102 protein-coding genes, 2 tRNA genes, 2 pseudogenes, 1 riboswitch and 1 other annotated feature (2 of these 108 only partly in view) are annotated in these 115,343 nt (G+C 48.8%); of the genes and pseudogenes, 29 read left to right on the top strand and 77 right to left on the bottom strand.

Annotated elements, in window-relative coordinates; all coding sequences use genetic code 11:
• Together KJS63_RS08255 and gpmA are read right to left on the bottom strand one after the other, a co-directional pair.
• On the bottom strand, positions 1-181 hold the 5' portion of the coding sequence (locus tag KJS63_RS08255) for a glycoside hydrolase family 25 protein (RefSeq protein ID WP_213618697.1). The gene continues 644 nt to the left of window position 1, outside the view; only the first 181 of its 825 coding nucleotides appear in the window; it begins with the start codon at positions 179-181; its stop codon lies beyond the left edge, outside the window.
• A gap of 95 nt (positions 182-276) precedes the next feature.
• Positions 277-1,026 (bottom strand): 2,3-diphosphoglycerate-dependent phosphoglycerate mutase, encoded by a 750-nt coding sequence (gpmA, locus tag KJS63_RS08250; RefSeq protein WP_213618696.1) that lies wholly within the window; start codon positions 1,024-1,026, stop codon positions 277-279.
• 198 nt (positions 1,027-1,224) lie between these two features.
• Between gpmA and KJS63_RS08245 the strand changes: the two genes are divergently transcribed.
• Positions 1,225-1,899, top strand: coding sequence for a tetratricopeptide repeat protein (locus KJS63_RS08245; protein WP_213618695.1), 675 nt, complete (start codon positions 1,225-1,227; stop codon positions 1,897-1,899).
• 92 nt (positions 1,900-1,991) lie between these two features.
• Here KJS63_RS08245 and KJS63_RS08240 read toward each other — a convergent pair whose 3' ends face one another.
• The 7 genes from KJS63_RS08240 to KJS63_RS08210 all read right to left on the bottom strand — a co-directional run bounded on the left by KJS63_RS08240 (position 1,992) and on the right by KJS63_RS08210 (position 12,288).
• Entirely contained in the window at positions 1,992-5,159 is a 3,168-nt protein-coding gene (locus KJS63_RS08240; RefSeq protein ID WP_213618694.1) for an MMPL family transporter, read from the bottom strand.
• Complete coding sequence (locus KJS63_RS08235; protein WP_213618693.1) at positions 5,160-5,603, bottom strand: MarR family winged helix-turn-helix transcriptional regulator; 444 nt, start codon at positions 5,601-5,603, stop codon at positions 5,160-5,162.
• A 268-nt stretch (positions 5,604-5,871) separates the two neighbouring features.
• Positions 5,872-6,306, bottom strand: a complete 435-nt coding sequence (locus tag KJS63_RS08230) for a GNAT family N-acetyltransferase (protein ID WP_244862535.1) — start codon at positions 6,304-6,306, stop codon at positions 5,872-5,874.
• A 203-nt stretch (positions 6,307-6,509) separates the two neighbouring features.
• Complete coding sequence (rpiA, locus tag KJS63_RS08225; protein ID WP_213618692.1) at positions 6,510-7,184, bottom strand: ribose-5-phosphate isomerase RpiA; 675 nt, start codon at positions 7,182-7,184, stop codon at positions 6,510-6,512.
• A 115-nt stretch (positions 7,185-7,299) separates the two neighbouring features.
• On the bottom strand, positions 7,300-8,544 hold the full coding sequence (bcbE, locus tag KJS63_RS08220) for a bacillibactin exporter BcbE (RefSeq protein WP_213618691.1): 1,245 nt from the start codon (positions 8,542-8,544) through the stop codon (positions 7,300-7,302).
• Positions 8,545-8,635: 91 nt separating this feature from the next.
• Positions 8,636-10,981, bottom strand: a complete 2,346-nt coding sequence (gene helD, locus KJS63_RS08215) for an RNA polymerase recycling motor HelD (protein WP_213618690.1) — start codon at positions 10,979-10,981, stop codon at positions 8,636-8,638.
• 281 nt (positions 10,982-11,262) lie between these two features.
• A complete protein-coding gene (locus KJS63_RS08210) occupies positions 11,263-12,288 on the bottom strand; it encodes an FUSC family protein (protein ID WP_068619482.1) in 1,026 nt (341 codons plus the stop codon).
• A 164-nt stretch (positions 12,289-12,452) separates the two neighbouring features.
• Between KJS63_RS08210 and KJS63_RS08205 the strand changes: the two genes are divergently transcribed.
• Positions 12,453-12,986, top strand: a complete 534-nt coding sequence (locus KJS63_RS08205) for a hypothetical protein (RefSeq protein WP_213618689.1) — start codon at positions 12,453-12,455, stop codon at positions 12,984-12,986.
• 36 nt (positions 12,987-13,022) lie between these two features.
• Here the strand turns inward: KJS63_RS08205 and gntK are convergent, their stop codons facing one another.
• Both gntK and KJS63_RS08195 read right to left on the bottom strand, forming a co-directional pair.
• A complete protein-coding gene (gene gntK, locus KJS63_RS08200) occupies positions 13,023-14,582 on the bottom strand; it encodes a gluconokinase (protein ID WP_213618945.1) in 1,560 nt (519 codons plus the stop codon).
• Positions 14,583-15,159: 577 nt separating this feature from the next.
• Positions 15,160-16,266 carry an AI-2E family transporter gene (locus KJS63_RS08195; protein ID WP_213618688.1) on the bottom strand — a complete coding sequence of 369 codons (1,107 nt, stop codon included), beginning with the start codon at positions 16,264-16,266 and terminating at the stop codon, positions 15,160-15,162.
• Positions 16,267-16,488: 222 nt separating this feature from the next.
• Here KJS63_RS08195 and KJS63_RS08190 point away from each other — a divergent pair, with 222 nt between their 5' ends.
• Both KJS63_RS08190 and KJS63_RS08185 read left to right on the top strand, forming a co-directional pair.
• Entirely contained in the window at positions 16,489-17,307 is an 819-nt protein-coding gene (locus tag KJS63_RS08190) for a polyphosphate kinase 2 family protein (protein WP_213618687.1), read from the top strand.
• A 112-nt stretch (positions 17,308-17,419) separates the two neighbouring features.
• Positions 17,420-17,659 (top strand) — a binding site (T-box leader).
• 57 nt (positions 17,660-17,716) lie between these two features.
• On the top strand, positions 17,717-18,790 hold the full coding sequence (locus KJS63_RS08185; RefSeq protein WP_213618686.1) for a bifunctional 3-deoxy-7-phosphoheptulonate synthase/chorismate mutase: 1,074 nt from the start codon (positions 17,717-17,719) through the stop codon (positions 18,788-18,790).
• A 99-nt stretch (positions 18,791-18,889) separates the two neighbouring features.
• Here the strand turns inward: KJS63_RS08185 and KJS63_RS08180 are convergent, their stop codons facing one another.
• The 3 genes from KJS63_RS08180 to KJS63_RS08170 form a co-directional block, all read right to left on the bottom strand.
• Positions 18,890-19,240 (bottom strand): hypothetical protein, encoded by a 351-nt coding sequence (locus tag KJS63_RS08180; RefSeq protein ID WP_148449289.1) that lies wholly within the window; start codon positions 19,238-19,240, stop codon positions 18,890-18,892.
• Between the two features lie 183 nt (positions 19,241-19,423).
• Entirely contained in the window at positions 19,424-20,503 is a 1,080-nt protein-coding gene (locus KJS63_RS08175; protein ID WP_374706263.1) for a lactonase family protein, read from the bottom strand.
• A 106-nt stretch (positions 20,504-20,609) separates the two neighbouring features.
• Positions 20,610-21,605: a Gfo/Idh/MocA family protein gene (locus KJS63_RS08170; protein ID WP_213618685.1), complete on the bottom strand. Its 996-nt coding sequence runs from the start codon at positions 21,603-21,605 to the stop codon at positions 20,610-20,612.
• 251 nt (positions 21,606-21,856) lie between these two features.
• On the opposite strand from KJS63_RS08170, the gene KJS63_RS08165 reads away from it, so the two are divergent.
• Both KJS63_RS08165 and KJS63_RS08160 read left to right on the top strand, forming a co-directional pair.
• Positions 21,857-22,960 carry a Gfo/Idh/MocA family protein gene (locus KJS63_RS08165; protein WP_213618684.1) on the top strand — a complete coding sequence of 368 codons (1,104 nt, stop codon included), beginning with the start codon at positions 21,857-21,859 and terminating at the stop codon, positions 22,958-22,960.
• A gap of 123 nt (positions 22,961-23,083) precedes the next feature.
• Entirely contained in the window at positions 23,084-23,431 is a 348-nt protein-coding gene (locus KJS63_RS08160) for a LytTR family transcriptional regulator DNA-binding domain-containing protein (RefSeq protein WP_068619497.1), read from the top strand.
• Between the two features lie 54 nt (positions 23,432-23,485).
• Here KJS63_RS08160 and KJS63_RS08155 read toward each other — a convergent pair whose 3' ends face one another.
• Positions 23,486-24,481: an aldose 1-epimerase gene (locus tag KJS63_RS08155; RefSeq protein ID WP_213618683.1), complete on the bottom strand. Its 996-nt coding sequence runs from the start codon at positions 24,479-24,481 to the stop codon at positions 23,486-23,488.
• Between the two features lie 224 nt (positions 24,482-24,705).
• Between KJS63_RS08155 and KJS63_RS08150 the strand changes: the two genes are divergently transcribed.
• The 4 genes from KJS63_RS08150 (at position 24,706) to KJS63_RS08135 (ending at position 28,381) form a co-directional block, all read left to right on the top strand.
• A complete protein-coding gene (locus tag KJS63_RS08150; protein WP_213618682.1) occupies positions 24,706-25,347 on the top strand; it encodes a metal-dependent hydrolase in 642 nt (213 codons plus the stop codon).
• A 340-nt stretch (positions 25,348-25,687) separates the two neighbouring features.
• Positions 25,688-27,073 (top strand): class II fumarate hydratase, encoded by a 1,386-nt coding sequence (fumC, locus tag KJS63_RS08145; protein WP_213618681.1) that lies wholly within the window; start codon positions 25,688-25,690, stop codon positions 27,071-27,073.
• Between the two features lie 9 nt (positions 27,074-27,082).
• Entirely contained in the window at positions 27,083-27,946 is an 864-nt protein-coding gene (locus tag KJS63_RS08140; RefSeq protein WP_244862534.1) for an alpha/beta hydrolase family protein, read from the top strand.
• A gap of 96 nt (positions 27,947-28,042) precedes the next feature.
• Positions 28,043-28,381: a L,D-transpeptidase gene (locus tag KJS63_RS08135; RefSeq protein ID WP_213618680.1), complete on the top strand. Its 339-nt coding sequence runs from the start codon at positions 28,043-28,045 to the stop codon at positions 28,379-28,381.
• A gap of 324 nt (positions 28,382-28,705) precedes the next feature.
• Here the strand turns inward: KJS63_RS08135 and KJS63_RS08130 are convergent, their stop codons facing one another.
• Complete coding sequence (locus tag KJS63_RS08130) at positions 28,706-29,587, bottom strand: SDR family oxidoreductase (RefSeq protein WP_213618679.1); 882 nt, start codon at positions 29,585-29,587, stop codon at positions 28,706-28,708.
• A gap of 122 nt (positions 29,588-29,709) precedes the next feature.
• Here KJS63_RS08130 and KJS63_RS08125 point away from each other — a divergent pair, with 122 nt between their 5' ends.
• Together KJS63_RS08125 and KJS63_RS08120 are read left to right on the top strand one after the other, a co-directional pair.
• Positions 29,710-30,687 carry a helix-turn-helix transcriptional regulator gene (locus KJS63_RS08125; protein ID WP_213618677.1) on the top strand — a complete coding sequence of 326 codons (978 nt, stop codon included), beginning with the start codon at positions 29,710-29,712 and terminating at the stop codon, positions 30,685-30,687.
• A gap of 80 nt (positions 30,688-30,767) precedes the next feature.
• The gene (locus KJS63_RS08120) at positions 30,768-31,652 is read left to right on the top strand and encodes a J domain-containing protein (protein WP_213618676.1); all 885 of its coding nucleotides are present in this window, start codon (positions 30,768-30,770) and stop codon (positions 31,650-31,652) included.
• Between the two features lie 4 nt (positions 31,653-31,656).
• On the opposite strand, the gene KJS63_RS08115 is transcribed toward KJS63_RS08120, so the two are convergent.
• The gene (locus tag KJS63_RS08115; protein WP_213618942.1) at positions 31,657-32,583 is read right to left on the bottom strand and encodes an AEC family transporter; all 927 of its coding nucleotides are present in this window, start codon (positions 32,581-32,583) and stop codon (positions 31,657-31,659) included.
• Between the two features lie 215 nt (positions 32,584-32,798).
• Here KJS63_RS08115 and KJS63_RS08110 point away from each other — a divergent pair, with 215 nt between their 5' ends.
• Positions 32,799-34,049 (top strand): methyl-accepting chemotaxis protein, encoded by a 1,251-nt coding sequence (locus tag KJS63_RS08110; RefSeq protein WP_213618675.1) that lies wholly within the window; start codon positions 32,799-32,801, stop codon positions 34,047-34,049.
• A 72-nt stretch (positions 34,050-34,121) separates the two neighbouring features.
• On the opposite strand, the gene KJS63_RS08105 is transcribed toward KJS63_RS08110, so the two are convergent.
• The 3 genes from KJS63_RS08105 to KJS63_RS08095 all read right to left on the bottom strand — a co-directional run bounded on the left by KJS63_RS08105 (position 34,122) and on the right by KJS63_RS08095 (position 38,546).
• Complete coding sequence (locus tag KJS63_RS08105) at positions 34,122-35,276, bottom strand: IS3 family transposase (RefSeq protein ID WP_213618674.1); 1,155 nt, start codon at positions 35,274-35,276, stop codon at positions 34,122-34,124.
• A 208-nt stretch (positions 35,277-35,484) separates the two neighbouring features.
• Complete coding sequence (locus KJS63_RS08100; RefSeq protein ID WP_213618673.1) at positions 35,485-36,627, bottom strand: DUF4349 domain-containing protein; 1,143 nt, start codon at positions 36,625-36,627, stop codon at positions 35,485-35,487.
• A 140-nt stretch (positions 36,628-36,767) separates the two neighbouring features.
• A complete protein-coding gene (locus KJS63_RS08095) occupies positions 36,768-38,546 on the bottom strand; it encodes an ABC transporter ATP-binding protein (RefSeq protein ID WP_213618672.1) in 1,779 nt (592 codons plus the stop codon).
• A gap of 148 nt (positions 38,547-38,694) precedes the next feature.
• Here KJS63_RS08095 and KJS63_RS08090 point away from each other — a divergent pair, with 148 nt between their 5' ends.
• Positions 38,695-39,582 carry a helix-turn-helix domain-containing protein gene (locus tag KJS63_RS08090; RefSeq protein ID WP_213618671.1) on the top strand — a complete coding sequence of 296 codons (888 nt, stop codon included), beginning with the start codon at positions 38,695-38,697 and terminating at the stop codon, positions 39,580-39,582.
• Between the two features lie 209 nt (positions 39,583-39,791).
• Positions 39,792-39,946, top strand: a riboswitch (FMN riboswitch).
• 139 nt (positions 39,947-40,085) lie between these two features.
• A complete protein-coding gene (locus KJS63_RS08085) occupies positions 40,086-41,027 on the top strand; it encodes a DMT family transporter (protein ID WP_213618670.1) in 942 nt (313 codons plus the stop codon).
• A gap of 116 nt (positions 41,028-41,143) precedes the next feature.
• Here the strand turns inward: KJS63_RS08085 and KJS63_RS08080 are convergent, their stop codons facing one another.
• The 7 genes from KJS63_RS08080 to KJS63_RS08050 all read right to left on the bottom strand — a co-directional run bounded on the left by KJS63_RS08080 (position 41,144) and on the right by KJS63_RS08050 (position 47,111).
• Positions 41,144-41,596, bottom strand: coding sequence for a PTS sugar transporter subunit IIA (locus KJS63_RS08080; RefSeq protein ID WP_213618669.1), 453 nt, complete (start codon positions 41,594-41,596; stop codon positions 41,144-41,146).
• Positions 41,597-41,631: 35 nt separating this feature from the next.
• Positions 41,632-43,002, bottom strand: a complete 1,371-nt coding sequence (locus KJS63_RS08075; RefSeq protein WP_213618668.1) for a PTS fructose transporter subunit IIC — start codon at positions 43,000-43,002, stop codon at positions 41,632-41,634.
• Positions 43,003-43,059: 57 nt separating this feature from the next.
• Positions 43,060-44,013 (bottom strand): 1-phosphofructokinase, encoded by a 954-nt coding sequence (gene pfkB, locus KJS63_RS08070; RefSeq protein ID WP_213618667.1) that lies wholly within the window; start codon positions 44,011-44,013, stop codon positions 43,060-43,062.
• Positions 44,010-44,795: a DeoR/GlpR family DNA-binding transcription regulator gene (locus tag KJS63_RS08065; RefSeq protein WP_213618666.1), complete on the bottom strand. Its 786-nt coding sequence runs from the start codon at positions 44,793-44,795 to the stop codon at positions 44,010-44,012. The genes pfkB and KJS63_RS08065 overlap by 4 nt, the downstream gene beginning before the upstream one ends.
• A 188-nt stretch (positions 44,796-44,983) precedes the next feature.
• Positions 44,984-45,409, bottom strand: coding sequence for a universal stress protein (locus KJS63_RS08060; protein WP_213618665.1), 426 nt, complete (start codon positions 45,407-45,409; stop codon positions 44,984-44,986).
• 15 nt (positions 45,410-45,424) lie between these two features.
• Positions 45,425-46,624 carry an MFS transporter gene (locus KJS63_RS08055; protein ID WP_213618664.1) on the bottom strand — a complete coding sequence of 400 codons (1,200 nt, stop codon included), beginning with the start codon at positions 46,622-46,624 and terminating at the stop codon, positions 45,425-45,427.
• 25 nt (positions 46,625-46,649) lie between these two features.
• Positions 46,650-47,111, bottom strand: a complete 462-nt coding sequence (locus KJS63_RS08050; protein ID WP_213618663.1) for a MerR family transcriptional regulator — start codon at positions 47,109-47,111, stop codon at positions 46,650-46,652.
• Between the two features lie 294 nt (positions 47,112-47,405).
• On the opposite strand from KJS63_RS08050, the gene KJS63_RS08045 reads away from it, so the two are divergent.
• The gene (locus KJS63_RS08045) at positions 47,406-48,041 is read left to right on the top strand and encodes a DsbA family oxidoreductase (protein ID WP_213618662.1); all 636 of its coding nucleotides are present in this window, start codon (positions 47,406-47,408) and stop codon (positions 48,039-48,041) included.
• Between the two features lie 99 nt (positions 48,042-48,140).
• Here the strand turns inward: KJS63_RS08045 and KJS63_RS08040 are convergent, their stop codons facing one another.
• The 10 genes from KJS63_RS08040 to KJS63_RS07995 all read right to left on the bottom strand — a co-directional run bounded on the left by KJS63_RS08040 (position 48,141) and on the right by KJS63_RS07995 (position 58,372).
• Entirely contained in the window at positions 48,141-49,142 is a 1,002-nt protein-coding gene (locus tag KJS63_RS08040) for a metal ABC transporter substrate-binding protein (RefSeq protein WP_213618941.1), read from the bottom strand.
• A gap of 42 nt (positions 49,143-49,184) precedes the next feature.
• Complete coding sequence (locus KJS63_RS08035) at positions 49,185-50,054, bottom strand: metal ABC transporter permease (protein ID WP_213618661.1); 870 nt, start codon at positions 50,052-50,054, stop codon at positions 49,185-49,187.
• Positions 49,991-50,707: a metal ABC transporter ATP-binding protein gene (locus tag KJS63_RS08030; protein ID WP_213618660.1), complete on the bottom strand. Its 717-nt coding sequence runs from the start codon at positions 50,705-50,707 to the stop codon at positions 49,991-49,993. The genes KJS63_RS08035 and KJS63_RS08030 overlap by 64 nt, the downstream gene beginning before the upstream one ends.
• A gap of 84 nt (positions 50,708-50,791) precedes the next feature.
• Positions 50,792-50,941, bottom strand: a complete 150-nt coding sequence (gene rpmG / locus KJS63_RS08025) for a 50S ribosomal protein L33 (protein ID WP_082926948.1) — start codon at positions 50,939-50,941, stop codon at positions 50,792-50,794.
• 43 nt (positions 50,942-50,984) lie between these two features.
• Positions 50,985-51,254 carry a 30S ribosomal protein S14 gene (gene rpsN, locus KJS63_RS08020; protein ID WP_068619547.1) on the bottom strand — a complete coding sequence of 90 codons (270 nt, stop codon included), beginning with the start codon at positions 51,252-51,254 and terminating at the stop codon, positions 50,985-50,987.
• Between the two features lie 48 nt (positions 51,255-51,302).
• Positions 51,303-52,499, bottom strand: coding sequence for a GTP-binding protein (locus KJS63_RS08015; protein WP_213618659.1), 1,197 nt, complete (start codon positions 52,497-52,499; stop codon positions 51,303-51,305).
• A gap of 131 nt (positions 52,500-52,630) precedes the next feature.
• Positions 52,631-53,350 carry a DUF1361 domain-containing protein gene (locus tag KJS63_RS08010; RefSeq protein ID WP_213618658.1) on the bottom strand — a complete coding sequence of 240 codons (720 nt, stop codon included), beginning with the start codon at positions 53,348-53,350 and terminating at the stop codon, positions 52,631-52,633.
• Between the two features lie 234 nt (positions 53,351-53,584).
• Complete coding sequence (locus KJS63_RS08005; protein WP_213618940.1) at positions 53,585-54,316, bottom strand: ThuA domain-containing protein; 732 nt, start codon at positions 54,314-54,316, stop codon at positions 53,585-53,587.
• 111 nt (positions 54,317-54,427) lie between these two features.
• The gene (locus KJS63_RS08000) at positions 54,428-55,345 is read right to left on the bottom strand and encodes an aldo/keto reductase (RefSeq protein ID WP_213618657.1); all 918 of its coding nucleotides are present in this window, start codon (positions 55,343-55,345) and stop codon (positions 54,428-54,430) included.
• Positions 55,346-55,726: 381 nt separating this feature from the next.
• A complete protein-coding gene (locus KJS63_RS07995; protein WP_213618656.1) occupies positions 55,727-58,372 on the bottom strand; it encodes a PAS domain S-box protein in 2,646 nt (881 codons plus the stop codon).
• A 247-nt stretch (positions 58,373-58,619) separates the two neighbouring features.
• On the opposite strand from KJS63_RS07995, the gene KJS63_RS07990 reads away from it, so the two are divergent.
• Positions 58,620-59,357, top strand: coding sequence for a class I SAM-dependent methyltransferase (locus tag KJS63_RS07990; RefSeq protein WP_213618655.1), 738 nt, complete (start codon positions 58,620-58,622; stop codon positions 59,355-59,357).
• Here the strand turns inward: KJS63_RS07990 and KJS63_RS07985 are convergent, their stop codons facing one another.
• The 7 genes from KJS63_RS07985 to KJS63_RS07955 form a co-directional block, all read right to left on the bottom strand.
• The gene (locus tag KJS63_RS07985) at positions 59,358-59,801 is read right to left on the bottom strand and encodes a hypothetical protein (protein WP_213618654.1); all 444 of its coding nucleotides are present in this window, start codon (positions 59,799-59,801) and stop codon (positions 59,358-59,360) included.
• Positions 59,802-60,007: 206 nt separating this feature from the next.
• Positions 60,008-60,391: an LSm family protein gene (locus KJS63_RS07980; RefSeq protein WP_244862532.1), complete on the bottom strand. Its 384-nt coding sequence runs from the start codon at positions 60,389-60,391 to the stop codon at positions 60,008-60,010.
• An 82-nt stretch (positions 60,392-60,473) separates the two neighbouring features.
• Positions 60,474-62,660, bottom strand: coding sequence for a methyl-accepting chemotaxis protein (locus KJS63_RS07975; protein WP_213618653.1), 2,187 nt, complete (start codon positions 62,658-62,660; stop codon positions 60,474-60,476).
• Between the two features lie 214 nt (positions 62,661-62,874).
• Positions 62,875-63,213, bottom strand: coding sequence for a hypothetical protein (locus KJS63_RS07970; RefSeq protein ID WP_213618652.1), 339 nt, complete (start codon positions 63,211-63,213; stop codon positions 62,875-62,877).
• A 1-nt stretch (position 63,214) separates the two neighbouring features.
• Positions 63,215-64,207, bottom strand: a complete 993-nt coding sequence (locus KJS63_RS07965) for an HD-GYP domain-containing protein (protein WP_244862531.1) — start codon at positions 64,205-64,207, stop codon at positions 63,215-63,217.
• 310 nt (positions 64,208-64,517) lie between these two features.
• The gene (locus KJS63_RS07960) at positions 64,518-65,870 is read right to left on the bottom strand and encodes a glucoamylase family protein (protein WP_213618651.1); all 1,353 of its coding nucleotides are present in this window, start codon (positions 65,868-65,870) and stop codon (positions 64,518-64,520) included.
• A 419-nt stretch (positions 65,871-66,289) separates the two neighbouring features.
• On the bottom strand, positions 66,290-69,070 hold the full coding sequence (locus KJS63_RS07955) for an adenosylcobalamin-dependent ribonucleoside-diphosphate reductase (protein ID WP_213618650.1): 2,781 nt from the start codon (positions 69,068-69,070) through the stop codon (positions 66,290-66,292).
• Between the two features lie 337 nt (positions 69,071-69,407).
• Between KJS63_RS07955 and KJS63_RS07950 the strand changes: the two genes are divergently transcribed.
• The 3 genes from KJS63_RS07950 (at position 69,408) to KJS63_RS07940 (ending at position 73,539) form a co-directional block, all read left to right on the top strand.
• Positions 69,408-71,150 carry a DEAD/DEAH box helicase gene (locus KJS63_RS07950; RefSeq protein WP_213618649.1) on the top strand — a complete coding sequence of 581 codons (1,743 nt, stop codon included), beginning with the start codon at positions 69,408-69,410 and terminating at the stop codon, positions 71,148-71,150.
• Between the two features lie 7 nt (positions 71,151-71,157).
• Positions 71,158-72,240: a YqhG family protein gene (locus KJS63_RS07945; RefSeq protein ID WP_213618648.1), complete on the top strand. Its 1,083-nt coding sequence runs from the start codon at positions 71,158-71,160 to the stop codon at positions 72,238-72,240.
• A 348-nt stretch (positions 72,241-72,588) separates the two neighbouring features.
• Complete coding sequence (locus KJS63_RS07940) at positions 72,589-73,539, top strand: hypothetical protein (RefSeq protein WP_213618647.1); 951 nt, start codon at positions 72,589-72,591, stop codon at positions 73,537-73,539.
• A 66-nt stretch (positions 73,540-73,605) separates the two neighbouring features.
• On the opposite strand, the gene KJS63_RS07935 is transcribed toward KJS63_RS07940, so the two are convergent.
• A complete protein-coding gene (locus tag KJS63_RS07935) occupies positions 73,606-73,830 on the bottom strand; it encodes a YqzE family protein (protein WP_068619594.1) in 225 nt (74 codons plus the stop codon).
• A gap of 164 nt (positions 73,831-73,994) precedes the next feature.
• On the opposite strand from KJS63_RS07935, the gene KJS63_RS07930 reads away from it, so the two are divergent.
• Positions 73,995-74,696: an N-acetylmuramoyl-L-alanine amidase family protein gene (locus KJS63_RS07930; protein WP_213618646.1), complete on the top strand. Its 702-nt coding sequence runs from the start codon at positions 73,995-73,997 to the stop codon at positions 74,694-74,696.
• Here the strand turns inward: KJS63_RS07930 and KJS63_RS07925 are convergent.
• From KJS63_RS07925 to KJS63_RS07910, 4 genes and pseudogenes are all read right to left on the bottom strand, one after another.
• Positions 74,683-75,618 carry a divergent polysaccharide deacetylase family protein gene (locus tag KJS63_RS07925; protein ID WP_244862530.1) on the bottom strand — a complete coding sequence of 312 codons (936 nt, stop codon included), beginning with the start codon at positions 75,616-75,618 and terminating at the stop codon, positions 74,683-74,685. The two genes, KJS63_RS07930 and KJS63_RS07925, sit on opposite strands and share 14 nt — an antisense overlap.
• A gap of 141 nt (positions 75,619-75,759) precedes the next feature.
• On the bottom strand, positions 75,760-76,992 hold the full coding sequence (locus KJS63_RS07920; protein WP_213618645.1) for a cytochrome P450: 1,233 nt from the start codon (positions 76,990-76,992) through the stop codon (positions 75,760-75,762).
• Between the two features lie 304 nt (positions 76,993-77,296).
• Entirely contained in the window at positions 77,297-78,190 is an 894-nt protein-coding gene (locus KJS63_RS07915) for a TetR/AcrR family transcriptional regulator (RefSeq protein WP_213618644.1), read from the bottom strand.
• Positions 78,191-78,317: 127 nt separating this feature from the next.
• Positions 78,318-80,597 (bottom strand): annotated as a pseudogene (locus KJS63_RS07910) (ATP-binding cassette domain-containing protein).
• Positions 80,598-80,679: 82 nt separating this feature from the next.
• Here KJS63_RS07910 and KJS63_RS07905 point away from each other — a divergent pair.
• Positions 80,680-81,531, top strand: coding sequence for a helix-turn-helix transcriptional regulator (locus KJS63_RS07905; RefSeq protein ID WP_306432894.1), 852 nt, complete (start codon positions 80,680-80,682; stop codon positions 81,529-81,531).
• A 79-nt stretch (positions 81,532-81,610) separates the two neighbouring features.
• Here KJS63_RS07905 and KJS63_RS07900 read toward each other — a convergent pair whose 3' ends face one another.
• The 5 genes and pseudogenes from KJS63_RS07900 to KJS63_RS26155 all read right to left on the bottom strand — a co-directional run.
• Positions 81,611-82,090 carry a DUF6530 family protein gene (locus KJS63_RS07900; protein WP_068619607.1) on the bottom strand — a complete coding sequence of 160 codons (480 nt, stop codon included), beginning with the start codon at positions 82,088-82,090 and terminating at the stop codon, positions 81,611-81,613.
• Positions 82,091-82,177: 87 nt separating this feature from the next.
• Entirely contained in the window at positions 82,178-82,537 is a 360-nt protein-coding gene (locus KJS63_RS07895; protein WP_213618642.1) for a GIY-YIG nuclease family protein, read from the bottom strand.
• A gap of 230 nt (positions 82,538-82,767) precedes the next feature.
• Positions 82,768-82,905 carry a hypothetical protein gene (locus KJS63_RS07890; RefSeq protein WP_306432890.1) on the bottom strand — a complete coding sequence of 46 codons (138 nt, stop codon included), beginning with the start codon at positions 82,903-82,905 and terminating at the stop codon, positions 82,768-82,770.
• A 22-nt stretch (positions 82,906-82,927) separates the two neighbouring features.
• Positions 82,928-84,136, bottom strand: coding sequence for an MFS transporter (locus KJS63_RS07885; protein WP_213618641.1), 1,209 nt, complete (start codon positions 84,134-84,136; stop codon positions 82,928-82,930).
• A 2-nt stretch (positions 84,137-84,138) separates the two neighbouring features.
• Positions 84,139-84,361 (bottom strand): annotated as a pseudogene (locus KJS63_RS26155) (DUF6530 family protein); the annotation flags it as partial.
• Positions 84,362-85,053: 692 nt separating this feature from the next.
• Between KJS63_RS26155 and KJS63_RS07880 the strand changes: the two are divergent.
• Positions 85,054-86,088: a Cfr family 23S rRNA (adenine(2503)-C(8))-methyltransferase gene (locus KJS63_RS07880; protein ID WP_213618640.1), complete on the top strand. Its 1,035-nt coding sequence runs from the start codon at positions 85,054-85,056 to the stop codon at positions 86,086-86,088.
• Positions 86,089-86,291: 203 nt separating this feature from the next.
• Here KJS63_RS07880 and KJS63_RS07875 read toward each other — a convergent pair whose 3' ends face one another.
• From KJS63_RS07875 to KJS63_RS07855, 5 genes are all read right to left on the bottom strand, one after another.
• The gene (locus tag KJS63_RS07875) at positions 86,292-89,162 is read right to left on the bottom strand and encodes a polysaccharide lyase family 8 super-sandwich domain-containing protein (RefSeq protein WP_213618639.1); all 2,871 of its coding nucleotides are present in this window, start codon (positions 89,160-89,162) and stop codon (positions 86,292-86,294) included.
• Positions 89,163-89,496: 334 nt separating this feature from the next.
• On the bottom strand, positions 89,497-90,543 hold the full coding sequence (locus tag KJS63_RS07870) for a glycoside hydrolase family 130 protein (RefSeq protein WP_213618638.1): 1,047 nt from the start codon (positions 90,541-90,543) through the stop codon (positions 89,497-89,499).
• A 32-nt stretch (positions 90,544-90,575) separates the two neighbouring features.
• Positions 90,576-92,108: an extracellular solute-binding protein gene (locus KJS63_RS07865; protein WP_213618637.1), complete on the bottom strand. Its 1,533-nt coding sequence runs from the start codon at positions 92,106-92,108 to the stop codon at positions 90,576-90,578.
• Between the two features lie 83 nt (positions 92,109-92,191).
• Positions 92,192-93,076: a carbohydrate ABC transporter permease gene (locus KJS63_RS07860; RefSeq protein ID WP_213618636.1), complete on the bottom strand. Its 885-nt coding sequence runs from the start codon at positions 93,074-93,076 to the stop codon at positions 92,192-92,194.
• Positions 93,077-93,086: 10 nt separating this feature from the next.
• The gene (locus tag KJS63_RS07855; protein WP_244862529.1) at positions 93,087-94,025 is read right to left on the bottom strand and encodes an ABC transporter permease; all 939 of its coding nucleotides are present in this window, start codon (positions 94,023-94,025) and stop codon (positions 93,087-93,089) included.
• 374 nt (positions 94,026-94,399) lie between these two features.
• Between KJS63_RS07855 and KJS63_RS07850 the strand changes: the two genes are divergently transcribed.
• Positions 94,400-96,718 carry a helix-turn-helix transcriptional regulator gene (locus tag KJS63_RS07850; protein ID WP_213618635.1) on the top strand — a complete coding sequence of 773 codons (2,319 nt, stop codon included), beginning with the start codon at positions 94,400-94,402 and terminating at the stop codon, positions 96,716-96,718.
• A 238-nt stretch (positions 96,719-96,956) separates the two neighbouring features.
• Here the strand turns inward: KJS63_RS07850 and KJS63_RS07845 are convergent.
• The 7 genes from KJS63_RS07845 to KJS63_RS07815 all read right to left on the bottom strand — a co-directional run bounded on the left by KJS63_RS07845 (position 96,957) and on the right by KJS63_RS07815 (position 102,611).
• Positions 96,957-97,040 (bottom strand) — tRNA-Leu (locus KJS63_RS07845).
• Between the two features lie 177 nt (positions 97,041-97,217).
• The gene (locus tag KJS63_RS07840; RefSeq protein WP_213618634.1) at positions 97,218-97,421 is read right to left on the bottom strand and encodes a hypothetical protein; all 204 of its coding nucleotides are present in this window, start codon (positions 97,419-97,421) and stop codon (positions 97,218-97,220) included.
• Between the two features lie 191 nt (positions 97,422-97,612).
• Positions 97,613-98,608: a nitroreductase family protein gene (locus tag KJS63_RS07835; RefSeq protein ID WP_213618633.1), complete on the bottom strand. Its 996-nt coding sequence runs from the start codon at positions 98,606-98,608 to the stop codon at positions 97,613-97,615.
• Positions 98,609-100,144, bottom strand: coding sequence for a monooxygenase (locus KJS63_RS07830; RefSeq protein WP_213618632.1), 1,536 nt, complete (start codon positions 100,142-100,144; stop codon positions 98,609-98,611).
• A gap of 99 nt (positions 100,145-100,243) precedes the next feature.
• Positions 100,244-100,720, bottom strand: coding sequence for a MarR family transcriptional regulator (locus tag KJS63_RS07825; RefSeq protein ID WP_213618631.1), 477 nt, complete (start codon positions 100,718-100,720; stop codon positions 100,244-100,246).
• A 509-nt stretch (positions 100,721-101,229) separates the two neighbouring features.
• Complete coding sequence (locus tag KJS63_RS07820) at positions 101,230-101,772, bottom strand: PadR family transcriptional regulator (protein ID WP_213618630.1); 543 nt, start codon at positions 101,770-101,772, stop codon at positions 101,230-101,232.
• On the bottom strand, positions 101,769-102,611 hold the full coding sequence (locus tag KJS63_RS07815; protein ID WP_213618629.1) for a sialate O-acetylesterase: 843 nt from the start codon (positions 102,609-102,611) through the stop codon (positions 101,769-101,771). Before KJS63_RS07815 ends, KJS63_RS07820 begins: the two co-directional genes overlap by 4 nt.
• 290 nt (positions 102,612-102,901) lie before the next feature.
• Between KJS63_RS07815 and KJS63_RS07810 the strand changes: the two genes are divergently transcribed.
• Both KJS63_RS07810 and KJS63_RS07805 read left to right on the top strand, forming a co-directional pair.
• Entirely contained in the window at positions 102,902-103,126 is a 225-nt protein-coding gene (locus KJS63_RS07810; protein ID WP_213618628.1) for an SHOCT domain-containing protein, read from the top strand.
• A 24-nt stretch (positions 103,127-103,150) separates the two neighbouring features.
• The gene (locus KJS63_RS07805; RefSeq protein ID WP_213618627.1) at positions 103,151-103,978 is read left to right on the top strand and encodes a DJ-1/PfpI family protein; all 828 of its coding nucleotides are present in this window, start codon (positions 103,151-103,153) and stop codon (positions 103,976-103,978) included.
• A gap of 258 nt (positions 103,979-104,236) precedes the next feature.
• Here the strand turns inward: KJS63_RS07805 and KJS63_RS07800 are convergent, their stop codons facing one another.
• From KJS63_RS07800 to KJS63_RS07790, 3 genes are all read right to left on the bottom strand, one after another.
• Positions 104,237-105,082 (bottom strand): hypothetical protein, encoded by an 846-nt coding sequence (locus KJS63_RS07800; protein WP_213618626.1) that lies wholly within the window; start codon positions 105,080-105,082, stop codon positions 104,237-104,239.
• Between the two features lie 377 nt (positions 105,083-105,459).
• Positions 105,460-106,167 carry a GNAT family N-acetyltransferase gene (locus KJS63_RS07795; RefSeq protein ID WP_213618625.1) on the bottom strand — a complete coding sequence of 236 codons (708 nt, stop codon included), beginning with the start codon at positions 106,165-106,167 and terminating at the stop codon, positions 105,460-105,462.
• A 373-nt stretch (positions 106,168-106,540) separates the two neighbouring features.
• Positions 106,541-106,628: transfer RNA gene (locus tag KJS63_RS07790), tRNA-Leu, on the bottom strand.
• Positions 106,629-106,792: 164 nt separating this feature from the next.
• Between KJS63_RS07790 and KJS63_RS07785 the strand changes: the two genes are divergently transcribed.
• Positions 106,793-107,197, top strand: a complete 405-nt coding sequence (locus KJS63_RS07785; RefSeq protein ID WP_068619668.1) for a YhjD family protein — start codon at positions 106,793-106,795, stop codon at positions 107,195-107,197.
• 77 nt (positions 107,198-107,274) lie between these two features.
• On the opposite strand, the gene KJS63_RS07780 is transcribed toward KJS63_RS07785, so the two are convergent.
• The 5 genes from KJS63_RS07780 to KJS63_RS07760 all read right to left on the bottom strand — a co-directional run bounded on the left by KJS63_RS07780 (position 107,275) and on the right by KJS63_RS07760 (position 109,759).
• Positions 107,275-107,622: a carboxymuconolactone decarboxylase family protein gene (locus KJS63_RS07780; protein WP_068619669.1), complete on the bottom strand. Its 348-nt coding sequence runs from the start codon at positions 107,620-107,622 to the stop codon at positions 107,275-107,277.
• Between the two features lie 82 nt (positions 107,623-107,704).
• Entirely contained in the window at positions 107,705-107,920 is a 216-nt protein-coding gene (locus tag KJS63_RS07775; RefSeq protein WP_213618624.1) for a hypothetical protein, read from the bottom strand.
• Positions 107,921-108,094: 174 nt separating this feature from the next.
• A complete protein-coding gene (locus KJS63_RS07770; RefSeq protein WP_068619671.1) occupies positions 108,095-108,418 on the bottom strand; it encodes a hypothetical protein in 324 nt (107 codons plus the stop codon).
• Positions 108,419-108,507: 89 nt separating this feature from the next.
• Positions 108,508-109,080, bottom strand: a complete 573-nt coding sequence (locus KJS63_RS07765; protein WP_213618623.1) for a xanthine phosphoribosyltransferase — start codon at positions 109,078-109,080, stop codon at positions 108,508-108,510.
• Positions 109,081-109,090: 10 nt separating this feature from the next.
• Positions 109,091-109,759, bottom strand: a complete 669-nt coding sequence (locus KJS63_RS07760) for a DedA family protein (protein WP_068619673.1) — start codon at positions 109,757-109,759, stop codon at positions 109,091-109,093.
• A gap of 183 nt (positions 109,760-109,942) precedes the next feature.
• Here KJS63_RS07760 and KJS63_RS07755 point away from each other — a divergent pair, with 183 nt between their 5' ends.
• On the top strand, positions 109,943-110,983 hold the full coding sequence (locus tag KJS63_RS07755; protein WP_213618622.1) for a YkvI family membrane protein: 1,041 nt from the start codon (positions 109,943-109,945) through the stop codon (positions 110,981-110,983).
• On the opposite strand, the gene KJS63_RS07750 is transcribed toward KJS63_RS07755, so the two are convergent.
• Positions 110,980-112,104 carry a glycosyltransferase family 4 protein gene (locus tag KJS63_RS07750; RefSeq protein WP_213618621.1) on the bottom strand — a complete coding sequence of 375 codons (1,125 nt, stop codon included), beginning with the start codon at positions 112,102-112,104 and terminating at the stop codon, positions 110,980-110,982. The two genes, KJS63_RS07755 and KJS63_RS07750, sit on opposite strands and share 4 nt — an antisense overlap.
• Before the next feature lie 174 nt (positions 112,105-112,278).
• On the opposite strand from KJS63_RS07750, the gene KJS63_RS07745 reads away from it, so the two are divergent.
• On the top strand, positions 112,279-113,688 hold the full coding sequence (locus tag KJS63_RS07745) for an RsmF rRNA methyltransferase first C-terminal domain-containing protein (protein WP_213618935.1): 1,410 nt from the start codon (positions 112,279-112,281) through the stop codon (positions 113,686-113,688).
• Between the two features lie 391 nt (positions 113,689-114,079).
• Here the strand turns inward: KJS63_RS07745 and KJS63_RS07740 are convergent, their stop codons facing one another.
• Together KJS63_RS07740 and KJS63_RS07735 are read right to left on the bottom strand one after the other, a co-directional pair.
• Positions 114,080-114,877 (bottom strand): Cof-type HAD-IIB family hydrolase, encoded by a 798-nt coding sequence (locus KJS63_RS07740; RefSeq protein WP_213618620.1) that lies wholly within the window; start codon positions 114,875-114,877, stop codon positions 114,080-114,082.
• An 89-nt stretch (positions 114,878-114,966) separates the two neighbouring features.
• Positions 114,967-115,343, bottom strand: the 3' portion of a protein-coding gene (locus KJS63_RS07735) for a pseudouridine synthase (RefSeq protein ID WP_213618619.1). The gene runs 364 nt beyond the window's last position; 377 of the gene's 741 nt are visible here — the last part of the coding sequence; its start codon lies off the right edge, out of view; its stop codon occupies positions 114,967-114,969.

Raw genomic sequence — 115,343 nt, 5'->3', positions numbered from 1 at the left:
GCCCTGCTGATTTGGCACCTTTGAAGTAAGACAGAAAATGATCGTCCTGATAGCGGGTACCCTCCGTTGCTTTGATGAACACAAAGGATTTCCCAGCTGCACGGACCTTCTTCCAGTCAATGGATCCCTGCCAATGGGAGACATCGATTCCCTGCGCATGGCTGTCGCTTCGGGTCTGCAATAAAGCCCCCTCCTTTCCCTCTACGACATTCTATGCGGGAGAGGAGGGATCGCACCCGGCTTGTACCCGGATGCGGCATTTTAGAATCGCGGCGGTTATTCCATAATTTTGCCGGGATCTGCCACCTTTTCAATCTTCTTCTCGGTTCTTCGTTCACTACCAAGATAGTACTTCTCAACAGGCTTGAGCTGCTCATCCAGCGTGTATACAAGCGGAGTGCCCGTCGGGATATTCAAGTCGATAACCTCTTCATCACTCATGTTATCCAAATACTTGACCAAAGCGCGAAGACTGTTGCCATGTGCCGAGATAATCACCCGCTGGCCTGCTTTAATTTGGGGCACGATCACTTTGAGCCAATAGTCCTCAACCCGGACAATGGTTTCCTTCAAGCTTTCCGTAAGAGGAATGAACTGATCCGGCACATCCCGGTATTTCACATCATTACGCGGATATCTTTCATCGTCCTTCGTAAGAGCAGGCGGCAGCACGTCATAGCTTCTGCGCCAGAGGTGGACCTGCTCGGCCCCGTATTTCACCGCCGTTGCCTCCTTGCTGAGTCCCTGAAGGGCCCCGTAATGCCGTTCGTTAAGCTGCCAGGTTTTGTGTACCGGAATCCAGAGCAGATCCATTTCCTCAAGAATATAATCAAGCGTCTTGATCGCCCGTTTCAAATAGGAAGTAAACGCGATATCAAAGACGAACTCATCCCGCTTCAGCAATCTGCCTGCCTCCTTGGCTTCAGTAACGCCCTTTTCCGATAAATCGACATCGGTCCAGCCCGTAAACCGGTTCTCCAAATTAAAGATACTTTCGCCATGTCTTACCAATACCAGCTTGTACATAGTACGATCCCTTCCATTCCTTAATAATTTCGCTATACGTTAATTTACCCACTTAAAGGAATGAGAGCATGACTGCAAAATGTCCCTCTTCAAGAGACGGCTCGCTCCCTATGTCTGATTCCCACTATAACTATTATACGGCAAGCGGGCTGGTAAATTGTGATATAATCGGGAGTAATTATGGATATGGAGGTTTTCATGAGTAAGTTACTTTTATTCGGAGCTTTAGTATGGCTTGTTGGCAATCCTTTTGTGGCCTTGGTTATTTTGCTGCTGATCATTTATATTCTTGACCGCCGGTTTATCGGTGTATTTCCCAGCATTACCAAACCCATTAAACGCCTGCGAAATATATCTTCCCTCCGTCAGCAGCTTTCTCTTAATCATCATGACATCTCAGCCAAGCGTGATCTTGCCAGACTGCTGCTGGAAAGGAAAAAGTATAACGAGGCCTACGCTTTGTTAAAAGAAATGGAGCCGGTCTCGGAACAATCCGCAGAGTTCTGGGATGATCTGGGGATGGCCGCCATGGGGCTAGGTCATCTGGAGGAGGCTGAACGCCATCTGCACCAGGCTTTGGAGCTGAATGAACGTGTAAGATATGGCCAGTCTTATCTCCGGCTGGCAGCCATTTACAAGCATAAGGATGCGGCAAAAGCGATCGAATATGCAAAAAAGTACGGGCAGATCCAGTCCTCCTCCAGCGAGGCCTTCTATCTGCTGGGTACGGCCTATGCCTCATTGGACCGGAAAGATGACGCCCGTCAAGCCTATAACGAATCCCTGGCCATCTACCGCTCGCTTCCCAAATATAAAAAGCGCCATGAACGCAAATGGGCGCTTAGAAGCTGGCTTAAGCGGACAAGACTATAACCGCCATGAGCTGTCTTCTTACATAACAAAACCGGCAGGTCTGGAGTTTAAATTCAACTCATACAGACCTGCCGGTTTTTCATTTTAATTCATTATAGCTTGATACTGCTGCTGTGTTCTGATCCCGCACCCGCCTCAGACTTGCGCGGAAACGGCCACCAGTTCGCATTGCCGAACGTTCTTACCATCACAGGGACGAAGAACGGCAGAATAACCAGAGAATAGAGAGCCAGACCCGTCAGAACCACGGTTGCGATCTGGAGCATGGACATGACACCTGAAGGATACATGGAAGCAAAGGTCCCCCCGAGGATGACCGCTGCGGACAGAATGACCGTCCCCATATTCTTCATGGCATGCAGGATGGCATCTCCCACATTCCAGTGTTTCTTCTCGTTAAACCGGTCCATCAGGAAGATACTGTAGTCAATTCCGAGTGCAACGAGAATAACAAAGCCGAAGAACGGCGTCGCCCAGCTGATACCCGATATCCCCATGATTTTGACAAAGATGAGCTCTGTTACCCCAAGAGAGGTATAGAAAGTAAGCACAAGCGATGCAATGAGATAAAGAGGCATAATGATGGAGCGCAGGAGCAGCACCAGAATGATGAAGATCCCGGCCAGCATCAGGATGACCGTCCGTGTATAGTCCTCATTGGAAATGTTCTTCAGATCGTTGAAGGAGCTGGATACACCGCCAAACGCAATGTCCGCTTTGGCCAGCTTGGTTCCATCTACGGCACGGTTCACCGCTGCTTTAATCTCGTCGACTTCATTAATTGCCTTGGTCCCATAAGGATTATCTGAGAATACAACGTCCAGCGTCATAATCTTGCGGTCCTTGGACAAATACGTATCAAACAGCTTCGCCATGTCTTTGTTATTGAGTGCCTCATCTGGCACATAGAAGCCGCTGAGCCCGTTGTTGGAGCCGCCAACCTGATTCAGATAATCCTTAGCCGAATCAATACCGCCGGATACCTTCGCAATGCCGTCAGCGCTCTGGTTCAGGCCGTCGGTCAGCTTCGAGATCTGCCCGGAGAACTGGCTGAATCCGGTTTGAACCTGCTTCTGGCCGTTCTCAATTTGCGAGAGGCCGCTGACCACGTCCGGAATCTTGCCGATAATTTGACCTTGACCTGAGGCAGCCTGGTTCAGCCCCTTCTCAAGGGCGCTAATTCCGCTGATCAGCTGGTCAAATCCGCCTGCCAGCTGAGATTGGCCGCCCGCCGCTTTAGCCAGGCCTTCATTGGCCTGCTTCAGCCCGCCCGCTGCCTGATCCAGAGATCCTTGGAGCTGTTTGAGGCCAGCTGCCATTTGGGCCATGCCTTTGCCCGTTTCGGTCACCGTACCACGAATCGTCAGGTAATCCGGGTCCTTGGCCAGCTCAGGATATTTGCTCTCCAGGCTGCTGAACTTGCCGCTAAGGCCGGTAAGTCCCTGGGCAGCGCCGCTCAGCTGTTCATTCACCTGGGCAAGTCCTCCGCTTATGGAGCCTATTCCCTGGCCAATTTGCTGGTAGGCTCCAAGCAGCTGCTTCTGCGCAGCAGCAAGCTGCTGGGCGCTTTTCTTCGCCTGCTCAAGCCCATTTTTAAGCTGTCCCGCGCCAGTAGAACCGCTGCGGATACCTTTCTCAATGGCGGACAGCCCGCTGCTGAGCTGGCTGATCCCGTTCTTCAGCTTCGCGGTGCCCTCCACAAGCTTGCCTGTGCTGGCTGCCGCTTCCTTGAGCTTCGGCTCGTTTTCGCTGAGGGAATTCCCTGCCTTGGACAAGCCTTCCTGAATCGTATTCAGGCCCTCGTTGCCTTTCCCGAGCCCTTCGCCAACCGTCTTCACCTGCTCAGTCAGCTTGAAGTCCTTCACTTCATCTCCAGTCGGGCGGCTGAGGCCGCGCACACTGGCAACGCCATCCACCTCTTTAACCTCGCGGCTGATCTTCTCGGCAAGGGCCATGTATTCCGCAGAGTCCATACGTTCATTATTTTTAATTACGATCGAGGTTGGCAGGGATTCTCCCGGCTCAAAGCTGTCCGAGATAATATTGAAAGCTTTAACCGATTCATAGCTGTCCCCAATCTCCTCCATACTGTTAAACGAAACCTTGCCGCTATAGGTCAGCAGGAAAGGAACCGTAAAGATCACAACCAGCAGCATAGCCGCCCAAGGACGCTTGAGGGACAGCATGCCAAACGCGCCCCACAGCTTATTCTCCTTATGCTCAAGCGAGCCTTTGGCTGGCCAGAAAATCTTTGTTCCGAGAACAGCCATGAAGAAAGGCACTACGGTCAGCAGCGCAATCAGCATCACAGCGACCCCAACGGCCACGGCAACCGCTGACTTATACAGAATGAATTTGGATAAGCCGATGGCCGCGAATCCGACAAGCACCGCAAGTCCGGAGAAGAATACAGTTCTTCCTGCTGTGCGGTAGGTTGCCACAATGGCCTCCCATTTGTCATCCGTATGCTGAAGCTCTTCCTTGAACCGGCTGATCAGAAGAATACAATAGTCCGTACCGATCCCGAACATAACCGCCACCATAAAGATTTGGGTATATGTCGAGAGCGGAAAATCAAATGAATCCACCAGATAAGCCACCACGGACTGGGACACCACATAGCTGAGCCCCACAGTGAGCAGTGGAATAAACGGCGCCACAAACGAACGGAAGATTACAAACAGAATCAATAAAATGAAAATAACCGTAAAATATTCGGATTTCTTAAGCCCGCTTTCGGAGCTGGCCACCGTGTCCTCATTGATCTGCTCCTGGCCTGTCAAATAATGCTTGACCTTCACAGAAGCCAGGGTGCTGCGGATATCCTGCTCAATATCCTTCAGCTTGCGTTCGTCATGGTTAACGGAAATCGCCGTCAGGATTGTCTTGCCATCTTTGGAGATCATTTTGTCAGCCGCATCCGGCGTGGAGAAAGGATCTGTGATCGAGACAATGCCAATCTTGTCTTTGGAAGCGTTCAGCTTCTCGATTCCCTCTTTTACCGTATCCTTGCCGCTCTGGCTTATAGGGCTGTCCTCATGGAAGACCAGCGCAATTTGAGTCTCCTTCCCCCCACCCTTCATGGCGGAGAGCTCCTTCATAATCTCCGAAGCCTCCGATGAGGAATAACCGGCCGGCACCGACAGATTCCCCTTCTGGCGGACCAGATCTGACATAGAGGGCGCTGTAAGCATCAAGCCAACCGCGGCAGCAACCCAGAGGAGGATGATCCACCATCTGGCCTTTAATATGAATCGCATTTACTCCTTACTCCCTTCCCCGACCAGACGGGCTAATTTTTCAAATGTACCAATAAAAGATTCGACCTCATCCTGGTTGAAATGAGTAAGATAGCTGGAGACCATATCCTGCACTTTCCGGTCTGCCTTGTCATAAACCTCCCGCCCACGATCGGTCAGCGACAGATAGATCAGCCTCCGGTCATCCTCATCCCGTGTACGCTCAATCAGCCCTCGATCCACGAGCCTGGTGATGATTGCAGTAATGGAGCTCTTGCCCACACAAAAGGCGTCTGCAAGCACAGTAGAAGTACATCTCTCTTGCGCATTGATGTAATACATGATCTGATACTGATCGACGGTCATGTCATCCTGAACCACCTTGGTGATTTCATAATTCAACCGTTTGGTTACCGAAGATAAGGCCGTAACGTACCGGTCAATCAATTGTTTGGGCTGCTGCATACACCACTCCCTCTTTCTTTATCCCCTAGGTAATTCACCTATGAAACAGTTCGATAATAGAACTATAATTCCACTCTGCCCAAAAGTCAAATTTTCCCCTTGTACCTATTCCATCTCACAGAAAAGAACCAACAAGATCGTGTTCACACACATTCCTGCTGGTTCCAAGTAACATGCAGCCTAAACGTATAACAGCTGCAAGAGCTTTCTATTCATTTATAGACCGGCTTCCTAAATAAAAGAACCAATTTCCGCATATACCCGCCTGTTAATCCTCCTGAGGCTCGGTCTCATAAGTGCAGCGGAAACGTTCTACTCCATGAGCAAGGCGGCCTAGACTGACAATCTCAAAGCCAATGCTTCTGTAGAAATCAACCGCATCCTCATCAGTCTCAGCAATAATTCGTTCGGGCTCCTTCGCATATAGAACCTCAAGGATAATCCCCCGGCCATAGCCCTGATCCCTGTGCTCGGGTGAAATCGCCAGGTGGGTTATGGTCAAAACGCGCTCCTCATCGATCTGGAAGCCGATAATGCCGATCAACTCATCCTCATTCTTCAGTACATAAAGCTCCAAATCTTCTTCTCTCTCGTACCGCTGAATCGCCTTAGACAGGGCTTCTTCATCGGGATACACCGCATATTCCAGCAGCTGGCTAATTTCCGGACTTGCTACCTGCTTCTTTACATCCAACAACATCATTCTGCCCCCTTTTACCAAGTGTCCGAACACACCTGTATAGTTTACTCCATGAATGAAACCCGGACAAATGTCTGAAATGAATTATTGCAGAAACTTAACCCGTCATCCTGCAACTCGAATTATCCCATTCCACCCGCATGATTAAGAACAAGCAAAAAAGAGGATCGACAAATTCATCGGTCCTCTTGTCCATTTCGGCAAAGCTAATTCGCTTTGATAATCTCCGTATGTCCGTCCTCATAACCGACCACAGCCTGTTCAGCAATCCCGATAAATAGACCGTGATCAACAATGCCTGTCATCTGCTTCAATTCCTCTGCAAGCTGCCTTGGGGAAGCGATCTGTCCAAACGCCGCATCAATAATGTAATTGCCGTTATCTGTTACAACAGTCTGCCCGTCCTTTACCCGGAGGGCAAATGGCACATCATAGCGCTCCTGAAGGCCGCCCAGTGTCCATTCATAACAGAATGGCACTACTTCAATCGGCAGTTTAAATGCCCCAAGCCGGTCAACCACCTTGCTGCCGTCGGCCACGACAATGAAACGGTCACTGTGCTGTGCAACCAGCTTCTCCCGCAGCAGGGCAGCTCCCCCGCCTTTAATCAAATTCAAAGCGGCGTCAAGCTCGTCCGCTCCATCTATGGCAATATCCAGTCTCTTCACCTCTGAAGCTTGAAGCAGCGGGATATTAAATTTACGCGCAAGATCCTCTGAAGCCTTGGAGGTGGCTATCGCCTTAATACGCAAACCGGAGGCCACCCGTTCCCCCAGCTTTTCAATCGCAAAATAAGCCGTTGACCCCGTACCCAGGCCAACTGTCATTCCGTCTTCCACCCATCCGGCGGCCAAATAACCCGCAGCTTGCTTTCCGTTCATTCTCTCGTCCTCCCGGTATGTAGATTCACACGTTCCTATCATACCAAAACTCTGAGGGCCTGGGCACCCTAGAATCATATAATAAGAGCCTGCTAGCCGCAGGCTCTAAGACTAGTTAAGGTTGATGGATCGCATGTCTTCTTCTAATAGGAGGCTCTCCCTCCTTGTCCGGTGTAGGTCTGATGGCGAACAGAATCAGAACCACCGCAACAAGGGATACACCAGCTATAACGAAGAACATGGTCATATGTGTGGTTTTAATGAGCAGTGAGACGACCGGGGGACCTAAAGAGACCCCGATAAACCGCATGCTGCTGTAAAGCGAAGTGATCGTCCCCCGCTGCTGCTTCTCGATTCCCTCTGTGATCAGGCTGTCCGTACAAGGCAGCACAATTCCAATTCCTGCACCACATATAATCAGACACGATATCACGAAATAGATGTTATTGAACATGCTGATGCCGAATAAGGAGGCCGTCGACAGCACCATGCCGATCACACTGGACCATTTCATTAACACTTTATTTTTACCGATTTTCTTACCTGTGATATATGAGGCCAGGCACAGGGACGCAAGAGGAATCGCCAGCACCAGCCCTTTTAGCACACCATCCAGATGATGCTTGGTCTCAAGCTGCTCCGACAGATAGAATAAAACCCCAAACAAGAGAAACATGCAGATTCCGCCGATGGCGAAGATGGCATACAGCCAGCGTCCCTTCTCCTTCAAAATCCCTTTTACTGAATGAAGGAAGGAACCAAGCGAGGGCGTCTCCTCCCGCCGTTTCGGTGATTTCACCAAGAAAATCACAAGCAGCAGGGCAATCAGACAAAGAGCAGGAATCGTCAGAAACGGGAGATACCACAGCCAGGCGCCCAGCAGAGCTCCAAGAATCGGACTTAACACCTTGCCGAACGTATTGGAGGTCTCAATCAATCCCAAGCTTTTGCTGACATCTTCTTCATCCTCGAACATGTCCCCGACGAGAGGAATGACAATGGGGAATGCCCCGGCCGCCCCAATACCTTGAAGGAACCTTCCCGCGAGAATAATCCAATACACCATCATCCCATCTCCGAACCATGGAGCGGCCCCAGATACCCCACCGCCAAGTGCGGTAATAATCAGGCTTGGTATAATCACCGCTTTTCTGCCGAATTTGTCAGACAAGTAGCCGGCAATCGGAATGAGAATGATAGCTACAACGGCATAAACTGTTATCAGCATACTGACTTGAAAAGAGCTCACGTGAAGCTTCCGGGAAATCTCCGGAAGAATGGGAATAAGCATTGAATTACCAAGGGTCATGATGAGCGGAATGGAAGCAAGCGCAATCAGATCCCCTTTTTTGTTATCCATGCTTTTCGGACCACCTTTCAGATGACGAGCAGGGCTCGGATACCTGTTATTGTGGATGATTAGCATAGAGAATATTCAGCGGAGAACATGATTAATCAGCCGTAAGATACGTACCCGCTTCAGCATCTGTAATGAAGGAGCTGAATTCTCCAACTGAGTAAATATGCAGCAAATGCATGGCACGTGTGCAGGCCGTATAGAAAAGCTTCCGTTCCGTCTCACGAGCATAAGCTGATGAGGAACCATCGTAGATCAGGACGGCGTCAAACTCTACCCCTTTTGCCAGATAGGCCGGGATAACATGAATCCCGCGTTCGAAATTCAAGGTTGTCTTCTTGATCAGCTTAATGGAAGGGATCTCCTTAAGCGCTTCATATGCCTCCAGACTTTCTTCAGCTGTCTTACAGATCACCGCAATGGTCTCATAACCCTGTTCACGGAGATTTTCGATATCTTGGTGTATTGAAGTGTGAAGCTCATTCTTATCAGCCACACGGCGGACTTGCGGCATGTCTCCGCTCCGGTTAAATGGCTGGATACGTTCCCCGCCAGGGATCATGCCGCGCGTAAACTCTACAATCTCTTTCGTAGATCTGTAGCTCCGGGTCAAGACGATTTGTTCACTCTCCTGCTCCCCGTACAAATCCGCCAGGACTGAAGACTGCTGCAGCACGGACGCATGGGCATAAATGGCCTGATTCAAATCACCCAGCGCAGTCATCTTCGCCCTTGGAAAGAGCCTTTTCAGGAAGAACAACTGAAATGGAGCGTAATCCTGAGCTTCGTCAATAAAGACATGTCTGATCGAAGTATTTGAGCGGAAGCCAAGTACCAGCTCTTTTAAATACAGCATAGGGGTCGCATCCTCATAAGCAAGCTCTGACTGTTTAAGCTTATCCAGCGTATAATGGCTGATCTCCGCCCAATACTCAGGGAGTGTTCCCTCGTTAAGCTCCTTCATCACTTCCGGCTGTTCAAACAGCTGGGCGTACAGCTTCTTGGCATCCACGAACCGAAGCGCCTTGACCCACTTGCGCAGCGGCTTCAACCGGGTGCTGACAACCATTTTGGCCAAAATAGTCTTCTCGTCATCATAATCGCTAAATGACTCACTCTTAGAGCGGTTCTTGCGCCGCATCCGCTGATAAGCCCGCTGATATTCTTCACTATCCAGGAGCTGAATCTGCTCCTCCACCCATGGAGCCCGAAGCTCACCCTTGGCGAAAGCGGCAAGTTCTTTCAGCAGCCATTCCTTCAGCAATTCACATCGGTTCGCCAATTTGACCGACGGGTCAAACGCATAGAACCGCTCCTGAATCGCCGCAGTACTAACCACTTCCTGGCCCTGGAATCTTAGCGGCCTGAACTGCATCAATTTCTTCTCCAGCATCTCTTTATATTTGTTAATCACATTGTAGTACTGCTGGGAGGATTTATAACGTATACCTGCAATCCGGTGTTCGAAATCCGGGTCATCGTATCTTGACAAGACATATTCCAGTTGGACAAAAGGATCTTCGAGCTGAAATTCCCTGCCGATCCGGTGCTCCAAATATTCCTGGAACGTGGTCTGCCGCATATTCTCCTCACCCAGCTCCGGCAGTACCGTGGATACATAACTGTTGAACATAGGATTGGGAGAGAACAGAATGACCTGTTCGGCCGTAAGCTGCTCCCGGTATTTATACAGCAGATAAGCCACACGCTGAAGCGCTGCTGAGGTTTTACCACTCCCCGCCGCCCCCTGAACAATGAGCATGCGGCTGCGGTCATTTCGGATAATCCGGTTCTGTTCCTTCTGGATGGTCGCAACAATACTCTTCATCTGCGCGTCCGAGGAACGGCTGAGAACCTCCTGCAGCAGTTCATCCCCGATCGTTACCCCGGTGTCGAACATCAGCTTGATATCGCCATCCCGGATCACATACTGCCGCTTAAGCTCAATATTCCCGCTGATCTCTCCCGAGGGAGTCTCATATGAAGCTGGCCCGGGCGTGCTGTCATAATACAGATTCGAAATGGGGGCCCGCCAGTCATATACAAGGAATTGTTCATCCCCATCATCAAGCAGGGAAGCAATACCCAAATAGATGGACTCGGTTCCCTCGCCGTTCTCTGTGAAATCAATCCGGCCAAAATAAGGAGACTGAAACAGCCGCTTCATTTTGCCAAGGGCCGCATAAGCATGAAGATGGCTGCGCTCCCGGTCGGACAGAATTTCAGACTGCTGCCGCAGGCTTGTGGACGTCTCACCGACATCATCCGCTTCACTAAAGTTCATGGTGACCTCATCCCAGAAATCCTTACGCATTTCCACAACATCGCCACGGACATTTCCAACCTCATGTTCCAGCCGCTTAATCCGTGTTGAGATGAGTGAGGTGACGTCATTAACACGCTGTTGCTCATCCTTCCAATCCTGCTCCGTAATACTCAAGTGAATTCGCCCCTTTTCCTGTACAAACTACCTATTGACAATCTCATTGATGTGTGCTAAAATTTATTTAGGATTTCTATGGATTCAGATATTTGTTGAGTCCAATTTTTATTTTACCAGCTTTTTGGTTATAAATCAATTTCGGACCACCGTGCTGTATGTCGTTATGCTTCTGGTTTTGACTTATAAAGTAAAGTCCCGCCTTAGGCGGGACTTTTTGTGTTGTTTCATAATTACTGGTTCAATACCTACGGAGAGGAGCTATAGCGACTTCAGGACGCTCAGCTCTCATCCGGTGAGATTGACGAATGATCAGACAGCCGGTTAAGACGCTCAAGCTGGTGTCCGTAGTCATACATTTCCGCTGACACAATCGAAAGTCTGAGCACCCCGACTCTTTTCTCCGCGTAATGATCCAGCATTCTTCTCAGAAAATCATCGTTCTCCTGTTCCAGAAGCTCGGCCTCCAGAAAATTCGGTTTAAGCTTGTCATCGAACTTAAGCAGGATATGCTCGTGAAACCGGATCAGCCTTTCCAAATGGGCATCGAACTCTTGATTAATGGATTCGGGTCTGACCGCCTGGAAATAATGCTGTTCTACTGCGTCCAGCACTTCATAGCCTTTGCGCAGGGTATTCAGCATCTGCTTATAGACTACCAGCTTCCGGCTGTCACTGAATTTCGGTGTCTTCAGCTTCTTCAAATCTTCTTCCATCAGCTTGAATTTATCTCCAAGTGAATTGATGGAATCCTCAAGCTCCCGTTTCTCCTTACGGAATACCGCCTCTTTAATCTCGTCAGAGATAACCGTTCTAAGCAGGAGAGACAGCTGGTTGAAGGTCTGCCGGATCTGACTGACGAACTGGACGCGGGGCTTAGGAGGGAATACCGCCATGTTGATTACGAAGGCCGAGACGATCCCCACCAGACTGAGAACAAAACGGTTCAGCGCGAACTGCCACTGGCCTGACGCTTCCATCACGGCAACCACCGTGACCAAGGTAATCCCTATTGTATCTCCCATGTTCAGCTTAAGACAGATCATGATAACCAGAATACATACCAATCCCACCGCAATCGGCTCTTTGGAGAAGACGGTTCCTGCAAGCATCGCTAAAATTGCTCCGAGGGTATTCGTCTGAAGTTGATCAATCAGATATCTCCATGACCGGTAGATAGAGGGCTGCATTGCAAAAATGGCAGCGACCGCGGCAATAACCGGTGAAGGCAAATTCAGCCAGACGCTCAAATATAAAGCCAAAGTCACCGCGATCCCGGTCTTCAGCATTCTCGCTCCAAACGTCAAGGGCCATCCCTCCTATTCCTTGGGCTGCTATTAACATCATTACCCTAAAATTAATGCAAAATTTAAATCTGACCGGTTTATGAACTATGTATTGTTGTCCACACTTACTAATGTCCCACTGCAAACGGCTCACCATACTTCAACAAGAAAAGGTGGAAACTACTATGAACAAGCATAATATATCCCAGCTGCTTCGTGCCCTGGCGGTTATACTGCTTACCGCAGGTGCCGCATGGAGCGCATTTGCGGGCAAAGTCTCCGCTTTAAGCGAGCCTTATGCCATTAGACAACCGGGAACAGATTTGAACCAGACCGAAGGCAGACACGGAAGGCACCCTGGCCACTTCTACCGTCATTTGGTCCGTGAGACCTCCGAGCTTCTTGGGGTTAAACAGGAGGAAGTCGTTACTGAGCTCAAACAAGGCAGAACCTTACTTCAGATCGCCAGCAAAAAGAAGGGCTGGAGCGAAGCCGAATATGTGGGCAGGCTGCAGACCTCCATTACAGCAAGAATTGACCAGAGTGTCAAAGACGGAAAGCTCAGCCAAGACAAGGCTGACAAGTTCAAAGCCATGCTGCCCGGCAAAATTCAAAAAGCGGTCAACCGCAGCTGCAAGTCCATCCCGGATAAACCCGGCAGCACGCCAGACTTTCGTTCACACCAGAATCAAGTTAACCAGAAAACTTCTGGACAATGACCTTGCTTGAGCTGCCCGGCTGGGCAGCTCATCTTATTAATCCCGTTCTGTCCCAAACCCGCCACTTCGCTGGAACTCCGCCATAATATCAAATTCATCTTTAAGTTTGCTGTATAAACGCTCATACATATAATAGAGCTGCAGGTAGACTTCACTGTTCTTAAGGTCCGGCTCATGCCGGTGTGAGATACGCACCCAGGAACGGCTCTCTGCCAGGGAATCCATGTCGCCTATCGCATAAAGAGCAAGCACGGCGGCCCCCATGGCCGAGGCGTCGGCCACCTCTGGAACGAGCAGCTCCTTGCCCATCACGTCTGAGAGAATCTGGCGCCAGACGGGAGAACGGGCAAATCCACCTGAAGCAATAATCTCTTTGGCGGGTCCTGTCATATCGCGGAGCGCCACACCGACAGAGAATAACCCAAGCACCACGCCTTCCAGAACCGCACGAATGAAATGCTCCCGCTGGTGTCTCAGGCTGATTCCAAAGAAGGTTCCTCTCGCGTTCGCATTCCAATACGGAGCCCGCTCACCCGTAAGGAAAGGAAGGAATAATAGACCCTCCGAACCCGCTGGCACCTTCTCGGCATACTTAATCATGAGATCGTATGGGTCTATTCCGAGCTTACGGGCAACCTCAATCTCAGGGGTTGCGAACTGGTCTCTGAGCCATCGGAGCATAATTCCCCCGTTATTTGTCGGCCCCCCCACAATCCATTTATCATCAGGAAATGCATAACAGAACGTGCGGCCCTTCTCGTCCGTTACGGGTTTATCTGTTACGGTCCGGATAGCTCCGCTCGTACCGATCGTAACAGCCACTTCCCCGGCAGAGGTTGCCGCTACGCCCAGGTTAGCCAGGGCTCCATCAGCTGACCCGACTACGAAAGGAGTATCTGCGGGAATGCCCATTTCAACGGCGTAGGAGGCCTTTATTCCCGTCAGCACCTGGGTAGTTGGCACAAGCTCAGGCAGTTGCTCACGGCTGATTCCGAGCAGTTCCAGCACTTCCTGGTCCCAATCCAAGGTTTCTAACCTCATAAGCCCGGTACCTGAAGCAATGGAGTAATCGCTCAGGTACTTGCCAAATAACCTGTGCAGTACAAACTCCTTGATTCCTGCGAACATTCGGGTCCGGCTGAATGTGCCTGGATCCTCCTCTTTCATCCATAATATTTTGGCTAGAGGAGACATAGGGTGAATAGGTGTTCCCGTACGCCGGTATATTTCGTGGCCGCCAAGCTCATTCTTCAGCTTGTCTGCCTGTTTAATACTCCTGTTGTCCGTCCAGACTATAAGCGGGGTTAAGGGGACGTCCTGGGCATCCATGGCGATCAGGGAGTGCATCGCTGTGCTGAATCCAATTGCCTTAATGATATAACCCTTAGCCTTGCTCTCTTTCTGTACCCGCCTTACGGATTCAATCAGTACCTGAAGAATGTGTTCAGGGTCCTGTTCTGCGTAATCCGGCTTCGGATGGGTTAATGGATACTCGATCGTGCTGGATGCCACCACACGGCCACGCTGGCCGAATAACACGGCCTTCAGACTGGTCGTGCCAATATCTAATCCCAGAACAGCTTCATTTTGCTGCATCGTCATTGTGACCGCTCTCCTATCATTTTCTTCCTCATAATTAAATGCTGCCCCGGTAGCGGTTAGCCGAAATTCGGGTAAACGGCTTGAATCTCCTTGAGAAATACAGAGTATCTTCAAATTTAAGCATCAGGGCAATTTCTTTGATCTGCATGAAAGTCCATTCAACTTTATGTATCCACTTGTCGTTCTGCCCACAAATATAACCTGTCAGGGATTAATCAGACCGTTATCTACCCACTCCTGGATACGGGGGCCATATATATTAATATAGTATTCGGTCCAGCATCTTCCATAATTCGGGCCGAGATCGTACCATTTACCCGGCCGGGTCAACCTTTAAATCAATTACCCGAAACGTGGCTCCGCTAGTCATACTATCCACGGAAGCTCTCATCTTGGCCCTCCTCCTCACCTGCCGTTTTTATCTATTTGAATTGTACTGAAAAGGGGATAGAGATTTCAACGTTTTCAACGCTTCTCCTACGCTAAAATAAAAATAATGAAGACCTGATCTGACCGCAGCACCGGTCTATGGATCGGGTCTTCATTATTTAGTGTTGATCAAGTGATTAAGTTAGTCTAACGGCCTGTTCTTCGATTTGCTCTGGCCCTCATCTTCAATGACAGGCACTGCCGCCTGAACTGAAGCTTGAACGCCTACACCTACTGGAACCTCCAGAATATCAAGCATGAACATGAACATTGGGATACCGACGATCAGCCCCCATACTCCGAAGAAGTGTTCGGACACCAGAAGGATGGTGAACGTGTAGAAGATAGGAAGATGCGTCTTCGAGGACATGAACTTCGGATTAAGGAAGTACGCCTCAATCGCATGGAGTACGACAATCATAACCAGCACGTAGATAATTTTAGTAATGCCGCCGATCTTAAACGCTATGGCACACAGCGGAATCAACGAGACAAACACGCCCGCAACCGGAACCAGACCAAGAAGGAAGATCATTACTCCAAGTGCGATCAAATTAGGGAATCCTAGAATCCACAAGAAAATAGTAGACAGTACGGCATTCGTCAGGGAGATCAGAAATTGAACCTCAATGACTTTACCAAAGGAATGAACAAACTTCTTACCGAAGTATTGAAGTTCATTAAAAAAATAAGAAGCCTTGCTCTCGCTAAATTTGGAGGTGAAGCGCGCAACCTTCTCTTTCTCAAGCAGGAAGAACAAGCTAAGGATAATCGCAAGAAAAAGATTCAAGCCCCATTTACCGATATCGGTAACCGTCTTAAGAATGAAATCCAGACCTTTGTCCACATAACTGCCCAGGTCGATCTTCTTCAAATATTCCATCAAATAATCGACAATCATGTTGCTTGGCATGTCAACAGGGGGCTTGTTATAGAAGGAAATGACCTGATTTACGAGTTCATTTAATTCTGCAACGAGCACCGGGGAATACTTGTATATGACATAACCCATAAGGCTGAGGATGATGACATAGATGGATGCTACGGTAAACGTCTTGTTAAGCCTGACTGTCTTCTCTGTACTCTTGATAATAAAATTGTGAAGCCGGTGAATCAGATACGTGAAAATAAACGTGATCAGAATCAAGTTCAGCATGCTGCGGAACAGATACAGCACCAGAATCAGGAAAACGAGTGCAAAAAATCTCCTGACTCCTGCAATTTGAAACATCTCCTTAAAAAAATTCATTAAGCTATGGCTCCTTTTACCCCGTCTTTTTATATTTGTAGTTGGTTCCATCTTAATCCAGTCCACTGCTCCGAATCAAGATAGCAACTGTTACTCCTATCAATACGGGCCAAATCCTGAATAGTAACAATATTTTTTAGATAAAGATGCATTTTTTATCGGTTCGATTAATGATTATTGTACAATCAGTTTGTTTATACGTATCAATAAGGGGTGATAGCCATGGATTTAAAAAATTTTCTGATAAAACCAGGACATGAATTTTCTCTACGCAGTGCCGATCCTTCTGACACCGGATCATTCAAAAGCAAAGATGAAGCTGCAGAAGAAACGGAAGGACTCCATAAGCGGCTAGCTGAACTGCAGGACGTGCTTTATGCCGAGAAAAAGCACTCTGTCCTGTTGATTTTGCAAGGGATGGACACAAGCGGCAAGGATGGAACGATCAAACATGTATTTTCGGGTGTGAATCCGCAGGGGTTCCAGGTCACCAGCTTCAAAAAGCCGACCCAGGAGGAAGTGTCGCATGATTTCCTCTGGAGGGTTCACAAGTATACCCCAGCCAAAGGTTACATCGCCGCCTTCAACCGTTCTCATTATGAGGATGTGCTGGTCCCTTGGGTTCATAAAACGGCCACAGAAGAAACGCTAAAGAACCGGCTGAAACACATTAAACATTTTGAGTCCATGCTTGCCGATGAAGGTACGAAAATCATAAAAATCTTCCTTCACATTTCCAAGGAAAAGCAGCTTCAGAAAATCCATGAGCGAATGGAGGAGCCCCGTAAATTCTGGAAATTTGACCCGGCCGATCTGCTGGAGCGGGAATACTGGGACCAATACCAGCAAGCTTATGAAGAGGCGATGGCTTCCACAAGTACAGACCAGGTTCCCTGGTACTGGATACCGGCGAATCAGAAATGGTTCCGCAATTATATGGTTCTCCGGATTCTTGTACAGACCCTGGAGGGTCTAAACCTGGAATATCCGGCCTTACAGGCGACTTCCTCCGAGCTGGCCCGCTATATGAACACCAAGTAGTTAACAATCACTCTCTTTATTGAACTAACGCTGCAATTGTTTATAGCAGTTTACTATGCTCTTGCCAAGTTTGCCAACAAGACCTATAATCTCATGTAACTGCATGTAGTCCTCAAAGACTGCGACGGAGAAAAGTAAGCAGAGGCGTTCTGACAGGGACGGGCCAGCCGGAGATTGAGAGCGGCCCGCAGATCTCGCGCTGCCGAAGTTCGCTCCCGAGTCGATATGCTGAACAGCCTGATACGACAGGCTAAGTAGGGATATCCGGCCCCACACCGTTACCGTGCTGAGCGAGATTACACAATGGTTGTCTAACAAGGGTGGTACCGCGGCTAATTAAGCCGTCCCTTGACAGGCAGCCTTTTTTTTATTTTCATATATAATTCCAAAAGAATAGGAGAAATATGTCATGAATGAACAATTGGAACTGCTGCGTGAGAAGCTTAATGGAATCAATCTTGAGCTGCTTCGCCTGCTGAATGAGCGGGCCCAAATTGCCAGAGAAATTGGTGAAGTGAAGGAGAAACAAGGAATTCCCAAATTTGATCCCGTTCGTGAGCGCACGATGCTTGATGAGCTGACGGCGCAGAATCCAGGGCCATTCAAGGATGCGGCTGTTAAGCATATTTTCAAGGAAATTTTCAAAGCCTCCCTGAACCTCCAGGAAGAGGATCACAAGAAGCAGCTCCTCGTCAGCCGCAAGAAGAAACCGGAGAATACGCTTATCGAACTCAAGGGTACACAAATTGGCGGTGCCACCCAAGTTATGGTTGCAGGCCCTTGCTCCGTGGAGTCTTACGAGCAGCTCCGCACGGTCGCTTCCGCACTTAAGGAGGCCGGAATCAAGGTGATCCGGGGAGGAGCCTTCAAACCGAGAACCTCTCCGTATGACTTCCAAGGCCTTGGTATTGAGGGTCTTCGCATGTTAAAAGAAGTTGCGGATGAGTTCGGGCTGGCCACCATCAGCGAAATTGTTCATCCGGCGCATATTGAACTGGCCGCCCAATATATCGATGTCATTCAGATCGGCGCCCGGAACATGCATAACTTCGAGCTGCTGAAGACGGCCGGAGAATCCAAGCTGCCTATTCTGCTCAAGCGGGGAATTTCAGCAACGCTGGAAGAATTCGTCCATGCAGCGGAATATATTGTAGTTAGCGGGAACCCTCAGGTCATGCTCATTGAGCGTGGAATCCGAACCTATGAGAAATGGACCCGGAATACGCTCGACATTTCTGCGGTTCCTCTGCTCAAGCAGGAAACCCATTTGCCGGTGCTTGTTGATGTGACCCACTCCACCGGGCGCAAGGACATTATGCTCCCTTGTGCCAAGGCAGCTCTTGCCGCAGGTGCGGACGGCATTATGGTGGAGGTGCACCCCGACCCGCAGACCGCGTTGTCCGATGCGGCCCAGCAGATGGATATCCCACAGTTCCTGACCTTCTGGGAGGGCGTACGTACTTCCGGGTTGTTCAGAGACTAACCCCTGGGTTATACCCGGGTATGATGGGTATAACCTGAAGGATTGTACAATAAACAACCGCAGCCTGCGCATGGCTGCGGTTGTTTGCACGGGTTAAATTTAGAATGAAGGCGTGTAGAACTCGACAGACGTATTCGGAGTCTCTGCCGTGCCTGTTATGGTGTAAGTATCATAAGGTAGATTGGGCACTTTGAATAAAAAATACCCGGGATCTGAGTTGGTTGCCCGATAATCTGAGAAAACAACTTGTCCACTTGAATTTGTGACTTTGAATGAACCTTCAGGTCCATAGTATGGAAGATGACCGCCATGTAAGAGGCCTGAGAAGACCAGATTTCCTTGTCCAGTAATTTGGACGCTGGTTTGGGAAGAAGCAGCTGAAGCCATTGGAATTGCGGCGAAGATCAACACAAGCACAAGCATAAGCATGGAAAGCGTTCTCTTTTTCAAATCAACTCATCCTCTCGTCACTTCATGGATTTGGGACGTCCCATCTTCAATATACCATAAATTCCATAATTTACAATATATTAAAATGATTTTTATTCAATAATCTTATTAAATATTCACTCCTGCTGCCTCACAAAAAAAAAGCGGCCCGCAGGCCGCTTTCTTCCTCTTTATCTGATTTCATTAAAATCTTACAGGCTGTACACATACCGGCTTGGACACTTCCGCCGTCTCCCCAGTGAATGTAAGCCGGCCTGTTTCCACATCGACCCGGAATACAGTCAGATTGTTGGAATCCCGGTTCGCCACAACCAAGAGCTTGCCTTCCGGCGTTAATGCAAAGTGACGGGGATGCCCCCCTTCTGTAGAAACGTGCTCCACATAACTCAGTTTTCCGGTATCCGGATTAATCTGATAAACGACGATGCTGTCGTGCCCCCGGTTGGAGCCATAGAGATACCGTCCATCGCAGGATACCGCAATCTCCGCGGTAATATTCTCACCTTGATAGCCTTCGGGAAGTGTCGATACGACTTCTAAGGCGCTCAGCTTTCCAGAGCTTTTGTCGTAGCTGAATGCGGCAATGGTGGAATTCACTTCATTAATGACATACACATACTCTCCGCTTGGATGGAATGTCAGGTGGCGAGGCCCTGAACCCGGCGGCAGCAAAGTATCCGCGTGGAATTCCAAAGACCGGCTCTCCTCATTAATGGTATAAGTCCGAACCACATCAATTCCTAGATCCGAAACGAATAGATATCTGCCGTCAGGGCTGAAGAACGCGGAATGCACGTGCGGCTTCTCCTGGCGTTCAGGATTAGTCCCTTGGCCCGTATGCTGTTTGGTATCCAGCAGCCTGCCAACGGTACCGTCCGAAAGCAGCTCTATCAACCCCACCGTGCCTCCATGATAACTGGAGACTACCAAATAACGGTTATCCTTGCTCCGGTTAATATGGCAAGTCGTACTTCCAAGATTGGCTTCCCGGTTCAGCACCTGCAGCTTACCGCTTGCAGAGTCAATCTCGAAAGAAGCAACCGCACCTCCTTTATTTCCGTCAACTTTAGCCTCAGTAATTGCATACAGCTTATGATTGGCAGCATCCACGTTCAAAAATGTCGGATTCGCAAGCCCAGACACCTGATCGAGCCGGTTAAGCGCCCCGTTATCTTCATTCAGCTCGTAGACATAAACCCCTGGCCCTTCGGCTTCCGCGTAGGACCCTATAAACAGCAATAGCCGGTTTAATTGTTCAGACAACAGAATTCCTCCTTATGTATCCTTCAAGGGTTCAGTACCCATACCCCATCTCTCTTATTGTTTCTCAATTTGAATTAAAAGTCCAGTCTGGGGCGCAGATCAGGATCTATCTGAGGCTTACTCTTCTTCTCTCTCTCGCCGAGACAAGACATGCCTCCAGCAGCCTCATATTCTGCAGGGCATCCTCAGGAGGGAACAGCTGCGGCATATGGCCAAGTACGGCCTTGCCGAAATCCTCAATTTGCCGGACATATGCGTTCACAGCCGCCTCACGGTATTCTTGCAGCTCACCGCTGGAGAACAGATAATACCCGGATTGCTCCTTGCCCGAGAAGGCATGTGGAATTTCAATCCTGCCCTCCGAACCGACAATTTCAAGACACCGTCTCTCCTCCGCCCACATCCCGCAATCGAAGGTCATTGTCAGCCCACCCGCAAATTCAACCAGTCCGGTGGACATCATGTCTACCCCATCGTGCTCTTTGGAAAAGAAGGAATTCACCGTCACAGCTTCAGGCTCCATGTCTGTGAAATAACGCGCAGCGCTGAGCGGATAGCCACCCACATCATAAAGCGAACCGCCTCCCCAGTCCGCTCTGTACCTGATATTGTCCAGCTGGCCTGGATTGTTATAGGTGAAAGAACCACGAATAACCCGAAGTTCCCCGACACCACCGCCAGCGACCAAACGCTGGGCCCGCTGAAGCACCGGGTGGTGTCTGTACATCATCGCTTCAGCGAGCAGAACCCCTGCATCCGAGCAGGCCTTAATCATGCGCTCCGCCTCCCATGCACTTAGGGCTATGGGCTTCTCACACAGAACATGCTTTCCGGCTTCAGCTGCCTTAATGGTCCACTCCATATGCAGGTGGTTCGGGAGCGGAATGTATACAGCATCCACCTCAGGATCATGGAGCAGCTCTTCGTAGCTCCCATATGCCTTCTGAACCTCATGCTGATCCGCCAGCACTCTGCTTTTCTCAATTCCCCGGCTCGCTACCGCTTCGATTACCCCATTTGAAGACTCTGCGATCGCAGGCATGACACAATCCTTTGCAATTCCCGCACAGCCCATAATGCCCCAACGAATCTGCTCGTTCATAACATCTCCTCCGATCCTTTTATTTAGAAGCAACCTACTGTTATGCTTATCAGCCTAATTACATAAGAATTTTGACTTGAATAAGTTGACCTATTGATTTACAAGTAAGTATCAAATTCAACTTATATAGAATTATGTATTTGGTTTAAATATTATCTATTAAGCATAAACCGGACAGCCGGGGATGAAACAGATATTCGGGATATGATAAGGTATCTGGAAGATCAACTTAAGCTCAGGAGTGATTACAGATGAAAACCATCAAAGTAGGAATCATTGGCGGAGGCGGTATTGCGGGAGCTCATGCCAAGGCATACCGGAAGCTGCCTTTTGTCGACATCATTGCCGTTGCCGATATTATGGAAGGACGGGCTCAGTCCTTCGTAGAACAGTATAATCTCAAAGAAACGCAGGCCTTCACTGATTATCACGAACTCCTTAGACTGGATAAATTGGATGCGGTCAGCATCTGTACCCCAAATGTCTCTCATCATCAAATCTCGGTGGATGCCCTGCGGGCAGGCAAGCAGGTCCTGCTGGAGAAGCCCATGTCGGTTACCCTTGCCGAGGCTATCGATATGGTAAATGTCTCCAAGCAGACCGGGGGCATGCTGTCGATCGGATTCCAGCCCCGTTATGATCCGAATATGAAACTCATGAAGGACATTGTCAGCTCAGGCGAGCTGGGCAAGGTTTATTATGTTGAGACCGGTGGAGGGCGGCGCAGAGGGATGCCGGGCGGCACGTTCATCAACAAAAAACTGGCCGGAGCCGGAGCTATGGCCGATGTCGGCTGCTACTCCCTGGACCTTGTGCTGAACACACTTAATCATCCGCGGCCTTTGACCGTATCGGCTTTTACGACCAACCATTTTGGAACGAACAAACGCTATCATCCTGAAGCGGAGAAGTTTGAGGTGGAAGACTTCGGTGTAGCCATGATCCGGTTCGAGAACGACATGGTCCTTCAGTTCAAAATTTCCTGGGCCATGCACATGGACACTCTGGGTCCAACTATGTTCCTTGGAACCGATGGCGGACTTAAGGTAACCCCGCAGGGAATCGGGCCGTGGTCCGGCGTATGGCAGGGCAAGGTTGGTTCCATGCAGCTGTTCCAGGACGACAATTTCGGTCACCTGACCAGAGACATCCTGCTCAAGGATGATGAGATCAACCTGTTCGACGAGAAGGTGCGTGATTTTGCCGAGGCTGTAAGGGACGGCCGGCCCGCTCCGATTCCAGGTGAAGAAATTCTGATCCAACAGGCGATCATTGACGGGGTGCTGCGCTCTTCGCAGGAACGCCGGGAGGTCAGCGTGGAGCTGCCACATCATATTTCCGTCCCTTCGCATTAAATCGTAAGGGAGTTATACAAAGTGCCCAAATAAATTTGTGATTTTTGTGAAAAAGTGGTTCACGTTATCCCATTTTTATGATACGATGATAACGCTTCCATAGATTTTAAAGGGGGGACTTGGATGATACAAGTGAGCACACCACAGCGAAATGTTTACGAGGATTTCAATCCAAAGCTGGACGCTTACTATTTCAAAGTCGGGGACTACGGTCTAATCAGCTTTCACGGGAGGAATTATACGATAAAGAAGCGAATGTCTTCCGCGGAGAAGGCCAAACTGTTATCCGAGGCATCTTTTTACCGCCTAACCTCTAACTTCTATGTCAATCTGGACAAAATCACACATATTGAGAACCAGGCACTCTACTTTAAGGATAAGATTTCCGGGGATAAATGCATCCCGGTGTCCCGCAGAACCCAGGAACAGGTCAGACGACTACTGATCAAACAGAATCATATTGCGATCTAATATTATATGAAGAAGCCGTCCCCCATATGGAGAACGGCTTTTGTTTTGCACACTTTATTCTTTGGTATACAAGCGGGCTGTTTCTTCCCAAATTTCACCCGGAGCCAGGCTGATAAGCCCAATCTCCTCTGCCGGCAGATTGACCTTTGGCGCATTCACCAGATTCATTTGGGGCTCGGGGCAGAAGAAGCCCTCGGTCGCTCCGTTGTTCCACACCATCCACATTTTGTAGGAGGTCCCTACGTCATACACCAGTGTCACGCCATGCTTCGTATCCGTCAGCTCCATACGGTTGCGGCCGCCCTGCGGAGCTGCTGTGTAATGATTGTCCATCGGGCCAAAGAACGGGTTCACTCCACCCTGCTTCAGCTTCTCTTCCTCCGGGGACAGCGGCTGGTGTTTGCCGGTCGGCAGCATCCGCTCATTCAGCTCCCACCGCTGTCCAATGGTGATCTGGGCCAGATAATCCTTGGCCTCTCCACCTTGGACAAATGGAGCGTTGATAGCGGTGTGAAAAGCTATCAGACAAGGCAGAGGCTCCGCTCCCTCATTCTTCACCGTTACCAATTGGGACAGGCCATCCGGTCCCAGTGTATAACGAAGCTTTACTGTGAACTCAAAAGGAAATACCTCATAGACCGGATGCTCCCGGGTGATTGTAACCTTCACTGTGGCAAAGCTCTCGCGCTCAGTCTGGCCAATCTGCTCCACTTCCCATGGAATTGTGTGGAGGAAGCCGTGCAGATGATTTCCTGTAGCGGGCTCATTGATCGGGAACTGATAGGTTTTGCCATTCCAAGGGAATTTACCATCCTCGTAGCGGTTAGGCGGGAACAGAACGGGAATTCCGTAAGTTCCTGGACCTTGCCTGAAAGTGTCCATCTCGTCTTCCCGTGGTTCCCGAAGGAACCGGTAATTTCTCTTGGTGTCCCGAAAGGCAATCAGATTCCCACCCACTCTTGGCAGCAGGACAGCCTCATACGTTCCGGCCTTTAGCCAGACCGCTTCTTCGCTCTGATAATCACCTTGATATGCTTGTACTTCAGCCATGTGTGAACTCTCCCTTCACTTGCTGCTTCATAAAATTATAACCCTGTTGTCATTCTACCAGATTGTTAGTCTGAAAGCGCTGCTATTCCACTCTCTTCCACTTTGGAGTACTTATTTTATTAGATTTTAATGTTCGCCTTGTCCAGCCCCGGCTCTACGGTTATAATGTTGATGGCAAACATATGTTTGCCAATCTAATCTGCAAGAGCAGGCAGGAGGAACACATGAAAGGTACCACACATCTGGCTATTGGAACGGCCATTGGCGCTGCGGCAGCTGCCCACTATCCGTTCTCTCCAAAGAGTACGGCCTTGTATCTTGCTGTCTCTGCATTCTCCGCACTCAGCGCAGATCTTGACGGTCCAAGCATGCTGAGCTCCAAGATTGGCAAGGTATCCGGGGTCATCCGCGGTCTCTTGCTCTGGTCAGGGGTGATTACGTTAGCTATTCTGGGGTATCAATATTTCACCCTAAATGTCTTCTACCCGGAATACACCGCTGCCTCGGGAGCCTTATTCATGCTTGGGCTGCTAAGCCGGGAGGGAGTTATCCGCAATTTCCTGGTCAGTCTCATTGGCGGTGCATTCATTTATGGCGCTCTAATGTGGCAGCTTGCCTGGCTTGGCGGACTCGGCTTGTTCATTGCGATAGCCCCTTGGCTTAAGCACCGGGGAATGACCCATACTGTCTGGGCTGTCATTCTGTGGGGGGCCATCGGCCGGGGATTGGAGCAGCAGCTCCAGCTGCCAGGAATTATGACCACAGCCACACTGGGTTACCTGTCGCACCTGCTGGCGGACACCCTTACTCCAAGCGGCGTCAAATGGTTGTATCCGTTGTATAAGAAACCTTTCAAGCTATCTTAATCAACTTTCCCGCAGAATTCCTTATTCGACATGCCAGCCACAGCCCTTATCTGCGGGAGCCCCTTTGTGGCTTGGTAACCTTCCCCTCCACTCACTTTTCTCCTCACTTGCCTCCCTCATTTTGATATAACTCTAATGATTCCTTTCAGAAATTCCGCCCTTATCCCTGTAGCGATAGGACAACTGGCTTCGCTTCTCCTATGCCTACAAATAGAACCGTATTCATCCTACAAACAGCCCCGTATTCCCCAATCCAGCATCTGAAATGTAAACGCTGTCCGTGGCTTCTTTAAAATGATATAATCCTAATTAACCAAACGATTTGGAGGGATTAATAACGATGGAATACCGTATTGAGAAAGATACTATGGGCGAAATTAAAGTGCCTGCGGACAAGCTTTGGGGTGCACAAACCCAGCGAAGCAGAGAGAACTTCCCAATCGGGATTGAGCATATGCCAATAGAAGTGGTCAAAGCTTTTGCCATTCTTAAACGAAGCGCCGCCATTACCAACCACAAGCTGGGCAAGCTCTCCGAAGTGAAGGCTAAAGCTATAGCTCAAGCGGCTGACGAGATCGAAAATGGCCAATGGGATGATCAGTTCCCTCTTGTCGTTTGGCAGACAGGCAGCGGAACCCAGTCTAACATGAACGTCAATGAAGTCATCGCCCACCGCGGGAATCAGATTCTACAGGAACAAGGCTCTGAAGAACGTCTTCATCCCAATGACGATGTGAATATGTCCCAGAGCTCTAATGATACATTCCCGACGGCCTTACATATTGCCGGTGTGATCGCGGTAGAAGACCTCCTTCTCCCGGCGATATCCAAGCTGGAGGATACTTTTGCCCACAAATCGGAGCAATTCAAGGATATTATCAAAATCGGGCGCACCCATCTTCAAGATGCAACCCCGCTTACGCTCGGCCAGGAGATCAGCGGCTGGCAGCACATGCTGCAGAAGAGCCGCCGTATGATCACCGACAGTGTTCAATATATGAAGGAACTGGCCATCGGGGGTACGGCTGTAGGGACTGGCATCAACGCCCATCCTGAGTTCGGCGACAAGACCGCCCAAGAGATCAGCGCCTCCACAGGCAAAATCTTCATCTCTGCCTCCAACAAGTTCCATGCTCTAACCAGCCATGATCAAGTCGCGTATACCCATGGCGCAATCAAGGCCCTTGCGGCTGATGTCATGAAGATCGCCAATGATATCCGCTGGCTGGCCAGCGGCCCGCGCAGCGGCATCGGTGAAATCACGATCCCTGAGAATGAGCCGGGCAGCTCCATCATGCCAGGCAAGGTGAACCCAACCCAGTGTGAAGCGATCACCATGGTTGCCGCACAAGTGCTGGGCAACGATGTCACCATAGGTATTGCCGCCAGCCAAGGGAATTTTGAGCTGAACGTATTTAAGCCGGTCATTATTTATAACTTCCTTCAGTCCGTCAGATTGCTGGCCGATTCCCTCGTAGCGTTCAATGATAACTGTGCGGTTGGCATCGAACCGAATTATGAGAAGCTCGCACACAACCTGAAGAACTCGCTTATGCTTGTAACCGCACTGAACCCGTATATCGGTTATGAGAATGCGGCGAAGATTGCCAAGCTGGCGCACAAAGAGAATTTGACTCTGAAGGAAGCGGCTTTGAAGACAGGCCTGCTGACCGAAGAGCAGTTCGATGAATATGTTAAACCGGAAAAAATGATCAACCCGGCCTAATCTGCCGATATGATGATATTTAAGATTACTTATATCTCGGGTGGATACAAAGTTAAGGGATACTTGGCACTTCCGGAGGGTTACGACATTCCTCTGCCTAAGCTTCAGAGCTGGATCAGCGGCTTCTATAGCGCTGATTCCGATCTGGAGACCATAAGAACTGCGGAATCCATAAACAGGGCCTCATCTGATCTCATGTCCCGGAAGTGGCCTGTGTTCATCTACTGCCGGGGCGGGATGGGCAATTTTGGAAGCGTCAGAACCTCTTGGCTGGAGCATTTCACCCGTCACGGGCACATTGTATTCGCACCCTGTTACCGGGGAAATGAATCCGGTGAAGGAAGAGATGAATTCGGCGGCGCGGACCGTGAGGATGTGTTCTCCGCGTTCCGTCTGCTTCAGAACTTCCCCTTCGTGGATGAGAACCGGATTTCGGTCATGGGCTTCTCACGCGGGTCCATTAATGCGGCCCTGACCGCCGCAGAGCTGAAAGACACGCACCGCCTTATCCTGTGGAGTGGTGTCTCCGATCTGGCCAAAACCTACGAGGAACGGATTTCACTTAGACGTATGCTAAAGCGCGTGCTTGGAGGTACTCCCGCAAGACGGCCTGGGGCCTATGCGGCCAGATCCCCTATCCAATTCGCGGAGCGGATTCATTGCCCGGTGCTGATCATGCACGGCACCTCGGATGTGCAGGTCGACTACAGCCATGGCCTTACCATGTATCATAAGCTTATGGAGCTTGGCATGACCGCCGAGCTCCATTCTTATTCGGGCTATGGGCACATATTTCCGCTTGCCAAACACCTCGAAGCGGTCGAGCGAATGTTCCGCTGGATTCAAGATCCGGCGACAGACAGGCAAACTTAAGCAGATCCTGTCTTCCTCCATGCGGTCACTACCTTTCGGCTGTTCACATACAATAATTATGGATGTGACTAGTGACTACCATAGGGAGTGAAGTGTATGCCGCAATACAGGATCATCGTAGACCTGTCTGAACGCCAGCTCTATCTGCTGGATGGAGATACAGTGACCCGTGGGTTCCCGGTTGGCGTAGGACGGATGCTGACCGGAACACCAACCGGAGAGTATACGATTATCAACAAACAGTACAATCCCGGAGGTCCATTCGGCGTGCTGTGGATGGGCTTGTCCAAGCCCCACTATGGCATTCACGGCACGAATGATCCTTCCTCAATTGGCCATTATGTGTCCCATGGCTGTATCCGCATGTACAATGAGGATGTGACCGCTTTGTCCGCGCTTGTGCCGATAGGGACTAGAGTCACCATCCGTCAATAGCATAACAAAGAGCAGTAACCCATAATGTGAGATGAACCGCCCGTTGGACGGTCATTTCGCTTGGGGTTACTGCTCTTTTTTTATTTTCAACAGATGCAGCCAATCGGCGTGACAGGTCGTGTCGGCTTAGACCACGCTCATCTGCTCTATTGTCCGCTTACTAACGGTAGCCGTCAGCACTCCGCTGGTGATCTCCGTTGGATTCACTTCCCGGCCATCTGAGGGTGACCGGGATGTCCATTCGGCAGATGCAGCAGGCTATCATATCAACAAACAAGGACCTTCCACAATCAGAGAACTATTTGGCACAAAAGCGAAAGTTAGCTAGTCTTTGTAAAATCCTTGCTGTTCCGCATACCTCCCCCAGTGGGGGCGTCTTCCGTCAACATCCTCGAAGCTGTATTCCTCAGACAGGCCCCAAGTTGTAAGAATCTGTCCGGTCTTCTTATAAACCTCCGGGTCCGCTGCCAATGCAGCCACAGCCCTGCCGATATAAGCGGGCGTCTCCGACATCAGGAAATTCGGATCTTTCTCCCCGGCGTCCTGCCAATTCTCCTCGGTAACCCCGAAATAATCCAGCATATACTCGGATCTGAGAAAGCCGGGGCTGAGGGCAACCGAAGTGACCTTGTGCTTCCTAAGCTCCTCGGCCATGGAGACTGCAAGATGTATGGTGGAGACCTTAGCCAGACTGTAATAGAGGTTGCCCCGGTAACGGTAATCAAACCCGTCAGTGATTTCAACGATAAGGCCCTGGCCGCGCCTGACCATAAGCGGGGCAGCATAATAAGACGTGATCATATGTGTGAGCACGGCGGTCCGCTGCATTTTCAACCCATCCTCCAGCGGCTGCTCCCAGAACGGCGTATCCCAATGCGTTAAATCCTCTCCGCCCCAAATATCGTTGACCAGAATATCCAGCTGCCCGTTCTGCTCCCCGTCAATCCTCTCAAGTAGTGCCTTGACCTCGGATTCCTGTGAATGGTCCACCCTCACGGCGATTCCCTCTCCTCCGAGGGCGTTTACAAGCTCGGCCGTTTCCTCAATAGTCTCCGGTCTGCCCATTTCCGACAGATTGCCGCGGCTGCTGCGCCCGGTCACATAAACTGTCGCTCCGGCTTCACCTAGTCTAGAAGCAATTCCGCGCCCGGCCCCCCGGGTTCCACCTGCCACCAATGCTACCTTGCCCTTCAAAGGTTGATTCATATTTATCCTCCTCTTCTGTTTCAAGCTTAGCTTTAGTATAGAGAGGTATATATGACAACCAATGTCTTATTTATATGCTACAATAAATGCAAACTCACAACTTTGAAGGAGGCTGAATTAAAGTGAGGGCAGACCGACTGCTTAGGCTCGTTCTTCTGCTTCAGAACAACGGCAAAATGACCTCAGCCGAAATTGCAGCAGAGCTTGAGGTTAACTCCAGAACGATTGTCCGCGATATGGAGGCTTTATCTTCTGCAGGAATACCGGTTTATGCCGAGCGTGGGCCGCAGGGCGGTTGGCGGCTAACAGACGGTTACAGAACGAACCTGACCGGCATGAACTCCAGGGAAGTTCTCTCCCTGCTTCTTGCAGCCTCTCCTTCGCTGTTCCGTGACCTGGGTATTGAGGATCAGCATAAATCAGCGGCCAGCAAGCTGCTTGCAGCTTCATCGCGGCCTTTACGCCAAGACGCTGAAATGGCCAGGGAACGGCTTCATATTGACGGAGCCGGCTGGCATCCATCCACAGAGACGGTCCCCCTGCTTCCGGTTATCCAAGAAGCGGTATGGACGGACAGTAAACTTGTGATCGAGTATGCCAAAGATTCAGGTGAGGTGTCGCGGGTCGTATGCCCGCTCGGCATTGTCGCCAAGGGAACCATCTGGTATTTGGTCGCCGCCACAGACGGATCAGAGGGGGAAATCCGGACTTACCGTGTCTCGCGGATACGTGAAGCTGCACCTGTTCATGGCTCTTTTGTACGTCCAAGCGGCTTTAATCTGGCGGAGTATTGGGACGCCTCCACCCGGGAGTTCAAAAGCCGGCTTCCCATTTACCCGGCCGACCTGCTTGTTGCAAAAGACGCATATTCAAGACTTGCCCGTGAACGATATGTACAAATCATCAGCTCCACGGACATGGGCACCGATTGTACACGTCTTGAAGTTCACTTTAATACCCTGGATTCCGCGTGTGAGATTATTTTAGGTTATGGTAGACTGGTCCGCGTGCTGGCCCCAGAAGAGCTCCGGGCGCGTATCATTGCTGAGGCGGCAGCAATTTTATCTGGCTATGGGCAGGACCTGGCCCCTCTGGCATAACACGTATTTTCATTTCAGCCGGACTCGCCGTATAATTATACTGCAGCGCTTTAACTACAATAGAGGAGAATTAGATACGAATGGAAAAGGACCCTGATTTGAAGATTTCCTATGAAGTGCTCGGTTTACCTGAAACCGCCTCCAGAGAGGAAGTGGAGAAGCGGTTTGAAGTTCTTGCCCGTCAGTACCGATCCAAGCCATCTGAAGAGTTTGAACCTATCGTGAAAGCCTTCAAGAACATAACCAATACCCAAGACAGACTTAAAGTTGAGGAACTAACCCGCAAAAAGTATGCAAAATACAAGGCTTTCGCTGGGACGGCTGAGAAAATCGACGATTTCTTCCGTCTATACAAAGGAAGAGTATTCATAGCCCTCATTGCTCTTATTGTACTCATCTTCGGGGTGAATGCGTATTTGAACCACCGGGCAGAGCAGGAACGGCTGGCCAAGCTGCCCCCGGTTGATCTGTCCGTGATGCTTATGGGCAATTTCATCCAGCTGGAGAATCAAGACTCCACAGCTTCGCTGGAAGCAGCACTTAAAGCACCTTTTCCTGATTGGAAAAGAGTCACCGCCTTGATCTCTTACCTGCCTGCCGAAGGGGCGGCCCAGACAAGCGTGGCCTTGCAGCAGAAAGCCCTTCTTCAACTCAGCACCGAAACTCCGGATATCTTCATCATGGACAAACAATCTTATGCCTGGATCGTTAAGAGCAGTGCATTGATTCCCCTCGATGCGGAAGTCTCTGGACGCTTCAAGCCATGGCTGAAAGACGCACAGATTCTTAAGGCCTCACGCGACGAAGAGACTTCCGAGCACATTTACGGAATTGATGTTTCAAATACGCCGCTCGCGGCCAAGCTGCCGCTGGCCCATTCGGGGGTTATCCTCGGCATCCGTGACGGAGCAGCTCATAAAGACAAAGCTTTGGATTTTATCGAGCAGTATTTGAAGAGCAAATAAACCACTAAGGATGCACAAGAGTTATCAGGACCGGAAGTACGACGAATGAAGCCAATGTGGTATACAAGATGCACTTGGATACCAGCTTCGGTGAAGCATTGAATTTCTCGGACAAGACCACCGCATTCACTGCCACAGGCATAGAGGCAAGCACAAGAAGGACGGGGAACAAGGTTCCCTGCACGTTCAGCAGCAGCAGAACAAGCGCAGCAATCCATGGCGACAGCACCAGCCGGATTACCAGCCCCGTCCAGAATGCCTGCTTCACCCCTCTCTCCAGCTTTTCCCTTCCTACGCTGATCATTTGCGCTCCCAGAATGGCAAGTACAACCGGGGAGTAGGCCCCAGCCGCCATGGCAATGCCTGACTGCACTCCCTCTGGAAGATGCATGCCCAGTGACCTGACCAGAATGGCAAAAGCAGCAGCATAGATCGCCGGAAGCCTGAAGACAGACTGTACGGCATTCTTTACAGAGAACTCAGATCTCGCCGCAAAATATACCCCGACCGTATTTACAATCAGCATCTGACCGATAACGTAGACAGAAGCTTTGTCCAGTCCCAGCTTGCCGAAGGCAAGCAGCACCAGTGGAAGCCCATAATTCACACTATTGGTGAAGGTGGACACCAGGGTAAGTCCGGCCCGCTCTGCGGCAGGCAGCCTCAGCAGTCTCCCGATTAACTGGGCGGCACCCCACAGCAGCAGCAAATTCAATACTGAGAAGCCTGCGGTATGATAGACGTCCGTCCACGTGATATCAGCCGTAAGCAGCGTTTCCAGCAGGATGGCGGGGCTGAGGAAATATAGATACAGCACAGTGAGCGGCTTCGTGTCCAGGTGGATAAAGTAACGAAGCAGCGCCCCAGCGATAACCGGAATGGACAACGGAATAATCGTCTGGAGCAGCGTGGATAAGACATGTTGGATCATATTCATCGTTTCCTTTCCCCTGAATCGGATGTCTGTGAAGTCATTTTCAAACCGGTTTTCAAATCTGTCTTTAAATCTAACTCAATCACGCTTAGGAATCCAAGATACATTAACTATTATAGATATAGGATTTGCCTATCTTTTACCTAGACCATTTGTCGTGGACGATGCTATAATGTGGGAACTGGTCATATCAAAAGGGGGACGATTTTCCTATGTCATGGTTAAACAAGCTTCCGATGTCCAAGCGAATTACAGTATCATGTTATTTGGTTGCAGCCCTGTTCGGAATCCCGGTGCTGGCTGCTTTTCTGATCCTGGGAAATGTGCTGGTTGGCGTTATTATGGTCATCGTGCTCGCTGCTCTGACTTACCCGCTTGCGCGCATAATTGAGAAAGCGCTAACATCGACCATGGATGAAATGAACAGCGTAACTTCACGAATTGCCAAGGGCGACTTCACCCAACGGGTTAACGAGAACGGGAATACAGGCACATTCAGCCGTTCCTTCAACGGGATGATGGACAAGCTGGCCCAGATTCTACGCGAAGCCGCTGGAATTACGGGTCAGGTCATGAGCTCAAGCCGCAGCATCTCCGAGAAGAATCAAGAGTTGACTACCGTTATGCAGCAGGTTGCCTTCTCAGCCAACGAGCTCGCCGTAGGAGCCCAGGAAATTTCCAACGATGTTGCAGAAATGACCACGGCTATCCAGGATATTGAAACCAAGGTGAGCCGTTATGCGGAATCCACCAAAGCTATGAACATCCGTTCCGCCCATACCCTGAATCTTGTTGAGCAGGGAAGCAGCGCCGCTCAGAAGCAGGCGGAAGGAATGCAAAGAAATATTGAGGCCACCCGCAAGGTTAGCGAAACCATTGATAAGCTCTCACGAAGCGCCAAAGGCATCTCCAAGATTACCAAAACGATCTCCGAGATCGCAGACCAGACCAATCTGCTCTCTCTGAACGCATCGATAGAAGCAGCCCGCGCTGGGGAGCACGGCAAAGGCTTTGCGGTTGTCGCGGATGAGGTTCGTAAACTAGCCGAGGAGTCAACCCAGTCTACCAAGGAAGTCTTTGGACTTGTACGGAGCATTGAAATGGATATTATGCATACGATCACGAATATGATGGAGAATGAAGAGGTTGTTCGTCTGCAGAGCGAAATGATCAATGAAGCGCAGGGCATTTTCAGCGAGATGGTGCAAAGTGTCCAGTTCATTGTGGAGCAGATGGAAGCTTTTACTCAAGAGAGTGAATCTGTATATGACAGCGCGCGGAGAATCTCTGCTGCAATCCAGAACATTTCGGCCATTACCGAGCAGTCGGCTGCTGGAACGGAACAGGTATCCGCAAGCATGAATGAGCAGATGGCCTCCATCAAGATTGTGGCTGAGGAAGCTGAAGCGATGAATCAGGCAGTTCTGAAACTTCATAAGACGATACATATCTTTAAATTTTAACATGGCAAAAACCCCGGGCAGGTGTCTAGACCTCTGGTCAAGCCCCCAATTAGTAGACATTGAAAAAAACACCTAGGCAGCAAACTGGCGTCGGTAATCTACCGGCGTCAGTTTTTTTAATTTACGCTGTGGTCGTCTTCGGTTGTAAAACTGAATGTATTTCTTAATTCTCTTTTGTGCCTCCGCCATTTTTCGGATATCATAAGGGTAGAGCCCTTCCGTTTTAAGATGCGAGAAGAAGCTCTCCATAGAGGCGTTGTCTAGGCAATTGCCCCGGCGTGACATGCTGATTTGGGCGCCAACCTTTTGCAGCATGTCATGGTATGCATGAGACGTGTACTGGAATCCCTGGTCGCTGTGAACGACCACTCCGGTCACGTCTTTTCGCTTGGCAAATGCTTTGGCAAACGTTTGGAGAACTAATTCGTTATCGTTACGTTCGCTTAGCTGGTAGGCAATAATCTCATTGTTGAACAGATCCTTTATCACCGAGAGATAGAGCCAGCGTTCGCCTACCCGGTATTGGGTCACATCCGTTACCCATTTCTGGTTGGGTTTGTCTGCCGTAAAGTCTCGTTTCAGCAGGTTCTCTGCCACACGATCTCCAGCCTGCTGCTTCATCCCGTTCCTCCTACGTTTCCGGCGAATCCTGGCTTGAAGTCCAAGCATTTGCATGAGGCGCAGAATCTTCTTGTGGTTCATCCATATGCCGTCATCTTGCCACAAGAACAATTGGAGCTGCCGATACCCGTACTTTCCCTCGTAGCGCTTGTAGACTTTACGAATTTGTTGTTTGGCTTCGGCGTTGCGCTCGTCCCCTTTTCGCTTCAAATAGGCGTAGTAACCGCTTCTGGATACGCCAAAGAGTTGGCACAACTCCGCAATTCCTCCTAGGCCATACGGCTTGCTCGATGAGTTTAAAGCGTTCTTCCTTACCTCCTGCATCCAGATTTCCAAACACTTTTTTAACATGTCATTCTCCCGTTTAAGCCTTTGAACATACCGATCCTGATCCATATATTCCTCTCGGCGTCCTCGCTGATCCAGTAGTCCATACTCACCCAGTTCTCTGTACTTACGCATCCATTTCTTAACCCTATCTTTATCCTGGATCCCAAGATGTTCAGTGATCTGTCTGTATGTCCATTTCTCTTCCACGTGTAGTCGGATTGCCTCTTTTTTATCTTCTTCAGTATATGATTTAAACTTCTGTCCTTTAATCGCCATAAAAATGCACCCCTTAGATTTCATCGGATTAACCAGGGGGTTTTTCCAATGTCTATTCTAAGGGGTGCACTTTACTCAATCCTGGGGCTTTTTTAATGGGTTTTGATTTGGTTTTGATTTGGTTTTGATTTGGTTTTGATTTGGTTTTGATTTGGCCTCTGCTTTTGATTTCTGCTTTGCTCTTGTATTTGAGCTTCTGCATATATAATTACTCTTTGACTCTATGATCCTGTTCCTGGTTAACCGGCATCTGAACTTCCTTGTCTTCATCTGCTTCCCCAGTGTTTCTGTCTTTGGGTTCAAGAGATTCTGCAGCTTCTATCTTTTCGCTTGCTTTTTCATCCTGATCTTGCGCGGCCGAGGCTGAATTGTTACGGAAAGACTCTCGCTTGGCAGCTCTGTGCCGAGCCCTAGCTGCACGCACCTTCCACACGACCACCCCAATGATACACCCCAGCAATAGAACCGGCAGGGCACCGGATAATACAACAAGCAGCCACTGCACCAGAAGATACATCACATTCAGGGTATCGGACAAAGCCGTCTTAGCCCTCTCCAGCAGCGGAGTATGCTCTTTGCCCGAATCTGGAATCGCTGCTCCCCCGTCGCTCTGGAACAGATGAAGCGATACCGTGGAATAGGTTACGTTGTTGTCTAAATATCGCATACGCCCCTTAACCTGCTCTATTTCCTCCTGAATCTGACCCAATTCATTAGCAAAGGTCACCAGATCATCAGTCTTGGCTGCCTTCTTCATAAATTCCGTATATCTCTCTTCCATAATCTGCTTGGCCTTCAGCCTGGACTCCAGATCCACATATTCCTCGGTTACATCCTGCCCTTCCATCGATTGGGATAATGATTCATGTTTGATTTTGGTTATGTCATCCATGAATGAAGTAAAGCCGGCAGCCGGAACTTTGATGACCAACCTGCCGTTCATCTGCTTCTCACTTTGATCCTCCGAGAAAGTAACGATATATCCTCCGGCCTGCTTAACCTTGCTTCGAACCTCATCCTGAGCTTTCCTGTAGTCCTTAACCTGCATGGATAAGTCAGCTTTGTAAATCAGCTTCTTGCCTGATTCGGCGTTACCCTGCGCGGCTGTGAAGCCAGGTGCCCCCGGCTTGGAACTCTTGGTTTCTTCGGTACCGGATTCCGATTTTGCAGTGTGGCTGTTAGATTCATCTGTTTTGGTGGCCTCTGATGAATTCGCCGTGACCGCTTGATCGGCTACCTTCGCACTCCCGGTGTTTTCCGAGGAAGCGCTCTTCTCATAACCCAAAGAGCAGCCCCCGAAAACGGCCGCAAGAGTAAGTACCAGAATGCATAAAAACCCCCGTTTTTGCATTTCAAAGCCTCCTGTCCAGAATTTGCAATTCACACTCCTAACGTTTACAAAAGTTGGAAGGTTGCAGAACGAAACTGAACAAAAAAACAGCCTTGGACAGGCTGCTTTTCCGGACAATGCTCCATAGTCGATATTTTGAGCTACAGATTTTTCAATTTATAAAACTCGCCTTTCCTCTCAAGCAGTTCATCATAGGTTCCGCTTTCCACAATCCGCCCCTTCTTCATCACCACAATCCGGTCCACATTCCGTACGGTGGAGAGACGGTGGGCTACGATAAAAGTGGTCCGGCCCTCCATCAGCTGCTCCATCGCCTGCTGAACGTGCCGTTCCGACACATTATCCAGCGCTGATGTTGCCTCATCGAGAATAATAATCTGGGGATCACGGACCAAGGCTCTGGCAATCGCAATACGCTGACGCTGTCCCCCAGACAGGCGCCCGCCATGCTCACCTACGGAAGTCTCCAGCCCATCAGGCAGACTATCGATCACATCCTGGAGATTTGCCATCCAAATAGCTTTCTGGAGCTGATCTTCGGATATGTCCGGCAGACCATATGTAATGTTCTCCCGAATAGTTCCTGAGAACAAGATATTGTTCTGGAGTACAATGGCAAGGGACTGCCTATAGCGCTGCATGCTCAGCTCATCCATCGGAATCCCGTCAATCCAAATTCGGCCGGCCTGCGGTTTATAGAAACCTATAACCAGGTTAAGGATCGTGGATTTGCCTGAACCGGATTCGCCAACAAAAGCCACTTTCTCCCCTGGCTTCACATTTAACGTGAAGCTGCTCAGCACATGGCGGTCCGATTCCTTGTATTTGAAGCCCACCTCCTCAAATCTATACTCTCCGCGGATGACATCAGGTTTAATGCGCCCCTTATACTCCTCTGTCTCCTTGGACAAGAGCACCTCTGATACGGAGTGAAGCGATTCAAAGCCCTTTACCAGGTTGGGATATACGTTCAGAATGGAGCTTACGGACCCGATAATCATGTTGAAAAACCCTTGATACATCACGATGTCACCAATTTCCATCATGCCGATCCTGGCCAGATAAGCGGTGAAGAACAGGCAGCCTACCTGGAACAGCTGAAAAACTACCCAACTGGTTGAGCCAAAATACGCTTCAAGCACATCCAGCTTGTAACCCCGCTCCCGGATATGCTGAAGAGCCTGATCCACCTTGCGGATTTCGACCTCCTCAAGTCCATGTGCCCGGGTTACCGGAATCATCTCGACCGTTTCAGATACCGTACCTGACATCCTCTCAATGTTCCGGCGCACCTCCCGGTTGCTGCTTGACATCTTGGCCCGGAAGAACCGGACCAGATAAATGGAGGCCGGAGCCATCAGGATAAAGAACAACGCCACAATCCAGCTGTGATACAAAGTAAGTCCGATAATGATAACTAAACTGATCGCAGAAGGAATGATGGTCATCATCATCTGTCTTGACAAGAAATCAATAGCTTCGACATCCCGCAGCACTTTGGATTGAAGCCTTCCGGCGTTCATATCTCCATGATACCCGAGCGACAGCTGCTGCAGCTTGCGTACCAGTGTACTTCGAAGCCCCGCCTCCACATGCCGGACCGCCATGCTGATATTGCTGATATGCAGCGTATGCGTTGGGATATTCTGAATAATAATCACAACAATGACGGCCAGATTAATCCAGAATTCCGACAAGGAATGCCGGTCCGGATAGCTGACAAGGTTAATAATGTTTGCTGTGACAACAGGCAGCACCCATACAGGAAGTGCTTTTAGTGTATAGTAAAAAGCCGATAGTGCGACCTTGCTTCCATGGTTCCTGAACAGCCTCGCCAGCAGGCTCATCGGCTTTATCTTCGCTGCCTGCTCATTTTCAAACCACTTGGAATAATCCAGGGTTGACTCTAATTTTGCCATTTCCTTCACCCGCTTTTTTACTTATGATATGAGTAGGGCTTGCAGCCCAGAATAAGTATAGTTCTCCGGGCAGTCGACTTCTATAACATTTTCGGCCCCGATTCAACCGCAAGTTTAACTAAATCGGACATTATGGGAGCTGTTCATCATGACAAATTTACCTCCGGAACGCTGGTTCCCCCACATACGCTCTGAAATATGTATCTATTCAACGCATACAAGGACCGTTCCGGGCGGCTGGACCTGCGGACGCCACGTCCACCATATGCTGTTTGAAATTAATCTGGTGCTGGATGGAACCCAGACGGCAATAGCGGGTTCAACGGAACATGAGCAGCATGCTGGGGATCTGATGCTGATTTCTCCCATGCAGATGCATGACTATCAAATCAGGGGTTCAGAGAATACCACGTTTTTCGTCGTTCATTTTCAAGTGGATGACCCGGTTTTCCATAAGCTGTTCGAAATGAATAATAAGGGGCTGTACGCTAAGGGGCACCCGCTTAACACCCTGCTTGTGCCCTTAGTGATGAACCTGATGAAGGCCCTATTCGAGGATTCAAAATCAACCTCCAGGTTATTTCTTCACTTGTTCACGCTCATTACAGAGCTGCAATCTTATTTCAACCAGGAAGGGCAGGGGAAAGAGCTCGCCCTGCATTCCGAGCTCTCCTACCTTATAGCCAAGGAAATCGAGACAAGAGTTCTCTCCTCTACCTCTTCAGACCAGCCAGGAGGGGATTGGCTCGAGAGCATCTCCCATAACTTGGGCGTAAGCCGCCGTCACTGTCACCGCATCTTCAAGCAGTTCTACGGCATGTCACCCAGGGAATATCTGATGATCCTCAAGCGGCAGGAGGCTATGCAAATGCTCGTCAGCAGTACTGAAACCATAGAGCGCATCGCCCACCGGATCGGATACGAGAATGTCCAGAGCTTCAGCCGCCAGTTTGTCTCCTGGATCGGCTGTACACCTGGCGCATTTCGGAAAAATCATCAGGATGATGTGCTCCATCTAACCCCGCTTGAGAGATAGCATTTTTTCAAATATGCACTTAGTAAGAGAAAGATGACCTTTGATCCAGTTGATCCAGGTCACCTTGTTCGCCGCATATTCAGCTCCCATGTAGCCCGAGTTATCCTGCCTCATCTTTAGGATCAAATGTGGGTGTTTATTATATTTTTATAATGTCATATTGACAGCAAGCGTTTTCATGTAGTTAGATGATATTACAACTATCGAATATGGATCTTCGGGGGCAGGTGAAATTCCTGACCGGCGGTGATGGTTCGTGCGTGAACCTTAAGCCCGCGACTCGTCATGATTGCTCAGGCAAAGTGGCGACTGACTTGGTGTGAATCCAAGGCCGACGGTATAGTCCGGATGGGAGAAGATCATAAAGCAAGCCGTACTACGGTCTTTTTTACGTATGCCATGGTTTGTTTGATGAGCCCCCGTGTGCACTTTTCCAAGTGCGTACGGGGGTTTTCTACATCGAGGTCCTATATTCAAAACTATATAGTTAGGAGTTTTTGAATATGGAAAATGTCAATACGTCTTTAAATTACAACCGCAGCCGGGTTGGAACCGGCTTTTGGTTCGTCGTTCTGGGTGCTGCGCTCTGGGGAGCTGATCCCCTGTTCCGAATCCTGCTGCTCAAGTACCTGACCTCTTCCCAGATCGTTCTTCTTGAGCATGTGCTGCTGTTCTTATTCGCGGCTCCTGTCCTGTGGTCACACCGCAATGAACTGAAGGGTATTCGCTTGAAGCAAGCTGCCGCGCTTCTCTTTATATCCTGGGGTGGTTCCGCCATCGCTTCGATCCTGTTCACCCAGGCGCTTTCGTCAGGCAGCGGCAATCTAAACGCTGTTCTCCTGCTTCAGAAGCTGCAGCCTATATTCGCCATCGTGATGGCCAGATTCATGCTTAAGGAAGCCCTGCCAAAATATTTTACAGGCCTGCTTCTTATGGCTGTTGCCGGTACTTATCTCTTAACGTTCGGATGGAGCATTCCATTTGGACATGTGAGTGAATTTATCCAAATCGGAAGCTTGTTGTCCCTTGGCGCCGCGGCGCTTTGGGGCGGATCTACCGTGATGGGACGATATATGCTTGGCAGCATGAAGTATGAGACGGTCACTTCGCTTCGCTTTCTGCTAGCCCTGCCGCTGCTGTTCATGATCACCGCAAATCAAGGCGCAGCCTGGAATCTTCCATCCGGCGCAGGTGAATTGACAGCAATTACGGTCAATATGTTCATGCAAGCTTTGGTGCCTGGACTTCTTAGTCTCCTTCTGTATTATAAGGGGCTTTCTACAACCAAAGCTTCCTTCGCCACACTTGCGGAGCTCAGCTTCCCGATGGTGGCCGTGCTCGTGAACTGGATTGCATTCCATCAAGTGATCACCGTACCTCAATTCATCGGATTTGTCTTCATTTGGCTGGCCTTGTTCACCATCTCCAGACAGCAGCAGAATTAAATCTGTTCCAGAATCAAAACGAGGGTGCCCCACACAGTCATGACCATGACTATATGGGGCACCCTCTTCTTGCTTTATTTTCAGATCCTTGAATTAGTTTATCAATCAACGATCCTTTAGATATTTTTTACGAGCTCAATAATCTCATCGGCAGAACCAGCTTTCAACAGCTGTTCTCTGAACTCCTCATGAATAAGCTTCCGGGAGAGAGCCACCAGGATCTTCAAATGTTCATTTCCCACGTTCTCTTCCGGTACGGCAATCATGAATACGATGGATACCGGCTTGTCATCAAGGGACTCCCAGTCCGCGGGCTGGGCCAGCCTTGCGAAGGACAAGCTAGCCCGTGCCACACCCGCAGACTTACCATGCGGGATAGCTACGCCGAATCCGATTCCTGTCGAGCTTTGGGCTTCACGGGCAAGAACCGCCTGCACGTACTTCTCAAGATCAGTCACAGATCCGGAATCTGTAAGGCCTGCAGCCATTTTACGGATAATCTCCTCTTTACTTCCGGGTTCTAGTGATAGAAAAATCGAGTCTTTACTTAACAAATCCTGAATATTCATAGCTGGTCAGCTCCTCATCAAATATAAGTTATACCTTAGGCGGCTATTTTATTTCTCTTGAACAAATTCACAAGCAGAGCCGTAACAATCGTGCCTGCGGCAATCGCAACGACATACCAGAGGATATTATCGATTGCGTTCGGAATAGCCAGAACGAATATGCCTCCGTGTGGTGCATGCAGTCCTACACCAAATGCCATGGACAGTGCTCCCGCAACCCCTGATCCGATCATAAAAGCGGGAATCATCCGCAGCGGATCGGCTGCCCCGAAGGGAATTGCGCCTTCCGTAATGAAGGACAAGCCAAGCACCGCTGCAACCTTGCCTGCTTCACGTTCTTCCTTGTTGAACTTCTTGGATGAAAGCATTGTAGCAAGCCAAATTCCCAGAGGAGGTGTCATCCCCGCAGCCATTACGGCAGCCATAGGCCCGAACAAGCTGCTTGCCAGCAGACCTGTCGCAAAGGTGTAGGCGGTTTTGTTGAAAGGTCCTCCCATATCAATTGCCATCATCGCACCCAGGATAGCACCCAGGATAATCGCATTTGCCGAACCCATCGTAGTCAGCCAGGAAGTAAGTCCGTCCATTAACCATTTAAGCGGATCACCAATTACATAAATCATCAGCAAGCCTACAACCAACACCGAAGCTAGAGGTATGATAAGCACAGGCTTTAGCCCTTCCATCACTTTCGGCAGCTTAATGTACTTAATCAATGCTTTAACCACATAACCCGCAAGGAAACCGGCGATTATTCCACCCAGAAAACCTCCGCCTACCTGGGTCGATAATACCCCGCCCACCAATCCTGGCGCTAGTCCAAGCTTACCGGCAATCGAGAAGGAAATAAACCCGGCCAGAATTGGAACCATGAGGCCCATTGATGCTTTCCCCAGCATCAGGAGTTGATACCCCAGCGTCCCTTCAGCTGGCTTAAGTCCAAAAATAAAAGAAAGTGCAATGATCAGACCGCCGGCAACCACAAGCGGCAGCATATTGGATACACCATTCATCAGATGTTTATAGATCATACCAGCCGAACTGGTTTCTTTCTCTGCTGATTTCGCCGCAGCAGGGGCACCTTGAGCTGCCGGGGCGGACGCCTGCTTCGCCAGCGCCTGCTCAATCAGTTCCCCAGGTCTCTTGATGCCGTGGGCAACCGGCACTTTAATTACAGGCTTGCCGGCAAACCGCTCCTCAAGCACATCCGTATCCGCCGCCACAATAATTGCATGGGCCTCGGCAATTTCCTCAGGACTTAGCTCGTTCTCAACCCCCATAGCCCCGCGGGTCTCAACTTTGATCGGAACGTTCCTTTCTTCTGCGGCCTTTTGCAGAGATTCCGCCGCCATATAAGTATGCGCAATTCCGGTTGGGCAAGCTGTAACAGCCAATAATTTTTTCATAGTTATCTTCCCCTTTATATGGTGGACTTTCTGAGTTGCTTTCGAAAAATGTTCTTCTTAACCATTGAAGCTATTAATCCTCTCAATATTCACATGCTCCAGGTTGCGAGTAATTTCATCTCTCGTACACACTTCTGTTCCTGCCTTGGATGCTGTTACCGTCCCGGCCGTAGTGGCCCAGCGGGCAATCTGTTCCAGGCTGTAGCCTTCAAGCAGGCTATAAGTAACCGCAGCTACCATGGAGTCCCCTGCACCTACTGTACTTTGAGGTTCAATAGGGAACGGGCTCGCTTTAAGCACCTCGTCAGCGCTTACAAAAATTGCCCCTTCTGCTCCCATGGAGACGATTACCAGCGTGACCCCTTCCTGAATCAGACTTCGGCTGGCCTGTACGATATCCCCGGTATGCTCCAGCTTTCTGCCCATCAGCTGTTCAAGCTCATGGATGTTCGGCTTGACTGCGTAGGGTTTTCCTTTGAGGCCTTCCAGCAGCGCATCTCCATCCGCGTCCAGAATTGTCTTCACTTGTCTGTGGTTTGCCATTTCTATAATGGTCCTGTAAATATCCGATTGAATGCCTGGCGGAATGCTTCCCCCAAGTACCAGTACCTTCACATCATTAAGGAGGTTCTCCATCTGTCTAATGAACAGCTGGGTGTCCGCTTCTCCAATCAAGGAGCCCCGTTCATTCACCTCTGTAGTTACTGCTGAAGAACTGTCCACAAGCTTAAGGTTTGTTCTTGTCTCCCCCTCTACAGGGATGAAGGCTTGATCAATTCCCAGCTTGACCAGATCTTCAAGAAGCTGGCGGCCGCTGTATCCTCCTGCAAAACCCGTAGCGGTTACAGGAACCTGAAAGCTGCGAAGCACTTTGGCCACATTGATTCCCTTGCCACCCGGATCAATCCTGATCTCCTGAACCCGGTTCAATCCGCCAATTTGAAGCCCGTCAAGGGTAACCGTCTTATCCAAGGCGGGGTTTAGGGTCACCGTAATTACTGATGGTTTCATTTCAAATTCTCCTGTTCTTGGGCAAGTGTAACCTCGATGTCTAATTTATTAAGTTCATTGATGAACTTGGTTGAAACCTCCTGGTCAAAAATACAATGATGAATCTCCGACAGATCAGCTACTTTGGCATAAGCAACTTTGCCAATCTTGCTGTGGTCGGCCAGAAGGATAACTTCTCCCGCAATACGGATCATTCTCCTCTTGGTAGAGGCTTCGATCAGATTCGGGGTCGTAATCCCTTGGATCAAATCAATTCCGTTTGTGGCGATAAATGCTTTATCGACCCGGATCATCCCAAGCGCCTGCTCAGTCATCGGTCCCACGAAAGCCTGTGTCTCGGGCCTTAGAATCCCGCCAAGCAGCGTAATTTCAATATTACGATTATCTTTCAGCTCATTCAGCACAAGCATCGAGTTCGTAATCACCCGAATCGAAGGTATATGTTTAATTTCCCTGGCCAAATGAAGTGTCGTTGTCCCGGAATCCAGGAGAATCGTGTCTCCCTGTTGAACCTGCTGGGCCGCAACCCGTGCAATGGACTCCTTCTCCTTCTTTAGAACAACCTCCTTATCCAGAATGCTGGGCTCAAAACTGGTGCTCTGAAGAGATACCGCCCCACCATGAGTACGCTTCAGCAGCCTGGCTTCTTCAAGCTCCTTCAAATCCCGGCGGATCGTTGACTCGGAAACTTCAAATATTTCACTAAACTCCTGTACGGAAGCACGCTGGTTCCGTTCAAGATACTGAAGTAATTGTGTTTTTCGCTCCTCTTCAAACAACATATGAATCCCCTTCTCTTCAATGAGCAATTCGTGAGCATTTACGATTGTTATCGATCGTTTATGCTCATTTATGATTATAATAGCGTTTTCAACAATTGTAAATAGTCAGTTTTTGATCATTTATGGTTAATATGCGCAAAAATACCGCCACTGATGAGTGGCGGATTCATGTTGGATCAGGTATATCGTTATTTTACCGTCATTACCGGACAATGCGCACGCTGGATGACTTGGTGGCTCACGCTGCCAAGAAGCATTTCAGTCACCAGGCTCATTCCTCTTGTGCCCATAATAATCAAATCCGCTTCATGGTTACGGGCGGCTTCACAAATCACTTTTGCTGGATCGCCATGCAAGCTTACCGTTTCAAGCTTCAGGTTCATCCCTTCGAACAAATGTGCTACTGGCTCAATAATCGATCTGCCTTCCTCTTCCAGCTTCGATTCAACATCGACACCAAGCGGAGGCTCATTATAAGACAGTTCGGGATTCACATGCAGGATCGTAAGACCAAATCTGTCTCCAGACAGACTTTCTATTAGCGACTTGGCCGTTTCCAGCGCACGCTGGGCATGCTCAGAGCCGTCAATGGGCACCAAAATATGCTTAATCATGAGTCAACCTCCTCCTTAATGTCCGTCCATATTTATATTAGCCAGGTGTTTTCTGCGGATAATCAGCACGGCTACCCCAAGAAGCACGACCAGAGCTCCAACTGTAAAAGCAGCCGGCTTGGAGAGCATACCTCCCAGCCATGGTGACAATCCACCACCCAAGAACCGCACAAAGCTGTAGGAGGCTGAAGCTGTAGAACGTTCAACCGGTGCGGATTGCATGACAGCCGTGGTGATCAGCGTATTATTAATCCCCAGGAAAATCCCGGCCACAATGACAGAAATAATGACCGTTGTGGACGAACCGTTCACCGCGCCCAAGGCCATAACCCCCAGATCCAGCGCGAACAAGGTTAGCATCCACGAAATAAGCTTGACCAGACTGAATCTGCGCTGCAATCTTGGAGCGACAAATACGGAAGTGAAGGCAAGCATAATCCCCCAGCCGAAGAACACATAACCTAATCCATGCTCATCCAGATGCATAACATAGGGCGAAAAGGCCATCAAAGTGAAGAAGCCATAGTTATACAAGAAGGCAACAACCGCCAAGGTCAACAGGGCCGGATAGGACAATGCCTTGACTGGGTCTGCCAGTGAAACCCTTTTCTTCGGCTTTGGAGTTGACGGAAGTACAAATGTAATAAAAATAAAGCCGAGCAGCATCAGTACACTGACCCCGAAGAAAGGACCCTTCCAAGAGATAGAACCCAGCTCCCCTCCGAGTAAGGGGCCTACGGAAATCCCCAGACCAAGCGCTGCCTCATAGAGAATGATCGCTTTGGCCGTGCCTGAAGTGGAGAAACCAACAATCGCCGACAACGCAGTGGCTATAAACAAGGCGTTCCCAAGACCCCAGCCAGCCCGGTAGCCAACAATCTGGCCTACTGTGCTTGATGATCCTCCAAGGGCCGCAAAGGCAATAATCAATACCATCCCGGTAAGCAGCGTCCATTTCACCCCAAGGCGGCTGGAAATAAACCCGGTAATCAGCATAGCTATGCCTGTAACCAGGTTATAACTCGTGAAGAGAAGCGATACCTGGCTGTCGGTTGCATGAAGCTGTTTCGCAATCGCCGGCAGAATAGGGTCAACAAGCCCAAGACCCATGAAGGAAATTACACACGCGAATGCCACAGCCCATACCGCCTTGGGCTGAGATAACAGGCCGGCCCCCTTCTGACGGCCACCGGCAAGATTAGACTCTGATTCCATACTTTATTTACCCCCAATTTTAAATTTAACTATTGTGTTCCTGCTCTGCGGAAGTATCCTGAATCTCCCCGAGCATAAGTCCGACACGCTGCTGAAGTTCAATTAGATCGCTGCGGAACTTAATAATGTTATCCATCTTCCTGGAGAGCAAACCAAGCTGTTCCTCCAGCATGTCATGGATCTCGACAAGCATTTCGCGGCGCTGGCTGCCGCTTAGACTCTCCTGTTCACCCATAAACCTCTGGTTCTTGTCCTTGAGAAGCTCTGCCATAGTTATATACTTGTGAAGCTCCTGCAGGGAGAAGCCCAGAACCTCCTTGGCACTGATGATTTTTTGCAAGAGAACAATATCCTCCTGCGTGTACAAGCGCATGCCCCCTTCGCTTCTCTTCGGAGTGGGCAGCAGTCCAAGTTCTTCATAATAACGGATGGTTCGTTTGGTAAGCCCAGTTTCCTTGGCGACCTCTTCGATTTTAAACACATGCATGCCCCCGCTTCCGTACTATAATATATAAATATTATAATATGGATTTAACGTAAACGTCAATTATTATATATTTAAATTTTTATATATCAGAGCTGTGGATTTACACGTAAAGCAGCCATCTGAGCCGTTCTGCCGTTGATCGGTCTGCTTACGATCTTCCTGCCGAAGGACCATGAGTATAGAATGTTCCTTGGGGTCGCTGTTGAAATTTGACACTCATTTATAAAGTTACTATTATAATTAAAGTGTTACTCTATCCGCACTTGGCATCTATTTGTATATTGGAGGTTAATTATGAAGGTAGAAATTTGGTCCGACTTTATGTGTCCCTTCTGTTATATTGGCAAGCGCCGTTTTGAACTGGCGCTGCAGAAATTTGCGGGCAAAGACCAGGTTGAGGTCATTTACCGGAGCTTTGAGCTTGACCCCGAGGCTAAGAGAGACGTGGACTACGACGTTCATGACATGCTCGCTGGTAAATACGGCATGACCAGAGAACGTGCAATTTCCATGAATAACGACATTACCGAGCAGGCCAAATCTGTAGGACTCCGGTATTTATTTGATACCATGATCCTGACCAATACCTTTGATGCTCACCGTCTGGCTCATTTTGCAGCCAAGCATGGCAAGGCCGCCGAGATGGTCGAGCTGCTGCTTAAATCTTATTTCACCGACTCTAAGCACATTGGAGACCACGCAACTCTGGCGGACTTAGCTGTTCAGGTTGGCTTAGACCGTAGGGAGACTGAGGAGATGCTTGCCAGCGGCGCGTTCACAGAAGATGTGCGGAGTGACGAGCAGGAAGCTGGCGAGCTTGGAATCCGGGCGGTGCCTTTCTTCCTGATTGACCGCAAACTTGCAGTTACGGGAGCTCAGCCCACCGAGGTATTTCTCGATGCGCTCAACCAGGCATTTGCCTCTGCATAACTCTTATTCTGTATTTATCTAAGCAAAATAAACAGGCGGCCAGATCATGGCCGCCTGTTTGTTAATTCAAGATAAGAGTAAGAGAGCAATATACAGCATTTATTCGCTTAAGGCCAGCTTCAGGGCCTCAAGGTTCTGGCGCATCACTGCGATGTAATCCAGATGATTAGCCTGGTCTTCTTCAGTCAGCCCTTCCAGGGGATTGAGCACAGCTGACTTGGCGCCAATTTCTTTGGAAATGGTATCCGCAACCTTGGAAGTAACCAGAGTTTCAAAAAAAATCGTTTTCACTTTGTGTTCCTTTGCGAACTTTACAACCTCTGCCATCTTTGCCGGTGAAGGCTCTTCGTCCGGTGACAAGCCGGCAATGGGCACTTGGTCAAGACCATATTCCTTGGCCAGGTAGGCAAAGGCGGCATGCTGTGTAATAAAATCCTTGCGTTTTACCTGGCTTAACCCTGTCCGAAAATCGTTATCCAATTGCTTAAGCTTTGCAATGTACGCATCCGCATTTTTCTTAAACTCTTCCTTATGCTCAGGTGCGGCTTTCTCCAAGGCAAGCTCAATATTATGGACCTCTTGGATGGCCAAAGCCGGGGACAGCCAAACGTGAGGATCTGTTCCTTCATGAGTATGAGCATCTTCCTTATGATTGTGCTCATGATTGTGATCGTGCTCATGATCATGATTATGTTCATCTTTCCCTTCGCTGAGTTGAATCCCTTGGCTGGCCTCAACAGGAATCAGCTGTGAATTGCTTATACTTCCCAGAACCTGCTCAGTCCAACTTTCCATCCCCGCACCGTTATAGACAAGCAGATCCGCTTCTTCAATCTTCTTGATATCCTGCGGCGTGGGTTCCCAATCATGAGGTTCAATTGTGGAAGGAATCAGAAGCTCCACATCAGCCAGATCACCAGCTACATTCTTGGTAAACTCGTACATCGGATAGAAGCTGGTCTGAATCTTCAGCTTGTTAGCTGGCTCTGTGCTTATCTTGGGCGAAGTGGTTGATGTGGCCCCCGCCTCCTTATTTCCCGTATCCGTGCCTCCCTTGCCCCCGCAGGCCGCAAGAATTATAACCAAGCTGAGCGACATCATATAAGCAAGCCGTTTTCTTCTTTTCACTGCATACTCTCCCTTTCATATTCCAAATTCCTTATTTCTCTTGCGCCCACTTCTGGCGTTCATTCTTCCTGATCTTCTTCTCCTATAAACAAACAGCTTCTTTGCCAAGATCCCCACCATCAGAAAGATGAGCAGTACCAGGGAGATCGTTCCCCCCGGAGGTGTGTCGATATAATAAGAGGCTGTCAGCCCACTGAAAATGCCAAGCAGTCCGGTTCCCACCGCTATCGCCACGGCTGAAGCGAAACCACTCGCTAATCGCAGCGCCAAGGAAGCGGGAAGCACCAGCAAGGAGGAGACAAGCAGTACCCCGACAACAGGCATTGCAGAAGCTACCGTCATTCCAGTTAATACGGCAAAAGAAAATGACAGTCTCTTTACCGGAGTACCGCTAATGCTGGCCGTTTCTTCATCAAACGTCAGGTTGTAGAGCGGCCGTCTCAACACGGCAAAGTAAACTATGCCGAGCACGGATACTCCTCCAATCAGCCACAGCTGCTCTTGACTCAGGGCTACAATTGAGCCAAATAAATAGGAGCTGAAGCTCTTGCTCAAATTCCCGTTCAGGCTCATTAAGACCATCGCCACCGCCAGACCTGCGGTCATCAGAATGGCCACGGGCACTTCACTATATGTCCGGTATGTACGTCTAAGCTGCTCGATGGCCAAGCCGCCAATTACGGCAACTCCAAATCCAGAGAGAACAGGGTTAAGGTGAAGCAGGGAGCCCAGGGCAACACCCGCCAGCGATACATGCGACAGTGTGTCTGCCATTAGAACCTGACGCCTCAGCATCAAGTACACACCCAGTACAGGTGCAATTATTCCGATGAAGCCCCCGGCCCAAAACGCACGCTGCATGAACTCGTAGTCAAACATTGCCATTGCTCGTTCTCCTCCCTCTCCAGATGGATCACCCGGTCAAGATAGGCCGCCGTCTCATCCAGACCGTGGGTGACCATAATCACCGTTAGCCCGTGAACATCGGCATAATGCCTCAGCAGCCCATACAGTCCATTACGTCCGGCCTGGTCCATACCGGTTGCTGGCTCATCAAGGATCAACACATTAGGCTGGCCGGCTAAAGCCCGGGCGATACAAATGCGCTGCTTCTGTCCTCCGGAGAGATCTCCAATCCGCCGGTTGCGGAACTCCCACATCCCAACCTGCTTAAGACTTGCCTCAACGAGTGCCTCCTGAGCAGGAGTAAATCTCTTAAACAAGCCAGCTTTCGCATAACATCCCGAGCGGACCAGCTCGATCACCTTGCTGGGAAATCCGCTGTTGAACGAAGCGACCTGCTGGGGCACGTACCCGACAGCAAGCTTCGCGCCTGGGTATGCTGCGGCATTTAGACGGACAATTCCGCTCCAAGGCTTGATTAATCCCAGCAGCAGCTTAAGCACAGTTGACTTCGCGGTCCCATTAGGCCCGGCAATGCCGACAAACTCGCCTGCATAGATCTCCAACGTTAATCCGTCCACTACGGGTCTGTCCCCATAGCCAAAAACCACATTTTCCATAGATGCAAGAATCATGATACTTACACTTCCATATACGTAATTATTACGATTTATAAACAGCACACTTGAGCCGCTTTCAAGCTCTATTCAAGCAGGCTGTTAACGTGTCTCCCTATGAATCGTATATTTCCTCAATCTAGGGCAATATTTTCTAAGCTCCATCCGCTCAGGATGGGTTCTCTTATTCTTCGTTGTTGTGTAATTTCGGTCTCCGCATTCCGTACATGCCAAAGTGATGACTACGCGCATTTCTATTCTCCTTTTAATCCAGATATTAGCCTAACCTACCCGCTTACCAGCTTGCCTTCTTCACACCTGGAATTTGCCCCTGATGGGCCAGCTCCCGAAAAACAATACGGGAAATCTTGTACTTGGCCAGATAACCTCTTGGTCTGCCTGTCACTTCACAGCGGTTCTTCAACCGGACTGGCGAGGCATTCCTTGGAAGCTTGCTTAGACCAGCGTAATCTTTGTTCGCTATCAATTCCCGGCGAAGCTCTGCATACTTGGCGACTAACTCTCTGCGCTGCCGTTCCTTGACGATTTTTGATTTTTTAGCCAATGCATCTCACTCCTTCTCATCTGAAATTTGATCCCGTTTAGAAATCCGTTAAGGTTGCACCGAAATCCATGGAAGCGGATTGGGGAACTCTGACCAATTCTGCTCCAGCTCCTCTGGAAGCAGCAGACACCGGTCAAGATCAGATTCAATATTTTCCCGGTTCATATGGATGCCTATCATGACGAGTTCACTCATGCGGTCACCCCATTTGGGGTCCCATCTCCTCTTGATTTCAGGCTCATTCGCAAGCAGCTCCCTCTGCTCCGCCTCCGGCCGTGAGGCAGCCCACCAGCCTGCCGGCCCGAACTGGATGGAAGGCCCTGCCTGACTTAGGCTAGCCGCCATGTCTTCACCTGCAGCCACCCAGGCGATGCCCTTGGCCCTGACCACATCCTCAGGCCACTGGCTCATAAATTGCGCCAGCCTCTGTGGATGGAATGGAAGCCTTCTGCGATACACGAAGGAACTGATTCCATATTCCTCCGTCTCCGGCGTGTGCTCCCCGCTGCGCAGCTCCTGAAGCCAGCCTGGAGATTCGCTGGTCCGAATCAGATCGAACCGCCCGGTATTCAGAATCTCTGCCGGGTCCACCTTCCCGTTCACAGTCCGGATAATTTTTGCAGAGGGCTGCAGCTTTCGCAGCATCGCTTCAAGCTCGCCAAGCCCCTCCTTATCCACCAGGTCACATTTGTTCAGAATGAGAACATCACAGGTTTCAATTTGGTCAATCAGCAGGTCCACCACGTCCCGGGTATCCTCAGTGGAACTTACCTCGCCGCGTTCCAGCAGCGTCTCTCCCGAGGCAAAATCCTCCCAGAAACGGGCCGCATCCACAACCGTCACCAGACAGTCGAGCCGGGTTAGCTGAGTAAGATCGATTCCGGATTCAGGATCGGCATAAGAGAAGGTCTGGGCCACAGGGATAGGTTCACTGATCCCCGTTGATTCAATTAATATGTAGTCATATTTTTCCTCATGTACCAGTCTCTGAACCTCAATCAGCAGATCATCCCGCAATGTGCAGCAGATGCAGCCGTTAGACAGCTCGACAAGTCTCTCCTCAGTTCTGGAGAGGCTTGTTTCTGAACGGATCAGAGCGGCATCAATGTTAACTTCGCTCATATCATTAACAATAACAGCCACCCTAAGACCATTACGGTTATTCAGAACATGGTTCAACACGGTGGTTTTGCCAGACCCCAAATACCCGCTAAGTACGGTCACTGGAACTTTATGCTGTGTCACTTTATCACTCCTCGATAACCTTATTAGTAATTATTACGATTAATAAAATTTAATATACTCCCTTTCTGTTGTCAATAGCAAAATAAAAAAGGCGCTTTACGGTGTTTACCGTAAAATCGCCTAGTCATAACCTATTGCCGAATTTTGCTGAACCCGTAAATGGCCGCATAGCTTAAAGCCGTAATCATAAATATGATTCCTGTAAAAGGGACCAGCCGCCTCATTTCCTCTACGTCTGAGAACATTGACACAAGGTCCGCTATCATACTTCCGGGATTTCGGACAGCGTCCCAGCTGTTCCAGCGGTTGAACCTGCCAATATAGATCCCGAAGCTGCTGAGAAACAGCACCAGCACGGCGAATCCCCACCCCGCCAGCCTGCCCAGCGATTTGCGGACCAACCTGTGAACCGAGAACAGTGAATATACGCCTAGCAGCAGACCCGTAACCGCAACCGAGAAGAACAACAGCAGATGATACCAGAATTCAGTGCCGTACCAGAACCTGATCCCACCCTGCATTTGGAATCTGGCAAACGGATGAAGCTGATCTGTGATCAAATAAGCTGAGTTCGGGTAGAAGAGCAGCCAGGCTATCCCGGTAAGGCCCAGCAGCCCCCACCTGAGCGTATGACTCGTAATGCGTATGTAAATCCAGTCTAGAGCCAGGGCAAACCCAGCCGGCAGCCAAGCAAGAAAGAGGTTCCAGTATAAGAACATATACATGCTTGTGCCCGTGTATTCCCGCAAATAAGCAGACAGCAAAAGGCTGAATACCGTGACCGCCAACAAGACACACAGGATGATCAGCTTTTGCCGGATATTTACTTCTTGTAATGACTTCACTGGCATCTTAAAATCACCCGCTCTTTACCCCTCTTTGAGTCTGTATCCGCCAACTGCTTAACAGGACAGGCCGACTTTCTTCCACTTTATCACAATTACAGAAGCTGGCGCACCTTCTCTGTTCCCACTCCTTATTCCGCATATTAAAAAGACCGCTTTCGGATCATACCGAATGCGGCCTTCGAGATGTAACTTTAGCCAAGCTTCTTCCCTGTGACCTGGTCAAAGGTCAGACTTCAACTATACCAACACTCCGCCGCCAAGCGTTCTAACTGGCTGGCTGTGGCCGAATACCGGCTTAAGGGTATGCGCCGGGTTAGCCCATCTTACCCCATTGGCAATTACATGCAATATTTCTTTGTTATAGTAAGTCGGGTAGGTTTCATGACCCGGACGGAAATAAAAGATTTTGCCTTCCCCGCGGCGGAACGTACAGCCGCTTCGGAACACTTCGCCACCTTCAAAATTACTGATGAAGATGAGTTCATCCGGCTCTGGGATATCGAAGAATTCGCCATACATCTCTTCGTGCTCCAAGATGATGCTGGCGTTCACTCCGTGGGCAATGGGGTGGGTAGGGTTAACCGCCCACACAATTTCCTGTTCCCCGGCTTCGCGCCATTTCAGATCACAGCTGGTGCCCATCAGGGCTTTGAACGGTTTGGAAAAATGGCCTGAATGCAGCACAACAAGTCCCATTCCCTGCTGTACCCGCTGCACAACCTTTTGAGTAATTTCATCACTTACCCGGTCGTGAGCCATATGTCCCCACCAGATCAGCACGTCTGTTGTATTTAGAACCTCATCGGTCAAGCCGTGCTCCGGCTCATCCAAGGTTGCCGTACGAATTGCGAAGCCTTCAGCGGACAACCCTTCCGCCAGCGCAGTATGAATCCCTGCCGGGTACACCTCACGGACTTCTTCGTGTATGTTCTCATGAACAAACTCATTCCAGATCGTCAAGTTAATCATCGTCAATAGTTCCCCCTGTTAGTAAAGCTTAATTACAGTTATATATTCTAGTCTGATTCAGAAGGAATTCATATGAACAAAATGGTTGAAAGATGCACAATCTGGTCAAAGTTATTTGAGCCGATGCTCAGGATCGTATTGTCCCGGATAGGACAGGGACTGGATTTTGCTGAATTGCTCCGGGGTCAGCCCATCCCCCTCACCTTCCTGCACATTCTTGACAAGCTGGTGGACCGAGCTTGCTCCCGGAATAATGGCAGCCACCGCCGGATGGTAGAGCGGGTAACGAAGCGCTGTATGATGAAGACTGTGCCTCCGTTCAGAGACCTTTCGCAAGTTCTCCCGCAGCGCAGCCAGCTGCTCAGGAGTATATTCCATATACCCTTGGTCTGCCTTGGCTGCTCCATCTTCCGTCAGGATACCTTTGGCCAGAGCTCCTCTGGCAATAAGGCTGACTCCATGCTCGGCGATCAAAGGCAGAATCTCCTCTTCCGGCCTCCGGTCAAGAATACTGTATTGACTCATTACGCTGATCACATTGGATTTGCTGATATATTCCTGAATGACCTTTGGCCGGATCGAAGAAATCCCGTAATATCGGATGACACCTTCCTGTTTGAGTTCTTCGAACGCTTGGACTGTCTCCTCAATCGGATCATCCAATGTGCCTCCGTGCAGCTGGTACAGATCTATATAGTCCGTTCCCAGTCTTCTGAGGCTGTCCTTCACCGCAGATTTGATATAGGATTTGGAAGGGTCCCAAACCCAACCTTCCTGCCCGGATAGGCGACGGTTGCCAACCTTGGTGGCAAGGATAACTTCGCTTCTTCTCCCCCGAATAGCTTTGCCCACCAGCTCCTCATTGCGGCCATCATCATATAAATCTGCGGTATCCAGGAAATTAATCCCCTGATCCAGCGCTTCATGAACGAGGCGGAGCGCCTTACTCTCCTCCGTTCCAATAGACATGCAGCCAAATCCAATTTCGCTTACCCGCAGGTCCGATTGACCCAGCTGATTATATTTCATGATTGTTTACGACCACCTTTCCCAAGCTTTCAAACTATATAAAATGAACTTCTCAAGGTTACCCTTTTGGGGTGCTGCGATACCGAGTGTTCTTACGACCACTGTTGTCTCCGAAATCCTTGAAATAACTATCCAGTGGGGCATTTTGGAGACAAAGGCAGACGCTCCGCTTCTTCAGAATCACTCGGGATCGAAGCTGAGATCGGTTAATTCTAAAGTTCATTTTATATAGCCTAAATTATTATACCCGTCCCTGCAAAAAAAGGGACCCGCGGCTTACGTTCCACGGGTCCAGGTCATATATCTAAAAGGGTAACTTAAGTATAGCCCCGTAACCTTAATGCCAGATGAAAAACAGATTTCAAGGAGATTACAAATTCCCTATTCATGGATCGGTGTTTTCCTGAAATTATGGAACTTCTCAAGGACCTCTGACAAATTTTCCATTTTAATCGGCTTGCTGATGTAGTCGTCCATTCCCGCCTCCATACATACCTCCTGATCTCCACGGAGAGCGTTGGCGGTTACCGCTACAATATAAGGCCACTTCTCTGCTGGAAATCTGCTCTTGATTTCCCTGCATGTCTCAAGCCCATTCATAACTGGCATCTGTATATCCATAAATACCAGGTCATAGTTAAAGACCTTCAGCTTGTCAATAACCTCACTGCCGTTCTCTGCCAAATCAGCCTGATGCCCTATCTTCTCCAGCATCCTTGTAAGCACCATCTGGTTCACCTTGTTATCCTCAGCAATTAAGATAGAAAGGGGCTTTGCAGCTGTTCGTTTCTCCTCTAGAGGGCCCTTAAGCAGGTCATTCCCCTGCCTGTTCTCTTTCTGAAAATAGGCGGTGAACACAAACGTGGCCCCAGGCTCATCCTTCTGCACAGCGTGGATCTCCCCACCCATAATCTCCACAATCTTCTTGCTGATGGCAAGCCCAAGTCCTGTCCCTTCGGATTTACGGGTCATAAAATTATCAATCTGGGTAAATGGTTCGAACAAGTACTCAAGCTTGTCCTCAGGAATACCCATGCCTGTATCACTGATCGTAAACTGTAAATGAATGTTTCCATAACCCTGGTCAAGATCCTCAATCTCAATAGTAATGCCTCCACGCTCTGTAAACTTCACGGCGTTTCCGATTAGGTTCATGAGCACCTGCTTCAAACGGTTGGAATCCCCATACAAGGTCTGGGGAATTCCCGGGCTGATGCTGATCTGGGTGTCTAAATTTTTCTCCTTCGTCTTCAAACGGAAAACATCAAGGGTCTCGAAGACGAGGGTCCGGAGATTGAACGGCTCTGTAATGACGATGGCCCTGCCGGATTCAATTTTAGAGAAATCCAGAATGTCATTAATAATGGCCAGCAGCGTATTCCCGCTCTTGCTGATCATCTGCACATATTCCTTCTGCTCCTCGTTAAGCTCCGTCGTTTCGAGCAGCAGATCCGTCATTCCGATCACCCCATTCATCGGGGTACGGATCTCATGGCTCATGATCGCAAGAAACTCACTCTTAGCCTTGTTCGTCCGCTCCGCCGCTTCTTTGGCGATAAGCAGATTTTTCTGGTCGGTAATGTCCTTAGCAATAATGTAGTAACCGCGTGTTTGCTTGTTGATTATAATTGGAGCAATTGTGGTAAGCACTTCTGTCACATGACCATCCTTGTGACGGATATGATTGATCTCTCTCTCAATAATGGCATGATTGGCCTCATCCGTCAGAATCCGGTCCCGGTACTCCTCACCGATGAATTTGGAAATACTCATGCCCGAAATTACACTTCCAGGATAACCGGTCATCCCTTCGGCCACAGCATTGGTGTTAATGACGTTCCCGTCAAGATCAAGAGAAATAATCGCATCGTGATTATATTTCTTCAAGGACGTGTAACGCTCAATCGTCTCCTCCAGCTTGATTTGCGCAGTTTTGAGTTCCGTTACATCCTGGGTCGTGCCATACATCTTCAGCGCTTTGCCGTTGTCGTCAAACATAACATGGCCCCGGATGTGTACATGCTTCACGCTGCCATCCTGCCGGATATGCCGGAATTCGGAGCTGAAAGGCTCCCCTTCAAGTGCCTTTTCGCGGAGCTGTACGAACCGTTTCTGGTCTTCAGGGTGAAGCAAGAACAGAAAGTCATTTCGCAAAGGACCCTGCTTGTCCAGGCCAAAAATTTCGTAAATCTGATCCGAGAATGAGATTTTATCCGTTTGGATGTCCCACTCCCAGCTGCCAAGCAGCGCGATTCGCTGCGCCTCCACGAAGCTCTCCTCAAACTTCTTCCGTTCAGTAATATCACGGCCAATGCCCAGGATTTTATGAATATGTCCAGATTCATCCCGGATAATCTTAGTCGACGTTTCGAACCAGATATAATAACCGTCTTTATGCCGCACCCGGTAAGTATACACATCATTATCTGTGAAAACTCTTGATTTAAGCGCTTGGATATCATCTGGATGATAGTATTGAAAATTGTTCTTGCCGATCCATTCATCCGGGTCATACCCCAGAATGTCCTTGAGAGATGGTGAACAATACTCCGTAATTCCTTCAGGGGACATATAGGAGATAATATCGATTGCATTGTCACAAATCAGCGTATACATAGATTCAGCTTCACGCATCTGAATCTCCGATTCCTTTTGGGTGGAGATATCCGTCACATAGGCAATGTAATACATCGGTTCATTACAGTCGCTGCATACCAGAGAAACATACTTGGAAACCCACTTTACTTGACCATTCTTGGTCAGATACCGCTTCTCCCACTTATGCTGCCGGGATTTTGCACCGATCAGTGTAGTCATATGCTGCTTGTCCGCCATTACATCATCCGGGTGGGTAATATCCTGCCGGGTCAGTTCCATGAGCTCGGTCTCCGTATACCCCAGCATGGCACAGAACGAAGAGTTTACTTTAATCCAAGTTCCATCAATCGCCACAAGCGCTATTCCTATCGGTGCCTGGGTATAAGTTTGCTCAAATAAGGCCTGGTGGTCGATGGATATGTCATTCATTTATTAATATCCTCCAGTCGGAAAAGTAAAAATTATATTGAAATAGACTACATGCCTGCTTCCTTACCCGATTCCTGGACTTTTGAATCATGCGGCGTTCATCCAATCATATGGACATTCACCTTAATACACTATATAAGTTGAACAAACAATTGTACGGATGGAAGCATCCGGGTGAAATGTAATTCAACTTCTAGAAATCGAGGGTTTGGCCGCCATTTAAGCGATCAGACACAAGGAGGATCTGATGAAATACGAGGATATACTGGCTTTCTTAGGAGAAGGGGCGGCACACCCCGGTGGAGCCGCCGGTACAGCCGCCTTCCTCCAAGATCACCCCATACCATCCGGATCACACATACTGGAAATCGGATGTGGAACAGGACGAACCGCCTGTATGCTGGCTCAGATGGGCCATTATGTTACTGCTTTGGACCGAAGTGAGATCATGCTCAGAAAGGCAGAGACGAGATCCGCCCAGATGGGCGTAGAAGTCAACTTCGTACAAGGAGACGCGGCATCATTGCCTTTTTCGCATGAACAGTTCGATCTTGTCCTGCTTGAATCGGTGTCCGTCTTCTTCGAGCCTGACTCCGCCTTCAGGCAGATTTGGAATGTCCTCAAGCCTGGGGGAAGAGTGTATGACCGGGAAATGTACAGTCTTCAAGAGAACGCTGGTCTGGAAGCCGAAATGCGCCGTCTGTATGGCATTTCCGTGATTCCGGATGCCGCTGGGTGGATGAATTATTACACAAATGCCGGATTTAGCCAGGCCAGACTCTGGGCCCCCTCCAACGGTAACAGCCTACTGCAGCCGCAAGGAAATACGTTCGGGGATGATCCATTTCAGGTGATCGATATAGAAATCCTGTTCGAGCCCTCAGTGAACCGTTTTTTTGCGGAAAATGCAGAATTCCTAGATAAGTATCATGAAAAGTTAGGTTATGGTGTCTTCATTGCGGAGAAAGGGCTTCCTTCAGCGTAGTCAGATTTTAAGAGAACCCAGCAGTGGCATGATAGTCTGCAGCATTCCAATGCCAAGCTTAATATTGGAAAAGAATGAGCCAAATGAGGCAGGTGAAGCCCCCCCGGCACCTCCGGCTTCGGCTGCGACGGCATTGCTGGCAGGAGCTGCAGCATTAACCGGACTTTTACCAAACAGCAGGTCTAATAATCCGGATACTTGGACCTGCTGCTTGGAGTCTGACCGCCGCACCCTCTCCGCACCTTTGACGCCTGCAACCGACACTGCCTTCTCATCCACATGAGTGATGGTTCCCACATACAGGCTCCCGTCTTTGGTCACAATGCAGACGGGCACCCCCTTCCATTTATCCGCAAGAACGCGGTTCGGATGAGGCTGTTTTGCTCTTGCTCTGGGTGCCGCCTTGCCCGCCGAAGCTGATCGTTTAGTTTTTTTACCCCGCATATCATTCCACTCCTCAATTTAGGTATATCTCAACCTATTCTGCTCTGCTCTTCCTGCTTGTATGAATCGCCCCCTCCACGCAACTAAGTGGCTGAAAGTCTATAGCGGGACGCACTTTGCTGCGGTTCCTCCTACTCAACAGAAGAAGAGCCCGCCCGAAGGCCGACTCTACTTGTTGTTGCTGTCTGGTTGATGCTACATCTTTCCTAGATGAACAAGAATGGCAGCAGGAACAATAGGGCAATCTCGGACCATGCCAATGCCGAGTATGGGCCGTATCCACCGTATCCATACGGGTAGCCGTATGGGTAGCCATACGGATAGCCATACGGATAGCCATATCCTGGCCCCAGAGCTGAGGTCTTCGCCTTTTTGCCCGCTTCCTTAAGCTGTTTCTTAGCTTTTTCCGGCTTGGTTGACATTACTGTGGCCCCTGGAGCTGACTGTCCGAAATAAAGGCCTTTTTCGTCCACCCCAGTCAATGTGCCTACCATATAGCTCCCATCGTGTCTAACCACACATACCGGTTTGCCGATAAGCGGCTTACAGGTTGTCATATTAATCGGGTTGATCACTTGCACCTTGGGCATCCTCCCTTCCCCTGAACTCATGTTATGGTATTCAGGAGGAATGCCGGGTGTTAAACGATAGCCCGCTTGCCAGGGAGGGCAGCTATACCTTGAACTTGCCTATTTTCTCATTGAGCACAACGGACAACTCTGCCAGAGAATTCGCAGCGGCAGCAATTTCCTCGATGGAGGCCGCCTGCTCTTCCGATACCGCGGCAACCTCACTCACACTGTCTGAAGCATTGCTTGCAAAAGACTGTATGGCTTCGAACTGTCTCTGCAAGCGTTCGATGCCCATCTGGATCGCATCAATGGTTGCCGCGGCTTCCACTGTCTGGTCATCCACCGTTACAATGGACTGCGCAATATGACTGAAGGACTGCTCCGCCACCTTCACCAAGTCTAACCCTTCAGTTACCGCCTGGGAGTTCGCCTGAACGGCCTCTGAGGCCTCTGACGCATGTACCTGGATCTCCGATACAATCCCTCGGATCTGGCTCACAGATTGGGCTGAACGCTCAGCGAGCTTTCTGATTTCTCCAGCTACGACATCGAATCCTCTACCTGCTTCCCCAGCGCGTGCCGCTTCAATAGAAGCATTCAGCGACAAGAGATTGGTCTGCTCAGCAATCTCCGAGATCAGCTCAAGAATATGATTGATTTCCTGGGATTTGTCATCCAGGCTGCCTACCAGATCTTTGACCGTCATCGATTTTGTATTAATAATCTCCATCTGCTGTTTGGTCTTCGTTACTACCGACGTGCCGGCTGTGGCCGTCTCTTTCGTCTCCTGAGTGGCTGTACGGAGGCCATGAATGACAGTCACTACCTCATCAACCTGATTCGTCATTTGCCTAGCCTCTGCCAAGGAATCTGCAGATATCTTCGTTTGTTCCTGACTGGTCTCCGCTACACTCTGGAACGAGTTAGCCATCTGTTCCGAAGCCAGACTGGTCTCATGGGTAATCAAGGCCAAGTTGTTCGAGGTGGAAGAGACATGCTCTGATGAATTAGATACACTGCTCAGCAGATCCCTCAGCTGATTTTTCATCAAATTGACGTTTACAGACAACTCCCCAATCTCGTCCCCAGAATGTACTTTTACATCCTCAATCGTCAGCTCCCCGGCAGAGATTCTGGATACTGCTCCGGAAAGGCTCACGATTGGCTTCGTTAAGCGCCGGGTCATCCATAAGGAAACTAGGGTGCTAAGCACGAGTGTAATTAAGGTGACGATCCCGATGTACCATGTTGTATCGTTGGCAAATGCGCCTACTTCCTTCTTAGTCACAGCCGCATACATACTCCACCCTGTCACATCAACCGTAGTGCGAAAAATATAATAATCCTCGCCATTAATCGAAGTCTCCATGACCGCATCTTTCTTCAAGGCCATCATGTCTTTCAAATGATCGATGCTGTAGACAACCGGAGCGGCTTCAGATTTCCCGTCCTCGGTTCCCTTCGTTCCTGCTGCTGATGCTCCGGGCTGGATCTCCTCCAGCTTCTTGAAGATCAGCTTGCTGTCCGGGTGCGCCAGAATTGTTCCGTTGGAAGTGGTCAGAAATAAAAATCCGGTCTCCCCGATCTTCATCTTACTTACCTCCTGAGACAGCTGGTTGAAGTCGGCATCAATCCCCAGAACGCCTACCGCCTTGCCCTTTCTATCTGTGATCGCTTTGGTCGAGCTTACGAACAGGTTGACCTTCTTGGAATCCGAATTGGAGGACATATAAGGTTCCGTATAATGGACCTTGGACGGATCATTAATGGAAATGGTATACCAAGGCCGGAGCCGGGGATCATAACCGCCCTTCATAGTATCCTGCTTGGGCCACTGCATGTATGCCCCTAAAGTAGAACCTATATATACATACGAGGTATTGGGCTTCGCCTTTGCATACATCTCAAACTGCTGATAAATATCACCACCGGCCATGTCCGGCTTCCAATAGGTGGTTGGAACATCGGCTCCCTTCTCATACTTAAGCATGGACGGCAGCGTATCCAACTTGGACATAAGCGGCATGGATGACATGTACTGAATATCCTCCTCCAGATTGTGAAAATACATGTTCATATTTTCCTTGGCCAGATTCACCTGTTTTTCGGTGAAATTCTGAAACATCTCTTTGGAGGAATCATTTATGAAGAGTCTTAGGGTAAATACAATAACCAAGGCCGGAATCAGAACCAAGGATATCATCGTAATCCCGAGTTTGGTGCCAAGTTTCATCTTTGAACGTGTAAATATTTCAGGGTTTGATGCTTTCTTCTGCGTTGTCCTCATAACTGCTCCCCTTTTTCTTTAAAAAGATAACAAACCGGTAATGAACTATATAATATATATCGTCTATAAACTTCTTAGCTTTAGAGCAGTTAAGTGGGGAAGAACGTCCAATTATTTACAAAAAAAGCCTGAAGTGAAGAAACTTCACTTCAGGCATAAAATGCGAGCTCTAAATTGTTTGGCTGCTAGAGATATTTGCCCCCCGTCAGGCATATTAATGATCAGCTTCTATCGTTTGGTTTGCACGATCAAGATGTACAGAACGCGGCTCCCCAGACATCTCACTTAATAGATCCAGCAGCAGCTTCAAAGACTTGTCGCCGATATGACTGATAAGTTGAATGTGCTTCGCGTTGGCGTTTACAACGTCCTCGACCGTATAGAATCCTTTGCGGCGTAATATATTCGTGAGCTTCTGGATCGAGCTTTTACTATACTGGGTTCCTGCTATGTAAGCGAGATGCGAAATATCTTTGGCTAAATATTCTGGGGGGATTGCAAAGTTTGATTTTAACGGCTTGTTCGGTAGGATGGTCAGCATCAGAATAAACATCTCATCCAATAACCTCTTTAATCTGAATATGATCTGTCTTGCTTAGATCAATAAACTCGTGATTATCCAAAACAATGAGCGGTTGTGTGGGATAGTTGACGTTGGTCAGCAGAATTTTACCTGTTCGACCGTCCGATAAAACAACATTGCAGCCGACTTGTGTGGAAATCAACAAATCCAAGAACGTATGACCAATGACCAAGTCGAACCGGTTCATACGAATTTGACGATGGATTTCATGAATAGCATCAAAGAAAGGAAATGCTTGCCTATGGGGCCGGTCTGAAATCAAAGCGACATACACATCAACCAGGGACACGATTTTACTCAAGCGATCAATCTGGTCACCCTTCAGCCCTTCCGGATAACCGCTGCCGTCCTCTCGTTCATGATGCTGCAGAGCAACCAATGCAATTCTGGGATCGACGTCCGATTTGCTTAACAACTCGTATCCTAGAACCGTGTGCTGCTTCATAATCGCATATTCGTTTGTATCAAACCTTTCCGGTTTGTGAATTAAATCACTCGGGAGTTTAACCGAACCGATATCATATAGACTTGCTGCGGTCGCAAGCACGGCAAGCTCGTCTTCATCCATCTTAAGCCGCCTACCTAGTGCAGTAGCCAGAAGGGCGACCCCAATGCTCTGTTTGTAGCGGAAATCCCCCTGTTCCTCCAATTCCGAGAAGACTCGATAGAGGTTGTAGCTCTTGGCCGTCTCCTGAATAAATGGCAGCAGTTTCCCCTCCACATCATCCATCGGAACTTCATTATTCTGCCGCACGAAATCGTCGATCTCAAGTATGTGCTTTGGTACAAGATGGCCTGTCTCGGCGACCTCAACATCCTCGGTCTTGATCTTGAAATTGGCGAGTTTCTCAAGATGACTCTTGCGAAGAAGTGTTCCCTTGCCGATCAGTAATGTGCCACTCACGTCATAGATGTTCTTTAACAACCGCATTCCAATTAGCTCTTGATACTCATTAGTAAGCACTACAATCCCTCCAGTATTGGTGCTCCTACCCTTATTCAGTAAATCCTCCCTAGTAGGAGCTTACCTAATTATGTAAATGTATCTCTAAAAAGGACTTCGGCTGCTTATTCCACATTAATTAATAAAATCCAGAAAATAGAACCATAGAATCAGTAACTGATGGAGCAATTAATGCAATATACCCCCCTGTAATTTTCTCAATAATAGGCCTTATACCCCATTCTGCTTAGAGTAGAGGACGGATTGCGAGTCGTTTGTTTGAGACTGTAAAAACGGGGGCACCAAATCGTAAAGATTCGGTGCCACTATTTTAATGAATAGCGAAAACTTCTCTTTCCAATAATTCCTCTGGCTTTTGGCCGATCGGATCACTGTGGAAATAATTACGAATAACCCCATCCTTTAAATAGTTAGCTATGGATACCATAATCATTCCTTGATCAAGTGCAAGATAAGCTTTAGCAAGTTCTCCCGTTTCTACGTTCACGGAGTCATAGAATCCATATTTGCTGTACATATTAAAGCCTTTTAAGGCTTTAATATTTTTTCGTATAGCTTCAGGTGCGTACTCCAGGGCGAGAAATGAAGCATGAGCAGTTACGGTAGCCCCATCTTTATAACCTGATGTACCCAGCGGTGTTGCCGCAAACTCACTGTATCCAGTAGGAGTTGCCGATGGTGAGAAGCCCCAAGCAGGATAACCCTTTTCCTTTGCATAAGCGATTTGCAGCTCAACATGACGTTTGTTGTTTAGACCCAATGCTTTGGTGCCAAGCTCTTTTTCTTTCAACACAATTCCAGGCATAAGCCCTTCAAACATACTTCCTCCCCAGCTCGGGACAAACTTAACGCCATTGTACTCATAGGTTCCTTCGAAAACGTTCACCCCATCGTGCAATACATTACTTCCTTGCGGAATTTGAGCTTGCCAATCCCATTCCTTCGGCAATGTACGATACAGTTTCCACCAATGCTCCTTAGGAACGTCTCCCTTCCCAATGGCAATATAGCTTGCTACACGCGGTTCAGTGTAGAACATACCGTAATGATGGTCGGTCAGTTTGCCTTTCGCGACATCATAGCCGCCGCGGAACTGGCCAACTTCCGGATCATATAACGGTTGATAATTCATATTGTCAACCAACTTGCTGGTTTGCCCACGCAGCTCTGCATAAGCTTGCCCAACGACAATTAAACCTGCTGAAAGCCATCCGTTATCTACCTGAGAAATAAATTGACCCCAATCTTTCTTAATGGAACCATCATCTGTGTTGTACCAGTTATAAAACAGACCATTCCATTTTTCCAGCTTTCCGAGCGTATCCAGGGTGACTTGTAAACGCTTTACCGCTTCTGTCTTTGAAATCAAGCCCAATTGTTGGGCTGAAACCGTACTCATCATATACATGCCAATATTGGTCGGCGAAGTACGTTTGGCTTCCTGCATTCCTTTTTCCGTGATACGCACCTCATCATAAGTCATACCTGTGTTCGGATCGGTATTTTCCTGGAAATACTTAAAGGTTTTACTTGCAACCGCTTTCAATTCTGCACGAAAAGCAGTTTCGTTTCCGGCATTACTGGCTGATACCATAGGAGCTGCCACAAGATTCAGTATTAATCCCAGGGTCAAAATAAAACTTGCGAATTTACCTTTGTTCATTATTATCTCCTCTCAGACTCAGTTTTTCGAAACGTTTCAAATATATGATACCATAATTAACCATTTACTGAGAAGCATTTTTTGAGTTGATTAAAGAGGTCAAGCACGGAATAAACAAATATATTTTACAAATTAAATTGAAACGTTTCAAAAATTCCGGACGGTCAATGCTTTCCTAATCAGTCGGACCCAGAACTACTATACGCAGCATACGGAATATGCCAGCACATCTTTCGACTTGGTGTGACGCTCTAGTTCCATAATTCTTGACCTGTAAATCGAAAAGGCCCCCACCCTCATAGGGTTGGGGGCAATTATACATATTCAAACCAGATGACAAGCCATCTTCCAATTAGTGAAGTTCCTGATTACAACACACTTTCAGGAGGCTTGCTTGATATATTAAGCTTTGCAATGGCTCACGAGCATCTGCTGTATCCGCAGTTACTGCAGGTTCGGCAGCCTTCCATGTTGATCAGCGAGGCTGACCCGCATGAAGGGCATAAATCACGGGAAGCGCTTTGGACCAAGCCGGAGGCATTAGACCCTGCCTGTTCCTGCTGCTCATGCCGCAGCTGTTCCACGAGTTCATCAGGGGCAGGCAGTCCTTGGCCACCGCTCTCTGATGAAGACTGCTGGGCATGCGTCTCTAGTGCCTTCGCTACCGCATCCGCAATGGATTCCACCCGATTCGGGCCAAATCCGATCGCGCCGGAGCCGCCAATTCCCTTGAGGTGTTTGATCAGCAGCTCAACCTTATGACCGTGATCCCCGTAACGTAGGAACAGAGAGCATACCCGGCCAAGCGCCTCCGCCATGGCAAACACATCCGAGCCCGCCTTCCCGACATTCAGGAAGATCTCCCCTGGAATGCCGTCCAGGTCATTAATCGTAATATAAGCCATGCCAAAAGGGGTGTTCATCTTGTACGTGGCGCCCCGCAGCACTTGCGGGCGGCTCTTATACTGCTTGTCTACGACTCTGGAGCCCGGTTTGCCCGAAGGACTGAGCTCCACAGTTTGTCCGCTCTGCAGCAGGTTCTGTATCCCCGAGCCCTCCACCTCAATCAGCCGGTCGGACGCTTCGGAACGCTGACCTTCCGCTTTCTCGGCAATGATTCGTTCAAGTTGATCTTCTACAGCTGCGGCTTTAGCACCCGCTTCTTCACCCTGCTCCTTCCGGAGCTGGTTCTGATCGGCGTTCAGCCCCATTCCCTCGGATTCAGAGCCGCTGGCTGCTGCTGTCTCGGCCTGTTGCGGCACCTCCTTCTTCTCAGTCTGAAGCACCTGGACATCCCGGCTTCCATCCCTGTAGATCGTTACGCCCTTGCAGCCCAGGTCAAAAGCAAGCTCATAGAGGCGCTTGGTCTCCTCCACTGTAAAATCCGCCGGGCAGTTCGCCGTCTTGGAGATCGAACTGTCCACCCAACGCTGAATAGCGGCCTGGGCCCGGATATGATCCTCCGCGGACAAATCCATAGCCGTTACGAAGTAAGATGGCAGCGGCTGCCCCGGGTGGGCATCCATCCATTCCTGGGCAATCGGCACAAATTGCTCATCGAAGCCAAGCCGGCTCTGTCTGAAATATTTGAAGGCAAAGTAAGGCTCAATTCCCGTTGATGTGCCTACCATCGTCCCGGTGCTTCCTGTAGGAGCCTGCGTGATAATCGTTACATTCCGAACCCCGTTCTCACGCACAGCCTCCCCCACTTCCGGGTAAGTCTCCACCATCGACTTCATAAACCCGCTCTGCAGATATTTCTCTGCATCAAAAGCTGGAAATGCCCCTTTCTCCCCCGCGATTTCCGCCGAAGCGAGATAAGCCTCCCGCGCGATGAATCCATACAAACGATCCAGAAAATCAAGGGACTCTGGACTTCCGTAGCGGATGTTCAGCTTGATCATCAGCTCCGCCAGTCCCATCGTTCCGAGCCCCACCCGGCGCTCGTTCTTCTGGTTTCTCTCGTTCTCCTCGAAATGATAAGGAGTCGTGTCAATCACATTGTCAAGAAAGCGGACAGAATCCCTCGCAACACGCCCCAGCTCCTCCCAGTCAACATCGTGATGCTGCTCATCATAGAACTTGGACAGGTTAATGGCGGATAAATTACATACCCCCCAAGCGGGCAGACCCTGCTCTCCGCAAGGATTGGTGCAAATAATCGGGTTGAAATACCAGCTGTTCGACATCTGGTTGTAATATTCCATGAATACGACTCCCGGCTCTGCGGATTTCCAGGCCGACTCCATAATAATGTCCCAGATCTCCCGCGCCTTCACGGTGCGGTAGTGAATAACTTTGCCGCCAGCCTCTTTCCACTTCTCCAGATTACCGTCCCACGTATCCGTGTAGGAAGCATCCGACGTGTCCGGGAATACCAGCTCCCAATCGAGGTCTTGCTTAACCGCATTCATAAAGTCATTGCTGATGCAGACGGACAGATTCGCATTCGTAACCTGGCCCATCGTCTGCTTCACGGTAATAAAATCAAGGATGTCGGGATGCCAGTCATTCATCATGAGCATCAGCGCACCCCTCCGGCTCCCGCCCTGTTCAATCAGGCCAGTTGTATAACTGAACAGCCCGCCCCAGGAGACGGCTCCGCTTGAGGTTCCGTTAACTCCCTTAACTACCGATCTTCTCGGCCGCAGGGAGCTTAGGTTAATCCCCACTCCACCCCCGCGGGCCATAATTTCAGTCATTTCTGAAAGGGTCTCCATGATCCCACCGCGGCTGTCCTTAGGCGACGGAATCACATAACAGTTGAACAGCGTGAGTTCTTCACTCGCTCCCGCACCTGCCGCGATCCGTCCCCCGGGAACAAGCTTCCAGTCATCCAAAATATATCTGAATCGCTGCTCCCACTCTTCCCGCAGTTCCGGGGTTGCTTCAGCCGAGGCCATCGCCTTGGCCAGCCGGTCCCACATCTCCTCAGGGGTCTTCTCTATATTTAGGGTAAGCTTCTCTACCTCGGTAACGACCTGCTCCCCGCTGCGTGTCAGCACGGTAGCTCTGCTGCCTTCCCGGCTGATGATTTCTCCGACTTCCTTGGTAGGAAACTTAGGATCATCCTTAGTCAAGACCAGCACAGTATCACCGACCGCGGCATGACTCGGATCGGGATTTTTCCAGGCATACCGGTCAAGAAATATTTTCTCACTCAAGCCTGTCAGACGTTGATGATGCAGTGTACCACTCATTTTGCAACAACCTCCTGAACATTTATAAATTCATCAGCTTTACAGCCAAATAGGTATAAAACCACAACATATTGAGCATCAATTATCATACTACACCACATATCGGAGTATTGTGATATTCGTCATATCCTCAATCCCGGATAAGAGCACCGCTAGACAGCTTTGACTATCACCCATTCTTCCTCTGTTTCTCACAAGTTATGAATAGGCTTTTTTTCGTCCATACTAACCCTACATCTCATTATAATTCAGACGGCCTGGGTTTGTACTCGTGACTCAGGGAACTAAGCATCAGCCCCTGCATCAATGAGCATCTATGAAAGGACGGAACTAGAGCATGAATACACAGCGAGAAGCTGATCTCCCGAAAGTGGAATTCGACCGTTCCTGGTACAGCCAGCTTGATACCCGGTTGGGCAAGGGAGGACCATGGGACAGCTGGGATTTGTTCTCACTAGCCATACAGTCTGAGGAGGCCGCTCTAGTTACAGATTTCGAAGAAATGCAGTGTCTGAAGCATCTGCATGGACTTGAACCTCTCCCCCATCAGACGGATACAGCCAGGAAGGTGCTGTTCGAGATGCGGGGACGCGCCATATTGGCTGATGAAGTAGGCCTGGGCAAGACAATTGAAGCAGGACTCATTCTCAAGGAATATCTCATCCGCGGGCTTGTCCGCAAAGTCCTCATCCTGGTCCCGGCCTCCCTTGTGCTGCAATGGGTCAGAGAGCTTAATTCCAAATTCGGCATCACGGCAACCGCCCAGAAGAAGGCGCACTCCTGGCAGTCCGATATTGTGGTCGCCTCTATGGATACAGCCAAACGTGATCCCCACAAGGAAATTCTGCTGGGTCAGGAATATGACCTGGTCATTGTCGACGAGGCCCATAAACTGAAGAACAAGAAGACCACCAACTACCAATTCATGCTGAAGCTCCGCAAAAAATACTGTCTTCTGCTGACTGCCACACCTGTGCAAAATGATCTGGATGAGCTGTTTAATCTTATTACCCTGCTTAAGCCCGGGCAGCTAGGCCGGCAGGGGGATTTCTCGGCGAATTTTGTGGTAGATAAGCGGGTGGTCAAGAATGAGGACCAGCTTAAAGGTGAACTCGCCAAGGTTATGATCCGCAACCGGCGCGGGGATGGACAGCTTAATTTCACCAAGCGCATAGTTCGCAATGTGCCGCTTCAACTCTCTCCAGAGGAACAAGCGCTGTATGACGGGGTTACTTCCTTCATTAAGGGCCAATACCAGGCGTCCGGCGGCAATCTCAGCAGCATGCTCTCCCTCGTTACACTGCAGCGGGAAGTATGCAGCAGCCGGGATGCAGTGTTCGTCACACTGGTGAATTTATCCAAGAAGCTGGCCCCCGATTCCCCGGTCAGAGACCAGATCTGGGAATTGGTTCATGTCATCAAGGCTATCAAAGAGAATACCAAAGCGGAGAAGACCATGGAGCTTATCCGGGAGATGAATGAGAAGGTGATCGTGTTCACGGAATACCGGGCCACCCAGGAGTACCTGCTCAACTATTTCCGGGACCGCGGTTTGTCCGCAGTTCCTTACCGGGGCGGGATGAACCGGGGCAAGAAGGATTGGATGATGGATCTGTTCCGGGGGAAATCCCAGGTAATGATCGCTACCGAAGCTGGCGGAGAGGGCATCAATCTGCAATTCTGCCGCAACATGATCAATTTTGACCTGCCCTGGAACCCCATGCGTGTTGAGCAGCGGATCGGGCGCGTTCACAGACTCGGCCAGCAAAACGATGTCAGGATCTACAACCTGTCCACAAACGGAACGATTGAAGAACATATCCTGAATCTTCTGCATGAGAAGATCAACATGTTCGAGACCGTCATCGGGAGCCTGGATGTCATCCTCGAACGGTTTGAGAAGAAGCACTCACTGGAGAAAAGCTTGTACAAGATCATGCTGGAGTCTGAGAGCGATGAGGAGCTCAGGAAGCAGGTGGAGTCGCTTGGGCAGTCCCTGGATTCGATCAAACAAGAAGTGATTAGCGCCGGAGATCCCCAAGAAGAAGAGGGAAATCTGGAGCAGCTCTTAGGAGGCTAAGACCGTTATGACCATGACAACGGAACAAATCCGGGATTATGTGCTGACCTACCTTCAGACCACAGGTTGTCAGATTCTAGACCAATCCCCCTATCACGTCACAACGAAGCTCTCTCCTGAAGCCGACAAGGAACTGACCGGACGGCCGTTCTACTGGGGATTCATTGAGCGTACACAGACGGAGCCGGAGACAATGTCTTTCTTGTTCGTCTTCGATCCTGAACAGTACGATGCGGCTGAGCTCCTGAAATCGGAGAATGCGGAACAAGAGCGGCGAAGCAAGCTTCATGCCCAGCTGAATCAGCCTGTAAGATCATCGGGAGCCGTATCAGGCCCCCAATCAGAACCATCAGGACCACCATCAGGATGGGTCCAGCCCGCCTCGGCTCCCCAAGCCGAAGACAGCATCTTAGGGCGTTACTTCGGTGTGGTCCGGCCGCTCCCGAACGTAGGTCCGGGAAGAATTCAACGGGAACACCTGCATTTCGGCAGCCCCCGGCTGAATTCAATCTTCTCAGCGGCGAAGCGCGGAGGCAGCTGTGTCTACCTGTTTGAAGACCCTGGCCAGCGGCAGCGGGTCACCCTCTTCCCTGCCGCTTATGAGCCCTGGCTGGGCGTGTGCTTCAAAGCTGAGTTCGCTTGTGATATGAAACGCGAGGAGCTGCACTTCATCGGCGTCTCACTGTCCAGCGGCAGAATTGATATTCACTTCCGTGAACGGCTCGAGGGTAGGGACCTGACGCCAAGATTGCCGGAGAATATTCATATTGAGCCCACCAGCCTCAGTCTGGATCAGGGGCGGGAAGCTCTGGAGCAGGCGTTAATGAGCCGATTGGATGCGGTTGATTCAAGCTGGGCCATCGAAGCCCATAACCGGCTCCAGGAGGAACTGGAGCTGATTGACGCTTATTACAAAGATCTGCTGCTTGAGGAAGACCCCGAGAAGAAGCTGTCTGCTCAGGAGCAGTATGAAGCCAGACGGCAGGAAATACGCTGGCAGTACGAGCCCCGCATTCTTGTTTCCGCCATAAATTGCGGAATCTTTCATCTCCGTCCGGACCCATTAAGACAAATAGACCGGTATCGCTAAAAGACCGCAAAAATAGAACGCCGCTGACAAGCTTGTCCCGACAGGTTGTAACAGCCTTCTGAGGCAGGCTTGGCTACAATAAATGCATCTATTTCACTATATAAAATGAACTAATAAAGGTTACCCTTTAGAGCGCTGCGATGCCGAGTGTTCTTTTCTTTAAGGCCGCTGTTGTCTCCGTATTGCTTGAACTAGATATCCAAGTAGGGGCATTTCGGAGACAAAGCCGGACGCTCCGCTTCTTCAGAATCACTCGCCCTCTCCGCTGTGAGAGGTTAATTTTTAAAGTTCATTTTATATAGGTCAATCCGAGGACAAGCTCACTACTCTATCAAGGCAGGTGCCCCTATGAAGAACCGACTATGCCGGCTGCTCCGCACGAGTCTACTCTTGTCGCTGGTGCTGTCAAGCCATGAGACTTTGTTCGCTGCTCCTGCATACGCTAATGCTGCTGCAGAATTAGCCAACATTGCCACCGCTCCTGAAAAAGTGGAGCAATTCGCACAGAAAATGATCAAAAATCTGTCCAGCCAGGACCCGTTCCGGGATTGGGCGGGGGCTAGATTGTACACTCAGCCGCTGGGACCAGGCACCCATTCCTGGATGGTGATCGTGGAGGGAACCTCCCCGGCATCCAGCGGGTATTTAATTATTGGAGCAGCCCCGCATGGAGGTTATGCCTTAATTGAATATGGGCTTGGGTCAGACCCGTTATTCTCCGAGAAGAGCCGTGAACAGATGCTCAGCTCCCTAAGAAGCCAAGGGCAGTCTGGGAGCTTTGAAGTGGAGATGAGATATGCGGGACCTGCTCTAGCCGAGTGGAAGGCCGTTCCCAAAGCGGCCGGCCTGCCTTCTAAATATTTTGATGCCGTAAGCGGGGAACTTCTGCCAGAATCAGACGCAAGCTGGGCCAGACAGCTGAATAACCCGTTATCCCTGACCTCACCGAAGCTTGTTAACAGCAGCCATAAGTTGAAACAACCTGACAAAACTGTGATTACGAGCCGTGCCTTTAATACTTATGAGAATCTGACCTGGATGGTCCAAAAGCCCCTCCAGCTGAAGACAGGCGCCATTACGGCTGTGCTTAAACAGAAAAAAAGGCTGGTCTACGCCTCACGGGGTGGTGATCGTACTTATTCCATCTCCCTGCCGGTAAACGGTTTTCAGCGCTGGGCTGGAGATGACACGATCAGGGACTGCACTTATATCCTTTCCAAATCAGGATCTCTAAGCCGCTGGATTGCTCTTCCTGTCCTTGAGCAGATGGGAGAATTTTATGAGACAGACGGCAGCTAAACTATAGGCAGGAACGACAAAAAGCTGATCCCCTTTGAAATGAATGGGCTCAGCTTTTTTATGCCATCAATTGATATCATTACGGGTCGAAGATTTCTTCCGCCGTTCCTTCAGAAGGGGCAGCGGCTCGCTCTCCCACCACATCCCGATGGCGAAAGGAAGCATTCCAAACCACTTACGGCTCCAGGGCTCCCGGGCAGGACGCTGCTGCCGCCGGATTTCCTTGGGAGTCTCCATCACATATACAACCTTCTCGGTAATGATCTTAACCAGTTCATCGCCGCTGGCCATGAACAATCCCTCCTCTATATAAGGACAATCATCTCCTTACCTCTATTGTGCGCCCGAATTGCACTTCTTATTCCTGAATTTTTTGCTGCTGACTTGCATGCATGATTTCTAAACGGGAAACCTAAGACAAAGGCAAAAGAAACCAATCCTAAAGGTGATTATTCATGAAGAAGATACTTCAGGTTATTATGGCTATACAATTTCTTACCCTTTCCGCGGCGTTCCCTGCATCAGCACAAGAAACCCGTCCCGATGAAATGGACAGGCTGGCAAGACATGCCTTTCCGGAGCCCATCATCCTCATTGATGCTGGTCACGGCGGAATTGACGGAGGGACCTCATTCAAGGAAATACTGGAGAAGGATATCAACCTCGATATTTCCCGCAAGCTGTACCTGATTCTTAAGGCAAAAGGATACCAGGCTGTTCTTAACCGGTCCGAAGATTATGCGCTTAGTGACGATAACCATTGGCTGAAGAGCCGTTCCCGTCATATGCGTGATCTTGCGCAGCGGAAAGCCTTGAGTGACGAGCTGACCACATCCGTTGTGGTCAGTGTTCATGTGAACTGGGGGCGCAACAGTGCCAAGCGGGGTCCGGTTGTGCTTCATCAGAATGAAGGGCGCAGTGCGCTGTTGGCTTCAGCTATTCAGAATGCACTGGACCCGCTTTACAATACACGCACCTGGCCTATGCTCGGCAAACCGTTTTACCTGCTTAATCATGTCGCCTATCCGGCGGTCATCGTTGAGACCGGATACCTCAGCAACGCGCAGGATCGGGCTATGCTCACACGCCCTAAGGGGCAGATGGAAATTGCCAAGGCTATCGCTGCGGGAATTATGGAGTATTTTACGGAAATATAAGCCCAGGGTTAATCTGAGGCTGATCCCGAGCCAGCTCACTGACTCCAACAAAATCCGCTTCCTGTTTGAGCTTATCGATCGACTGCTTTAAGACAGCCGCAGTCTTCTTCCCTTTGCCTCCAACGTGGCCTATCGTTACACAGTGGTCATGCTCCTTCAGCCACTCCGCCACCTTCATAATCTGTTTGGAGATGTGCTGGATGGATGCAACATCATCAAGAAAGATATGGTTATTGACCTGTGGCAGGCCTCTTTGGGCACAAAGCTTTCCGACCACTGATCTATAATTTGTTTTGCTGTCTACAAAGAACAGTCCCCGCTCTTTGCATACATCAAGCACAATCGACATGATCCGTTCATCGGCAGTTGCCTTGGAGCCCATATGGTTATTGATCCCTACAACAAATGGAACATTGTCGATAGCTTCTTCAACACGTTTTCGCACCTCAGCATCAGACATGCTTGTCAGGATAGCCCCCGGGCCCAGCCACTCGGGCCTTCCGTGTTTGGGTTCCATCGGCAGATGCAGCAGCACATCATACCCCCGCTCATGGGCACGCTTTGCGTCCTTTTCGGTGGAAGGAAGGAAAGGCATAACGGCCACCGTCAGCTTGACCGGCATGCTGAGAATTTCATCCGTACCGGCCATATTGTTGCCCAGATCATCAATGATGACGGCAAGTTTTTTCTTAGGCTGGTGAACCTCCGGGCTTTTGACCGATCCTGGATTTCCTGGATTTCCGAGATTTGCGGGATTTGCGGTTTTTCCAGCCCCATCCAAGGTAATCTGCATTGATCTGAGGCCGGCCGCCTGCACTTTAACCTCAGGTTGAAACGAAGCGGCAGCCAACCCGCATAATAACGTTGCTGTAAGCACACGGGCAGTCTTCTTCCCAATTGTCCTGAACATTCTCCTGTCCATATTCCGCCCCTCCTTAGCTAAACAAGTTGTTTCTTCATTGTGTGAGGTTGGGGAGCTAAATATGTATGCCAATCAAGGGAGGTTCAGGTTCTCATTTCTGAAGTGAAAAAGGCCAACCAGCTGAACTGGTTGACCTCGTTGTTAACTTATCACTTTCATTGGAAGGTGAATCAGGGATTGGCCTGGTGCGGAAGCCACCAGATTGTTCTCCAGATCAAAATCAGGGACTGGTTCGATCCGCGAAAATTTTTGAAGAAATGCCGTTAAAGCGATGGTAAGCTCTAATCTGGCTAAGGGTGCTCCCAAACAAAAATGAGGCCCATTTCCAAAGGTAAGATGTTTCTTGTTGTTTTTGCGATGAATATTGAGGGTGAACGGATCTTCAAACATATGCTCATCTACATTAGCCGAGCTCATGCAGGCGATGACAACATCCCCCTTTTTCATTTGAACACCTAGAAGATTATTGTCCTGCTTCACGGTACGTTCCCGTTTGGAAATATGGAACCGGTAACGAAGCATTTCTTCCACAGCATTGGCGGCAAGTTCCGGAGTGTTTCTTAATTGCTCATACAGAATCTTATCATCATATAAGAGTGAATAAAAAGTACTGGAGAGCATGTGACTTGTAGTCTCAATGCCCGCTCCCAATAACAGCATGGTTGAGCGAACGACCTCATCATCGGTGAAACGTTCTCCCTCAAGCTCTGCCTTCAACAAATCCGAGATAATATCATCGGAGGGATTGGATCTCTTCTGAACAACAACAGGGTATAGATACTCGAAATACTCCTGGGCCGCTATCTGTTTCTTGGCCTGAATCTCCTGCTCGTCTTCCAAGCTGTAAGGTTGGAACAGAACATCCACCCATTTCTTGAATAGATGATAATCATGTGATGGAACACCAAGCAAATCGGCCATCACGATGGCTGGCAGCGGACTGGCAAGTGACTGCACGATGTCTGTCACACCGTTATCCGGAATGTCATTGATGAGGTTCTGAACCACTTCTTGGATGCGCGGCTCCCAAGCTTTCAGGCTTCGTGGTGTAAAAGCAGCCGACATGAGCGAGCGGTACTTTTGATGCCGGGGCGGGTCTACGCTTGTAAGGCTAATTTTCTCTGGAACCGCCCCTTCTTTATTACCGGTGCCGACGGTTATGGTGGTTCTATTGCCCTCCACAGTGAAAAATTCATAATCGCTGATCACTCTTTTGACATCATCATAACGAAAAACATTCCACGTATCCGTCTCCTGATGGTAATAAACCGGGTGCTCATTTAACATCTTCTTATACCATTCCATAGGAAAAAACTGTTCGGCTCTGGTCTTGAATTGAGTAATAGTATCCAAAAAAATCACTTCTTTATACATTTAAGGCTACTCCTCCTCTGCTTGATCTTGAATCAGCGCTTTAGTTCAGAGACGTCTTCCTCCTAAAATATAAGAGATACTTTATCGACTGACACCACTCCCTCTCCTTAAAACGACATTTTCATATAATACTAGAATTTTTTACCACCCTTCAAGTATATACTGACGGTATAATTAATTTCAAATTTACTTATATGAATCATGATAGATACTTATATTAAAGGATTTTGTGAATATACGATGAGTATATTATTAAAAAAACCGCAGCAAAAAAAGCCTGGCATCCGCCAAGCTGTACTCCGGTCTATGTTGTTTTAATATGTTCTAAATACCACCAACAGCTTCTCGCAATCCTCTGGCCTTCCCGGCTAAAAGCACTCTGCGCGGACTCCTTCTGAAATGCAATTAAAACGACCTCAATCACAGTAACGTTATTGCCATCCTGCCTTTCAATCAAGTCCAGCATTCCCTGCGTAAGATCTTCTAATTTCGTTGATTCCTTCGAGTTCTGTACTATCTTGTGAAACTGTTGTAAATCAGAGATTAGAGCCTCTTTATTTATTGTACTTTCCTCTTCATCAGGTCCGTATTGACGGAGCAGTGACAAGGCCTGTTCATCAAAAATATGCTCATTCCTTTCCTGCATCGCTCGAAGCAGAACCCCTACATAGGTCAATACCTTGGATACAGCCTCATACCAATCCGGCTTCTGGGAGTGAAAGCACCTTGACATATTATCAATTTGGTGCAGCAATCCATAACACAATATAGCCCCTTCGCTGGCATAACTGCTAATCTCTTCCCCAAACAGGTGAATGAAGCGTTCAGACAGCCACTTTAATTGCATGCTCGCCAGTTTCGTTGAATTAACTTCCCCTGAATAAAAACCCGCCCAAAATAGTTCCCATACTCGTTCTTTATCCGGCAGGATCATGGGCACAGCAATCTGATCCACGAGCCGGTCGAAATCGGAAGCATAAGGCTTATACTCCAGACTTTTTCGGATTTCAAGATCTTCCTGCATGCGTTTTTCAAAAATAGCGTGGAAACAATCCTCTTTCGAATTAAAAAATTTATAAAATGTTCCTTTCGAGACTCCTGATTGATCAAGAATCATCTGAATGGTTGTGTTCGCCAAGCCGTGCTCAATGAATAGGCTGAGTGCCGATTCTAACAACATTTCTTTGCGTTTGCTCATCTTTTTTCTCACCGATCGTTTTTGATTCCCATTGTATCACTAGCCGTAACAGGAAAATAGGGGGCTGGCAGATGCTTGTACCACAGATTTCGAATAGGCAAAAAAAGGCCCACGGAATGGCCGAATATCAGGAGCCTGAGTCCGGATATATCGCTTGCTTGATATGTTGTCCGGTCAGCGATGCAGGACAATCCATAATCCCATGAGGAGGTCCTTCAAATAAAACGGTTCCTCCCTCCTGTCCTGCACCTGGACCAAGATCGATGATCCAATCCGCCTGACAGATGACCTGCAAATTATGTTCGATAACAATTAAAGTGCTGCCCTGTTCAACCAAACGGTTCATGATGTGAATCAACTGATCAACATCCGACATATGAAGTCCTGTCGTGGGTTCATCAAGCACATAGATATTCCCGGTTGCTTCAAGCTCAGCAGCCAGTTTTACCCGCTGCAGCTCGCCTCCCGACAAGGTGCTGAGCGGCTGGCCTAAAGATACATAGCCGATACCGGTCTCCTTTAAGCCTTTAAGCACTGAGGCAATCTCTGGGTTATCCCGGAAAAAATCATACGCCTCATCCACGCTCATAGCCAATATATCGCTGATATTCAATCCGCAAAATGTCATCGCCAGCACCTCATCCTTAAACCTGCGGCCATGACACTCTTCACAGACCGTTTGAACCGTATCCATAAAGGCAAAATCCGTGTATATCACCCCTAAGCCTTTGCAATGAGGGCAGGCCCCTTGTGAATTAAAGCTGAAGAGCGAAGCGCTCACCCGGTTTTCTCTGGCAAATAGGCTCCGGATCACATCAAAAATTCCGGTATACGTAGCCATATTGGAGCGGCTTGAAGCAACGATTGTGCTCTGGTCAATAAGAACCGCCTCAGGATAGCGTTTCGAGAACTCTTGATGGATCAATGTGCTTTTGCCTTATCCCGCCACTCCTGTAACAACGGTCATCACTCCGGTAGGGATGCGTACACTTACGTCTTTTAAATTGTTCATCGTGGCGTGCTGAACCTCCAGCCAGCCGGCAGGCTGTCTGACTTCAGGTTTGAGTGTGAGTTTATGCTTCAGCGCCTTGGCGGTCAATGTGTCTGACTTCAGTAAACGTTCCAAATCCCCCTCATAGACGACGGAACCGCCGAACTTTCCAGATTTCGGCCCCATCTCCACAATATGATCGGCAATGTGTATAACGTCGGGGTCATGCTCCACGATGAGAACGGTGTTGCCTTTATCCCGGAGCTCCCTCATCAGACGGTTGATCGTGCTGACGTCATGCGGATGAAGTCGAATGCTCGGCTCATCAAAAATATACGCAAGATCCGTTAAGCTGTTTCCAAGCTGGCGCACGATCTTGATCCGCTGTGATTCACCGCCTGAAAGGCTGGATGTTTCACGATTCAGGTTCAAATATCCAAGCCCAATCGTAACAAGATGGGTCAATCGCTCCGTAATCGCTTCTGTCACCGTCCGACCTTCCGGTACGTGAACGGTCCGAATGTACCCGAGCAGGTCACTGATCTGCATTCTGCCGCAGTCCGCAATATTCAACCCATTTAACCTGCACTCCAGCACAGCTTGATTTAATCTGCCACCCTTACACGCAGGACAAAGCGCCTCAGCCACCACATGATCAATCGCTTCTTTGTACCGCTCGCCATCCCTGGATTCCGCCTTATCCAGAAAAGTGCGCTTAATTCGTGGAATGACCCCTTCATACAAGGAGGTTGGCGGCCAGCCTTCAAGTGGATGCGGCGGTTTGAATCCGGTTTTGTACAGCAGCGTGTCCATTTCATCTTCTGAATAATCCTTCAGCTTTTTATCATTGTCAAACAGACCCGTGCATACATAACGCTTCCATCTGACCTCGCCAGGATAAAACGTTGGGAACAGAATTGCCCCCTCATTCAGCGATTTCTCCTTATCGATCAGCCGGTCGACCATAATTGTTTTGGCTTTGCCTAAGCCTTCACATTCGGGACACATCCCTTGCGGATTATTAAAGGAGAAGACGCTTGACTCCCCGACAAACGGCTTCCCGAAACGGGAAAATAACAGGCGCAGCAAAGCATAGATATCCGTGGCTGTACCGACGGTTGATCTGGCGTTCCCTCCGATTCTCTTCTGGTTGATAACGATGGCTACCGGCAGCTTGTCAATGGACTCTACCTTAGGCTGCCCGTAATGCGGAAGCCGATTGCGGATGAAGCTGGAATAGGTTTCGTTCAACTGCCGCTGCGATTCCGCCGCAATCGTATCAAATACCAGTGCCGATTTACCTGAACCAGACAAGCCTGCAAACACGGTAATTTGTTTCTTCGGAATGGCTACATCTACTCCCTTGAGGTTTTTCTCTCTCGCACCGGTAACCTGAATAAAATCATTACTGCTCATGATGCCTCTCCTCCCCTTTAAGCATGTTCATTAAAATTGTATACTCTAAACATGTCAATTACTGTCATGTTAACCATTCAATATTTCCATCCGGACAGCGCACAGGTATTTGATGGATCTAAGTGAAATGGGCGTTCCGCTCTATACCGAGCCAGGCCGCGGGGGTGGTTACCGGATACTGAACAACCGGATGCTGACGCCGATTATCCTGGATGAAGACGAGGCATTTGCCATTTTCTTCGCCTTTCAATCTCTTAGGTACTATCCTTCCATGCCTTTTGACATCAACATGAATTCAATCTCCAGAAAACTGTATGCGAGTCTTCCTGCTGATGCGCAAAACAAAATCGACCGTCTCGAATCCGTTCTAGCTTTTTGGACTCACAAAACAAGCAATCCTTCACCTTTTCTCAAAGAAATCATTGAGGCGGCCACCGAGAATCGAATCCTTGAAATGGTATATGCTTCGAAAGCAGATAATACCGTGCGGGAAATTGTACCTCTCGGTCTATACGCGTATAACGGCTTCTGGTATATGCCTGCTTTCGATCCCGCAGCTTACGAAACCCGTCTGTTCCGGGCTGACCGGATTGTGTTATTGAAGGTGACACAGGACATCGCCGTTCCGCCGGTTAACCTGCCCAGCTGGCTGGATAACCAGACCGCGCAAGCACCCAAGAACCCTGTCCGGCTGTATGTGGAGCTGACCCGGGAAGGCATCCGGCAGTGCCGCAGTCAGCCATGGCTGGAGCCTTATATCGTCACGACTGATGAGGTGTACGGTTATGTGGAGACCGAGATCGATCAGAGTGAGCTGGAGTTTGTATCCAGCTACTTCTTTCAGCTGGGCACCTCAGCCAAGGTGCTTGAACCACGCGAGATTGCAGACCGGATAGGCATGATGGCCAAAGAGCTGTACCACCATTACTTATAGAAGCTTCTTATTTCAACAGGAATTAAAAACCCGTCAAAAGCCTTGTAAAATCAAGGTCTTTGACGGGTTTGATGTTCATCTAATATCCCATATCCTTTAATATTTTGGATAATGTGCGCAAGCGCTCGCCGATCATTTCATCGTCGTCGCTCAGCGCTTGATTGAACAGCTTAATATCTTCATTAATTCTCTCATTGTCCGTACAGATCGCCACGGTCATGGCATCCCCCTGCAGACCAACCCGCTCGATAACGGGCTTCTCCGGGTCATATAAATCCTCATAACGATAGGCTTCACGGAAATGCTCCAGAGACCGGCAAATTAGAATGGACAAATCAAGAACACGATGAAGAGGCAGTTCCTCCGATTGTCTTGACCATTTCTCCCCCGTGTATCTCCATACCTTGGCCGAAATATCGACCTTGCCTCTATCGTTCCACTGGGCCAATCCAAGGGAAAGACCTTTCGCGTCCGTGTTCCCGGCCATCCGCCCATCAATCTTCTCATAATTTTCCGACACAACAACCGGTTTATGTTTTAACGTTGTAGGTATTTTCATCTTCATTCCCCCATTCCAGTTATCTACTTACTAATTTACTAAATGACGATTTCATCTTATCTTGAATTTTACAGCTAGTCAAATCGCTTAATCTCTGGGTGGTTTATTATATCCTCTGTCTCCATAAGGCTGTAACTTCTGAAGCCACGGCTTCAACATTTGCTTCTGTTCCCAGCGCATATCTGTCACCTCATCGCTTTCCTTCTGCTGCAAGACCTCATAAGTGAACGCATCCGCTCCGAATTCTAGCCAGTCCTTTTGCAGCTGGGCATTTGCAAATCTCCCTTGATCCAGCTGCATCTTCAGGGTGAGCCATTTGTTCTTCAAGTTGGGATAACTGTCGATGTAGATTTTCCCGTTGACTTTATTTTGGATTTGGATGACACCCATATACGACTTGATCTGCTTGTATTCCTCAAGCAGCTCTCTTCGCTTATTCTTATCCATGTCTTTCTCTCCTTCTCGTGATAATGAACATTCATGTAAATCATATATACCGGGCAATGATCCGAACTAACTTTGCAGGGAATTCACGCAGATTCGTAATGTCCAGAAATCTTTCATAACCATATATCTCGCTGATGACCTCTTTAAGGCTTTGGCTAATTGGTTTTTTCCAGAACCGGCCCTCTAACAAATATTGGCAATTTTCATTTCTCCGCGATTCCAGTTCCGTTTTACTTCTTTACTTCTTTACTAATACGGAGTTCTTCCTCACTGGTCTTATGGGATACTGTTTTTTTCCAAATCAGCTCTTGTTCTGTATCACTCCACTGCCTCTTTGGCGACAAATAATATTGTCCATGCTCCTCCATTGATTTCTCCTCTCTAGGCCCATCAAGATGCTGAGCCTGTCTCCGCTTTACTTCTTTTCTTGACCACGATAGGCAGCAGCAGCAGCGCGCCGATGATCAGAAACACACTGCTTGCCATATATACACCCAGTAGGGAAAACGTATCCTTGAGATAACCGGAGACAAACATACCTATCACCATCATTCCCATGAAAATGGGTGTGATTGTTCCCGATACCCGGCCAATAAATGCTCCTTCGGTATTCCGGACAAGAAGCGTCTGAATGCCGCTTTGAATACAAGGATAGAACAACCCGCTGATCACAAGCAGAATAAGAGTCAGCCAAATTTGGTTTGACGCGCCCAATCCAACCGTACAGACGGCGCTGACAAGCAGGCCTACCAAGAGCAAGAGCTGTGGCTTTACATTCTTGGCCACGACTATAATGAGAGCTCCGCCTGCCAACATGGCAGCCCCATTGGCCATCACCAGCCACTGCAGGAACTGTTTGTCTTGCCCCAGGTTCTCAATAACCAGGAAGAGCTGAAGCGGCTGAGTCAGCCCTGATGCTAAACCGACCGCCAAAAAGGTCCAGCTGAGCGTTTTTAGAGATTTGTTAGCTCCGATATAATTTAGGCCATCCGTCAACTCCTTGATAAAGCCGCCAGCTTTCCCTGACTGCGGTTCCTCAGCATCACGGGGAAGAGTGGTTAATACAAGGGAAGACCCTAGGAACATAACCGCTGTCAGGATTAGCGATACGTTAATGCCAAACTTAATAAAAATAAACGTACCTATGACGGGTCCCAAAACCGTAAAGATAGCTACAAGCGTTTGGGACATCGCCATGACACCCTGCAGCTGTTCAGCGGGCACATGCCGCTTGTACAGTTTCATGGCCGAAGGCTGAGAGAACTGGGACAGGCTGGCAGAAACAAACGACCCGATAAGAAGTGCAATCCACCCCCCGTTCATGACCGCAAGCAGCACAGCCCCCACAGACACGCCAGACAACAAGTCGCTCCATACCATAGTTCTCTTGGGCCGCCACCGGTCAGCGAAGGTTCCGCCAATAAGGCCTAACAGAAAGATCGGTGCAAATTCCGCAACCGAGATTAGAGATACATCAACCGGATTATTGTTCGTCAAATCGGTAACATACAGAAGCACGGCATAATTCCGTATCCATATTCCCAATTGCAGCAGCACCCTGGAAAAAATAATCGTTCGTACATATTGATTGGTAAACATGTTTAATACCCCATATCGCTTATTATTTTTGATAAAGTGCGCAAGCGTTCGTTAATCATCTCATCGTTGCCCTTCATCGCTTGGCTGAACAACTTAATATCTTTGACAGATCAGAATGGACATATCAAGAACGCGGTGGAGAGGCAGTTCCTCCGATTCCTCTGACCATTTCTTCCCTGTGTGCCTCCATACCTTGACCGAAATATCGCCCCTCCCTCTTTCGTTCCTCGATCAACAACTTCGTCAGTTGTTCACTAATTTACTAATTTACTAAATCAGTGATTAGAATATTATCTTGGATTTCATCGTTAGTCAAGCCGTTTTGTTACTTCCATTATTTTTTGACCAAAAGGCGCTCTTGAAAAACGGGGACGACAGCCCATCTAATCTTGCAAAGCTGAAATTTGTTATGCTACAATGACGTTTAATAAACGCGGAGGAGATGATGAGAATAATGTAATATTTCTTGCTATTTACGAATGATAAAACAACGATTGTTTTATTCTTTGTTAAGCAAGAAAGTTACTTATTCTCTTCACTCAAATCATTTTTATCTATTTCATTATGTGAATAGATTCTAGTTCATTTGAGCTGCAAGAAAGGTAACTTTCTTGCAGCTCTTTATTTTTTTGGGAAGTTATTGTTATCGCGGAATTTCAATGCACTCTATGATTTTTTATCTTAGGAGGTCGAAATAGATGATTGAAGTTGTAGATGTTCATGTGAACCGTTCATTGCTCGTGGGTACGGTTCACAATCAAACTAAACGGATGCCGGAGCATTATCCATCTATTGATAGATGCACGTAGCGATTCCAGCTACAAGCTTCGTGGATTTTAATAGGGTTGGTTAATGTGTATGGTAAGCACCGACGATGGTGCTTAGGCATTTTCTCCGGCTTAAGAGGAGAAAAAAACATGAAATCAACTTCAAAATACGAAATGATTCAACGCATATTAACGAAATTGAAACAACCCGCATATCGGTACCAACAAATTGCGGATGCGATCTTCAAACATAGAATTGGTGAATATGACCGAATGACCATACTGCCTAAGGGGATCAGAAACGAGTTAATTAAGAACCTTGGCGAACACGTTTTGAACTTAACCCCTGTCATGCAAAAGACGTCAAAACAAGTGAATAAAGTACTTTTTGCCATTGAGGGCGGTGAACGCATAGAAGCCGTTCAGCTAAGCTATGAGCGGGGCTGGAAATCGTACTGCATTTCCAGTCAGTGCGGATGCGGATATGGCTGCCGTTTCTGTGCTACCGGTACAATCGGGCTGAAACGAAATCTGACTGCTGACGAAATTACCGACCAATTGCTGTACTTTCATTTCAATGGTCAAGCCTTGGACAGTGTCTCGTTTATGGGGATGGGAGAGGCGCTTGCTAATCCTAATATCTTTGACACGCTTAGGATTCTAACCGATTCACGAACCTTTGGTTTGGGGCATCGAAGAATTACAGTCTCTACCATCGGAATCCTGCCGGGGATCGATCGTCTGACAAGGGAATTTCCACAGGTGAACCTGACCTTTTCGCTGCACTCTCCGTTTGACGAACAGCGGAGCGAGCTCATGCCCATTAACCACCGATTTCCGCTGAATGAGGTGTTGGACAAGCTGGATCAGCACATTCGGGATACAGGTAGAAAGGTATATATTGCGTATATCTTACTTCGCGGACAAAACGATTCAAATGAACATGCGGAAGCCATTGCTGCTTTGTTAAAGGACAGAGGACCTTGGGAGCATTTATATCACGTCAATTTGATCCCCTACAATTCAACCGACGTAACGCCTGAGAGCTTCCGACAATCGGACAAAGAGCGGGTTCAAAGGTTTGTCCGTATTTTAAAAACAAAGGGCATCAAAGTCACCGTACGGGCTCAATTCGGAACGGACATTAATGCAGCATGCGGTCAACTATACGGACTCAACAAGTGATCTAAGGATTTGAGTTGGAGAGCATCATAAACATTAGAAGAATTATCCGGTTTCCGGGAAGAGATTGATAGTCGAAATCTTGACAGAATACAGGACAGAAAAATAATCTATAACAACGCAGGCGTAAGAGCCTTGCCACCACATGCCCATACTCTTGGGCAGCGGTGGCTTTTTTACTTACGGAACGACATTCTATCCAACTATTAAGAGATTTCCAAGTTAGGAGCAGTAGCAAGAGCCGAATACACTTTAAATTCCCAGAGCGAGTAGCCGTATTTGGTTCCTCTTTTCGTACCATACATCCGAACGTATCTTGCATTCACGGGTTCGAAGGAGATTCTATCGATTCCGCCGTCTCCGGTTGTGGTACTGTAAACTGTAGTCCAATTCGTCGCGTCGTCGGAAACCTGAATTTGGTAAGCTTCGCCATACGCGTCTTCCCAATGTAGAGCGACCTCCTGGATGGATTGGCTAGTGCCAAGGTCGACATAGATCCACTGCGGATCGGAATAGTTAGATCCCCAACGGGTGCTAAGTGAGCCATCGACTGCATAGCCGGTTCCTACGTTCGCGGCTCTGGACGAGCTTGCCGCTACCGGCTTGCCTTCGGCAAGATTGGGTGGTACTGCCTCATATACATTAAATTCATAAAGCGAGTAGCCGTTTCCGGTACCCTGCTCAACCCCTTCCATACGAACATACCTGGTACTGACCGGACTGAATGAGATATCTTCGATTCCGCCTTTACCCGTCGTCGTTGAGTAAACATCGCTCCAGGTGACGGCGTCGTTCGATACTTGAATTTTATAACTCTTCCCGTATGCCTTCTCCCAATTTAACCTAACTTTATTAATCAAAAATTGATTTTGCAAATCAACATAAATCCATTCATGATTCGAATCATTTGAACTCCAGTACGAAGTTCTGTAAAGATCCGCAGCCTTCGAGGCAAATAGGTTGCCTTTGCTGGATGAAGCGGTCGCACCTTTATCGTAAGCAAGATCGAATCCGCTGTCGTCGATGGAGGCTCCCTCATTCAAAGTCACGCTTCGGCCTGTGAACGTATCCTTGCCGAGCGTATAGCTTGTCGTGGATGTTTCTCCGTCTCGATCCAGCGTCACGTTCACTGTAATCCCCGGTGTTTCGGGATTGGCGACCGAAATACGGACAGGTGCTGAAGATTCGTCAACGATAACCATGGCGGGTTGATCCACTGTGACAATCAAACCGTCTCTCACCGATACCGATCCGGGTTGATAAAACAGCAATTCCGCTATCCCCAGAGACTTATGCCGGACAGCCTGAACGGACGATGTATTCGCAAGAATACTTATCGGGTTATCACTCGCGTAACTGCCGACCTCTTCGGAGGTTTTGTTTGGCAGTACGATGTATTGATAGGAAGCGTTTGTGGGTTTCACGCCATGATCGAGCCAAATCGAAAAAATCGGCTTGGTCATCGCCTCCGTTGAACTTCCCGAGATGACATCGCTCCATTTTCCGGTTTTCGTCTCCTGTTTTACTTGAAAATCCGTCGGATTCGGGAATATATAACCGATATGATCGTTATAAGCCCAGCGTCCGCCCGTTTGCATCGTCCCGTCTGCTATCGGACTGCCGTCTACGAGAACTTCGCCTGTCGCCTGACTTTGATTCAATGTCGTGTGGATCGGCGCGGTATTTGTCGAAGTGATTCCTGCACCAAGCGCCACCATTTCTTCATCGAAAAAGAAGTAGCCCTTCTTTCCACTTGTATTCAACTTGTTAAAATCAAATGCGGTGGCTCCATAACGCTCGTTTGTCACTCCGCCTACAAACGTTTTGGGATTGTTGAAATTCCCGTCTTTCGTGAGTGCGTAAGGGGCCGTCGTACCGGGAACATGGGCCCAGTCCATCAACGGGTACACGGGTCTGTACTCGTCGCCGGTTCTCTGAATGGCGGTGGCTCCTTGCGGCGTCCAGTATAACAGGTTATATCCGCTGGGATTAATCGTTCTCCATTCGCCGCCTTTGACCGTGCTGGAAGACATCTTGACCGTAATTCCGTAGTCATCTCGCATATGGGAGGAGACAAGCGTCTGCCATTGTGTCATATTGCTCTTGTCCAGTCCGTTGCTCGTATTCGTGCCGATCCTGCGAATATTGTCAAGGAAACTGGCAAACTCCGCAGCCCGCTTCGGATTGGCCGTCTGCATCCATTGCATCGGATCTTCATAGAAAGTCAGAGCTGCGCTCGTATAACCCGGCCAATCTGGTCCATTCATCCCCATACCCAAATCGGCAACATCGCCTTTCACGAGATACCGGGTACCATCCAACAAGTAGGACGATAACGAATCAATCGCCGCCTCACTGAACGAGAACGCGGTGCCCGAGGTAATGTAGGCCCAGAATGACATATCTCTGGCAAAACTTCTTCCATAGCCGGTCGTATAATTCGTTTTACCATGCATGAAAAAAGACATGTCCGACTGGATTCCCGTCACCGTCGTCGCCACATTCGACAGTACGTTAAACGCATTCACGGCGTTCCGGACGATCCGGGCATCTTCCAGCAATAAGCCGCGGTACATATAATTTTGATTGTACCAGGACGAATTGGCTCCATCGATCGTGTGAGGGCTGCTGTCTAACGTGCCTATTATATTGGAGACTTGCGTTGTCGTTAAATAGCCTTCACATAGAAACGCAATTTTTCCCAACCTTAATTGTTTGCCGATTCCGGTCTCCCACCAGTTAGTTGAAGTCGGCTTTACCTTGAACCAATAATCCAGCGCCTTTTGAATACCAACTAACAGCGTTTTACTATGATAATTTGGATCATTGGGGTCGGCAAACGCCTGCGCCATCGACTGCATCCGGTCTAAGGCAAGGTAGGGCGACCAACCTCTCCCATTAGCGGCGGAAGTTGTACTCGCGTAATCGACATCCCCCCAGCTTCCATCCGGGTTTTGATTGGATAAATAAGTACCTGCCTGTGATTTGAAGGTCCATTCGACCCGACCGTTTGTTCCGTCATTTATGATATCTTTGGAGATGTAAAAATCAACCATACGCTTTTTCATCATTTTCATATCAGCGATCTCTTGAGAAGCATTTGTCTCCTCGAAAGTGCTCGCCGATACGAGTGAGTTTAAAAATAGGGAAGACATCATTGAACAAACAATAACAAGACAAATCCACCTTTTTACAAACCTTTGCCTTGGGTTAGCCATTCTCAGCTCCTCCTTTTGCTATATAAAATGAACTTATGAAAGTTACCCTATTTCGGGGCGCTGCGATGCCGAGTGTTCTTTAAGGCCGCTGTTGTCTCCGAAATATTTGAACTAGTTATCAGTGGGGCGTTTCGATCGATAACGCTTTCAATTAAATGAGTTGAAGAAGGCAGCAAATACTGCCCCCCATCTTTCAAAAGAATGTATTATATATATCCTCCAAGGGGATGTCCACGACAGCCATCACTTCGTCCGCGGCACCATAATACATGCGGATCGTTTGATCTAGTAAAATGGCTCCGCACGAAAACACGACCCCGCCGAAAAATCCATTCACCTCATAGGCGGTTTCCGGCTCTAATACGGGTACACGGGATCTTGCTATTACCTTGGCCGGATTGTTCAAGTCGAGCAGCACCGCCCCCATACAATAGCGATGCTTGCTGTCCGCGCCGTGGTACAGCGCAAGCCAGCCGCGATCGGTTCGAATCGGAACCGCGCCGCCGCCCATTCGAGCCGAATCCCAGCCTTGTTCGCTTAGCCCCATCAGGAAGCGATGGTTCCCCCAATGGTCAAGATCGGGCGATTCGGCGATCCATATCTCGGGAGAACCGAACGATTTCGGCACCGGACGGTGCAATGCGTAGTATTTGCCGTTAATTTTCTCCGGGAATATCATGACGTCCTTATTTTCGGGAGCGAGTATAAGCCCGTGACGCTTGAATGTTCGAAAATCCCGGGTCTCCGCCAGGCCAACGCCAACGCCGCGAGCGGAGGCGGAGCTGTAAGTGACATAATACATGTCCCCGATTTGGGTCACGCGCGGATCTTCAATCCCCCACGCTTCCAAAGCGTGTTCCGGAAATAAGGCCGGCTGAGGCTCGATGTCGAAATGAACGCCATCCTTACTTCGCGCCACCCGCAGATGGGATAAGGATGTGAGCATGACCGTTCGTCCGTCCCTTGCAACGAAGCGCGAGTCGGAGAAATCATAGCTCGGATCGGCCTTGTCGTAGCGCTCTATAAGTACATCGGTGCCTGCTTCGTTAAGCCGGGGGACGAGCACTTCGTCCCCCCGGTCCGATACCGGCGCTTCCGAAACGCGCAGCAACAAAATAATTTCATCCCGTACTTGCGCGACGCCTGCATTAAACGCTCCAAGCACTCGAAAGTTGGGGCGGGAGGGTGCAACGTCCTGGGTCCGTATAACAGGATTTTGCGTGCAGCGTTTTACGTTCATGTGAGATACCTCTTTCCGTCTTTCAATGATTGTTATTTACCGGATGTAACGGCGTCGATTTGCGCTTGAATTTCATCGATCACTTTTTGTCCGCCGAGGCCTGCCATTTTTTCCTCCAGCTTCGCCTTGCCTTCACCCGCAGGTAGCAAGCCTTGACTAAGCGGCAGGAAGAGTGAATCGTGAAGCGGCGTAATTTTGGCATATTCCGTCTTCACCTTTTCAGCGTTAAAGCTGAAGCCTGACGTCGGACTAAGCGTAAAATTAGCCGGGTCGGCGGAGAAGTCGAACCATTTCTTGTCATCCGGCATCATCGTATCCGGCGTGCGGTTCAGCTTTGGCCGCCAAGTCAGCACAAAGCCCGGGAACGAATAGTTGGACAGCACCTTATAGCTCTTATCGCCGAGAGGCTCCCAATCCTTCCCTTGAATACCGTATTCCATCAAATCGTGGTTTTCCTTAATGGACAACCAGTTGACTACGTCCAGAGCCAAATCGCTGTGCTTGGATGAAGCCGGAATGCAAAGGAAATTCCATTGCTGGAAAGCAGTATACGGCTTGGCCTTATCACCGTTTGGAACGAAAACCTCAAGCTTGTCGCTGCCATCCTTCAGCATATCCGAATATTTCAATCCCTCCACACCGTCAGCCGCATAATAGGTTGCCGCAAATTTGCCCTGTTTGAATAAGGTTTCCGCATTTTGCTCCTGCGCAATATTTTTGGAAATTAAACCATCCTTGTAGTATTTGGTGACGCGTTCATAACCATCGGCAATCATCGGGCTTGCCCATTGACCGATTACTTTCTTGTCTTTGGTTGAATAGGCGAACATACTGACGCCGATTTCCAGCACTTCATCGAGCGCCAGATTAGCGGATTCGCTCAGGATAAACGGAAGTTTATCGGCTTTGATGCCATTAATGACGAAGGGCCTGATATCCTTCTCGTTTTCCTTGACCATATACAAAAATTTCTCCAGATCTTCGAGCGTTTTCAACTCGGGAAGTCCATATTTCTCGCGTAAATCTTTGCGGATAATCACCCCGTATACCGGGCCTTGAGTGGTGCCGAGCGGAATGCCCATAATCTTGCCGTCGAATTTGTTATAATTCCACATTTCATCGGGAATGGACGCTTTGAGTTCTGGGCGCTCGGCCACCTTGGCATCCAGTTCCAGCAAAGAGTTGCTGGCGATCATCTGATTCATGGACAACCAAGGGGCATCCAAATACATATCGAAATCTTCCCCGGCAGACATCTTCACAGATACCGTATTCCCGTAATCGGACCACGGCAAGAAATTGATATTCAAGGCCGCTCCGACGTTGTCCGCTTTCAATTTGTCGTTGACCGCCTGCAGCACATTGTCAAAGCCCACCGGCTTATCCCCCGGAAAATATGCTTTCAGCGTCACCGTTTCCTTCGGTGCGGATGTGCCGCTTTCCGTATTCGTTGGAGCATTTCCTTCATTGCCGCCAGTCACCGCTTGGCCTCCGCAGCCCGCCAGCATCAATGACAAAGCCAATACTGTGCTCGTCACCGCGCCAAACCATTTTTTCAATCCCATTTTGTTAACCTCCCTCTGTATAATGAAGAAAAAAAGTTTCTATGATTAACCGGGCTGATCCAGTTAATGCCGGAAATCCTCAATTACCCTTTGACAGCTCCTACCGTTAGACCTTTGACAAAATACTTCTGAAGCAAGGGATACAGCAAGACAATCGGGCCGATCGTCAGCACGGTTGTCGCCATCCGCACGCCATAGGTTGGTGGTGTCACGGCAATGGCTGCCGAGGCGGGAATGAGATTTCTGGCGGCCTCCATATTGGATACCATCCGGCGCAGAATCAGCTGCAGCGGGAACAGCTTCTCATTATCCACGAACATCAATCCCATAAACCAGTCATTCCAGTAGTTTAGGGCATAAAAGAGACCGACGGAAGCCAGAATCGGCTTCGAGATCGGTATCATAATTTGAAAGAAAATTCTCATTTCATTCGCTCCGTCCATTCTTGCGGCTTCCTCCAACTCCTCGGGAATTGTACGGAAGAAACTGACAAGCAAAAAGACGAGGAACGGCTGGCATAATAAGGTTAGAATTAGCACCCAGACGGTATTCTGCAAATGCAGCCACTGACTGACCACAATATAAAACGGAATGATGCCGCCAGAAAAAAGCATAGGCAAATAGCAAAAAATCAAAAAAGGCGTTTGCAGGACATTCCGCTTGTTGGCCAGAGAATAGGCGAGCATTGCGGAAATGCACAGCGCGCTTAATGCGCCTACTGTAGTGATGAAGATCGTGACCGCATACCCGTTCAGCAGCACATCCGATTTCAAAACCGCTTTATACGCGTCCAGCGATAATTTTTGCGGAAATAAAGTATACCCGTGCGCGATCAGCTCCCCCTCGTCCGTAAATGATCCGATAATCATCAGCAGAAAAGGAAACAGACAAAATAAGGTGAACAACAAAATGAACGTATAGGCAAATACCGTAAAAGTCCAATCCGCAGCACTCTGTTTCAGTCTCATCGTTACCTCCTTAGAATAAAGCGGATTCTTTAGACACCCTTCGGGTTATCCAGTTGGCGGCAATGACGAAGATCAGACCCATAACCGACTGGAACAGGCCAACCGCCGAAGACATGCCGAAGTCATGCAGCTGTCTCATGGAGCGGAATACGAAGGTGTCGATGACGTCGGTAGTCGGATACAGCAAGGAATTGTCTCCAATGATCGCATAGATCATGGCAAAGTCCCCGTTGAAAATCTTGCCTACGGCCAGCAAAGTCATGATCATAACAGTAGGAACGAGCAGCGGCAGCGTAATGCGCACCACAATCTGCAGCTTAGATGCCCCGTCAATCCGGGCGGCCTCATACAAATCCTCCGATATGCCGGTAATCGCAGCCAGAAAAATAATCGAAAGATAACCGGCTCCTTGCCACACACGGATAACCGTCAGGATGAACGGCCACAGCTTCGACTCAAACATCCAGTTGACCGGTTCCAAGCCGAAATATTGCAGCCAAGTATTGATCATCGGTTCTTCCCCGCCGAACAAGGACTGGACAATCATTCCTACCACAATCCAGGACATAAAATAAGGAAGAAAAATGAAAGACTGCGAAATTCGTTTGAAGTACTTATTGCGAATTTCATTGAACATTAGCGCGATTAATACCGCAGCCGCCGTCGTAAACAAAATGAACAGCATGTTCAGCATCAGCGTGTTGCGCAGTATGACCCAAAAGTCATCCGAAGTAAAAAAATAGGTGAAATTTTTAAAACCAACCCATTCGCTTCCCGTAATTCCTTTGGCAAAATTATAGTCTTTGAAGGCAATCATAATCCCGTATATGGGAAAATAACTGAACACGAGAAAGAACAGCAACCCCGGCACGGCCATAGCATAGAGAAAAGGATTACGAACAATATGCTTCAGCTTGGACCGTTTCCTTGCATTAAGTTGATATTGCATAGTTTTACTTCCCCCTTTCATCGAAACAGGCAATCGCACCTGTGTCCCGTTATTTAAAGTGCGAGTTCAAAAAGTCTGGGTTTCAGGACCGAGAAGGTTGAATTCAAAATTCGACGCCCGATCCACTTCCTGATCTTCTTCGGCATGGAAAGATGACTTTTTGAACAGCCTCTTATAGCCTTACCTTACCGAGCTCTCACCGCAACGCCAATTCCGGCAAGCTCCAATTTTTCCTGCAAGCGCGGATTACCGAACTTCCCAAAAACAACACTCCCCCCGAAAATAACCGATTCTCCAGACGGGAATGCTCGTTATGCTATAATTAATAATCTAACAATGATAAGAATCGGGAGTTATAACGGGGGATTCGAGCAATGAAGTTCAGACTTCCACTTTTCACATCGTTGAAGCGGCACCCTACTTATATGAAACTTATTTTTTATTTTGTCAGTGCAAACGTGCTGGTTCTGGCTATATCTTTTGCGCTGCTCTATTGGCAGTCTTCCCGGACGCTTCTGGAAGAGATCGGCGATCATTCCGAATCCTTGCTAGTGAACAGTGCCCGGAACACAGCGCGACTGATCGAGTGGTCTTTGGAATACAGCTTCTCCTCCAGCGATGACAGTACCCTCAAGGTAAATGCCCTTTCGGATCAATACAGCGATTTTGAAACTTATGAGGTATGGAGACGGCTTATCGACATTAAGAACGCCAATCCGTCTATCGATTCGGTATACCTAATCAACGATTACACAAATACTGTAGTAGATTCCAGACTTGGATTGAGTGATGTGGAAGATTTTTACGACCGGGACATTATTAAGCGCTTACAGGACCCGGCTACAGCGGATCACAGCGTTCTCATTCCGAGAACCTTGTCCATTCCGCTTGTCGGGATTAAGACCAAAGAAGTGATTAGCATCGTAAGATTTTACGAAAAAGGCAGTTCCATCTCGGCTTTCGTTCTGAATATAGATACTCATAATTTAATGACCCTGCTTCAGAACAATTCGAATTATGAGAACAGGTCGGTCACCGTTCTGAATGATCGGGATGAGAAGGTTTTTAGCAGCATTCCTTTGAATCAGGAACAAATAACGGAGCTCAGGAACCAAGAGAATAGGAGTAAAAGCGGATGGAAGTTGTTTCAGCCCCGCAATCAGGAAGAGCAGCTGATGGTTTACGCAGGCTCCTCCATTAAAGGGATTCAGGATTGGACCTTTATCGAAACTATCCCGAAGTCTGTCATTTTGGGAAAAATCACTGTTCTTCGCAACACAAGCCTGATCTTGTTCCTCATGCTGTTCATAGCATCATTGACCGTTATCGTTCTGGTTTCCAAGCGGGTGTACTCGCCTATTCAAGAACTGATTAGCAGAGTGATGCGGCAGCATCAAGCTGAAAAGCCCGGCGAAGGATATAGCGCAAATGAACTTGACTACTTATCCAATGTATTTACAGCCCAACACAAGCAGATTTATGAACTAACCAAGCACTGGCGGCATACTAAAATTCTGGGTAGGGAGCGTTTTTTACGGGATTTTCTGGGGGGGATCTACCATACGGTAGAGGAAATATGTGTTCAATTTCAAGAATGGGGAATCACTCTGCCGGAAGATCAGTTGTCGGTGGCCATCTTCCGAATCGACCACTTCTCGGAATTCACGGGGGCCTATCCGGAGAAGGACCGGCGTCTACTCCGATTTGCAATGTCTAATATTATCCAAGAGTCGCTGCAATTTTCCAAGCACAAGCTGCAAACGGTGGACATGGGGAACGATCACGTGGCGGTTGTCTTATCGGCTCCAATGTCCGAAGAATATACGAAGAAGCTGCAAGTATCTAAGCAGTTAATAGAGCAGTATTTGTCCATCGGCACGACCGTCGCTTGGGGTAGGACGTTGCCCAGCCTGACCGACATGCACGAGGTATATATGGAGACGTATGAACTAACGCACGAACGGTTCCGATTCGGGCACGGAGTGCTCATCATGAAAGCATGGCTGGCCGACGCACCAGGAGAACTGTATCATTTGCCTGTGGACAAAGAGCGGCAGATCGCTCAGGCTCTTTCCAAGGGTAATGCGGATGCGGTTCTGGAAATCGTACGCTCAGCCGTGGTCAAGCTGCGTGGACTGCCCTATTTTGAATGTAAAATGTCGTTGATTACCTTGTTTATGAACATACGCCGACTCATGCAGGAGCACTCCAGTCAGCCGCTGCCCCACTCATGGGGACTGACTTCCATCGAAAATCAGATCATACAGCAGGAGACGATGGAAAACGTAGTGCCATGGATGGAAGCGCTTATAGCTAAGACGCTTGAAGACATTGAGGCTGCCCGCAGTCTGTCCAAGAACGCAGCCCTAATCAAGCAGGCGGACGAGTTCATTGAAGAGAAATTAACCGATTCGAACTTATCGGCAAAAATGCTGGCCGACCATTTGGGTCTATCCGTGAACTATTTCCGCAGTTTGTATAAAGCGGAGACAAATCAGTCGATTACGGAGAAGATCTCGGAGAAGCGCCTAAATTACATTTGTCAGGAATTGCTTGCCTCCGACTCGCCGATTGAGCCGATCATCCAAAAATACGGATTTTCGTCGCTTAACACGTTTTATTCTATCTTCAAAAAAGTGTATGGAATGACGCCAGCCCAATATCGGAGGATGCATAAGAACGGAAACTGTTGATGTGCAGCACAAGCCTTTCAAGACGTTCATAACCGAGATCAGTGCTTGAAGAAATAATTATGGCTTTGACACTGTGGTGTTCGTGTCGTGGTGTTCGTGTCGTAGTGCCCCCCTGCTGCCTTTGCACGACTATTCCTTTCATTCAGGGGCAGATCGTCATCCTGAGTTTCATACTTTCTGTTTACACAAAAACGGCTCGTAATCGCCTAAGCAACTACGAGCCTATTTGTTAAATTGATGCGGTCGAGAGGACTCGAACCTCCACGGGGGTTAGCCCACACGGACCTGAACCGTGCGCGTCTGCCAATTCCGCCACGACCGCATATCATGATTTCATCTGTATCAGATGAAATTCAAGGGTGATTTTTGCAAAAGCAAGTTACTAACTTGAATCAATCACCGTAATTAAGAATATATCATACTCATGCTTAATAAGCAAGCATTATATTGATTTTTATTCAGAGCGCTCTTTTCCAACACCGAAATACTTTCACACTACCTACCTCGTAACCTTACGGTCTCTGCTGACAAACATATTAACTAAAAAATGAACCCCCAATACCGCTAACAATCCATAGCCAATAACAAGAGCAGCGGGTCCTTTCATAACCAAAAACGAGAATAACAGAACAAGAAAAATGTACGTATAAAATTCATCGGTCAAATCCATAAATGCGTTTACGAACCTACGATTTTTAAACACGGACATCCTCCTTTAAAAGTGCGAGCTCATATCTGCAAAACAATGTATTATTTCTAATACTTAGTATATTCCCTTTTCCAAAATTATGAAACCCAAGCTCTTGGATTTCCCTGAAGGAAACCCAAGAGCTCGTTCATGTTTAAGTTGGCTGGGTCTACAGTAATCACGCTCTTCCTCGCTTCACAACGACCTTACAACAATTCAAAGGCAAGGTCCGGTGAGCTCTCTGCCTTCACAAACTCTACAGTTTGCTCAGGATCACCTATTTCCAGCACGGCGAGAATGCGTTCGTCTTGTTGAACACCAAAACGGCGGGTGCCAGTTCTGTCATAAATCCAGTCATTCATCGTCATTCGCACATAAAGTTTGTTTTCCTGTGCGAGCAGAAGGAAATTTTGCATAAGACAGCTTGCCGCCGCAAAATCTTCCTCCCTTTTATGTGGATCAGAATCTTCATTCACAACCAGGATCAAATAGGCTGAAGCCTGATCCTGCAGCCCGGACATCATGTCCGTCCTTCCAGATCCAACAAATATAAACCGCCAGGGCTCCCGCATTCCATCGTTAGGAGCCCACACAGCCGCATTTAATAATTCCAGCACGCCAACTTCGGAAGCAGGTTGATCGTTCAAGCTGGTCCATTTCTTTTCTGCCCGGGTTCGCGCTCTGGCTTTGGGAGTTTTGTCAAAGTATCCAAGGTGAAAAATACCTACGAGTCTCTCATTGGGCTTAATTTTCAACAGATGGAATACTTCCTTGCTCTGCATCGTGGGCTCCGTGTCCCACAGCACACCAAGCTGTCGCTGCCAGGCAAGCAGCTGGAAATTTTGCATAGTGCCGCAAACTGCCGCATAATTCATGTCACTTTTCCTTCTGTCCGCATCTGTAGTGGCAATGATAGCGAGATGGCCCGGAATATCGGTAACTCTTCTGCGAACAAAATCCCGTACTTTCTCAGGCAGCCACTTAACGAGTTTATTGTTCACCAGTGGCTCAAGCATGCAGCCAGCGAGTCGTTCCCTGGAGTCTGCCGTTCCCGCATACAGGCACCGGAAATCTGCGGTCTTCCCGGTTGGATACAGCTCCCTAGCTGCACGAAGCAATTCTAACACCAACTCCTGATCGACCTGAGTTGGATTGAATTTGCGTATGCTTCTGCGCTCTTTGATCAGTGTCATCCATTCCATTTATTTTATCCCGGCTTGTGCCCGGCCTAAACCGCCTTTCAAGCTCCTCCAGTCCCCGAGCCAACGAACAACACCATCTCGAATCTTTCCTGCCGGGTCCGATTCTGACACAGACACCGCCCAGGCGATATGACCGTCCGGACGAATCAAAGCGGTGTGAACATCGTGCCAATTGGCCGCTTTCGCCGCCAAGGAAGCTTCGATCACTTGAAGATGCTCATAACCATCCCACTCATCACAGCTATTCACACCCGAAGACAGCTGCAGCAAAAGAAATTGGCCGGTCCGAAGCAGCTCATAAGAACTTGCCAAACGGCCGTTCTTCAGCCGCAGCATTAATTCTGGCGAACGTTTTCCATTTAAAATATGGGGCGGCGCCGAGTCATCAGGCGCATAGTGCACATTCATCGCGGAAACTTGCTCTGCCATCTGATAGTTGGCCTCCGGCTCAAGGAGCAGTTTGGACAGAATGGCCCGCAGCTCCATCACGCCTGGACTTGTGTCGAGCAGCGTAAACTGCGCTTCTGTATTCTTTAGCAGCCCCGTGCTCCAAGGAAGCCGCTCCGCTTGATAGCTGTCAAGCAGCCACTCCGGTGCCCAGCCTTTAATCGCTCCGGCGAGTTTCCATCCCAGGTTCATCGCTTCCTGCAAGCCCACATTCATCCCCTGCCCTCCCGCAGGAAAATGAATATGTGCCGCATCTCCCGCAAGAAACAATCGCCGTTCCCGCAAACGGCTCGCTTGCCGCGTGGCATTCCCGAAACGGGACATCCATTTCACCTCGGTAAGACCAAAGTCGCTTCCCGCCGTACGAATAAGCGAGGAACGCAATTCTTCAATCGTAATTGGCTCGTCTTTAGATACAGCCGATCTTTCCGGATCAAGAATTAATATCCGATAAGTCGTTGCATCAATAGGTAGGATCGATACGATCCCCTGCTCTGTCATGCGGGACTTAACGCTCATTGGAGGAAGGCCGGGAAGGGAGGCATCTCCCAAAATAGCCATAAACGTCGCATTGTGGCCTTCGAACGGAATGTCCGCTTGTTTTCGAACCAAACTTTTAGCGCCATCCGTGCCGACGACGTATCTGGATCTTAGCGTGCCTTCACCCTGAGGGCCCGACATCCGCACATCAACACCTTCTCCATCCTGATGTACCGACAGGGCTTCTGTCTCCCTCCGTATTTCTACACCCAAATCGAGTGCCCATTGTTCAAGCACTTTCTCCGTTTCGCTTTGGGGCAGAAAAAGCGTATAGTTAGAGGAAGAATCTAAAACGGAAAAATTCAAAGGTGTATCCAGAGAGGCAAAGTGTCCTGCAGGCAATCGGCGTCCTTGTTCCAATAGTTTCGATTTTATGCCCCGCATATCCAGAATCTCCAGCGTCCTTGGATGTACAGTAAGCGCCCGCGAGAACGGCGTTGTATTTTTTAATCGCTCGAGGATGCACACCTTAACCCCAGCTAATGCCAGCTCTCCTGCCAGCATCATGCCAACAGGTCCACCACCAATCAGTATCACATCATAATCCATTAAAATGACCTCATTTCTCTAAAACCCGTGCATGAGGATATAAGCGGCATAAGCCAGTCTCAGCAGGCCATGAATGGATCAATCAGCGTCTTCATCCCCTTAACGATAGAGGTCAGCCATATCTCCAAATAATCGCTTAATAAAATCAAGCTCGGATTCGCTGTATTTGTCCAAAAATTCGTACATCCTCATCTGCTCTTTGTTATGGAGCTCATCATGATAAGCAAAAAGCTTTTTCCCGGCTGCCGTTAGCCGGAAATATACTTCTTTTTTGTTATCGCTCAGCTGGGTCTTGCGCACCCAACCCGCCGCCAATAACTTAGTGGTTATCTTTGAGGTGTTCCCCTTGCTCAAATCCATCTTTTCGGCGATGGAAGTGACATTAATCGGTTCCTGCTCACCAATGCACGCAATGGTATGCAGCTCCGTCATGTTAATGCTGACTCCTAATTCAACCAATTTTTGGAGCCTTTCAAGAAAAACGCCAGCTAGCCGGGACTCATATTGCTCTTTTTGGTGAAGGAATTGAATGAAGTTTTCATGGATGGTGGCTTTGATGATCTCGTTCGTACTCATAATTACGCAAACCCCTCGATTCATTTTTCTTCATTATAACCAAATTTAGTTTCACAAGAAACAATATGAGTATACCCAGGGCATCCCCTTCCTCTAAAAAAACAGTCGAACCCATTTCTAAGGCTACTCCAGCTCCCTTCTGATATTTATTATAGTTTCCGTTGAATAAATATAACTACCTTTCACAAAGGGGTTTAGCGACACATTTAATTAATATTTATTCATGTGAAACAATATTATTTTAAGGTTTAGTTTATTCAATGTCAAATTCCCTGCAAGATCCAGCTCCCCATTTGTTTCCGCTTGTTCTTAACGATTTCTTAATCCACTTGCGAGCCGTTTCCCGTTCCAACTCCTTGGCAAGTACAATTTGAAAAAGGCCCATGACGTTTCACGCCATGAACCTTTGCCATCTAATATTGCCAATTACGTTAAAACTCTCCTCTGCTCAAGGACTGCTGCTTTCAATTGTCAATTTGGCACCTCTAAATCTTAATTTTTGCTTCTTTTTACTTTGCAATATGTCCCTCTACCTCTGCTCTCAATTGTTCAAACCATTCTAAGTTAACCAAGTGATGGGAACGGGAATTTTCGTTCATTCGGCGGTAGTAATCGATTGTGCCGGGAAGTTCTTGTGTGCTGGACAGGTATTCATCAAGGAGGGCGATTCGGGTTTTAGTCTGGTCTATTTGCGATTGGATCAGTTCCAGCAATTTTCTTTTGTCGTATTCATCGGCAAAGAGCAGCGCCCCATAAAATTGCAGATTTACATATTCTGATTTGGTACCGTATTTGACCATTAATTTTTCGAATTTAGCCATTCCCGATCCGGTGATTTTAAAGTTCCGAGTTTCGCGCCCGCTGGTTGAAGGATTCTGCTGAATCTGCTCAATCCAACCTTTTTCTTCAAGCTGCTGCAGATTGTAATAAAATGAGCCTTTTGTGAAGTTTACAATGTAGTTGTAATGACGTTTTTCCATTAAGGCCAGCAGTTCATAGCCGTGAGCACCGGGGTTTTGGATGAGCAAACCAAGGATGAGCAAGGGGATCAAGATTGCATCACCTTCGCCATCAACGCCTCGAATTCTGCATACGTGATTTTACCCGAAGCCAGATCTAGGCTATGAAGGTAAATCTGTTCTGTTTTCGAATAATCGCGCTCCACATTCAGCGACTGCTCCTCCCCAGGGAGGGGTTCCATGACATGACACTTTTTCGAAAAAGCCTCGAAATAACGGTAGCCGAATTTGCGCTGTGAAACCGCGTCTAAATGAATGCCATCAGGATTCGCCGTCAATTCCGATGCTGTCACAAAATAACAATTTTGCTGTTCGTTAGCGAACTGCTGCAATTGCTCATTGACCTGTCGATATTCTGTCGCGTGCTGTCCAAAACCGCTTTTCCCAAGGAAATCACCAAGTCCGCCAATGATGAGCGGCACCTCAACAAGATTCAATTCGTTTCTCAGTGTCTCGATAATAAGGCTTAATTTCTCGTAATAAGTTTCATGCAGCGAACGATAACTGTCACTCTCACCCTGGTGCCAGAGGATTCCGCAGATTTGACTGGACCGCAGGGCGAAGCGGGCTTCGGACAAAGCATGCTGAAAAAGGATGCCTTCCGGATGCCAGTCATCCAAGGAACTCCCCCCTTCCGCACAAGGAATCAAACCAATTTCTTCATCGGGATTGGCTTTCGACCAGGCATCGGCAAAAGACGCCGCCAGGCTTACACCAGAAACCGGACGGTCGTAATTAATCGGCTCTGTCATCATCTGCCACTGTCCATTGCGCAGCATTTTTATTTTTTCACTATAGATAGGATCAACTTCATGCAAAAATCCACGACCCGCCATATTAGACTGGCCCAACATTAAAAATGACTTTATCATTTAGTATTCACTCCTTCGCATCCTATTATAGTCTAATTAGACTAATAAATATAGATTACAATTTCTCCACTACAGCTAATTTTTACGCTCATTTGGATTACATAGCTCAAATCAATCAGAAAACTAACGTTATCCACCCGATTTGCGATGAAGTGTTTATTGTTTTGTGACCTTTTTACACCTTTGTTTGAGATATTCATTTGATATGATTCTTCTTGCGTACAAGGAAGGCAAATATCGCGGTTAGTGACTTGTCCTCCACGCAGTAGACTGGATGAAGGAGGTTTTCAATGGGATTGGAACATGGCAATTTCTCATTTTTTCCATTCGGAGTTCTATTTTGTCTCACGCTTTTTTGTTTTGTGGCACTTCGAATTTATGCGATTCGTCACCGGCGGGACTGGGACTACAATCAAAAGGATCGTGACATCACATCGATTCTAAAAAGCCGAATGGCCAGGGGTGAAATTGACGAGACGGAATATCGCAGGCTGAAGGATCTTTTGATAAAATAACAAATCGAAAGGAACAGGTATAAGATGAAAAAAATACTAGGATTGCTTACCTCTTTGGCACTAGTTCTAAGTCTGGTTTCCTCTACAGCAAGTGCCAAACCAAATGAAAATAATAAGGCATCTAAAGACAAAAGCACGCATGTTCAAATCGTTTTATTCGATGGGTTCGATCTGCTGGACGCCTTAGCGCCCTACGAAGTATTCGCTGCCGCGGGCATGTACACAAAAGGAGCAATTACTGTAGAATTGGTTTCTGCAGAAGGCAAGCGTTCTGTCCCAAGCGGTCTGAATGGTCCCTCTCTCGAAGCTAAAGCCGCATTGGACCCAAAACGTCCGGGAATTATTTTGGTGCCTGGGGCTTCAGGCAAACCGGCGGGGAATTCGGAAGACGCTATTCCAAATATATTAAAGCAGGCCATGAAGACAGGCCTACCGGATATGTTGAAACAGGCTTTTGACAATAAGGAAGTCACTGTGGCTACGGTATGTGGAGGCACATTGCTGCCAGCCATGAAAGGTTTGTTAAAAGATAGACATGCGGTGACCAATCATATAGGCATGGCTGCATTGGGAGCTCTCGGCGCAATCCCGATTGAGGCAAGAGTCGTTGAAGATGGCCCCCGTTTCGTGAGTGGGGGAGGCGTGACCTCGGGACTGGACGTGGCTTTGTATTTGGTTGATCGTGAATTGGGACCCCAAGTTGCGAATTCCGTAGAAAAGTTATTTGAGTATGAGAAAAGAGGCACCGTGTGGAAAGCGGAAGATATTACTCCAGTCGACTTTAATACGAGTCCGCAAGTGCCTGAACAAAAACAACCCGCTGCTAATTCCGCTAGCAATACCCAAAAGTGAGGGATAGGGTTCAGATAAAATAATGTTGTAGACCGAACCGACAAGGTTATTATCCAATTATGGATGAGTGCAAAAATCCAAAAATCAGGGATCTGGCAGTTTTTCTGTCAGGTCTTTTTATTATATTTATTAAACATACAAAAAATAGGCTTCCATACTGCCCAGTGAGCAGCTTGGAAGCCTATTGCGTTATTCCCGGCGATCCTAGAAGTTCTCAATTTTGATTCCGAATATTTATTACTCCTCCAGAGAGTGGTTTTACCTTTGTTCAACTATTCGTTCTCCGTTAGCGGATAAGTTATCTGTTTCGAGGATTCTATCCAGATCATGTGATGCTTCTATAATCGCTGGCCCCAAATTACTTAGCCATTCGGAATACTCAAGTAGTGTTACCATGGATGGGTCCTTCCTTAGCTTCTTGCATCTCTTCAAGTTCTCTTTCCATCGTCCATTAAGATGTAAATATCCCCAGTCTGCCGCTTGGCTTTTAGACAAAATGTTACCTTCCTGCCACCAAGCTATAAACTTGGAAGCTAACAGTAGCCAGTCCACTGAATGTAGACTATTTCCCTTGCCGTACATCCGCATGCACGTGGCATATTCCTTAAGGAAAATAATGAACTCTTCCCTCGAGTACGAGGGTATATTATCCTGCTGGGGCTCGCCATATAACAAGATACTCTGCTCCTTGATCGTGTACTGAGTGAATATATCTAATTGATTCTCCATCCAGATGGTTTCGCGCATTGTTCCCCACCACAAGCCACATCCCTTTCTCCCATTCAGCATATTAACCGTAAGAAAGGCACCCTCAAGCATATCGGTGTAAAGATTGGGTTTCTGGTTACCAACGGTTATTCTAAGAGGGGACGATCTATAAACTGCTCTTAAATTATTTAGAAGCTCAATCTCATTTTGGTTAAGGTCCTCTCCAATTAATACGAGAAAATCCAAATCCCCGTATCCCGGAGATAAATCATTATGAAGGGCAGAACCGTAGAGGTAAATGCTCTGTAACTTCATATTAAGAATCAATTGGATATCATTTACAAATAAGGATAAGGTTCGGTCAAGTGTTTCGTCTTCAAATGATGGGATAAACATTAAGTATATGACACCCCTTTCAAAATTTAAGTTAATGCGGTCGAGGGCTCTAACCTCCACGGGGGGTTAGCCCACACGGACCTGAACCGCATATGTAATTGGGAACCTAGCGCACAACAAGTTAAGGATGAGGAACATAAAACCCGCGAAGAGTCTTGTAGAATCAAGGTTTTCGCGGGTTTTTTCGTCTTTTCCAAGCGCCGCAAGGCTTCCCGGAAAATCATCAAAAAGCGGCCGATTTTGGAAGTTTGCGAGAACTCAGAGAGAACGCTACCAGAACCCAGCCGGCTCTCTATCATTGCTTACACTCTTGCTCATAAAGCCCTCCCTAAACTGAGGGAGCCATTTAGAGAATCCTTAGTTGCAATCTCTACACATTAGCTAAAGTCTAAATCCACTCCATACTGTCTAAGTTTCAACTTTCTTGCTACAGCTTGAGAGGCAAGATTGCTCCATGCGGTGCTGTATAAAGCAACCCTCCCCTGATTTTGTATCTCGGCTGCCCAGGCTGTCGCTGCCTCCATACCATAGGCTCTGCCGCGGAAATCCCCGGCGGTGTGTAAACTCGCTTCAGCAGCAATAGATGAGCTTCTAGCGCTGCTGCACAAGGACACGGCAGCTTGATTTCGAATAACTGCAAAAGCAGGCTGTCCAAAGATAACATCATTGACAAAATCAGAAAAATAAGGTTCTAAAAGTTCTATATTCATCTGCGTAATTTTTATCGCTTGTGTCGAACGACCTCTCATGTCAGGGAAGACATAGGCTGGCCCAAGATAGACATGATCAACAGGTCTCTCCTTATTTAAAATACGTATAATATCAGCTATATTAACTCTATTTGGAGCATCTACCCAAGGTGCTTTTTCGACAAACTGTTCCAATTCATCTTTAACGTCTTCATCCAGTGTTTCATGATACCCTGCAACATTACCTTGTTTGGTGATACCCATGAAAAATCGAGGTGCGCTCTCAACACTAGGTTGGTTTATTGTGGTCATTCGCCCAACCTCGTTGTGCTTAAATAGGACGTTTACTTGGGTTACCATAAGTTCATAGTCAGTCTGTAAAAATGGATTATTCAATTTAATACCCCTTTTAAAGGGAAACACGCTGGTTTATGGGCTAGTAGGCGCTATCCCCCGTGAAAAGTTTTGCCCAGATTAGTGTTTTCTTCATCAGACCACCCCATTGAAATACATTCCCTGTACCTACAAAAAATCCTCGATAAAATAAACAGGGAATGATTATTCGACAGTATAATTCTGATGATTTCACCTGTCAACTTAAGCCCATACTTCCCGCACAAGCGGACTTTAGATTCAAATATACTTCGGGCTCTGTAGAGTTCCAGAATTTCTTCTGCTCAGGCAATGAGCATCAGTCTAAATATCATAAATAACAAAAAGGTTTCCGTTCTGCTAGAAAAAGCAGATCAGAAACCTGTCATTTATGATATGGTGCGGTCGAGAGGACTCGAACCTCCACGGGGGGTTAGCCCACACGGACCTGAACCGTGCGCGTCTGCCAATTCCGCCACGACCGCTCATTTGTCTTTCGCAAAGGTATTCTCTGCGGCGACAAGAAATATCTTATCACGCATATCCTAGCAAGTCAACAACCAAATTAAAAAATTATTACCATTGATATTTTTTCGGAAATCAGGATAAAATAAGAACATAAGTTCGTATTAAGGTGGTGGCTTCTGATATGGCAGTCCCTCGTACAACGGCCGATGAACTGGCATTAGTTAAAAGCTGGCTGCTGCTTCAGCTTATCCGCAGAATCTTCGAGCGGGATTCGAAGATCATTCGGGAAAGCGGAATGCTGAAGAGCCCTCATATTTACAGTGAAATGATTGATTCAGGCATCCGGCGGGTCAATCTGGTGATGTCTGAAGTCCAGAACGAATGCTTCAAACGCAAAATCCGCGTATATGAAACCAAACAGAATGATCAAGGAATCACCGCAAGCTACATTTGCCGCGGTTATCAGGGTGAAATGCGCTTTCTATGGTCCGCTCTTCAACAGGAACTGTCCAGCCGGATGATGGCTTACCTCGGTGCAGACGCTCCAATTCCAGTGTCCGTTCACGAGCAGACTCTGCAGCATTAGTGCATTTGACTGTACCTCCGTGTACATGTCCCCATACTAAAAAAGCCCACCTTAGAAATAAGGCAGGCCTTGTCTTGCTAATGGTGAACATGTCCATGCGATAGCGCCTGTTCTATCCGGGTTGCCCCCTGGGATAGAATATGCCCCGAGCTGACCGCGGCTGCCGCTGCAGCCGCTTCCCGGATTTCAGCATCCGTGGCTCCCTTGGACCTGGACTCTTCCGTATGGTAATAGGTACATACTTCATTATTGGCAAACAGACTGATCCCCAGGGCAATCAGCTGTTTGGTCTTGGCATCCAATTCTCCGGAAGCAAGTGCCTTTCCCGTGAACTCGTGATATGCTTCAGCTACGCCGGGCAGGGAGTCTCCAAAAGCCTGGATTCCGTCTTTGTATTCCCTGATTTTATCGTTTTGCACTGACATGATCGGCATTTCCTCCTCGTAAGATGGGCAATCCTAACTTGCCTTCCTTACTACGTTGCCTCGGGGCCGATCATAATATGCTTTATTCTCCAAAAGAAATGCGCGGCTCCCTAGCCGACTGATACGTATAATTTCTGTCCAGCTTGACAATATTCCGGTTGGGCCTGCGGATCATCACCTGTGTATCACTCCAGGCTACCACAATTCCTCTTACATCATTCTCCGGAAGCGCATCACGGACTACCCGGACTTTCTCTCCGGATAACCGGTACGCATCCAACTGTTCGTCACTAATCATGTTAACGTATGGCACCTCCTGCCCAACAGATAAGTTAAATATCTAAGCTTAACTATACAACAGCGAGCCTTTACTCTTGAAAACAACAAATACAAAAACGGGCCACTCCCGTTACCGGTGAACGACCCGCCTGAACGCGGTATCTAGGCGACAACCGCAAATATGTTATGATCCTTATCTTTGTGCATGCTCTTTCTCAAACCAGAAATCAAGCACTTTCGCCGACATCACACGTCCTTCTATATAGGCTACCTGCTGAGGACTGAACTGCTCCTTCCAAGGGAAGGAAAGATCCTCGCATAGACCCGCAATGGTCAGCAGCTGTGACCAGGCCACATAGCGTTTGTACCAAAAGAACTGTGGATGCTCCAGCATATAGGGATAAAGGTCATCAAATTCTGTATGTTTGCAATCAAGGGCTCGCTCGAAAGTAACCTTAGCTTCACTCAACTTAGCAACAAAATATTCTGCATTAACTACCGGTTGTTGTTCCCCCATGTCGTTGCCTCCTCTCCCTACTTCTTCTTTATTATAACTGAAAAGAAAGGGCCTGCAAAGGACTGCCTGCAAATTTGATTCCGTTTCGCCTATTCGTCAAAGGTTATTTTGCCGTCTTCCAACGAGACAATCCGCACAAGTGACTCCAGACGGATGCCCTGCTCGCGGATCGCTTTTCCACCTGCCTGGAAGCTCTTCTCCACTACAATACCAACTCCCACCAGTTCAGCCCCGGAACGCTGAATGATCTTAACCAGTCCGCGCGCCGCATCCCCGTTGGCAATAATATCGTCGATAAACAAAATCCGATCATTCTCCGAAATAAATTGTTTAGACAGCAAAATGTCGGTTACAATGCCTTTCGTAAACGAAGGAACCCGTTCGCACAGCGCTTCCGGATCAGCCAACAGCGTCTTCTTTCTGCGGGCGAATACCAAGGGTACCCCCAACTCGTAAGCCGTTGCAAATGCAACAGGTATGCCTGAGGACTCCACGGTAACCACACGGGTTATCCCATCTTCACGAAAACGTGACGCGAACTCCCGTCCCATCTCCATGGTTAGGGCAGGATCGACTTGATGATTAAGAAGAGCGTCCAGCTTCAGCACCTGATTCGATACAACCACGCCTTCTTCCAAAATTCTTTGTTTTAATAATTCCATGGTTCCCCTCCTATTTCCTATTTGGATTCCCTGTGGACCCAGACTCGTCTTCGGGTGCCTCTTGGTCTAGGTTCACCATCTTTTTAAATTTAAATTGTCTTATGAACAAGTAGACAATCACCCCAATCAGAAGAAGCACAATGACCACAAGGGCTATACGCCAGACATGGTGATGCACGAAATAGGCCATTTTTCTCCAGTGATGTCCTACTGTAGCCCCCAGCGCCATAAACACCGAACACCATATAGCTGCGCCAATACTTGCATAGATGAGATACACATGTATGGGAAGGCGATAAACACCCGACAGATATGAAGTCAGCTGGCGAAGTCCGGGCACGAAGTAACCAAAGAGAACACTCCAATTCCCGTACCGTGCGAACCACCTCTCTGTGGTCTCCAGTCTGCTTGGGGTAATAAAAATCCATTTCCCGAACTTGTGCAGCAGCGGCGTTCCAACAACCCTTCCAAGCGTGTAGCTGAGAATCATCCCTGTCATGCTACCAAGAAAAGTCATCAGAAGCGCAATCCAAAATACAAAATGCCCCTCCGCTGTTAATCCCCCGAAGGTCACCACCAGAGTCTCATCGGGTACAGGAATGCCCATAAAGCCCAATGCCAGCAGTCCGAACATAGCCAAATAACCATATTGGGCGATATAGGACATAATTACACTCACATATATCTCACCTTTCTAAAGATAAAACACCACGCGCTGCTTAAGAATGGACATGTTGCAGTCATGTCCTGTTCCGAATCCACATACCTTGTACTATATATAGCACAGAACCGGAAGGTTCGGTAGTCTCGTACTTCGAATGTTGCCCGTACAGGGCTCCGCGAAACTGTAAGGAGGAAAAAGATGAGAAACGCCGTAAAAGTACTTCAGATCGGCTTCACTTATATCGGCACCATCGTGGGCGCCGGTTTCGCCACCGGGCAGGAAATCATCAAATTTTTCACCCAATACGGAAGGTGGGGGGCTTTTACCATCCTGCTGGCCACCCTGCTGTTCATTTGGCTTGGAACCAAGATGATGCTCTTAGCCCATGATATCGGAGCTTCCTCCTACGAGGACCTGAACCGCCGTTTGTTTGGCAGCCGGGCGGGAGGCTGGATCAGCTTGTTCACTCTAGTTGTCCTGATGGGAGTTAACAGTGTCATGCTCGCCGGTGCAGGTTCTGTATTCATGGAACACCTTGGACTGCATTTCCAGACAGGCCTGTGGATTACTCTTATAGGCACCTACCTGCTGCTCCACCGGGGAATTCAGGCTATTCTCCAGCTGAATTCCATCGTTGTTCCGTTAATGCTAATCCTCTCACTAATTATTATCGGCAACACGGCTGGAATGCCTGAGGCTGCAAGATTCCTAACGTACACAACGGACAGCAGCGTCGGTGCCGCCTGGATGTCCCCTCTGATGTATACAGCCTTCAACCTCGGCATGGCCCAAGCGGTGCTTGTCCCTATCGGAAGCCACACCCAGAACAGAAAAGTGCTGGTCTGGGGAGGCATTACAGGGGGGATTGGGGTCGGCTTCCTACTGCTCGCAGGCCACTTTGCCCTCTCCGCCCACATGCCCGGCATCGTGCAGTTCGAGATTCCAATGGGGCATATCGCCAACCATCTAGGCCCAATTGTACGGCTTATCTATGTCGCGCTCATCTTTATGGAAATCTTCAGCACTTTTGTTGCGGATGTATATGGGGTTGCCCTCCAGATTCGGCAGCGTATTAAGATCGGTCCTAAGCTGTTGTCTGTAATTTTGCTTCTAATATGTTACCTTACGAGCCAATTCGGATTCAGTTCCCTGCTGTCCGTATTGTATCCTCTGTTCGGCCTGTTCAGCCTGGTATGGGTAGCGAACCTGGTACTGTACCGAAATGAGAAACCAAACTAAGGATAATACTTCAGATAGGTCTTCTTCAGTTCATGTACAGCCCGGTTTATGGAATACTCCCGTTTCGCCTTCTCCCAGCCGGCGCGGGCAAGCGCATAACGGTAGGATGGATCAAGAATCACGGATTCCAAAGCCGCTGCCAGCGCAGCCGGGTCTTCCGGTGGAACAAGCAGTCCTCCTGCCCCATGCTCGATTTGCTCAGCAATCCCTCCTACTGCAGTTCCTACAAGTGTCAGGCAGCATAAAGCCGCTTCCGCAAAGACGGAACCGAAAGCCTCCGCCCGGGAGGGCAGCACAAAAATATCGAAGAATGGCATGAATTCCTCCGGGTGAAGGGTATACCCGTAAAAAATGGTCTCTTCATAAATCCCAAGCTCCTGGGCCATCTTTTCCAAATCAGGACGGATCGGCCCATCCCCGATAATATGAAGCACATAAGGATGGCCTTTGCGCTTAAGCTCCGCACAGGCTTTAAGCAGAATGTCCAGCCCCTTGGCCGGGACAAGTCTGCATACGGTCACAAGCTGGGCAACCTCATTGTCATGAGGAACAGGCTTAAATCTTTTTTCATCATAACCGTTGGGAATTACCTGGATCTCACCGGGACGATCCACATAAGGTGACAAATACTCTAGAAACGAACGGGACACCGTCAGCATCTCGTCCGTCTGATGCTCCAATTCTCTGTAGATCGAAGTCAGAAACCGCTGCTCCGGTCCCCCCTCCTGAATGGAGCCATTGAGCAGCAGCTCACGCTCATAACTGGAGTGAATCGTCTGAATCACCGGGGTCTCCGGGAAAGTCTGTTTCATGGCAAGCCCTGCAATGGGATGATGGGCATGAATAAGGTCATAAGGCCGCTGTATGCGCAGCTTGGTCCACCACAAATAATCACGGTAGGTCTGGATATATTTTTGCACTACGGGACTATCCCCGAATTCGGTCCAGTCAAAGGTATGGAACTTTATCTCTTCCGTGCCTTTGCTGCGGATGCGTTTGGGTATCGAGAACAGATCCATCTCCCAATGGGGCGGGTTAAATCTCTCCTGCAGATAAGGAATCATGGAAGATACGCCGCCTGGCTGCTCCGGAGGGAAGAAAAGCGCCTGTAGTAATTTCATAGGGTTGCCCCTTTCTCTATTCTGTGTCGCAAGAATCGTAGTCTGTGCTTCCATTATGCCATAGCTCTGAACGAACATCCATTTCCCTTTTGAGAATCCAATTCCTTTATGATAAACTGCTAATACTTTGAATTTTTCATGAGGGAAACGGACCCGGAAGGAGATTTAACAATGATGGACAACCTTGATCTGCCCGCAGCCTATCTAGCGGCTTCCTCCTCTCTGCTCGGAGACGAGGAAGCCGCTAGGTTCCTGGAGAGCTACCATAACCCAAGAACGTACGGGCTGCGGCTCAATACGTTGAAAGTGGGTCTTGCTTCACCTGTATCAGAGGAAATGCAGCGGCTATTTCACCTGAGGCCTGTGCCATGGGCTGAGCAGGGGTTCTACTACGAAGAGAGCACAAGGCCGGGGAAACATCCGTACCATGCTGCCGGACTTTATTATATTCAGGAGCCCTCCGCCATGTCCGCTGTGGAACTGCTCTCCCCTCTTCCGGGAGAGACCGTGCTCGATCTGGCCGCTGCTCCCGGTGGCAAGACTACACAAATTGCCGCGAAGATGAAAGGCCAGGGCCTGCTGATTGCCAACGAAATCCATCCGCAGCGGGCTAAGATTCTGGCTGAGAATGTTGAGCGCTTTGGAATCCCGAATGCGGTGGTGACCCAATCCACTCCCGGAGACCTATCCTCGAGATTTCAGTTTGCGTTCGATCGGATCATGCTGGATGCCCCATGTTCTGGAGAGGGCATGTTCCGCAAGGACCCGGATGCGGTGAGCGAATGGTCAGAGGCTTCCGTGGATGCCTGTGCGGCTAGACAGTGGGATATCATTCAGGACGCAGTTAAGATGCTTAAGCCTGGAGGAAGACTGGCCTACTCAACCTGTACATTCAATAGGAAAGAGAACGAGGAGACGATAGCCCGCCTGATCGAAGCCTATCCGTTCATGGAACTGATCGCGGAGAAACGCATATGGCCCCATGTACACGAAGGGGAAGGGCACTATGTTGCTCTGTTGGAACGGCGCAAAGATGCAGCTGCTTCTGAAGTGATAGAGGCCTCTACGAGCACCTCAGGCAGGAAGGGGAAAGACTCCAAACGCGGGAGAACCGGCCGTGACGCTATGTCCCGCAAGGAGATCAATGCCGCTTGGGAGGCATACCTGGCATGGAAGCGCGAGGATCTCCCAGGATTCGAAGAGCCAACGGGCACGCCCGAGCTCTTCGGGGAAGCACTCTACCTGATTCCACGCAGCAGCCAGCTTGAGCTCAGCTTGGAAGCGTTAAATGGCCTTAAACTGCCCAGAGCAGGCCTGCATCTTGGCGAGTTCAAGAAAGGACGCTTCCAGCCAGGCCACGCCCTGGCTATGGCCTCCACTGCGGAACAAGCCGCAAGGACGCTGAATCTGGAGCCGGATTCTGCCGAGGCGGCAGCTTATCTGCGGGGAGAGACTCTGCCGGTGCCGGGTACCCTGCGGGGCTGGGTCCTTGTGACGGTCTCCGGATATCCGCTCGGATTCGGCAAGGCCAGTGACGGACAGCTGAAGAATCATCTGCCGAAAGGTCTCCGGCTCAACCGTTAGGCTCGCGATGACTTTCTAGGACGTCTAATATGAATCAGACCGGGATGAACAAGGCCCGGCCAGAGTAAGCAAATTGCCAGTCCAAGGGGGTATCCTTGGGTTGGCGCCTGATCTCCAACGGCTTCGATTGCTGTGATTTGTTCGTTTCTTGGTGGGGACTTCGCCGAAACCTGCGAATAGACGAACGCTGGCCAACGCACGACCCGCGGCCACGCGCTAGCGGCTGTCTTTGGTTTTGGATTTCAGTTATTGTAAATAATTCAATGAAACCAAACCCCAACCCAACCGCCATGGGAGCGGGCGTTTGCCTAGGAACCTTTGGAACACAAATCTAACCCCTAAACAAAATCAGGGGGCCGTCTTTTTGAGACGGCCCCCTTTCGCACATTAGCTACAAGCAGTATTTTTCCAGAGCAAGGCGCACGCCTTCCTCATTATTGGATGCTGTCACATCCTGCGCTGCCGCCTTAACCTCCAGCGGCGAGTTATCCATGGCAATACCTAGTCCGGCAAAGGTCAGCATGGTGATATCGTTATAGAAATTGCCTATCGCCATCACCTGCTCCGCCGGAATTCCACGCTGAAGTGCCAGCTCCCTAAGAGCATTCCCCTTAGAGGACTCAGGGTGCATCAAATCGATGAAGTAATCGCCGCTGCGCAGCATATTCAGCTCGTGCGTCCACAGATTCCAATCCGCTTCAACCTTATCCATCGCTTCCGTAAAGCCGGATGCGGTCATTTTCACAATCGGCTCGGTGAAGTCTACCCAAGCGGGCAGATTTAAAGGTTCAATCAAGAACTTATGATACATGTCCAGCACATCCGGGCCGACTTCATCCAGCTTCTCGACATAAATACCGTAGGTCGTATTGATATCAAAATGTATGCCATTCTTGCGGCAGTACTCGATATACGGCTCCAGTGCGGCTGGATTGACCGCATATTCATGTATAATTTTACGGGTCGCCACATCTACCGTAGCTGCCCCGTTATGAGTAATGACATATCCCTCAAGGCCCATGGATTCCATAAATGGAATACAGCTCAGTGGAGCCCTTCCCGTACACAGCACTATTTCTGTTCCCTGAGCCGCAACCTTCTTAATCGTCTCTGCAGTTGCAGGGGTTAGAACATGATTATCGTCAAGCAGCGTGCCGTCCACATCCAAAGCAATCAGTTTGTATTTCATAACTCCACCCTCTCTATGTATAAATAATTATATAAGATAAGCTGTCTCTTGAAAATGAGCCCTTGTTCCTGCGGTTTCCTCTTTCGCGTCTACCGAAGGGAAGCCAGTTCCTCCTCAGTCAGTTCCCGGAACGCCCCTTTGGGCAGGGACTCGTCCAGCTTCAGCGCCCCCATAGAGACCCGTTTCAGGTACAGTACTTTAGAGCCAACAGCCTCAAACATCCGCTTGACTTGGTGAAACTTACCTTCGGAGATGGTCAGGAGAATTCTGCTGACCGTCGCCTCTTCCGTTCCGACCCGTTCAAGCACCTCAAGCTTGGCTGGAAGGGTGACATATCCTTCTCCGATATCCACCCCCTGCTCAAACCGAACTGCCTCCGCATCACCAACTGCTCCCTGGACCTCGGCGTAATAGGTTTTGGGAACGTGCTTGCGTGGTGACAACAGATCATGAGCCAGCTGTCCGT

This window comes from Paenibacillus sp. J22TS3, assembly GCF_018403205.1.
Classification (GTDB): Bacteria; Bacillota; Bacilli; order Paenibacillales; family Paenibacillaceae; genus Fontibacillus; species Fontibacillus tuaregi.
The sequence above is the reverse complement of the archived record's forward strand: the minus strand, read 5'-3'. Positions and strand labels throughout refer to the sequence as shown.

Bases quoted from the DNA above. Each gene is read 5' to 3' on its own strand.
- KJS63_RS07850 (WP_213618635.1), top strand. From the start codon at position 94,400: ATGAAGTTCAGACTTCCACTTTTCACATCGTTGAAGCGGCACCCTACT.
- KJS63_RS07880 (WP_213618640.1), top strand. From the start codon at position 85,054: ATGAAATCAACTTCAAAATACGAAATGATTCAACGCATATTAACGAAA.
- KJS63_RS07870 (WP_213618638.1), bottom strand. From the start codon at position 90,543: ATGAACGTAAAACGCTGCACGCAAAATCCTGTTATACGGACCCAGGAC.
- KJS63_RS07950 (WP_213618649.1), top strand. From the start codon at position 69,408: ATGAATACACAGCGAGAAGCTGATCTCCCGAAAGTGGAATTCGACCGT.
- KJS63_RS07955 (WP_213618650.1), bottom strand. From the start codon at position 69,070: ATGAGTGGTACACTGCATCATCAACGTCTGACAGGCTTGAGTGAGAAA.
- KJS63_RS08085 (WP_213618670.1), top strand. From the start codon at position 40,086: ATGGAAAATGTCAATACGTCTTTAAATTACAACCGCAGCCGGGTTGGA.
- KJS63_RS07765 (WP_213618623.1), bottom strand. From the start codon at position 109,080: ATGGAATTATTAAAACAAAGAATTTTGGAAGAAGGCGTGGTTGTATCG.
- KJS63_RS07900 (WP_068619607.1), bottom strand. From the start codon at position 82,090: ATGAAAATACCTACAACGTTAAAACATAAACCGGTTGTTGTGTCGGAA.
- KJS63_RS08100 (WP_213618673.1), bottom strand. From the start codon at position 36,627: ATGCAAAAACGGGGGTTTTTATGCATTCTGGTACTTACTCTTGCGGCC.
- KJS63_RS08170 (WP_213618685.1), bottom strand. From the start codon at position 21,605: ATGAACGAGCAGATTCGTTGGGGCATTATGGGCTGTGCGGGAATTGCA.
- KJS63_RS08075 (WP_213618668.1), bottom strand. From the start codon at position 43,002: ATGAAAAAATTATTGGCTGTTACAGCTTGCCCAACCGGAATTGCGCAT.
- KJS63_RS08030 (WP_213618660.1), bottom strand. From the start codon at position 50,707: ATGATTCTTGCATCTATGGAAAATGTGGTTTTTGGCTATGGGGACAGA.
- KJS63_RS07835 (WP_213618633.1), bottom strand. From the start codon at position 98,608: ATGGAATGGATGACACTGATCAAAGAGCGCAGAAGCATACGCAAATTC.
- KJS63_RS08035 (WP_213618661.1), bottom strand. From the start codon at position 50,054: ATGGCAATGTTTGACTACGAGTTCATGCAGCGTGCGTTTTGGGCCGGG.
- KJS63_RS08080 (WP_213618669.1), bottom strand. From the start codon at position 41,596: ATGAATATTCAGGATTTGTTAAGTAAAGACTCGATTTTTCTATCACTA.
- KJS63_RS08095 (WP_213618672.1), bottom strand. From the start codon at position 38,546: ATGGCAAAATTAGAGTCAACCCTGGATTATTCCAAGTGGTTTGAAAAT.
- KJS63_RS07750 (WP_213618621.1), bottom strand. From the start codon at position 112,104: ATGAAATTACTACAGGCGCTTTTCTTCCCTCCGGAGCAGCCAGGCGGC.
- KJS63_RS07755 (WP_213618622.1), top strand. From the start codon at position 109,943: ATGAGAAACGCCGTAAAAGTACTTCAGATCGGCTTCACTTATATCGGC.
- KJS63_RS08060 (WP_213618665.1), bottom strand. From the start codon at position 45,409: ATGATTAAGCATATTTTGGTGCCCATTGACGGCTCTGAGCATGCCCAG.
- rpiA (WP_213618692.1), bottom strand. From the start codon at position 7,184: ATGAACGGAAAGCAAGCTGCGGGTTATTTGGCCGCCGGATGGGTGGAA.
- KJS63_RS07805 (WP_213618627.1), top strand. From the start codon at position 103,151: ATGAAAAAAATACTAGGATTGCTTACCTCTTTGGCACTAGTTCTAAGT.
- KJS63_RS08110 (WP_213618675.1), top strand. From the start codon at position 32,799: ATGTCATGGTTAAACAAGCTTCCGATGTCCAAGCGAATTACAGTATCA.
- gpmA (WP_213618696.1), bottom strand. From the start codon at position 1,026: ATGTACAAGCTGGTATTGGTAAGACATGGCGAAAGTATCTTTAATTTG.
- bcbE (WP_213618691.1), bottom strand. From the start codon at position 8,544: ATGGATAACAAAAAAGGGGATCTGATTGCGCTTGCTTCCATTCCGCTC.
- KJS63_RS07780 (WP_068619669.1), bottom strand. From the start codon at position 107,622: ATGTCAGTGCAAAACGATAAAATCAGGGAATACAAAGACGGAATCCAG.
- KJS63_RS08245 (WP_213618695.1), top strand. From the start codon at position 1,225: ATGAGTAAGTTACTTTTATTCGGAGCTTTAGTATGGCTTGTTGGCAAT.
- KJS63_RS07770 (WP_068619671.1), bottom strand. From the start codon at position 108,418: ATGGGGGAACAACAACCGGTAGTTAATGCAGAATATTTTGTTGCTAAG.
- KJS63_RS07775 (WP_213618624.1), bottom strand. From the start codon at position 107,920: ATGATTAGTGACGAACAGTTGGATGCGTACCGGTTATCCGGAGAGAAA.
- KJS63_RS08230 (WP_244862535.1), bottom strand. From the start codon at position 6,306: ATGATGTTGTTGGATGTAAAGAAGCAGGTAGCAAGTCCGGAAATTAGC.
- KJS63_RS08195 (WP_213618688.1), bottom strand. From the start codon at position 16,266: ATGAATTTTTTTAAGGAGATGTTTCAAATTGCAGGAGTCAGGAGATTT.
- KJS63_RS07825 (WP_213618631.1), bottom strand. From the start codon at position 100,720: ATGAGTACGAACGAGATCATCAAAGCCACCATCCATGAAAACTTCATT.
- KJS63_RS08150 (WP_213618682.1), top strand. From the start codon at position 24,706: ATGAAAGGTACCACACATCTGGCTATTGGAACGGCCATTGGCGCTGCG.
- KJS63_RS07830 (WP_213618632.1), bottom strand. From the start codon at position 100,144: ATGGATTATGATGTGATACTGATTGGTGGTGGACCTGTTGGCATGATG.
- pfkB (WP_213618667.1), bottom strand. From the start codon at position 44,013: ATGAAACCATCAGTAATTACGGTGACCCTAAACCCCGCCTTGGATAAG.
- KJS63_RS07800 (WP_213618626.1), bottom strand. From the start codon at position 105,082: ATGTTTATCCCATCATTTGAAGACGAAACACTTGACCGAACCTTATCC.
- KJS63_RS07920 (WP_213618645.1), bottom strand. From the start codon at position 76,992: ATGTATAAAGAAGTGATTTTTTTGGATACTATTACTCAATTCAAGACC.
- KJS63_RS07855 (WP_244862529.1), bottom strand. From the start codon at position 94,025: ATGCAATATCAACTTAATGCAAGGAAACGGTCCAAGCTGAAGCATATT.
- KJS63_RS07945 (WP_213618648.1), top strand. From the start codon at position 71,158: ATGACCATGACAACGGAACAAATCCGGGATTATGTGCTGACCTACCTT.
- KJS63_RS07940 (WP_213618647.1), top strand. From the start codon at position 72,589: ATGAAGAACCGACTATGCCGGCTGCTCCGCACGAGTCTACTCTTGTCG.
- KJS63_RS07985 (WP_213618654.1), bottom strand. From the start codon at position 59,801: ATGCGGGGTAAAAAAACTAAACGATCAGCTTCGGCGGGCAAGGCGGCA.
- KJS63_RS08040 (WP_213618941.1), bottom strand. From the start codon at position 49,142: ATGATGTCGCTCAGCTTGGTTATAATTCTTGCGGCCTGCGGGGGCAAG.
- KJS63_RS08005 (WP_213618940.1), bottom strand. From the start codon at position 54,316: ATGATTAACTTGACGATCTGGAATGAGTTTGTTCATGAGAACATACAC.
- KJS63_RS07915 (WP_213618644.1), bottom strand. From the start codon at position 78,190: ATGAGCAAACGCAAAGAAATGTTGTTAGAATCGGCACTCAGCCTATTC.
- KJS63_RS07975 (WP_213618653.1), bottom strand. From the start codon at position 62,660: ATGAGGACAACGCAGAAGAAAGCATCAAACCCTGAAATATTTACACGT.
- KJS63_RS08130 (WP_213618679.1), bottom strand. From the start codon at position 29,587: ATGAATCAACCTTTGAAGGGCAAGGTAGCATTGGTGGCAGGTGGAACC.
- KJS63_RS07935 (WP_068619594.1), bottom strand. From the start codon at position 73,830: ATGGCCAGCGGCGATGAACTGGTTAAGATCATTACCGAGAAGGTTGTA.
- KJS63_RS07815 (WP_213618629.1), bottom strand. From the start codon at position 102,611: ATGATAAAGTCATTTTTAATGTTGGGCCAGTCTAATATGGCGGGTCGT.
- KJS63_RS07865 (WP_213618637.1), bottom strand. From the start codon at position 92,108: ATGGGATTGAAAAAATGGTTTGGCGCGGTGACGAGCACAGTATTGGCT.
- rpmG (WP_082926948.1), bottom strand. From the start codon at position 50,941: ATGCGCGTAGTCATCACTTTGGCATGTACGGAATGCGGAGACCGAAAT.
- KJS63_RS07875 (WP_213618639.1), bottom strand. From the start codon at position 89,162: ATGAAAATGATGAAAAAGCGTATGGTTGATTTTTACATCTCCAAAGAT.
- KJS63_RS07890 (WP_306432890.1), bottom strand. From the start codon at position 82,905: ATGGAGGAGCATGGACAATATTATTTGTCGCCAAAGAGGCAGTGGAGT.
- KJS63_RS08155 (WP_213618683.1), bottom strand. From the start codon at position 24,481: ATGGCTGAAGTACAAGCATATCAAGGTGATTATCAGAGCGAAGAAGCG.
- gntK (WP_213618945.1), bottom strand. From the start codon at position 14,582: ATGCAGCAAAATGAAGCTGTTCTGGGATTAGATATTGGCACGACCAGT.
- KJS63_RS07785 (WP_068619668.1), top strand. From the start codon at position 106,793: ATGGCAGTCCCTCGTACAACGGCCGATGAACTGGCATTAGTTAAAAGC.
- KJS63_RS08115 (WP_213618942.1), bottom strand. From the start codon at position 32,583: ATGATCCAACATGTCTTATCCACGCTGCTCCAGACGATTATTCCGTTG.
- KJS63_RS07810 (WP_213618628.1), top strand. From the start codon at position 102,902: ATGGGATTGGAACATGGCAATTTCTCATTTTTTCCATTCGGAGTTCTA.
- KJS63_RS08140 (WP_244862534.1), top strand. From the start codon at position 27,083: ATGATGATATTTAAGATTACTTATATCTCGGGTGGATACAAAGTTAAG.
- KJS63_RS08185 (WP_213618686.1), top strand. From the start codon at position 17,717: ATGAATGAACAATTGGAACTGCTGCGTGAGAAGCTTAATGGAATCAAT.
- KJS63_RS08105 (WP_213618674.1), bottom strand. From the start codon at position 35,276: ATGGCGATTAAAGGACAGAAGTTTAAATCATATACTGAAGAAGATAAA.
- KJS63_RS08010 (WP_213618658.1), bottom strand. From the start codon at position 53,350: ATGCCAGTGAAGTCATTACAAGAAGTAAATATCCGGCAAAAGCTGATC.
- KJS63_RS08120 (WP_213618676.1), top strand. From the start codon at position 30,768: ATGGAAAAGGACCCTGATTTGAAGATTTCCTATGAAGTGCTCGGTTTA.
- KJS63_RS07995 (WP_213618656.1), bottom strand. From the start codon at position 58,372: ATGAATGACATATCCATCGACCACCAGGCCTTATTTGAGCAAACTTAT.
- KJS63_RS08065 (WP_213618666.1), bottom strand. From the start codon at position 44,795: ATGTTGTTTGAAGAGGAGCGAAAAACACAATTACTTCAGTATCTTGAA.
- KJS63_RS08135 (WP_213618680.1), top strand. From the start codon at position 28,043: ATGCCGCAATACAGGATCATCGTAGACCTGTCTGAACGCCAGCTCTAT.
- KJS63_RS07970 (WP_213618652.1), bottom strand. From the start codon at position 63,213: ATGTTTATTCTGATGCTGACCATCCTACCGAACAAGCCGTTAAAATCA.
- fumC (WP_213618681.1), top strand. From the start codon at position 25,688: ATGGAATACCGTATTGAGAAAGATACTATGGGCGAAATTAAAGTGCCT.
- KJS63_RS08190 (WP_213618687.1), top strand. From the start codon at position 16,489: ATGGATTTAAAAAATTTTCTGATAAAACCAGGACATGAATTTTCTCTA.
- KJS63_RS08240 (WP_213618694.1), bottom strand. From the start codon at position 5,159: ATGCGATTCATATTAAAGGCCAGATGGTGGATCATCCTCCTCTGGGTT.
- KJS63_RS07860 (WP_213618636.1), bottom strand. From the start codon at position 93,076: ATGAGACTGAAACAGAGTGCTGCGGATTGGACTTTTACGGTATTTGCC.
- KJS63_RS07960 (WP_213618651.1), bottom strand. From the start codon at position 65,870: ATGAACAAAGGTAAATTCGCAAGTTTTATTTTGACCCTGGGATTAATA.
- KJS63_RS07745 (WP_213618935.1), top strand. From the start codon at position 112,279: ATGGACAACCTTGATCTGCCCGCAGCCTATCTAGCGGCTTCCTCCTCT.
- KJS63_RS08165 (WP_213618684.1), top strand. From the start codon at position 21,857: ATGAAAACCATCAAAGTAGGAATCATTGGCGGAGGCGGTATTGCGGGA.
- KJS63_RS08205 (WP_213618689.1), top strand. From the start codon at position 12,453: ATGAACAAGCATAATATATCCCAGCTGCTTCGTGCCCTGGCGGTTATA.
- KJS63_RS08050 (WP_213618663.1), bottom strand. From the start codon at position 47,111: ATGCATGTGTTTAAAATCGAAGAGGTCGCCAAGGAAACTGGGCTTACC.
- KJS63_RS07980 (WP_244862532.1), bottom strand. From the start codon at position 60,391: ATGCCCAAGGTGCAAGTGATCAACCCGATTAATATGACAACCTGTAAG.
- KJS63_RS08235 (WP_213618693.1), bottom strand. From the start codon at position 5,603: ATGCAGCAGCCCAAACAATTGATTGACCGGTACGTTACGGCCTTATCT.
- KJS63_RS07895 (WP_213618642.1), bottom strand. From the start codon at position 82,537: ATGGATAAGAATAAGCGAAGAGAGCTGCTTGAGGAATACAAGCAGATC.
- KJS63_RS08055 (WP_213618664.1), bottom strand. From the start codon at position 46,624: ATGGAATCAGAGTCTAATCTTGCCGGTGGCCGTCAGAAGGGGGCCGGC.
- KJS63_RS08045 (WP_213618662.1), top strand. From the start codon at position 47,406: ATGAAGGTAGAAATTTGGTCCGACTTTATGTGTCCCTTCTGTTATATT.
- KJS63_RS08090 (WP_213618671.1), top strand. From the start codon at position 38,695: ATGACAAATTTACCTCCGGAACGCTGGTTCCCCCACATACGCTCTGAA.
- KJS63_RS07925 (WP_244862530.1), bottom strand. From the start codon at position 75,618: ATGGACAGGAGAATGTTCAGGACAATTGGGAAGAAGACTGCCCGTGTG.
- KJS63_RS07740 (WP_213618620.1), bottom strand. From the start codon at position 114,877: ATGAAATACAAACTGATTGCTTTGGATGTGGACGGCACGCTGCTTGAC.
- KJS63_RS07930 (WP_213618646.1), top strand. From the start codon at position 73,995: ATGAAGAAGATACTTCAGGTTATTATGGCTATACAATTTCTTACCCTT.
- KJS63_RS07885 (WP_213618641.1), bottom strand. From the start codon at position 84,136: ATGTTTACCAATCAATATGTACGAACGATTATTTTTTCCAGGGTGCTG.
- KJS63_RS08160 (WP_068619497.1), top strand. From the start codon at position 23,084: ATGATACAAGTGAGCACACCACAGCGAAATGTTTACGAGGATTTCAAT.
- KJS63_RS07990 (WP_213618655.1), top strand. From the start codon at position 58,620: ATGAAATACGAGGATATACTGGCTTTCTTAGGAGAAGGGGCGGCACAC.
- KJS63_RS08000 (WP_213618657.1), bottom strand. From the start codon at position 55,345: ATGAAATATAATCAGCTGGGTCAATCGGACCTGCGGGTAAGCGAAATT.